This window comes from Thalassospira sp. CH_XMU1458 (assembly GCF_037027205.1).
Lineage (GTDB): Bacteria > Pseudomonadota > Alphaproteobacteria > Rhodospirillales > Thalassospiraceae > Thalassospira > Thalassospira tepidiphila.
This window is the reverse complement of the sequence record NZ_JAYMDW010000004.1, coordinates 115,343-230,685: the sequence shown is the minus strand read 5'-3', so window position 1 is coordinate 230,685 and position 115,343 is coordinate 115,343. Positions and strand designations below refer to the sequence as shown.

Sequence of the window (115,343 nt, the reverse complement as noted above, 5' to 3'; positions counted from 1 at the left end):
CCAAAAATCAAAGAGGCTCACCAAAAGGGACAAGCGACCCTTCTTCACAAAGGAGCAGCAGAGGAGCAGCACTTGAGTTGATAACAGCGACAATTCGCCTTCTACACGCAGTCGTCGCTGTTTTCTACAAGCCATAAAACCACTTGTTCTAGCGGTCACTGTTACCGCAGTGACCGCTTCTTGTACTGCCCCTCATACCACAGAAGTTGTCTGGAATTTGTTCCAAACGCAAGGCCAGCTAACAAAAAAACGGCATACTAGCCTTCCAAACTCATATTTAACTTTCATTGTCTGACTTCAAGAGGAAGGACGGTGAAACTTTCATCCAGTCATTATCCACAAAATAGCTCAGGTTTCGTCTGCACCTTCAAGATCAAAACCGGCACGGGTCCAGCTTTGAATGCCGCCTTTAAGGTTACTGACGGAGCAATCCACATGGGGCAGAACAGCATTGGCCGCCCCAAAGGAACGCTGACCGACGGCACAGACAAAGACCAGGTCGGTATCGCTTTCATCGGTCAGATCGACCAGGGCCGGAATATCGAAGTTCGAGGTCGGGATATTGATCGCGGTTTCAATATGGCCGGTTGCAAATTCCTCGGCTTCGCGGACATCAATAATGGTGACAGCTTCTTCGCCGATCAGTCGATCAAGTTCATGCGGTTCGATAAACTGTACGGTTTCGTCGCTCATTATTAAGTCCTTTGGTGGCTTTTGCGGCCCGATCCTGCCCACCTGTGATAGCTGTCGGCTTGCGGATTTTGCAAATGCAAAATATTTTTGTGCAAGGCTGTGGGAATGAAAGCGGCATCAAAGCTGGACGAGCGGTCACTTACATGTGAACATGAACACACGATTTTACGATGTTCGACAGAAGTATCGTCTTGCGAAATCAGTTCGTTATTCCCACGTCTGAAGAACAGGGCAAATTGCCTCGGCAGGCTCAAAGGTCACTTTGAAATTCATTCGACAGAAGCCTGCCCCGACACATTGATGGTCGGTTTGTTGGTCGCCGCAACGGGACCCAAAAAGAGTCTGATCAAGACTGCACTACGGCGCTGACGCCGCAACTGCACAATCGAATTTTCACACGTTTGGCAAGATCCGCCAGAGATTAACCGCGAACGCCATTTGTTAATTCATGACCGTCTGGCGGAGTCCCTTCACAGGAGACCTGCCGACGCCACCAGATCAGGATCGGGTTCGCCCCATCCGTGCAAAAGCAAAACGCAAAAATTGCGCAAAAACAGGATTGAGACAGGAAACGTAAGTTTGACAGTGCGATAACGTTTGAAAGGAGACCGCGCCATGGCTGAGAAGGATATCTTCGAGCTGTATGCGGAAGGCTATGACGGAAAGCAGGAAACTGAACTGACCATCCGCGACTACCTCAATTTGTGTCGCGAAGACCCAAGCGCCTATGCCTCTGCCGCTGAACGCATGATCAAAGCGATTGGCGAGCCGGAACTGATCGACACCTCGACAGACTCCCGACTTGGCCGCATTTTCCTGAACCGAACCATCAAACGTTATCCCGCCTTTGAAGATTTCTTTGGCATGGAAGAAACCATCGAGCGCATTGTCGGTTTCTTCAAATATGCCGCCCAGGGTTTGGAAGAACGCAAACAGGTTCTTTATCTTCTCGGCCCGGTTGGAGGGGGTAAAAGTTCCCTTGCCGAACGGCTGAAAGAGCTGATGGAACGTGAACCGATTTACGTTCTGAAGGCCGGCGATGAAATCAGCCCGGTTTTCGAAAGCCCCCTTGGCCTGTTTAACCCAGCCAAGATGGGCGATGCGATCGAGGACAAATACGGCATTCCCAAACGCCGCCTGACGGGCCTTATGTCACCATGGGCGGTCAAGCGCCTTGATGAGTTTGGCGGGGACCTCTCCAAGTTTTCGGTCGTTAAACTGATCCCGTCACGCCTGCGCCAAATTGCGATAGCCAAGACCGAACCGGGTGATGAGAACAACCAGGATATCTCGTCGCTTGTTGGTAAGGTCGATATCCGCAAGCTTGAATATTTCAGCCAGAACGACCCGGATGCCTATAGCTATTCCGGTGGCCTGAACCGCGCCAACCAGGGCATTCTTGAATTCGTCGAGATGTTCAAGGCGCCGATCAAGATGCTGCACCCGTTGCTGACCGCCACACAGGAAAGCAACTATATCGGCACGGAAAACCTGGGCGCCATTCCGTTCCAGGGGTTGATCCTTGCCCACTCGAACGAGGCAGAGTGGCAGACATTCAAAGCCAACAAAAACAACGAAGCCTTCATTGACCGTATTTCAGTGATCAAGGTGCCCTATTGCCTGCGCGTCACTGAAGAAACCATGATTTACGACAAGCTGTTGCAGGGATCAGAGCTTGAACATGGATCCTGTGCGCCGGGCACACTTAAAATGCTGGCGCAGTTTTCCGTGCTGTCGCGTCTGCAGGAACATGAGAACTCCAACCTCTATTCCAAGATGCGGGTCTATGACGGTGAGACATTGAAGGATGTCGATCCCAAGGCAAAATCCATGCAGGAATACCGCGATACCGCCGGTGTTGATGAAGGCATGGATGGCATTTCAACCCGCTTTGCCTTCAAGGTGCTGTCAGAAACCTTTAACCACGACACGCACGAGGTCGCGGCTGATCCGGTGCATCTGATGTATGTCCTTGAACAGGCGATCCGGCGCGAACAGTACCCGGAAGAACGCGAAAAGGCCTATATGGACTTCATCAAGTCCGAACTGGCCCCGCGCTATGCCGAGTTTATCGGGGCAGAAATCCAGAAGGCGTATCTGGAAAGCTATTCCGATTACGGTCAGAACCTGTTTGATCGTTATGTCGCCTATGCCGATGCCTGGATTGAAGATCAGGACTTCAAGGATCCCGATACCGGTCAGCTTCTTGATCGCAAGATCATTGATCAGGAACTGTCGAAAATCGAAAAGCCGGCGGGCATCGCCAATCCCAAGGATTTCCGTAACGAGGTCGTCAAGTTCGCCCTGCGTGCACGTGCCAATAACAAGGGCAAGAACCCGTCCTGGACGTCCTATGAGAAACTGCGCGATGTGATCGAGAAACGCATGTTCAGCCAGGTCGAGGACCTGCTGCCGGTGATTTCGTTCGGCTCGAAGAAAGACAGCGAGACCGAGAAGAAACACAACGAGTTCGTCAAACGCATGATCGATCGCAAATATACAGAACGCCAGACGCGTCGTCTGGTCGAATGGTACATGCGCGTCAATAAGGCCGGTTAAGCTCCCCCCTGTCTTTCCCGGCCCAACCGGGCGGCTTTGTCCCTTGTCCGCCCGGTTACCTCTTCGCCGCAGGATGTGGCCACGGCCCGTTTTATCCGGGTCACATCCTGCGGAACTTCAAGGCGCAAGCGACCTGCACAAAGCGCTTTTGAACCGTGCAAGGATGTGACTGCCCATGCTTTATATCGTTGACCGCCGCAAGAACCCGACCGGCAAAAGCCTTGGCAACCGGCAACGTTTCATGCGTCGCGCAAAGGCCCAGATCAAAAAGGCGGTTGAAAGCACCATCCGGTCGCGTGGCATTACCGATATCTCCAGCGGCGACCAGATCACCATTCCCGGCAAAACACTGAAGGAGCCGGGCTTTCACCACATGGGACGTGGCGGCAACCGCAATTATGTCCTGCCCGGCAACAAGAAATTCGTTCAGGGTGATCGCATTGCCCGCCCGCAAGGCGGCGATAGTGGTTCTGGCGGATCACAAGCCAGCCCCGATGGCGAGGGTGAAGATGAATTCCAGTTCACCCTGACCCGTGATGAATTCCTTGATATTTTCTTTGAAGACCTTGAACTGCCGGACCTTTTAAAAAAAAGCCTGAAGCAGACCACCGCGTTTCGAAATGCGCGCGCGGGCTTTTCGGTTGAAGGCACACCATCAAACCTTAGCCTTGTGCGCACCATGCGCAATTCGCTGGCCCGGCGCATCGGGCTGCGTCGCCCGAAAACGGCCGAGGTCCGCGAACTTGAAGAAAAGATCTCCGCCCTTCAGGCCAAGGCGGAAAAACGCCCGAATGGCAAGCTGACCAAAACTGACGAGGATACGCTTCATACCCTGCTGGCTGATCTTGAAGAAGCCAAACGGCGGATGAAGGCGATCCCGTTCATTGATCCGATTGATACGCGGTTTAACCAGTTTCAACAGATCCCCGATCCCAACACACAGGCCGTAATGTTCTGTTTGATGGATGTATCGGGATCGATGTCCGAACAGATGAAGGAACTGGCCAAGCGGTTCTTCATGTTGCTTCACCTGTTCCTGCATCGCAAATACGAACATGTCGAGGTGGTGTTTATCCGCCATACATCGCGCGCGGCCGAAGTTGATGAAGAAACCTTTTTCTATTCGCGCGAAACCGGCGGCACGATTGTTTCCACAGCACTCGAGGAAATGAAAAAGGTACTGGTGGATCGTTATCCCACTGATCAGTGGAACATCTATGCCGCGCAGGCATCCGATGGCGATAACTATTCCAATGACGGGGCGAAATGCACCGCCCTTCTGGCCCAGGACCTTTTGCCCAAGTGCCAGTATTACGCCTATATCGAAATCACTGACGAGCGCGAGGCCGAGATTTTTGCCGCCGCCGAGGGTGAAACCGCCCTTTGGAAATCCTACGCCCCGCTTGCCAGAGACAATCCGCGCTTTGCGCTTAAACGGGTAACCAAGGCAGCCGACATCTTCCCGGTATTTAGGGAACTGTTTGCCAAAAACCGTGCGGAGGCAGGCCGATGAGCTCCAAGACCAAATCCGCAGACAAATTGCTTTTCACCAGTGCCGACTGGGATTTCGAGACGTTGAAAGCGACCTATGACGCGATTGAGGATATCGCGCTTAATGAGCTTAAGCTTGATGTCTATCCCAATCAGGTCGAGGTGATCACGTCCGAGCAGATGCTGGATGCCTATTCATCGATCGGCATGCCGTTGATGTATCACCACTGGTCGTTTGGCAAACGCTTCGTGCGCGATGATGTCATGTATCGCAAGGGCTATCAGGGGCTGGCCTATGAGATCGTGATTAATTCCAACCCGTGCATTTCCTATGTGATGGAAGAAAACACCATCGTGATGCAGGCGCTGGTGATCGCCCATGCGGCGTTTGGCCATAACCATTTCTTCAAGAACAACTATCTGTTCAAGCAATGGACGGATGCCGACGGCATTCTGGATTATCTGCAATTTGCCAAAAGCTATATCGCCAAGTGCGAAGACCGATACGGCTTTGACGCGGTTGAACGTATTCTGGATGCGGCGCACGCCCTGATGGATCAGGGGGTGAACCGCTATTCCCGACCGGAAAAACCCAACTTGGCGGCCGAGCTAAAGCGTGAACGTGAACGCGCCAAATACGAAGACGAGACATACAACGATCTGTGGCGCACCCTGCCCCAGCCTGATCAGGGCGATCAGGACATGGACGAGCTTAAACGCAAGATGCGGGTCGAGGAACGCCGTGCACAGTTCGGCTTGCCGGAAGAAAACCTGCTTTATTTCCTCGAAAAGAATGCCCCGACCTTGCAAGCGTGGGAGCGTGAGATTTTGCGCATCGTGCGCAATATCGGGCAGTATTTCTATCCGCAGAAACAGACCAAGATGATGAATGAAGGCTGCGCGTGCTATGTGCATTACGCCATCATGAATAGTCTGTATGACAAGGGCCTGATTTCCGAGGGTGCTATGATGGAGTTCATCGACTACCATTCGCGCGTCGTGTTTCAGGCCGAATATGACGACCAACGCTATTCTGGTTTCAACCCCTATGCCCTTGGCTTTGCGATGATGCAGGACATCCACCGCATCTGTGTTGATCCGACCGAGGAAGACCATAAATGGTTCCCCGATATTGCCGGGAACAATGAACCGGTCGAGACCCTTAAGGAAGCGTGGGCGCATTACCGGGATGAAAGCTTTATCCTGCAATTCCTGTCGCCCAAGGTGATGCGCGACATGCGGATGTTCATGATTGATGATCTCAGTTCATCGCCGCACCTCGAAGTTGCCGCCATCCATGACGACAATGGTTATCGCAAGGTGCGCCGGTCCTTGGCGCGCATGCATGACATTTCTGTTCGTGAGCCCGACATGCAGGTGGTTGATGTCGATATCCGTGGCAACCGCCAGCTTTACATCCAGCATACCGAGCATGAAGGCATCCGCCTTGAAAAGTCGGAAGCGGAAATGACGCTGGGCTATATCGGGCAGCTGTGGGGCTATGGCGTTACCTTGCAGGCCGTCGACTATGAAAGCGGCGAAATCCTGCATGAGGTGAATTACACTCCGGATGATCTTGTCGGCAACTAGCCACGACCTTCCGACACAAAACAAAACCTTTGAAATCCGCGCCTGAAATGGGTGCGGATTTTTTATTTCGTGTTTGGAAATAGCCGGACCGATCAGGCGATGGATAATGATTTCATTAGGTTGCCTGTTATTCCCTCCGCCTGGACTTCCGTCTTCATCGAACCGTCATGCATTATCGAGCAACTCCGAATTGATAGATCGGTCAATTGCGGTACAATAGCGTTACGGGAGTTTGAAAGAATAATCGTTCCAAATCAGGCGTCTGTGACGGTTGGCACATCGCTTTGGCGGCCAAGCTTTTATCTTTCCGATGTAATCAGCCCCACCCTAATGGGGTACAAGAATAATACTGAGCATCTGCCGCGCCGGAGGACCGCATTCCGGCACGTTGAGGGAGACCACATTATGATCACGCGTCGCGGACTCTTGAAAGGGTCGGCTGCAGCGACCATTGCTGCAGGCATTGCGCCAATGCCCTGGCTTGTTTCGCCATCGAATGCGATGGAAACAATCGCAAGCCAATCCCCCATCGGCATTACAGACGATTTGCCCAACCCGATGGAAATCCATTCGGTTGATGGGCGCTTGAAAGCCGATTTCTTTATGGATGCCAGCGACTATTCGCTGCCAAGCGGACCTGCCAAGCTTCGCATTTTCAACGCATCCATTCCCGGTCCGACCATTCGCATGAAGCCCGGTGACACATTGGAACTGGCGTTTGAAAACCGCATGCCGCCCAACAAGGATGCCGGCGAGGACGTAGTCACGAATGTGCCCAACCGGTTTAACACCACCAACGTCCATTATCACGGCTTCCATGTCAGCCCGCGCGGCAACAGCGATAACGTCTATTTACAGATCGAACCGGGGCAGAGCTTTAACTATGTCGTGAAGTTGCCGGTTGATCACCCGGCGGGTAATTACTGGTATCACCCGCACCGCCACGGATCGGTTTCGGCACAGGTCGCATCGGGTGCGGCGGGCATGGCGATCATCGGCGGCACGCTTGACGAAGTCCCTGAAATCGCTGCTGCACTTGAACGCGTTCTTGTGCTTCAGGCACCAATCCCGGGCATTGACGGATTGCTGGAAAGTGAAAAGCCGATCTGGCCGCTGGATGCCGAACGCGACTTCCTTGTGAATGGTCAATACCGTCCGAAAATCTATATCCGCGAGGGCGAAGTTCAGCATTGGCGATTGCTGAACGCGGGCGATGCGCAGTTCATCCCGTTGCGCGCAGATGGCATGGAAATGCATCTGATTGGTCTGGATGGCAATCCGCTGCCCAAGGCCGAACAAACCGAAGAATTCCTGTTGGCACCGGGCAACCGCGCGAACCTTTTGATCAAGGGTGTTAAAACCGGCACCTATGCGCTGCGCCGCCCGGCCTTCATGCAGGGCAAGGCAAGCCTGCCCGAAGAACATCTTGCCGATATCATCGTGATTGCATCCGATGATCCGCGCGTTGGCAAGGATGTCAAATTCGGCAAATCAATTCCGACGGGTGATTTGCCCAAGAACGAGATTCTGACCGACATCACCGATGATGAAGTCACCAACCGGCGCAAGTTCGTTCTGGGTGTGAAGGATGTGTCAGGCTTCTTTGACGACACCGAATTTACCATCAACGGTCAGGGATTTGATCCAAGGCGTGATGACGTTGTCGCCAAGCTGGGCGCGGTCGAGGAATGGACGCTGATCAACACCACACCCTTCCCCCATCCATTGCATATCCACGTGAACCCGTTTCAGGTCGTCTCGATCAATGGTGAACCGGATACACGCAAACCCTGGATGGACACCATTGCCGTTCCGGCGGCGGGAACCGTGACATTCCGCACCCGCTTTGTCGATTTTACCGGCCGCTACGTTATGCATTGCCACATCCTGCCGCACGAAGACACCGGCATGATGATCAACGTCAATATCGAGGTATGATGATGCGATCCTTTGCACACACCGCCAGCTTCACCGCGGCCATCATGATCGCATGGTCCGCCTTTTCCGTGACAGATGCCAAGGCCGCTGATGCCAAACCCGATGCGATGCCAACCGCGGCTTCGCAGTGCCTTTCGTGTCACGGCACCAATGGCAACCCGGCCCTTAAGGATGTTCCGATCTTGTTGGGTCAACAGCCGCTTTATCTTGAAAACGCCATTCGCGCCTATCAGGAAGGTCGCCGCACCGGTGGTCAGGCGCTTGTCATGCATGAAATCGTCAAAGACCTGAGCGATGCGGACATCAAAGCCATCGCCACCTGGTTCGGAGGAACACAATAATGAAACGTCTTATGCTTCCTGCAATTGCCGGTCTGATGATGGCCGCCCCGATGATGCACGCATCGGCAGATGAGTTGATTTATCTGACCGATGACAAGGGCACCGAGATTTTCATGGATGCCGAATTTACCGGCCCCTATTTCGAACTGGCGAGCTATCTTGAAAGCGAACACATCCTGACGTTCTGTGGCCCGGCCAGTATTGCCGCGACCATGAACAGCCTGGGTGTCGAACGCCCGCAGCCCTATCGCCTGTATCCGTGGGGCCTGTTTACCCAGGAAACGGTGTTCACCCCGGAAAACCAGAAGGTCAAATCCTATGCCATGGTGGAGCATGACGGCCTGATCCTGAGCCAGATTGCCACCTTCTTTGAAAATCTGGGCGTGAAGGCCAAATACCACCACGCCAATAACTTTGATGAAGCATGGCTGCGCGACACCATCAAGGCTGCACTTGCCGACCCGAACATGCGACTGGTGGCGAACTATTCGCGCAAGCCGATCGGTCAGGTCGGTGGCGGGCATGTTTCGCCGATCGCCGCCTATGACGAGGATACCGACCGCGTACTCGTTCTTGATGTTGCCAAATACAAATACCCGCCGGTCTGGATGACCATCGAAGACCTGCGCACCGCCATGGCAACGATTGATAGCGGATCGAACAAGGCACGCGGCCTTGTCGTGGTAAGCAAATGAAGATTTCACGACGCGCCCTTTTAGGGTCAATCTCATTATTGCCACTGGCCCCCGCTGCCACCCGTGCACAGGCACTGGGCAGCAATGCGGTGTTCTATGACATTGTGCGTCAGATTGGCGGCATTCCCGATATTTCGGATCATCTTCTTGATGCCGCCAATGACGAGTTCCTTGCGACTTACGGTGCGGCGGCCCAGCGTGAATTCGTTTATGCGCTGCGTACCGGTGCGATTGCCGAACGCATCAAACAAGCCAGCCCGGCAATTCAGGAACAGGCCGCCTTCGTTGCCCGTCTGCTTTATACCGGCGAAGTGATGCGCGATGGTGCCTATAAGGCGATCTATTATCCCTGGTGCCTTGGTTGGAAATCCCTGACCTTTGCCACAGCACCCGGCACATGTGGCGGCCCGGCCTTTGGTCATTGGGCCCACCATCCGGTCACGGGGGATATGTGATGGAAGCAACCGTTGTCATTATCGGATCGGGCATGGCCGGATCGCATCTGGCCTATAGCCTTGTGCAAAAGGGCATTGATGTCATCATGCTCGAAGCAGGGCCGAAACGCTCCCGGGCCGAGAACCTGAAGACTTTCTATGAGAACCCGGTCAAGGGACCACAGTCGCCTTATCCGTCAGAGCCCTATGCCCCGCATCCCGAAGACGGGAAGTATAACGACTTCTACGTTCAGGGCGGACCCGATCAGTTTATCGGTGCGTATCTGCGTTTGTTTGGCGGCACGACCTGGCACTGGACCGGCTTTGCCGACCGGTTGCGTCCGCATGACTTTACCATGAAGTCGACCTATGGCGTATCACGCGATTGGCCGATCAATTACGACCTGCTGGTTCCCTATTACATCGAAGCTGAAAAACGCTGGGGTGTTGCGGGGGATCCGAATTATCCGTGGGGCGCCCCGCGCGATGGCGCCCCCTATCAGATGCCACCGATCCCGATGAGCTATATGGATCAGAAGGTTACCGAGGCACTGGATAAACTGGGTCTGCATTCAGCCCCGTTTTCCCATGCCCGCAATTCCGAGATTTACGACAAGCGCCCGGTTTGTTGCGGCAACAATACCTGTGTGCCGATCTGCCCGATTGGCGCGAAATATGACGCATCGGTTCACGCCCAAAAGGCCGAGGACCTTGGTGTCCGGGTTGAGACCGAAGCATTGGTCACCTTTGTCGAGGTCGGTGATGATCAAAAGATCAGCCGTGTGAGGGTCCGCAAACCGGACGGGTCGGAATTCTGGGTAACGGGGAGGTACTTTGCCGTTTGCTGCCATGCGATTGAAAACCCGCGTCTACTTTTGAACTCGGTACAGGACAATGCCCCCAAGGGTGTTGCCAACAGTTCCGATGCCGTCGGACGTAATCTTTTGACACAGGCCAACCAGGACAGCTGGGGCATGCTTGATGAGCAAATCTTCCCTTATCGCGGCCCACAGCAGACCGGTGGTCTGGTGGAACTGCGCGACGGTGAATTCCGATCCGATTATGCAGCCGTGGGCACCAGCTTCATGAATGACGGCTGGTCGGGGAATTCCGATGCGACCAATCTGGCGAAGGATCTGATTAAAAAGGGCATGGTTGGTCAGGAACTGGCCAATGCCATCAATGATCAGATTTCCCGGCATCTGCGGTTAAACAGCTCGGCCGAGGTTTTGGCGAACTGGAACAACCGGGTCGAGCTTGCCGATGAAAAGGACAGCTCGGGCATTCCGCGCCCGAAGGTGACCTTTACCCTTGATGACTACACAAAAAAGGGGTTGGCAAATGCGCTTGAGGTCAATCGCAAGATCTTTGCCAACCTTGGTGTGGCAGACATGCAAACCGATAAACCGTATCTGTCGAATGCGATTATTGGTGGAACCACCATCATGGGCTCGGACCCGAAAACATCGGTCGTGAACGCGGATCTTGTCGCGCATGATCACAGCAATCTTTATATTCTGGGATCAAGTTCGCATGTAACAACACCGGTCAATGCCCCGTCCTTGACCATTGCCGCACTGGCGATCCGTGCGGCTGATCATATGGCCGATGCATTGACCAAATGAATACACCACTCAAACAACTGATCCTGATCGAAACAGGGCTTCTTGCCCTGTTCGTTCTTCTCGGCAACGGAATGCGGTCTGTCGCAACCATGACCGTTTCCGTCTCCCAGGGTGAATTTGCAAGCTTCCTGAACATCTCGGTCGAACGCACCGATATCCTGATTGAAGTCCTGATTGGCGGTGCTGTCATGGCACTCGCCATCGCGCCCTTTGTGATCAACAGTCACACGGCGCGCAAGGTCTGCCTTGCCACCGCCATCCTTGCCAGTGCCAGCTATGCCGCTGTCGGGCTGACCATGCACTGGGACCCGGCTCTTTCCGTGCGCGAGATCATCGTTCTGGCCAGTTTCTGCATGGGTGGCTTTGCGATTTCGTTCTTTGCCCCGCTGGCACAGCTTGCGATTAGCCAGGCCAAGACGGATCGCGAAAAATCGATGCTGACGACGGTGTGGACCGCCGCCCAGCCGATGGCGTTTCTGATTGCGCCACAACTGGTTAAATATGTCGCCTTTGATGTCGGCACCGGGAATTACTTCCTGATCCTGGCCGTGATGCCTTTGCTTTTCTTGTTGATCATGCCGATGGTGATGGGCACCGCCGATGGGGCTGCCGCGTCAACAACCACTGGCAATAGCGGCACAAAACAGGCGCCGAACTGGAAACTGATCGGTCTGTTTCTTTCGGTTGTCATCATTTTTGAAGCATGGACAACCGCCAACAGCTTCCTTGGCGTGGAAAGCCTGACAGGGCTTGGCCTGATGTCGGTTTTCCTGGTTCTGTCGGCCGTTTTGTATTTCAGTGTGAAATCGGCACTGCCGCACGACACCAAATTGCCGTCTGATGCGATTTTCCTGTTGGTGGTGTTATTCATCCTCGAAATCCCGACCACCGGTGTTTACGACACCGCATATCTTGTGCGGCATCTGTGCTCGTCAGAATTGATTGATGATCGCGCGACCCTTGGCGCGGCCAGCCAGGTGATCATGGTGTTTGCCGCCGGGGCCCTGATTGCACGTAATCCGATCTGGCGCGAACGACTTTGGCTGCTTGCCATTCCGTGTCTGATCGTTGCATCGGTTGCGACGATATTTTACCCCTACCCCGCAACGGATGCCGCCCTGTTCTATTGGACCAAGATGCTTTCAAGCATCGGGATCGGGATTGCCACGACAATTGTGGTTAGTGCTGTGATCGCATCGGCCAATGGTAACAAGCTGATCACCCTGGCCCCGGCCTTCGTCATCATGTTTGGTACAGAAGTCGGGATCGAGATCCTTGAAATCACGTTCCAGATTTCAAAATTGGCGGGGCTTGGCGTCACAGCCGCCTATCAGATGGTTTTTGTCGTGCAGGTAAGTGCTGTGTTGTTGGCCACCACGCTCATGGCGTGGCGCTGGCTTGCACCGAAAACACAAAAAACTTCTGCCGCCTGACGCAGGGATTCCATCGTCATTGCTACGCGTGACGCCCGATAACGTACTTGCCGGGAATTCAGCCATTACAAAACTTTGCTAATTGAAGCCAAGCCCGAGTTTGTTCGCAATCCGGCACCCGTGACCCTTTCAAAGGCATCGGCAAGACACAATATCAATTGATGGTCGCCATGCTTATTTCTCCGGGGGCTCTAGGAGCAACAGATTGCAAAACCGCTTTTGGGTATTGCTGATATCTGCCGTCATGTTTTCATTTACCGCCCCACCCGCAAGGGGCGAAGAAATCGTGCGCATGGCCTTCCCGACCGGTGCGGTTGAGTTTTTCAAATACGAGTTCGGTGTTATCGAGCTTGCCCTTGAGCATGCCGATGGCGACTTCCGACTTGTGATCGAAGAATTTCCTACCATGACTCAGGCCCGCATCAGTTCCATGATGCTTGAAGGACAGGTCGATGTCATGTTCACCGGGTACAGCGTTGAGAGGGAAACAAAGTTTTTACAAGTCGACTTCCCGATGACGCGCGGTTTGTTGGGATATCGCATTTTCTTGACGCAGGCCGACAATCTGCCGACTCTGGAGAAGGTTGAGTCTCTTGAGCAACTGAAAAAGTTCTGCATCGGCACCGGATCAGATTGGCCCGATGCCAGCATTATGGAAAAAAACGGTTTCTGTGTAGATCGCGCACCACGTGACCAACTGTGGGCGATGCTGGCCAATAAGAGATTTGATCTTTTAAGCCGCGCCGTGCACGAAGGTTTCCGAGAAATCGATACGATCCGCCAACAGCACCCTGACGTCGTTCTCAGCACATCGACGGTTCTGGCTTATCCGTTTGATCTGTTTATTTATGTCAATCGCAACAATGAGCGATTGCATCGTATTTTGACCCAAGGGCTTTTACGCGCCTATCACACAGGCGATTTCATGCGCCATTTTTTGTCCAACCCGGATCTTCGCCATGCACTTGAAACGCTCCAAGCGCCGAACACACATATTCTGCGGATTGAGAATCCAGATATGAGTAAGAAGTCACGCGACATTGACCCGGCACTCTGGGAAAACATTGTGCAGCGGAAGTATGATGATGACTATGGCTATGAACCCCGGGATCAGATGTAAATCCGATATTTATCAACACGATATCCGATTTACTGCATATGCAGATTTTTCGTTCTCAAAACGGAATAATCTTATTTGGATCAGGCAATGATCCTTAATCGGTTTAATTTTCCAGCCAGTATCGGTGAATGTCGGCGCTGTTATGTTCTGTCATTTCCGGGTTACCAAGATCAATGATCCGCAAATCTGGATGGTCTTGCAGGAACCGGGTTGCATAGGCAATTCCGGGATGTGCCTGAAAATATTTGTCGATCGCGCCGTTTTCTGTCGCCGCCTGAAAGCCTTGTTCGATCAGGTCATGAAGGGGTTTGCTGTCGCGGCGAACATAAAAATAGAAGTCATACGGATAGCGCACCAGCAGGTTCTGATAAACCATCAGGCCATGTTGACTGATCAGGTTCATGACGCTCTTTGTTCTGAGCTCATGAAGTGCCAGGTGCATGACATCGAACCGTCCGTTTTCAAGCATGGTATAAAGATTGTGCCCCGGCCCACCAACCACACACAGACCAGCATGTTCGAGAATGAGGGTATCAACCCAGGAGCTCCCGGACCCGATGCAGACACTTTTCAAGTCATCCTGGCTTGCCACGTCATCAAGTGCTTCAAATGTGTCCTCACGGGTGATGAATAGCCGATATCCTTGCAACCCCCTGGTCAGGGGATAATCGATTTGCAGCAAATCAGCCTCAGCTTCACGGCTATACCCGGCAAGGAGAACATTGACCTGACCATCATCAAGCATGTTGAACATGCGCTTTTGCGACAGACCTTCCAGGGAAATAATTTCAAGGCTGTGATCACCGGGCGCGTATTGCAGTGCCAGTTCAAGCAAACCGGACTCAAACGCAAAATGCGTTTCGCGACCAGCCGGCAAGGGCAGTGTAAGTGTTTCGGCGGCAACGGGCCGAAACAGCATCACGGGAAGGACAACCAACCCGCACAAACATCTGAAAAATGAAACCATTCCGCCTACAACTATTCCCCGAAGTATCAGAAGCTTACCCTTGTTGTTTCAGGTGGGGATTGCTGCGTCTGGAAACACCCCTTCTGGTATGGAAACACCTGAATCAGAATTGAGTTTCATAGAAACCGCTGATCAGCAGCGTTCATTTTGTCGGTCCCGGTCGTTTCCTCTTGACGATTTGTTATGTTATATCATAACAACACATATCGAATATCAAACCCATTGCAAACCGGATCACCCACATGCCTTCCTTGCGCCGAGCCCTCCGTCACGTTCTTTTTGCCGCCCCGATCCTTGTTGCCGCCCCGCTGACCGCGGCCGCCCATGGCGACGATGCCCCGAAAGTCGTGACCTCGATCAAGCCGATCCACGGCATCACGAGTGCTATCATGAAAGACATCGGGGAGCCGGTTTTGCTGATCGATGGCGCATCTTCACCACATACCTATTCTTTGCGGCCGAGTGAGGCGCGTGCGCTAAACGATGCCGATCTGGTGATCTATGTTTCGCATGCGCTGGAAGGCTTCCTTGAAAAGCCGCTTGAAAGTCTTTCGGGCCATAGCCATCAGCTTGAACTGGTTTCCCTGTCGCAACTGTCACTGCGCAATATGCGCGAAGGCGGCACGTGGGAAGGTCACATGCATGATCATGAGGAGCATGACAATCACGACGACCATGCCCGAGATGATGACCATGATCACGACCACGAAGCCGAACACGATCAGGCGGCACATGATGATCATGATCACGACCATGTGGCCGAACATGAAAAACATGACGATGACGACCACCATGATGGCGTCGAACATCATGAACATGACGGTATCGACACGCATATCTGGATGGATCCGGCCAATGGCGCGGCCATCGCGATTGCCATCGCCGATGAACTGGCCGAGATTGACCCCGAACATGCCGACGACTATCGCGCAAACCTGCAGACACTACTTGCAAGCCTGACCAACCTTGGTAATGATCTCCGGGCAAAAGTTGCACCGGTCCAGGACAAGCCCTATGTGGTATTCCATGATGCCTACCAGTATCTCGAAGCCGGCCTTGGCCTGAACGCGGTCGGATCGATTACAGTTTCGCCAGATCAAAAGCCCGGAGCCAAACGCCTTCATGAAATCGAAGACAAAATCCATGATACCGGCGCTGTCTGCATATTTGCCGAACCGCAATTCCGCCCGGCAATCGTTCAGGCCGTCGTGTCTGACACTGGCATCCGGACCGGCACGCTTGACCCGCTTGGCTTTGACATTGCTGCGGGACCGACTGCCTATCAGGAAATTCTCGCACAAAATGTCGACGCACTTGTCGATTGCCTTGGCGACGCTTCGTAAGCGGACCGCAATGATTTTGGTTGCCGGCATGACGCTGCTGGCAACCGCCCCTTCGGCATTTGCGCATCCACATGTCTGGATCGACGCGAATGCCGAATTCGTTTTTGAGAACGACAAGATTACCGCCATTCGCGTGCGCTGGCTGTTTGACGATCTGTTTAGCATGACCATGATCGACGAGTTCGACAAAAACCACGACACGCGGTTCTTTGACGAAGAAAACACCGCCGTACACGACAATGCCTTTGCAGCCCTTTCCGAGTTTTCCTGGCTGACACATCTACGCAAGGACGAAGAACTGGTATCCTTTGCCGGTGCGACTGATTTTGTTGCCGATATCACCGATGACCGCCGGGTCAGCTATGACTTCAAGCTGATGCTCGAAACACCACTTGATCCGATCAAGGATGCCATCAGCCTGTCGGTCTATGATGCCGAATACTATATCGATGTCGCCTACACACAGGTCGATCCCGTCCTGTTTGCAGGGGCCAAAAACCTGTCCTGCCATTTCGAGATGAGCGAAGATGAAAAGAACCGCATCTATTTTGACCTGGTCGCGCCAATCCGTGCCGATGTTGTTTGCGCGGCCAAGGTGGCAGATAGCAGCAGTTCTGGTGGCCTTGCTCCTGGCGATTTCGTTCTCGTCGAGTAATCCGGCAGCCGCACAATCATCAAACCTTCTGGGTCGCGGGGCAGCTGATAGCTCCCAAAGTACCCCGGCACCCAACCCGGATGCCGATACCGCCGAAGACAGCATGATTGCCCTGCCCGACTGGCTTTCAGACCTTATTGGCCAGACGGTGGTCATCCAGACCAAACTCAACCGTGAAATCACCGCCACGCTGCGCGAAGCCAAGGACGGAGACAGCTTCTGGCCGGGCCTTGTCATTATTGCCCTGTCGTTTGGCTATGGTGTTTTTCACGCGGCGGGCCCCGGTCATGGCAAGATGATCACCACCACCTATTTCCTGTCGCGCGATGCCGGATGGAAACAGGGTGTGGCGATGGGTAGCCTGATTGCCACTGTTCAGGCGGTTTCGGCCATCGTCATGGTCGGTGGACTGACCCTGATCCTTAATCTGGGCCCGGCAGCGGTCACCAAGAACGGCCTGATCATGGAAGCGGTTTCATACGCCCTGATTGCCGCCTTGGGCGCAGTCATGGCGCTTCGCATCCTGCAAGGCCGCGATGATTGTTGCGATCACCACGGACCGGGCGAGCATCATCATGCACACACACATGCACATGATCATAGTCACGACCATGACCACAGCCACCACCTCACCCATCACGATGCCCCGGCTGTTCAATCCAACTGGCAGATGATCTCAACCGGTGTTGTCGCAGGTTTGCGCCCCTGCACCGGATCGATCCTTGTTCTGCTGTTTACCTTGGCCAATGGCATGTTTCTGATCGGGATTGGCGCTGCCTTTGCCATGGCGCTTGGGGTTGCGATTACCATCAGCCTGATCGGACTGGCCGCCATCGGCATTCGCACAGGCACTCAGTATCTGTTCAGCGTTTCGGAAACATCGTCGGGTATCATTCGCCGCACGGTCGGCTTTACCGGGGCTGCAATCATTACCCTGTTTGGTGTGATGCTGTTGCTGGCGTCGGCCCGCCAACTGGGCTGGTTGTAATCAGGATTTATAGGCCGCCGGGATGCTGTCTGACGCCTTGATCAGGGCATCCATCACCATGCGGACACCGGGCGAACGCCGCATATCAGGATGCACCACCAACCAGACCGGCTTGCTGAGTTCGGCCAGGCTGTCATCCGCCACCACTTCCAGTCGGTCATCTTCATCTGCCATATATCTCGGCAACAAACCCAGTCCGTGACCGGCGGCAACAAAGGCCTGCACCGTTGCGGTATCATCGGCCTTTATGCGTACTGGCAATTCTTTATCCAGCGTATCCCAAACCCAGCCTTGCTGATAATCACCGAATGTGTTGCGACCATCAGCACAAAATTCCCATTTTTCCTTGGGGACACGCTCTGTATAGCCCTTTGCCGCGTAAACCGCATAACGTAACTCGACCAGCTTTCTGACAATCAGGCCACTTTGATCAGGACGTACCATGCGCACAGCAACGTCCGCTTCACGCCGGGCCAGATTGGCAACGACGCTTGATCCCAGGATTTCATATTCAAGATTTTTCTGATCGCGCAGCAGTTCTGCCAAGCGCGGGGCAAACAGCAATCGTCCGGCACTTGGCGGGACCGCGATCTTGACAACACCATGAGCGGTTTCATCGCCGTGCGCCTGACGTTCGAACACCAAAACATCGTCTTCGATCCGCAACGCGGCAGGCATAAGATTTTCGCCAGCCTCGGTCAGTTTCCAGCCTGTTGCCAGCCGATCAAAAAGATGTGCACCAAGATCTGCTTCAAGGGCCTCGATCCTTCGCGAAACCGTTGTGTGGTCCTTGCCAAGACACCTTGCCGCACCGGACAAGGTTCCTTCCTTTGCCACCGCAACAAAGAAACGCAAATCATTCCAGTTCATTGGCTCCATCCCGGCACGGCTTTTAGAAATAGATAGCCTGCGCAACGCCGAAAACGATGCTTCGCCATTGCGCAAATCTGCACAACTGTAGCGCATTTTATCGGAATTCATTTGTGTTTTTGCGCATGGCAACCTTGTCGACATCACAAAGCCCACACGATCAAGGAGCATCAAAATGGCTGTCTTAAACCATATCAAATGTCATCCCGTCGTTGGTCCCCTGTCGAACACGTCATCGTCGGAGATACGCGCACAAAACCCCAGTTTCCCTGCCTCGCGCCGCCACACCACAGAGGGTTTGCATGCGATCATCCCGACGATCCTCGATACACTGATTACCGCATACAAGCACTATCAGGGTCGGAATGCGCTAAATAAGCTCAGCGATGATCAACTGCGTGACATCGGTCTTGAACGCACACGTGACGGATACGCAACACGCGACTGGTATTGATTTTCTTCAATACCGCCCCCCGAACATCAAAGCGGCCCCGGCTCCAAACAGAACCGTTGGCAATCGACACGCTTTGATGCTGCTAACTTGGGAATACGACTATTGCCAAGTTGGTCAATGCCTCCCTCAAGGCAGACAAAGGCCCCTGCAATGCGGGGGCCTTTTGTTCATAGTTCGAAATTGCTCGGACTTGAGTTTGTCGATAACGGTATTAGCTGTTTCTGCCAATAGGACGCCGGACATGAAAACAGCCCGCAAGGGGACACTTGCGGGCTGAAAACGATCTCGTCTATTTGGGCAAGATGGTCGTCTCTGCCCTACTGAGCAGATACAACTTTCATCACCAGTTTTCCGTCCTGCTTGATCGGGCCGTCTTCCTTGGCGCCCAGGGTGTATTCGAAGACGCCCGTTTTCATGCCACCGGCTTCGGAATGCACCATCAGCATCAACATTTCGCCGGACTTTACCGGTTCCTGCAGGATGGCGGATACATCCGTGTTTTCACCCTTTTTAAGCGGTGCATAGCCAACGACCGGTCCCGGCTTCATATCGCTGTTGGTGCGATGGACAACCAGCCAGCCGTTTTCGCCAGCCATGATTTTCGATGCGGTTACCACACCAGCCGAAACATCCTGATCCATGGCTTCGACCATCGGACCCATTGCGTTTGCCGCACCCGCACCACCGAATACAAAGCCGGCACTCAGCATCATTGCCGTGATTACGCCGGTTGCTTTTGCGGTTGCTTTGGCTTTGAAGGTCATGTGAAGTCTCCTTTGCTTTTGATCTGGAACGCGCTGTTTTCTGCGCTCGCTCATGTCGTGCGTTTCATCGCACACACAGAAGCTACGCAGCCAAATCAATCGGGTTTCAGCAAAGGTGATTTTTTTTACTGAGCAACGGAAATAAGGCGCCCATGGATCGCAGGACCGGTTGGCTGACCAGTTGGTGAACCGCCTTCGGGCTCAAGGCTGATGCCAAACGTTGCATTGCGCAACATGGCCGGATCAAACCCGCCAAGCTGCTTGGTTGTCGGATTGGCGATGTTTTCAAGCAGGCCAAGCGATTTCGGTTTCGGCCCGGTTTCCTCGGTCACAATCCAGAGCTGATAGGTCTTGCCTTCGGGTACGGTCGCCTCGACCGGTCGAATGGTGACTTCGCGGGTTTCAAGATCAACACTCATGACAAAGGCCGGTTGGGTGTCATCCCGGTGGAAGACGGCAACAAACTGCCCGTTCTGGACCGGGGAATTCAGATCACTTGAAAGCACAACCACAATCAGACTGGCCGCAATCGCCGCAGCCCCCAGCGCACCGGCACGCCAAACGGCCAGTCGACGTTTGAGTTTGGCGAATTCCACCACACCCGGCACGTGCTGGCTGGCGGCTTGGCGCGTGGCCTGTGCGGCACCTTCGATCCGGGCACGAATACCGGCAAACAGATCGCGCGACGGGGAAACCGCATCATAATGGGCATTCAACGGCGACAGGCGCGCTTCCCAGTCGGAAATCGCGCGATCAAGTTCGGGTTCCTGGCTGCGACGTGTTTCAACGGATTGGCGTTGTGCGGGCTCAAGAGTCCCCAACACATATTCCGCCGCCAACATGTCAATATCATCCCGGTCCGTCATGTTCCCAGGCATTCCTTTAATTGTCTCAGGCTGCGATGCAGCCATGTCTTGATCGTTCCGACCGGTTGGGCAAAGCGCTCTGCCAGTTCGGCGCGCGACCAGCCTTCGAGATAGGCCAGCTTTACAATTTGCTGGCGGTCGTCTTCGAGATCGTTCAGGCAATGGTCAAGCTGACGCATCTCGTCTGCAACCGCCATCTGGTCAAATGCAGAGTCCGACGATATCAGCGTTTCAATATCTGCATCCTCGATATCGGCTTCCGGGCGTTGCCGCCGGACGATATCAATCGCCCGGTTGCGGGCAATGGTTGCCATCCATGTGATGATCGAGGCACGACCGGGTTCGAAATCCCCCGCCTTTTGCCAGATACGCACATAGATGTCCTGAAGGGCGTCCTCGCTCTCGGCGCGATTTCTCAAGATACGCAGGACGATGCCGAAAAGTTTCGCTGATGTTGCATTATAAAGCTGTTCGAAGGCATCCGTATTGCCTTCGATCGACTGCCTCAGCAGGTTTTCCAAATCCCGGGTCGATGTCATACCCACCGCCACATGCATACAGCCCGCCAGACGTGCCGCTGTATGAAAGAAACAAATACGGGATCGCGCATGATCCCGAGCCATAAGTCATTACGCAGCCAAGTAGCAACCTGATCAATTTTATTTCAAAGAAAACAACGCGTAGGGTTGCCTTCCGGCATGTCAGGTTTGCCGCTCAGACCTGATATTCCTCGGCGATATTGTTAGCCGCCTTGATCAGGGCATCCATCACAAGACGCACGCCCGGCGATCGGCGCATATCCGGGTGCACCACCATCCACACACTTTCACGGCTGCGGCCTTCGACATCTGCGTGGATCAGTTCGAGTTCATCATCCCGATCACCAAAATAGCGCGGCAAAACGCCGACACCATGCCCGGCCGCAATGAACTGACGCACGGTTTCGGTGTCATCAGCGCGGAACCGACAGGGCAATTCACGATCAAGCACCGTGCGTACCCATTCCCGTTTGGACGCGCCATATGTGGTGTCCTCATAACCACAGAATTCCCAATCCATTTCCGGCACGCGATCCTTGTAACCAACCCCGCCATACAGCCCCACGCCCAGCTCAACCAGTTTGCGGGTTATCAGGCCCGGTTCACGCGGCGTGATCATGCGTACGGCGACATCGGCTTCGCGTCGCGCCAGATTGACGATATTGGCCGCGCCAATGATTTCGAATTCGAGTCCCTTATGCGCCTTGAGCAATCGGGCAAGGCGCGGCGCGAACAATACGCGCCCGGCAACCGGGGGCACGGAAATGCGCACAACCCCGTGGGCGGCTTCATCGCCCTTTGCCTGTCGCTCGAATGTCAGGGCTTCTTCTTCGACTCGTTCGGCCACAGGAACAAGGTTTCGACCCGCTGATGTCAGCTGCCACCCACGTGGCAATCGGTCAAAAAGTTTTGTGCCAAGATCACTTTCGAGCGCCTCGATCCGTCTCGCAACGGTGGTATGTTCTTTACGCAAACGTCGCGCTGCACCGGACAGGCTATTTTCTTCCGCAAGAACAAGGAAGTAGCGTAAATCATTCCAATTCATAGGCGTTATTTGGTCCCTTGGAATCTGTCAAAATCGTCGTGCATTTTTGCACAGTAGCTATGCAAAACAAAGTAGTTCCCGTTTTATTTCGCATATGACATTTTCCGCCCATCGAAAGGCAAATCAACCGTAGATCACAGGAGGCCATCATGGCACACACGGTTTCCGCTGCACCGCAATTCAATGCTGCTACCGACCCGTTCGCGAAACGCATGCCGTTCGGATCGCTTCTGAGCAAGATCGCCAACAAGATCGGTAAGGCACGTGCACCCAAAGCCGCGAGCTACGGTTGGGATTCACTGAGCCATGCTGAACTTGCCGACCTTGGTCTGCAGCGCAAATTCAACGGTTCGACCTGGTATGTTGACCGCATTTCGCGCTAAGGCGTGATCGGGCGCGGCACCGGTATCGCCGCATGGACGACCCTGATAGAAAAAGGGACCCAACCGGGTCCCTTTTTCGCATTTCGGCTTTGGCTACTGAGCCCAAAAATCTCAGCCGCGCAGCGCCTTGACCTTATCGGTGGCTTCCTGCGCAAGTTTGGTGATCTTGCCCCAGTCGCCTGCCTTGACCGCATCCTTGGGCGCAATCCACGAACCACCGACGGTGATGATGTTTGGCAGGGCCAGATAGTCGGCCAGATTGGACAGCGACACACCACCGGTCGGACAGAATGATACCTGCGGGATCGGACCGGAAATCGCTTTGAGCATCGAAACACCACCCTGCTGTTCAGCCGGGAAGAATTTCAGTGTGTCATAACCGTGATCAATCAGGTTCATGATTTCCGACGGCGTTCCGGCACCTGGAAGCAACGGGCACCCGGTATCCTTGGCCGCTTTCAGCAAACCTTCGGTATGGCCGGGCGACACGGCGAAGGCACAGCCGATCTCGGCCATGCGTTCCATCTGTTTGGCATTGATCACAGTGCCGGCACCGGTAATCGCATCGGGCACCTCGGCGATGATGCGCTTGATGCTTTCTTCGGCTGCGGACGAGCGCAGGGTGATTTCAAGTACCGGCAGACCGCCAGCGACAAGCGCCTTGGCCAGCGGCACGGCATCGTTGGCGTCTTCGATCACCAGAACCGGAACGACCGGTGCCTTGGACAGAATTTCACGCGATGAAAGGCTCATTAACTTTCCTCCAGGTTTCGATTACGCCGTTAAAATCTTGGCGCAACCGATCAGGGCCGGGTACTTCGCCGTCATCAGGCGCACCGGCACATCATTCATCAAATCACGGAACCGCCCCTTGGCGATCATGCGCTCCTTAAGCGCGCTTTTCTTCATGTAATCGGTAATGCGCGGGCCAATGCCGCCACCGATAAACACCCCGTCGAAGGCCCCAAGCGTCAAAACCAGATCCCCGGCGACACCGCCAAGGAACATGCAAAACCGTTCCAGCACCTTAAGACACAGGGCATCCCCATCCTTAAGGGCACCATCAACAACCTCGGCCGCTGTTTTGGGTGCGACTTCAAGCCCCTCAATCGCGGCAAGCGCCCGATAGAGGTTTTCAAGCCCCATGCCCGAAAGCACACGTTCGGCAGATACACGATCAAGTTCGCGGCCCAGGAATTTGACGATCTCGTAATCCAGATCATCAATCGCGGGCAGCGACACATGCCCGCCTTCACCCTGTATGGGCAACCATTTGCCTTCGTGTGGTAGCAGCCCCGATACACCAAGCCCGGTCCCTGCCCCGACCACAGCCAATGGCAAACCCGGACGCCCCGGACCATCAAACAGCGTGATCAGGTCTTCCTCGCCCAGATAGGGCACAGACATGGCAAGACCGGTAAAGTCATTGACCACCACCAGCCGATCGAGATTGAATTCGGCCTTGAGTGCCTCCTTGGAGAACACCCACGGATTATTGGTGAACTTGACCGTATCGGCCATGGCGGGGCATGCCACCGCCACAGCAAATTCACGCAAATCCGTGCAGTCGGTTTTCGCCATGAAGTCCCGCATGGCATCGCCGATGGTGGCATAGTCACGCACCGGCAATGTCATGGGTGTATAGGGATCGCCAGCCTCATCCAGCCAGGCAAAGCGGGCATTGGTCCCGCCAATATCACCAACCAGCTGCATTACGCGACTTCAGCCTCCCCCGGGAAGGCCGCAGAGGCGCCAAGTTCAGCCAGACCAACATGTTCGCGGAAGACACCAAACATCTCGCGGCCAAAGCCATCCTGATGTTCGGCCTTATGATCAAAGGTCGCAAAGTCACGCTTGGCCAATTCGGCGTCGGTGACATTGAGCAACAGCTCGCCAGTTTCGGCATCAAGACGGATGATATCGCCATCCTGAACCTTGGCGATCGGGCCGTTCATCATACCTTCCGGCGTCACGTGAATGGCGGCCGGGACCTTGCCCGATGCACCCGACATACGGCCATCGGTGACAAGGGCAACCTTGTAGCCAAGGTCTTGCAGAACACCTAGTGGCGGGGTCAGTTTGTGCAGTTCCGGCATGCCGTTGGCTTTCGGGCCCTGGAAGCGGACAACGCAAACCACATCACGATGCAGTTTGCCTTCCTTGAAGGCATCCATCATTTCTTCCTGCGATGTAAACACCGCCGCCGGTGCTTCGATCACGCGGTTTTCCGGCTTAACAGCCGAAACCTTGATCACGGAACGGCCAAGGTTGCCCGAAAGCATACGCAAACCACCATCGGCACTGAATGCCTTTTCGGTCGGACGCAGGATTTCTTCGTCATGGCTGGTTTCCGGCGCATCACGCCAGGAAAGCTTGCCATTATCCAGATACGGCTCGGTGCCATAGGCCGCCATGCCACCGGTATGAATCGTTTCAAGATCCGGGTGCAAAATACCGTTCTTGAGCAAATCGGAAATCACAAAGCCCATGCCGCCAGCCGCATGGAAGTGGTTCACATCGGCCTGCCCGTTCGGATAAACGCGGCAAAGCAACGGCACAATGCGCGACAGTTCATCGAAATCATCCCAGCGAAGCTCAATCCCAGCCGCACGTGCCATGGCTGGCAGATGCAGGGTATGGTTGGTCGAGCCACCGGTGGCGAGCAAGCCAACAATCCCGTTCACAAACGCCTTTTCATCAAGGATTTTGCCAATCGGGCGATAGTCATTGCCAAGCTTGGTGATGGCAAGCGCACGACGTGCGGCTTCTTCGGTCAGCGCATCGCGCAGATCGGTGTTCGGGTTAACGAACGCCGCCCCCGGAAGATGCAAGCCCATGACTTCCATCAGCATCTGATTGGAGTTTGCCGTGCCATAGAAGGTGCAGGTCCCCGGGCTGTGATAGGACGCGGTTTCGGCTTCAAGCAGTTCCTTGCGGCCAACTTTGCCCTGGGCATAAAGCTGACGGATGCGCGCCTTTTCATTATTCGGCAAGCCTGATGGCATCGGCCCGGCCGGGACAAACACCGCCGGGATATGGCCATAGGAAAGCGCGCCCATGACAAGACCCGGAACGATTTTATCGCAAACACCAAGGTAAAGGGCCGCATCAAACACATCATGCGACAGCGACACGGCTGTGGACATGGCAATGACATCGCGTGAGAAAAGCGACAGCTCCATACCCGGACGGCCTTGCGTCACGCCATCACACATGGCTGGAACACCGCCAGCAACCTGTGCGGTACCACCGGCCTCAAACACGGCCTTTTTGATACGGTCGGGATAAACACCCAACGGCTGATGGGCCGACAGCATATCGTTATAGGACGTGACGATACCAAGGTTCGCGCCGTCTTCGCCGTTAATGCGCTGCTTTTCCGCAGCCCCGCAACCGGCCGAGGCATGGGCAAGGTTGCCACATGACAGGGCGGAGCGATGCGGACGATCAGAGGCCGCTGCCTCGATCTTGGCAAGGTAGGCTTCGCGGGTTGGTTTGGAACGCTCGATAATGCGTTTTGTAATCTGTTCTATTTCACGTTTCATGGGGTTCAGCCTTTCGGGTTCTCGGCGCTCCACCACAGATCGACGGGGACATCGTTCTGTTGCAAGATTGCGCGAACCGGCATCTCTTCGATTTCCGTGCCGTTTTTCGCGGTTTCATAGGTCGACCATTTGGATTGTCCGGTAATATGGATGGCAATGTACCGGGAATTCAGGATGGCGGGCAAAGTCATGCTGATGCGCGGGACCGGGGATACGGTCGGGCGGGCAGCGGCGACCAGTTCGCCATGCTTGGGATAAAGCCCATTACCCAGGGCTTCGGGGGTTGAGGACGGGAAAAGCGATGCAGTATGACCATCATCCCCCATCCCCAAAAATACGATATCAAGCGGCCAGTGCATTTCCGTTCGCAAACGCGCGCTGACGGTTTCAACCGCGTCTTCCGGGCTGTTATCAGATGTCTTCAGCGACACAAAGCGGGCGTTCTGCGCTTCGTTGATAAACAGGTTATCGCGCACCAGCTTCTCATTGGACTGATCATCATCAAGCCCGACCCAGCGATCATCGCCAAGGGTGACAATCACCTTTGACCAGTCAAGGCGCGCCTGTGAAAGGGTTTGAAACAGCGGCTTTGGAAAGCGCCCACCGGCAACCGCAATGCTGGCGTGGCCGCGGGTTGCGATGGCAAATTCCAGACGATCAACGGTTTCCTTGACCATTGCCGCAAGCATTTCATCGCCGCTTTTGAATGTGCGTTCGTTTGTCATGTCTTCTTCCCGAAGTTGGGGTCATGGCGAGTTTGCGCAAGGCCCCGGCACATAAGTACCGGGGTGCACAATGCTAGAACCCGGCCTCTTCGTTCCAGGTCCGGCCATCGCGTTCGATCAGGGCGATGGCAGCAGACGGGCCCCACGTTCCGGCGGTGTATCCCTTGGGCGTGACATGATTGTTCTGCCACGCATCCTGAATGGCGTCGACCCACTGCCAGGCAATATCCTGTTCATCGCGGCGGACAAACAGGGTGTTGTTGCCATCAATCGCATCCAGCAAAAGACGCTCATAGGCATCCGGGCTGCGGCCGCCAAAGGCCTCGGCAAAGGACAGGTTCAATGCCGTCGGGCGCAGACGGACAAGCCCCGGCCCCGGGTTCTTGTTATTGAGCACAAGATGGATACCGTCATCCGGCTGCAGGCGCAGGACCAACTTGTTGGCCTGATAGTTGGTCATGGATTTTGCCAACGGGAAAATCTGGTGCGGGACGTCACGGAACTGAATGACGATTTCCGAATGACGTTTGGGCAACCGTTTGCCCGTACGCAGATAGAACGGAACGCCAGACCAGCGCCAGTTATCAAGTTCGGCCCGGATCGCAACAAAGGTTTCCGTGGTGCTGTCGGTGTTGGCACCTTCCTCTTCGAGGTAACCCGGCACTTCCTTGCCACCCACAGCGCCCTTGCGGTACTGGCCGCGCACGGTGGAGCTATCGATGTTGCTATCATTGATCGGCTGAAGCGCTTTGAGCACTTTGACCTTTTCATCGCGGACCGCGTCCTGATCAAGGACATAGGGCGGTTCCATCGCGACAAGGCACAAAAGCTGCAACATATGGTTCTGCACCATATCGCGCATGGCACCGGCATCGTCATAATAGGACCAGCGCCCCTCAACCCCGACTTCCTCGCCGACCGTGATCTGGACGTGATCGATATGCGCGCTGTTCCACAGCGGCTCGAACATCGCATTGGCAAAGCGCAGGATCATCAGGTTCTGCACCGTTTCCTTGCCAAGATAGTGGTCGATACGGAAAATCTGGTTTTCCTCGAACACTTCACCGATCTGGCCGTTGATTTCGCGGCAACTGTCAAGATCATGACCCAGCGGCTTTTCAAGCACGACACGGGAATTCGGCGTTACCAGACCGGCCTTTTTCAGATTAAAGGCCATGTCGGCAAACAGCGACGGACTGGTCGAGAAATAAAAGACGCGGTCGCGATCAGGCTGATCGGACAGCTTTTCATACAGGACCTTGAACCCGCTTTCATCACCGGCAGAAACCTGCACATAGGCGATGCGGCTGGCGAACTTCGCCCAGGTCTCGGGTTCGAATTCGCCTTTGGGAATGAATTTCTTCCCGGCTTCTTCCAGCTTGGCCCGGAAATCTTCGTCGCTATGTTCGCTGCGCGATGCGCCAAAGATGCGGGTCTCATCATCGAAACGCCCGGTGCGTTCCATTTCATACAGTGCGGGAAAAAGTTTACGTAACGCCAGATCTCCGGTCCCACCGAAAATCACGATATCCGCGATACGATGCTTAAGCCTTTGCCTTTGTTTCATTATGCCCTTAGCCTTCCAACGTTTCCTTCCCGTCGCCAAGGTGGGACCCTGGATCTTGCGATCCTGGCAGACAATCGGGGCACGGCCGATGCCGTGATGCAGAACCGGATTTTCCGATCCCGCCTGTTATTTGTCACCTGACAGGAATATGACACCCGTCTTGATGACCGATGGTCTGTCGCCAAACACCTGACGACCGGAGCATGACGTCCGGCCCTGCTGTGTCCTGATCAGCAAGGCTAATTCGCCACGATCCTTACGCGCACTGTTACACGATCCATGGGGGCAAGACCACTGCGATCACGCGCGATAGAAGACGTTTTACCGAAATCCGGTTTAACCGTAACAGTTTGTTGCAAAACCACTGCAATTACAGCCGGATTTCCTGCATTTTAGGACAGTTGAAACATCGTGCAACAATTTGATTCTGCCGACGCACCCGCCCGCACGATTGAAACAGTTTGGACGATTTGCATTTGGCGCACGGTTTGTTCCAAAAAACGATCTCTTGGACCGGTCCAATCGGCGTTTAATTCCCATCAACCAACGGGAACACAAAAGAACATTGAAACAAGACTCGCGCGGAATCGCTGTTTTCTGCGCCTTTGCGATCTCATTGGCACAAGAAAACCCGTTCTCGTTACTGTTCTTACCACAACAATGAGAACATTTGTGAACGAAATTTAATTTATATATATCATATACTTAATCTAAATTATCCTCGTTTGTTCCAATTTTGTTCTTGCGAGAACAAAATCAGAACAGTATGGTTTCCTCAGACAGATTGAGGAGGACACACCATGCTGAAACTGATCGAGAACCCGACCCGCTTAAACGAGCTTTGCAGCACAGTCGCTGTTGTCGGCAGCACAGGATTTTTCCTGTTTGTGATCGGACTTGGCATGGCACAGACCCTTCGCGGTCTTGTCTAGGAATTCCCAACACACGTTATTTGTGTTTCTGAGGCCCGGACCATAAGCCACCCAGCTTTTGTCCATCACGGGCGTCTGACCGGCAGGCAACCCCGCACCCAAACCCTGTCCCGCCTGTCGGTCAGACCTTCCCTACGCCCAGTCTTCCCCATGGGGCCTCATGGACCGCAATAATGCTTTCCGCATACTCCGCCTACTGGCGCCGCTATTTCCCCAATAGCGGCGCTTTTTTTTGGTTTGCACGTACCCGGTACCAGATTGACCCCACAAAAAACATGAGCCTTCCTCACATTTTCTCCGTCATTCGACCGCTAAGCTCCAACGTTACATGCCAAAAACTTTTTATTGCATCGCAACAGTTTACGCTGCATTGCAAAATTTCGCTCGACAAACCGGCAAAATTTCGTTTGAATCAGGGTGAAAAAAGATAATTCGTCATTTCCTCATACTTTATGGCTATTGCTTGTCTGCGGAACTCAAGTAGGCTTTGAAGCAACAATTGGATTTCAGAACGCTGATCCCCAGATATTGAGCAACGGGCGTCAGCTCGGCCAACGGAAATTATTCGTCCCGACCGGAATTCTGAAAAAGCCAGATTACGCGCGCAGGTACGCTGTGCGCGGATAAAACAGGGTGAAATGCCGTAAACCAGGTCGGTGGCCACTTAAACCTTTGTCGGTCACCTGGGAGTGAGAATAAATGCTGTATCACCTTTATGAATTGCAGCACGCCACAATAAGCCCGCTTCGCATGGCTGCTGATGCCAGCAAGAAGTGGCTGCGCAATCCGGCCAATCCAATGTCCTATACCCATCAGGGTCGGGCAGCGGCCGCTGCGTGTGACGTGTTCACGCATATTACCCATCGTTACGGCAAACCGGAATTCGGTCTGGACACGACGGTGATCAACGGTGAAACCGTGCCTGTCACCGAAGAAATCGTCCACAGCGAAGCTTTTTGCAACCTGTTGCATTTCAAGCGCGAAACCGACCATCTGAAAACACAGCCCGATGACCCGCGCCTGTTGATTGTGGCCCCGCTTTCCGGACACTTTTCAACACTTCTGCGCGGCACGGTCGAAGCACTCCTGCCCGATCATGATGTCTATATCACCGACTGGATTGACGCCCGTCTGGTGCCAGTCCATCTCGGCCATTTCGATCTGGATAGCTATATCGATTATCTGATGCGCTTCCTGCGCAAGCTTGGCCCGAACACCCACATGATGGCCGTTTGCCAGCCATCTGTTCCGGTGGTCGCTGCGGCGTCCCTGATGGCAGCGGGCAACGAAGCCTGCCAGCCGGCATCGATGACCCTGATGGGGGGCCCGATTGATACCCGCGAAAACCCGACCGAGGTCAACAAGTTCGCCAAGCAGCATACCCTTGACTGGTTTGAGCAGCATGTGATTTCGCATGTGCCCTTGCCGCATGCGGGTGTGATGCGCCGGGTGTACCCGGGCTTTATGCAGCTTGCAGGCTTCATGAGCATGAACTGGGATCGCCACGTTTCCGCCCATCACGACATGTTCAATCACCTTGTCGAAGGTGATGGCGAAAGTGCCGATGCCAAGCGTCATTTCTATCAGGAATATCTGGCGGTCATGGATATGACAGCCGAGTTTTATCTGCAGACGCTTAAGGTCGTGTTCCACGAACACAGCCTGCCCGAGGGTACGATGCGCTGGCAGGGCGTTCCGGTTGATCCATCCGCCATCACCAAAACGGCCCTTCTGACCGTTGAAGGTGAACGTGATGACATTACCGGCATGGGACAGACCCGTGCGGCCCACAAGCTGACCACCAATCTGCCTGACAATATGCGCATGCATCACCTTCAGCAGGGTGTCGGCCATTACGGCGTCTTTAATGGACGCCGCTGGCGTGAGCAGATCAGCCCGCGGATCAAGGAATTCATCCGCCGTCACGATCACGAAGGCAAAGGTGCGCGAAGCGCCCCCAATGTCACGCATATCAACGCGGCCGAATAACACCTAACCGCAACCATATCAAAAGCCGCCTGCATAAAAACAGGCGGCTTTTTTTGGTTTGATCGCAGTACTGCCAAAGACAAAAAGACACAGGTGAACCGCCCTTCACGGCAACGCGTAAAGTTTTAAACAGCAAAACAACGACTGAGCCCACCACCATGACCAGCTTGACGACATTTGACACTTTTCCAAAAGACAGCCTTGCCGTCGTCTGTGGCGCAACAGGCGGCATCGGAAAGGCCTTTGTCGATCATTTGCAGGCCAGCGGTCGGTTTTCCGGGGTGATTGCGCTTTCGCGAACCAGCAGCCCTGCCCTTGATTTTGATCGCCCGGAAACCGTCGCCGAATGTGCGGATTATGTCAAAACGCTTGGTGGCGAAGTGCGCCTGATCATTGATGCCACTGGCTATCTGCATGATGAAACCTTCCAGCCGGAAAAATCCCTGCGCCACATTGATGCCGACTACATGGCCAAGCAGTTTCAGATCAACGCGATTGGCCCGGCGCTTTTGATGAAGCATTTCTGCCCAATGCTGCCGCGGTCAGGCAAATCGGTGTTTGCCACCCTGTCGGCCAAGGTTGGAAGTATCGGGGATAATCGCATGGGGGGCTGGTATGGGTACCGTGCGGCCAAGGCAGCGCTTAATCAGTTGGTCAAATGCACCGCGATTGAAATCAGGCGGAACAAACGTGATTGCGTTTGCGTGGCCCTTCACCCCGGCACGGTCGATACCGGGCTTTCCGGCCCGTTTGCCAAATCCGGACTGAAAGTACAAAGCCCGGTCGAGGCGACGGCCAATATGCTGAACGTTATTGATCAGCTTGATGCCCAGCAATCGGGCGGGTTCTTTGCCTATGACGGTACAGAGCTGCCTTGGTGATGCGTGCTTAATCAAACAGCTTGGTCAGAAGGGCGTGCTGTAACAGGATTACGGTCTTGGCATCGCGGATACGACCATCAGCCATCATCGGAATGACGTCGTCAAAGCCGACCTCAAGCACATGGATATCCTCGCCCTCTTCATGCAGGCCGCCACCATCCCCTTCGCGGTGATCGCGGGTGACTTCGGCAATGAACAAATGCAGACGTTCGGTGACGGATCCCGGGCTCATGAACAGGTCAAAGACCTGGCGAGGTTTTCCGATCTTATAACCGGTTTCTTCTTCGACCTCGGCAATGATGGCTGCGGCCGGATCACGATCATCAAGCACACCCGCTGGCACTTCAATCAACATGCCGTCTTCGTTGCGATTGACAAAGCTTGGCAGGCGAAACTGTCGGGTGAGGATAACGGGACGGTCCGTGCGGTTATAAAGCAGGATACCCGCGCCATTGCCACGTTCATAAGCTTCGCGCGTCTGGCTTTGCCATGATCCATCTGATCGTTTCAGATCAAAGCTGACGCGATAAAGCCGATACCAGTTATCCGCCAGACATTCGATATCACTGACACGGACGTGATCCTGATCGGGAAGAGACCAACCTTTGGGCAGATCGAACATCATGACGTCACCGGACTAGCGTTTCAGAAAGGCAGACAGAGTCAAAAGGACCGCGTCGGGTTTCTCGGCATGCACCCAGTGGCCTGCGCCCTTGATGCTGGTAAAGGCCGCCTTGGGGAAAAGCGACTTGATGTGATCGCGGTCCTTGGGATCGACATAGTGCGAGTTCGCACCCGAAATAAACAGGACATCGCCATCATACTGATCGGCAAGCCCGTCCGTTGGCCAGCCGATGATATCGTCAAGATGATTGGCCATGGCATCAATATTGACCTGCCATGACATAGCACCCGTTTCCTTGTCTGTCGCGACATTCTGGGCAAGGAATTGACGCACGCCCTTTTCCGAAACACCGGAGGACAGGGCGTCTTCGACCTCGGCGCGGCGCGAAATAGCGGAAAAGTCGACATCGCGCATGGCGCTGATATAGCCGCTATAATCATGGTCATAGGAAACCGGGGCAATATCGACCACGACCAGATCGGCAACCAAACCGGCATCAGCCGACAGGGCAAGCACCATGGATGCCTTGCCGCCCATCGAATGCCCGACCAGATGCACCGGTTTATCGGATACCTCGCCGATCAGTTCGGCCAGGTCGGCCGCCATGGCCGGATAGGTCATTTCCGCGTCCCAGTCGGAGCGTCCGTGATTTCGCAAATCAGCGGTGACAACGTGATACTTTTCCGCCAGTCGCCGTGCGATGGCCGTCCAGTTGCGGGCCTGACCAAACAGGCCATGGACAATCACGATGGTGCCGTTGTCACGGTTTTCTTCGCCAAAGGCGTAATGGGCAAGTTTCATAAAGACCAACTTCTGCGCAATTCGAACGGGGTCGATCCCCCTTAATAGCGGTGCAAACTGCGAAGGTGAAGTGCCCAAACAAAAACACCTCCGCAACAACGAGATGCGGAGGCGTTTTTAAGCGTACCGGTTGAACGGTCGCAGGGTGTGGTCAGCCGCGCAATTACGCGCCAGCAGCAACACCACCATGGGGCTTGTTGTGTGCGCCAAACAGGGCACCAACTTTGCGTACCAGTGCAACAAGCATCTGACGCATAGCCTGTGCACGGAGATGTTCAGCTTCGCGCTGCAGGGCAACCAGGTCATAATCACGATACATTTTCATGTCCGTTTCCTCTTAAAAGCATCCGGCGTTGTTCCCGCCGGGGTTTCGCTGTGTGTTTCGTTAAACCCGGTGTACGCCTGTTTGATCATACCGACGAGAAGAGTTTTATCACCCCAAACATGCATTCAACGCATACCTATGATTAGCAATGAGATAATTTCGTCATGCATATTTCACATGTTTGTGCCATGACAAATAAGACGTTCGTTTTGCTCACATTTTCAGGTCTGGAAACCCTCAACATCCCACCAGACCTATGACGATCCTAATACGAAGATGCTCTGCCCGACGGTATTTCAAGTCCTGCGCAGAAGAAAAATCATCGAAAAATACTTGGTGCAGATCGATTTTTCGCCAAATGCGGTCAAAATTGCAGATATTTTCGCCAGAGTCACACCGCACAATTTTGCATAGCTCGCCCAAAAGCAGAAAACGGCAATACCCGGTCAGGATATTGCCGTTTTACGATCCGCCTATTCGCGTGTTCTTTACACGCCTTCAGATGCCGACTTAAGGGCGTAATTGAGGTATTTGGGCTCTAGATATTCCTCAAGCCCCCAATGACCGCCTTCGCGGCCCTGACCACTTTCCTTGACCCCGCCAAACGGCGCACCTTCGTGGCTGGTGGTGCCATCATTGATGCCAACCACCCCGACTTCCAGACGATCGGCAAGCCGTTGGATACGCCCGATATCGCGACTGTAGATATAAGAAGACAGTCCGGTGCGCACCCGATTGGCAAGTGTGATCACGTCATCCTCGGTGCCAAACCGATAGATCGGCGCCACCGGGGCAAACAATTCCTCGTCAAAGCAATCTGCATCATCGGGCACATCGGTCATCACCAGTGGACGGGTGAAAAAGCCTTCGTCGGGCAAGGCCGCACCATAAATCAGGTTTGCACCGCGCTTTTGGGCATCGGCGACAAGGCGTTCGACCTTCGCCACCGCCTGACGGTTGATCAGTGGCCCCAATTCCGTGCCGGGCACAAATCCATTGCCGATGGTCTGCGCCTTGCTGGCGGCAACGAACTTTTCGACAAAGGCATCATAGACACCGTCCTGGACGAAAATGCGGTTGGCACAAACGCAGGTCTGGCCGCTGTTGCGGAACTTTGAAATCATCGCGCCAGCAACGGCCGCATCAAGATCAGCATCGTCCATGACAATAAAGGGCGCATTGCCGCCGAGCTCCAGCGACAGCTTTTTCATCGTCGGCGCGCATTGTTCCATCAACCGTTTGCCCACCGAGGTTGAACCGGTGAAGGACAACATCCGAACACGCTGATCGCCCGTCAGGGCCTCGCCTATCGGGTGGGGCAAACCGGTCACGACGTTAAACACACCGGGCGGAAAACCGGCCTGTTCGGCAAGCTTGGCGGCTGCCAAGGCCGACAGCGGGGTATCCTCGGCCGGTTTGACAATCACGGTACAGCCCGCTGCCAATGCCGGCGCACATTTGCGCACCACCATGGTCAGCGGGAAGTTCCACGGCGTAATCGCCGCGACCACACCTACGGGATGTTTTTGCACAACAACGCGACGATCGCGCTGGGTTGCGGGCATGGTTTGGCCATAGGCGCGCTTGGCTTCTTCGCCATACCATTCGGCATAGGCAATCGCACCGACCACTTCGCGAAGCGCCTGATCAAGCGGTTTGCCCTGCTCAAGGGTAATCAGGGCAGCGAGGTCTTCTTGATGGGTTTCAAGCAAGTCACGCCAGCGGCGCAAGATATCTGCCCGTTCGCGTGCCAGCATGCGCGACCATGCCGGAAAGGCCGCGTGGGCAGCATCAATCGCCTGCCGGGCCTCCGATGTGCGCATAAATGGCACTGTGCCAATCACGTCCCCCTTGGCCGGGTCGATCACGTCCAGCGTTTCACGGCTGTCGGCCGCCCGCCATTCCCCATTGATATAAGCATGTTTGAGGTTCCAGTCGCGGATAAGGGCGCGTGCACGCGCGCGTCCCTCGCGAATAAGGGTCTCGTTGGCCTGCGGATCCGGGGCGGATGATGCGGAGGGTGAATTATTCCGGGTGGCAGCGGACATGGGCGGGACTTCCTTGGCACGCAATAACAAAAACTTTGGTGATCACGCGCTTGTGATTACAGTTTCGGGGGCACTGCTGGGACACTAAGCCTTGCGGCGGGCTAATGGCAATAACGTGCTTACATCTCAATATAAAAAACTAAACTGAACGCTGCACTCAGAGAGACACTTTAACGCGTTTTGGAGAGAGAACCCAAGATGAAGAAGCTCCTTTTTGCCGGTCTCCTCGGCACGATCATAACTGCAGGTGCCGCATTCCCGATGATGGCACAGGCCGATGAAGCATCCGACAACGCCGCGGTTGAAAACCGCAAGATGCTGATGGATGGCATCGGTGGCGCGATGGGCACACTTGGCTGCTATATGAAGGGTGAATGCACCCTGCCCGATCCGGTTCTGGCCAACTTGGCCAAGGGCATTGCGTTTTCAGCGGGGGCTGCCCCCACGGCGTTTGAGCCGCAAACCCCGGATGCGTCCGTCAAGACAACGGCAAGTGCCGATATCTGGACCAACTGGGATGATTTCGCTGGTCGCTTCCCGGAAATGCAGCAGGCTGCGCTTGCGCTGGCCGATGCCGTTGGCGACAAGGGCGCGATGGGCGCTGCGATGGGCAATCTTGGCAAGTCCTGCAAAGGTTGCCACGACGAGTTCCGCACCAAGTAAAAATTGATCTTGCGGCCACACCCGATCACGGGGTTTGCAGGTAAATCAAAAAGGCCAACGTTCAATCAAGGGAACGTTGGCCTTTGTCATTATTATCCGCAGCCCCGAACTAACCGCGCGCCAGCGTGACACCGCCCCACACCACAAGTGCACAGACAATCAGGATCACAATCCCCAGCACGGGTGACGCAAACCGGATGTTTGCAAAGCGCCCTGCCAGTTCGGCGGGCACTCGGCGGGTACCAATCACAATCGCCCGGATCAGGTTTTCGCGTTTGACGACCAGATAAAACAGGGCGGCAAATACATGCAGGCCGACGGCGGCATAGATCAGGTTGATGTTGGTGTGGTGAATCCAGTTCATGGTACTGGCAACGTCAGAACTGACATAAGCCACAAGCGGCCCGTCAAAGAACAGGAAGGTATCCTCGCTGGCAAACAGGCCAGATACCGCTTGCACCCCGACCAACACAATCATGACCAAAACCATTAATCCCCCGGCCGGGTTATGCCCGGCATAGGTCAGATCGGACATCGAACCTTTTGGCACTTTCTGCAAATATCCGAACACCCGACGTGGACCGGTCACGAAATCGGCAAAGCGGGCGTTTGAGCTGCCGACAAAGCCCCAGATGATGCGAAAGATCACAAGCGCCAGCACGCTGTAACCAGCGATGGCATGGATATCAATCATCACCTGTCGATTGCTCCACCAGGCCGTGACAATGGCAACGACAAGAGCCCAATGAAACAGGCGAACCGGGAAATCCCAAAGTTTGACTTTCTTTTCGTCTGCGGACGGGGTGCTCATCGGGTCTCTCTCTTTGCACGAACAGGGGTTATTCAATTGCGGAAAATATCGCACAGCAGTTTCCGTCAAGAAACTTAAAGACAGATCAATTTTCCATACCAGTACAAATTGCCCGCGGATGCCGGGTCAACCAACGGTTACCACATTACCGAAACCTAAAACTTTGCGAATTGGCAATTCTTTAATTGAAAATCATTCTCACAAGCAGTATCAATTGGCGGAAGCAAAGTGATCAGGGTCACAGTTCCTGTGCGCGTTCATTCTTTGAGCGTGACGGATTTTCACCTTGATCGAAGGGGCTTTTGCCCTTGGCTCACCATTCAGGGATAGATGGGAACTCCTATGAAGATCGCAAAGATTCTGGGTACGGCCGCACTGGTCACTACCCTTGGCGCGCAGGCATATGCCGCACCGGCCGCCAAAGACGTGCTGACCACTTATGCCGATATCGCGCATGCCGGTTACGAAGATTCACTGATCACCGCCAAGGAACTGCAGGCGGCGATTGATGAACTGGTTGCAAATCCGTCGGCCTCGACCTTTGATGCCGCGAAATCCGCATGGCTGGCGTCGCGCGCCCCCTATCAGCAGACCGAAGTTTACCGTTTCGGCAACGCGATTGTTGATGACTGGGAAGGCAAGGTTAATGCCTGGCCGCTTGATGAAGGTCTGATCGACTATGTCGAAACCGGCCTTTATGGCGAAGAAAGCGAAGAAAACCCGGCTTATACCGCCAATGTGATTGCCAACCCGACCCTGACCATTTCGGGCGAAACCATTGATGCCTCGACCATTGATGCAGCTTTGCTTGAAAGCCTGCATGAAATCGATGACGTCGAAGCCAACGTTGCCACCGGCTACCACGCGATTGAATTCCTTCTTTGGGGTCAGGACCTCAATGGGACCGATGCCGGTGCTGGTGAACGCAAATGGACCGACTATGCATCGGGTGATGCCTGCACCAATGGCAATTGCGACCGTCGTGGTGAATATCTTCAGGCGGCAGTTGATCTGATGGTTTCCGATCTTGAATGGATGACCGCGCAGTGGGCCGAAGGCGGCGAAGCACGCGAAACCGTTCTTGAAGGTGACGGCGTTCCGGGCCTGACCGCGATTGTGACCGGCATGGGTTCGCTTTCTTATGGCGAACTGGGCGGCGAGCGTACCAAGCTTGGCCTGCTGCTGCATGATCCCGAAGAAGAACATGACTGCTTCTCGGACAACACTCACAACAGCCACTTCTATGACGCGCTGGGCATCCAGAACGTTTACCTTGGCCGTTACACCCGTGTTGATGGTTCGGTTGTTGAAGGTCCGTCGCTTTCTGATCTGGTTGCGGCCAATGACGCGGCACTGGACACCGAACTGCGCGCCAAGCTGGCGGCATCGGTTGTTGCCGGTAAAGTCATGGTCACCCGCGCACAGGACGGCGAAGCCTTTGATCAGCTGATTGCCATGGGCAACGAAGATGGCAATGCCGTCGTTCAGGCCTTTGTTGATGCGCTTGTCGATCAGACCAAATCGATCGAACAGATCATCGCTGCGGTTGGCATTGACGGTATCGAGTTCGAAGGTTCTGACAGCCTCGACAACCCGGCTGCTGTCAACTAATCCTGATCATCAGGCAACTGCCTGACTGACTGTGAACGGCGGGGGATGAACTCTCCCGCCGTTTTGCTTTGACCCCGAACTAGAAGACTTCCATGAACCGTCCCGCACCAAGATCTTCGTTTTCACCTGCATTCTGCTTGGCGGCAATTGGCTTTCTCCTTGCGCCGATCGCCGTTAATGCACAGACCATCGGTGACCCGGCCCTGCCCGGCGGTGACACAAGCTGGATCGGCGCAAAGGGGCGCAATGCCTTCCTGCACCAATCAGCCAACATGAGCTTTGAAAAGCGGCTTGATTTCAAGCTGGGTGAAGCCCTTTTTCAAAGATTATGGGTCACCGCCCCGACCCGCACCAAGGCGGCAGATGGTTTGGGACCGCTATTTAATTCACGCGCCTGCAGCGGATGCCATATCCGCAATGGCCGCGGTCATCCGGTCGACGAAAATGATAGCGAGGCCGGGGCAACATCGATGTTGCTGCGCCTGTCCATCCCGCCGCAAACCGCCGATCAACTCCGCGATCATCTGGATGGCAAACTGGCCACCCTTCCCGACCCGGTTTACGGCGGCCAGTTTCAGGATTTCTCAATCCCCGGCATTCAGGCCGAGGGGCGGGTCAAGGTGACCTACACAACGACCGACGTTCTTTTGGCCGGGGGTGAAACGGTTACCTTGCGTAACCCAACCTATGAGATGATCGATCTGGCCTATGGGCCGCTTCATCCCGATATCATGGTGTCCCCGCGCCTTGCGCCGCCAATGATCGGGCTTGGGTTGCTGGAAGCCATTCCTGACAGCACCCTGATCGCGGCAAGTGATCCGCAGGATAAAGATGGCGATGGCATATCCGGGCGGTTTAATCAGGTCTGGGACATTTCCAAATCAGAAATGGCGATTGGCCGGTTTGGCTGGAAGGCCGGCATGCCGACCCTTGATCAGCAAAACCAGAATGCGTTCCAGTTTGATATCGGCCTTTCTACCCCGCTTTATCCAAATGCCAGCGGTGATTGCACGACTGCGCAAACGGATTGCATTACAGCACCCGATGGCAATGATGATGAGTTCGAGGGGCTGGAAGTCCATTCGGTCATGACCGATCTCGTGCTGTATTACGCGCGCAACATTGCCCCGCCGGCCCGCCCGAACGCCAATGATGCGGATGTTTTGGCGGGCGAAAAGATCTTTGACGCAATCGGCTGTTCATCCTGCCACACACCGCGTTACGCGTTACCCGAACGTGCCGACATGCCCGAACAGTCCGGGCAGATCATCTGGCCCTATACGGACTTGTTGCTCCATGACATGGGCGACGGTCTTGCTGATCATCGACCGGAGGCACAGGCATCGGGCACTGAATGGCGCACGCCACCGCTTTGGGGGATTGGCCGCGCGCAAGAGATTGATCCACGTGCCCGCTTCCTGCATGACGGCCGGGCAAGAACCATTCTTGAAGCGATCCTGTGGCATGGGGGCGAGGCTGCGCGCGCCCGCGAGGCAGTCACAAAGCTGCCACCGTCGGAGCGCAGTCAATTGTTGGCATTTCTAAAGTCATTGTGACGCGGTATATGTCGCAAGACCGAATACCAAACCAGATACCAAATCACGTGAAGATCGGGATAAGTCATATGTTCTGCAAACCGAGCTGGCGCACCTTGTTGCTTTCGACCACCACCGTTCTTGCTGTTGGTGTGATCAGCCCCGGTGCCCGTGCCGATATTCCCGATGAAAATTATCAGCCGGTTCTGTCGCACTTGCTGGGCACAGTGATGCCGCCGAGGCTTGATGACTTCTACGCGGCGACGGAAAATCTGACCAGCGAGTTCAAGGATTTCTGTTCAGACCCGGATAAGGGCGGACTTGAAGACACCCAAACCGCCTTTCACGCGGCGATGGATATCTGGCAGGAAATCCAGCCATGGCGCATGGGGCCGCTGGTTGCCAATGGCCGTGATCAGCATATCGAATACTGGCCGGACAAACACGGCACGGCCGCACGTCAGTTCCGCAAGCTGATGTTTGATAAACCAGCCGCCTATACCGATCCCGAAAAGCTTTCCGGCGCCAGTGCAGCACTTCAAGGCTTCCCGGCACTTGAGGAAGTCCTGTTTGCCGATGATCACGGCGATCAGATGATTGAGGCCAATGAAAATGGCGTGTTCCTGTGTCAGTACGGCACGGCAATTGCCACCAACCTTGGCACGCTTTCGGGCGAATTGCAGGACGAATGGCCGGAATTCGCCACCGCGATGGAAAATGCCGGACCGGACAGCATGGATTATCCCACCGCCAAGTTTGCCGCGACCGATCTCTATCGTGCCCTGCATGAAGGGCTTTTGATCATCTCAAGCCAGAAGCTTGCCCGTCCGCTTGGCGATGGCGAGGAGGACGCCAGTGCAGGCCGTGCGGAAAGCCCGATATCGGAACGATCCCTTCGTAATATCGAACATAACCTTATTGGACTGTTTGCCATCTATGACGGCACATGGGGGGATGTTGGTGAAGAAGGCAAAGGTCTGGCCTCCCTGATTGACAACAGCCTGCTGGATCGGTCGTTCAAGCTTAACTGGCAGACTGTTGGCGACACAGTGGCAGAGCTTCCGCCATCTGTTGCCGAGGTGCTGGAACAGCCCGATGGTTATACCGTGCTGTCCGACCTTAAGGGGCAGATTGATTTCCTGACCACGCTTGTTGAAAACGATGTCGGCGGCAATACCCAGCTTGGTGGCGGCTTTAACGCGCTGGATGGTGACTAGGGCTCAGACGGCAGGAGATCAAAGATGGCATATCAACGTCGCAGCTTCCTGAAACTCATGGGTATTGGTGGGGCCTTTACGCTTTTGCCAGTGGGCCTTGCCCGTGCGGCAACCACGCCACCCCCCGAAGACCGCGCAGTTTATATCTCCGCCAGTGCTGGAGATGATGGCGACTATTATGTCAGCGCGTTTAATGCGTCGGGCAAAATCCTGTTTGAGCAGCCCCTGCCCGGCCGTGGCCATGATATCGGCCTGCGCCCCAACCATGTTGATGTCGCAGCCGTCGAACGCCGTCCGGGGCTTTATGGCCTGATCCTTGATCGCCATACGGGGGATGTCCGCGCCAAACTGCATTGCCCGGAAGACCGCCGGTTTTATGGCCATGCCATCTATTCCAATGATGGCCGATATCTTTACATCACCGAAAACGACTTCGATCATGCCCGCGGCGTTGTTTCCGTCTGGGATGCCGAAGATGGCTATCGCCGGGTGGCGGAGTTCGACAGCTTTGGCACCGGTCCGCATGAATTGCATCTGATGCCGGATGGCGAACATCTGGTGATTGCCAATGGCGGATTGCACACCCATCCCGATCAGGACGGGCGTACGCCACTTAATATCAGCTCGATGCAACCCAACCTGTCGATCATTGATTGCCGGACGGGCAAGCTTGTTCATCAGGCGGCACTCAAACATGACTGGCACAAACTTTCGATCCGCCATCTTGATGTCGCATTGAATGGCACGATCGCCGCAGGCTTCCAGTATCAGGGCGATCTGACCGATCAGGTGCCACTGGTCGGTATCTGGCAACCGGGATCAGACATCCGGCCGATTGAGGCCCCGGATACAGTTCAGTACCGCATGCGGCAATATTGCGGGTCGGTGCGATTTGATACGTCGGGCCAGGTATTTGGCATTTCCTGTCCGCGTGGCGGGCTTGTGACCTTCTGGGATGCGCAAACCAATGACTTCCTGACCCATATCGCCGCGCCAGATGGATGCGGACTTGCCGCGACGGATCGGGCCGGTGAGTTTGTTGGCACCAGTGGCCTTGGCAATGGCTGGCGGATGGATGCGATTCGTCGCAAACGGGTGGAACTGCCCGACGATTCTTTGAAATCGCAGCATTGGGACAACCATTTACGGCGCATCATTGCCTGAACAAACCCGACGATAAAACCATTCAAAACCCGCACAAACACTGCGGGTTTTTCTATTTCCAACATCTGAATATCGCGGAAATCCGAGCATAAACACCCCGCTTAACCAACTGTTTTTGTCGGGATATTTATATCAGAAAGGCATCAACCAAAAGTTTTTCGCAAATGAGAACGATTTTCACTTGCGTCGGTGTTTTTTCTTACCTATAACGGGTCTCGACACAGCCCGCGAATGAAACCCATTCGCACTTGTCCCCAAGCGGCTTGTCTCTCAGACCTATGGGTCCTCTCTCCCCATAGGCCTCTCAAGGTGGAAAAGCGGTGGTTATCGATGCGGGAAACGATAGCCGCCGCTTTCTCTTTTCGGGCAAAGTTCCGCGACAACACCAAGACGCAAAAACAAAAACACCCGGACGATTGATCCGGGTGATGTGTTTATTGACCGGTGCCCTATTGGATCAGACGGTTTTGGAAAGCTTGTCGCCCGCTGTCTGAAGCACGTTTTTATAGAGATCATAGTTCTTACGTGCGTCGTCCTTGGGGGCGACGATACACAGTGTCGCCGAACAGATACCGCTTTGATTATAAACCGGTGCGGCAAAGCAATGGGTGAAGGTATCCACAATGCTGTCGAACGAGAAAAAGCGTTCGTCATGCGCACGGCGGATTTCGGCGATATAGGCATCAATATCCATTTGACGCCCGTCGGGCAGGATAAAGTCCTCAGCCGGGATCAGATCGCGGATTTCCTGATCACTCAGGTGCCCCAGCAAAAGCCGGCCAGACGCCGTCCACGGGATGGCAGTCCGTTCCCCAACATCAGCAGAAATGCGAAACGGGCGGCTGCCTTCGCGTTGCAGGGCGACGGTGTATTTGTTGCCATCAAGCATACAAAACTGGGAAGTTTCCTTGGTGCTTGCGGTGATTTCATCAAGCACGCCGGCCGCCTGCCGAGTCAGATCGAAATAATCACGATAAGCAAGGCCTAGGAAATAAACCCGCCGACCCAGAAAGACCGAGCCATTGGCATCGGTGACTTCGAGCATGCCATGCTCAATCAGCGTGCCAATCAGATCATAAACCGTCGAGGTCGGCGCCCCCAAAGCCTGGGCAATCTCGGCAGGACGCTGAGAGGTTCTGACATCGCGCAGATGGTCCAGAATATCGAACGCACGATCAATGCCGCGCGCGCGCTTTCGTATCTGCTGTTCTGCCATAAACCCCTCGCTTAACGTCTTAGCGCAATAATTGCAGACTGTTATGCCTTACGAAAGGCGATGCAGTCGACTTCTACTTTGCAGTCGACAACCATCGAGGACTGCACGCAGGCACGTGCCGGGGGATTTTCACCGAAATATTCCTCGAACACGCCATTGAACGACCAGAAATCGCGCGCATCATCAAGCCAGACACCGATACGCATGATGTCAACAGTGCTGTAACCGGCATCTTCAACAATCTTGATCATGTTTTCGATCGCAATGCGGGACTGTTCGACAATGCCGTTGCCGACAACTTCACCGTCACGCATAGGGGTCTGACCGGACACATAAAGCCAGCCATCGGCTTCGGTGGCCTTGGCAAATGGCAATGCCTTCTGACCGTTGCCCTTACCTTCGCCAACACCGTGTCTTTTAATGCTCATAAAAATATCTCCTGGTTCTTAAAATTCAGAATTTGCAAGGAAACCCTGCAAACGTTCAGTTTTCGGCGCACCGAAAATTTGTTCGGGCGTGCCTTCTTCGTGGATACGCCCCTGATGCATGAACACGACCTTGCTTGAAACATCGCGCGCAAACCGCATCTCGTGCGTCACAAGCAACATGGTCATGCCCTCATTCGCCAGATCACGAACAACTGCCAGCACCTCGGCCACCAGTTCGGGATCAAGTGCGGAAGTCACTTCGTCAAACAGCATGATTTGCGGGTTCATCGCGATGGCGCGCGCGATAGCTACGCGCTGTTGCTGGCCACCGGAAAGCTGGCCGGGATAGTGATCGCGACGCTGGCCCATACCGACGCGCTCAAGCCATTTTTCGGCAATCGCCCGTGCTTCGTCCTTCGGCATTTTCTTGGTCTTGATTAGGCCAAGCATCACGTTGCGTACGGCCGTCATGTGCGGGAAAAGATTGAACTGCTGAAAGGCCATGCCGGTCATGGCACGTTGACGGGCAATTTCACGTTCCGACAGCCGGCGACGCTGTCCGCCGTCCTGTTTATAGCCGATAGACTGACCTGCCAGTTCAATCGAGCCCTGCTCAAAATCTTCCAGAAGGTTCACACAGCGCAGAAGCGTGGTCTTGCCCGAACCGGACGATCCGATCAGCGAAACCACATCGCCCTGCTGCATGGTCAGGTCGATGCCCTTAAGCACTTCGACCTTGCCAAAGCTTTTATGAAGGCCGGAAATAGTCAAAATTGGGGACATGATTGCCTCTTTATGGGATCGAAATGCGGCGTTCGACGGCACGACCAGCCTGCTCGATCACGAAGTTCAAAAGGAAATAGACAAAGCCCGCAAAGAGATAGAACTCAAGGCTGAGATAGGTGCGCGAGATAACCTGCTGGGTGGCAAGCAGAAGCTCCACCACGCCAATGATCGAAAGCAGCGTCGATGCCTTGACGATCTCGGTCGCGGTATTGACCCAGGTTGGCAGGATCTGGCGTAAAGCCTGGGGCAGTAGCACATAAACAAAGGTTTGCCCGAATGTCAGGCCGACCGATTTGGCGGCTTCGGTCTGGCCTTGCGGAATGGCGGACAAAGCCCCGCGGACGATTTCGCCAACATGGGATGAACAAAACAGCGTCAGTGCCAAAACACCGGCCTGAAACGCCGTCAGGTCAAGACCGACAACCGAAAGGATGTAGAAGCAGGCCAAAATCAGAACGAAGACCGGAGTTCCGCGCAGAAAGTCGATATACAGCCGGACAACAAAGCGAAGCCACTTCGCGCCATATGTCATCGCCAAACCAACGAACACACCAAGGACTGATCCCAGAATAACCGAGGCAACCGAAATCAGGATTGTGTCACCCAGTCCCGAAAGCAGGCTTAGCCGCGCGTTCCACAATTCTGTCAGGAAAAGAGAGAAATTCATCTGATACCCCTTTAGCGTGGAACTGCAAGGCGCAGTTCAAGACGGCGCAGCAGAGCCGCAATCACATAACAGGCAACCACATAGATCATTGACGCGACCATCCACGTTTCAATCACACGGAAGCTCTCGACATTGATCTTGCGCGCATAAAAGGTCAGTTCCGGCACCGCGATGGCGGCGGCAAGGGAGGTGTCCTTGAACAGCGAAATGAAGTTGTTTGAAAGTGACGGCAGGACATTTCGAAACATCACCGGAATGATGATGTTGGTCTTGATCTTGAATTCCGTCAGACCAATCGCAAGGCCGGCTTCGCGCAGTCCCTTGGGCAACGCAACCAGACCGGATCGGAATACTTCGGCCAAATAGGCCCCGGCATAGATCGACAGCGTAAAGACAAAGGACGATATTTTGTCCAACGCGATACCCAGTTGCGGAAGCGCGAAATAGCAAAACAGAATAAGAACAAGGATCGGGGTATTGCGGATCGCGGAGACATAAGCCACCGCGATCCAGCGCAAGGTTCTGTGGCGCGAAAGCATCCCGAACGCCGCCAGAAGGCCGATCCCGCATCCAATCGCAATCGAGACAATGGCCAGAAACAGACCCAGCCCAAGCCCCTCTGCGAGGAGATCCCAGTTACGCCAGATGACGTCAAAGTTGAAATCGTAATTCAAAGCGGAATTCCCGAATGCTTGCGTTGATTACTTGTACTCGACAGGGAAGCCGATTTTCGGCGTTTCGAGCTCTTCACCAAACCAGGTTTTGAAGCTTTCAGCATAGAACGGGAATTCAACACCGGTCATGCCTTCATGCAGGACGGTATTGACGAAGTTCAACCAACGCTGATCGCCCGGTTTTACACCGCACGAATAGCTTTGCGGGTTCCAGGCATAGCCAGCATCCGTGTAACGATCCGGGTTCTGAACCATGAACCAACGAAGTGCAGACTGATCGGTTGCGGCGGCTTCGGCACGACCGGAATTAAGCGCCTGATACATCAGATCAACGCTGTCATACTGATCAACTTCCGCTTCTGGCAGGGCCGCGTGTACCATTTCTTCGGCATAGACGTTCTGCAGAACTGCGACGGTGACATCATCACCACCTTCTTTCAGCGCGTCATAATCGGCGTAGTCACCATTGGCCATCAGCAACAGACCAACACCTTCGCGATAGTAGGGAATGGTGAATTCGATCTGCTGGGCACGTTCAGCCGTGACCGTCATGAACTGGCAGGCCATATCGACCTTGTCGGTGACGAGGTTCGGAATACGAGCGTCGCCCGACTGCTGGACATACTCGATCTTGTCCGGGTCGCCAAACAGGGCCTTGGCCACAAGGCGGCCCATATCAACGTCAAAACCTTTGAGCTTGTTGTCTGAATCAACAAAGTGCCACGGCGGGTTGGTCGACCCGGTCCCAAGGACCAGATAGCCGCGATCAAGGACCTGCTGAAGTTTGCTTGTTTCCTGGGCGGATGCAGTGCCGAGTGCCGAAGCCGCCGTCGCGGTCATGACAGTTGCGACCGCCAGAGTTTTAAGAAATGCCATTTTTGTCTCCACTTTCAAATGAGCCACACATTCCTGGATCGTTTTTTGCTTTTCCGTTATAGCGGAATTAATACCGTTATTTCGGATTTACCCTAGCAGCGGCGTTCAAGATATGTCAATTTCGTTTTGCAAAAAGCTGAGAGCGCCAACCTCAAACCAATCAGGAACCAGCATGTTTGATACCCCTTGCCTTGTGATTGACCTCCCCGTCGTTGACGAAAACATTGCGCGTTTCCAAAACCTTGCCGATGCGGCGGGCCTTAAAACACGCCCGCATATCAAGACGCACAAACTGCCGTTTTTTGCCAAACGACAGATTGAGGCCGGGGCGATCGGCATCACCTGCCAGAAGACTGGTGAGGCCGAGGTTATGGTTGAGGGCGGACTCCGCGATATATTGCTGACCTACAACGTCATCGGTGATGCCAAACTTGATCGTCTGGCGGCACTGGCGCGCAAATGCACCCTGTCGGTCACCTGTGACAATCTGACCGTTGCCAAGGGGCTATCGGCGCGCTTTGCGGATGAAGAAACCGAGTTGACCGTTCTTGTGGAATGCGACACCGGTGCAGGACGGTGTGGTGTGCAAAGCCCGACTGATGCTGCCGAATTGGCATCAAGGATCAATGAGTTGCCCGGACTTCGATTTGGCGGGCTGATGACCTATCCGCCAATGGATCATGCAGAAAACGTCGACAAATGGTTGAGTGATGCCAAACAACGTCTCGAGGACGCCGGGCTACCTTGCCCGGTTGTTTCGACCGGTGGCACGCCAAATCTGGACGCCCTGCCCGCATTTGATCACGCAACTGAACACCGCGCCGGGACCTATATTTACAATGACCGTTCCCTGATTGCGCGCGGTGCATGTGGCGTTGAAAACTGTGCTGCGGTTGTTAAGACCACCGTGGTTTCCCGCCCGACGAAAACCCGTGCCATCATCGATGCAGGATCAAAGGCGCTGAGTTCCGACCTGCTGGGCCTTGAGGGCTTTGGCATGGTCCGCGAGGCACCGGATGCATCAATTGTTGGCCTGTCCGAAGAACACGGCATCATTGAGCTTGGTGACAGCGATTGGGACCCGGCAGTTGGTGACGTGATTTCGATTATCCCCAATCACATCTGCGTCGTGACCAATCTGTTTCCGACCGTCTGGATCAAGGATCAGAACGGCGAAATGATGGAAATGCCGGTCGCCGCACGCGGGATGCTGCGTTAATCCGCATCAGGGAGTTTTTTTTGATGTCTGTTGATGTCATTTGCATTGGCGAAGCCATGGGCGAGATTTCGTTCGACCCGGCAGGAAACGCCAGCGTCAAGGTTGGCGGTGATACGTTTAATACTGCGGTCTATCTTGGTCGCCTTGGGATCAAATGCGCCTTTGCCTCTGCCGTCGGCGAAGACCCGTTTGGTGAGCAGATCCGGTCCGTGCTGAAAGACAACCGGGTCAGTGATGCGTTCCTGATCAGCACGGATCAGGCAAATACCGGACTTTATTCCATCACCAACCGGGCGGACGGCGAACGATTTTTCCACTACTGGCGCAATCAGTCAGCCGCACGCCAAACCATGTCACTTGCTGACCAGGCATACCTGCAGGCGCTTGAAGATGCGCCGTGGCTGTATCTTTCAGGGATTAGCCTGCATGTGCTGGAAGACGACACCACGTGTCTGTTTCAGACCCTTCAGTCCCACAAAGACAAGGGTGGCAAGATCGCCTTTGATGGCAATTTCCGCCCCAAGCTTTGGTCTGGAAAGGAAGAACAGGCGCGCGAGACATACGCCCGCATCACCGCCCTTGCCGATGTCATGATGCCGACATTCGATGACGAACAGCTTCTTTGGGGTGATGAAACGGCGCAAGACACCGTGAACCGGATTGCCAAGCTGAGCCCTGCCCTGATTGTCGTCAAACAGGGGCAGCAAGGTTGCCTGCTTTATGAAGGTGGGGAAACTCACCATGTCCCGATCCCGGAACCGGTCACCCCGATTGACACGACGGCCGCCGGTGACAGCTTTAACGCGGGCTTCATGGCAGGCTTGCTCAAGGAACAGGACGGCGTGACAGCAACGCTTACCGGACACAAGCTTGCCAGCAAGGTCATCACCCATCGCGGAGCAATCATTCCAGCCGAGATGATGGCAGACCTTTAAGCAGCGAAACAAACCACTATCACAACACAAAGCCCGGCATCATGCCGGGCTTTGTTCATTATGGCCGATGTTCACCGTGTTCTATGCCTTGCGCAAGGCAATCAACAATCTTAGCGAGTTGATCGTCACCAGAACCGTCGCCCCGGTGTCGGCCAGAACAGCAAGCCAAAGACCGGTTAGACCGGTGATGGACGTAACCAGAAAGACCGCCTTAAGCCCCAATGCAATCGTGATGTTTTCACGGATCACCCGGCGTGCCGCACGCGACAGCTTCACCAGATTAACCACATCACCCAGCCGGTCCTTGACCGCCACCGCATCGGCGGCCTCAAGGGCGATATCCGTACCCCCGCCAATCGCGATACCAACATCGGCGGATTTCAGTGCCGGGGCATCGTTGATGCCATCCCCGACCATCGCCACCGGACCGGACCGTTTCGGATCAGCACGCAGTTCTGACAAGGCATTCAGTTTGTCTTCGGGCATCAGTTCGGCGCGATATTCCATGCCAAGCTCTGCGGCCATGCGCTTGGCAACCCGATCCGCATCGCCTGTTAACATCACAGGCGTGATGTTAAGCCTGTTAAGTTCGCCAAGTGCGTTCATCGCGTCACTGCGTGCAACGTCGCGCAAGGCCAGGGCACCGATTACCTGCCCGTCTTTCAGGATCACGACGGCAGTACTGCCTTCATCTTCTTGCGCGGTCAGCCAATCGCCAATTACGCCATCCGGCACGCCGTTCAGACGTTTGGCAGCCCCCACCTGATACAGTGCCCCGTCAATGCGTCCTTCGACACCGGCACCGGCAATGGTTCTGGCCTGTTCAACCACAGGCAGATCAAGATTGCGGTTTTCGGCGGCCGTGACGACAGCACGCGCAAGCGGGTGCGATGTGACGGCCTCAAGGGCTGCGGCAATCGTCAGAACACCATTCTCGCCATAGCCATCGGCTGTTTTGATTGCGCTTAGTTTCGGCTTGCCTTCGGTCAGCGTACCGGTTTTGTCAAATGCCATGGTGCGCACAGCCCCGATCAGCTCCAGCGCAGCCCCACCCTTGACCAGAAGACCGATCCTGGTCGCGCGTGCCAGGGCCGAGGTGACCGCCGCCGGTGTCGAGATCACCAGCGCACAAGGGCAGCCAATCAGAAGCAGGGCCAGACCGCGATAAATCCACTCTTCCCATGCCTGCCCGAACACCACCGGCGGGATCACGACCGTGGCGAGTGCGAGACCCATGATGATCGGGGTATAGATGCGGGCAAACTTGGCAACAAAGCGTTCGACAGGCGCCTTGTGCTTTTCGCTTTGCTCGACCAGCTCAATCACGCGGTCCAGCATGGTTTGGCCCGACGCACGGGTCACGCGAATGCGGACCGGACTGTCGGTGACAATCGCACCGGCAAAAACATCTGTGCCGGCGTCGCTATAGACCGGGACCGATTCACCCGTCAGGTGGCTGTTGTCGATCTCGGCCACACCACTTTCAATCACGCCATCAGATGGCACCCGTTCGCCCGGGCGGACTTCGATGATGTCGTCAATAACCAGATCACGCGGGGTCACGGTCTCAAAACCGGCATCTACAACACGCCGCGCCTGCTCCGGGGTAAGCTTCATCAAGGCCTGTACGCCGCTTCTGGCCCGTCCGGCCGCCACACCCTCAAGCCGCTCGCCAATGGCAAACAGCAAGACCACCATCCCGGCCTCAAGGCTTTCACCAATCGCCACTGCACCGATCACGGCAACCGACATCAGAAGCTCGATCGAAAACACCGCCCCGCTTTGCGCCAACCGCGCCGCCTTTTTCATCACAGGCAGCGCTGCCAACAGGGACGCCACCGACATGGCGTAAGGTGACGTCACCGGGAAAGTCGTACCAATCAGCCCGCCGAGTGCAAGGCAAATGGCGGCAAAGGCAATTTCGTCATTTTCCGACGACCATGGCGCGAAACGACGCAGAAGGCTCTGTTTAGATGCATTTTGCGCGTCATCTGCGGAATTCGATACCCCATCATTGGCGGTACTCGAGCCGCAACTGTTGCCAGCACAGCAAGACGATCCGCTTGCCTTTGCAGCCCCCGGGGCGTTCTTTTCCTGCGCCGGATATCCGAGCTTATTTAGGGTTTTGGTGATGTCTGAACGGGTTTCATCGTGGGCAGCATCAATGCCAAGCGTCACGGTTTCGCGCATCATCGATACATCGATGCATGAAACCCCCTCAAACTTGCCAAGGGCGGTTTCGATCTTGGCAACACATGACCCACAATCCATGCCAGTGACATGCCATTGGTAATGAACAATGTCCGTTTCATGGTTCTTGAGGATTTCCTGAAAGATGGAGGCATCATCTCCTTCGAGTGGCATCGGGGTAGAAATGCCTTGACCGTCATCGGAAAAACTTTGATGTGGTATTGCCTTAGCAAGAGCATTGACTAACGCTTCCCGGCATTGAGCACAGGAACCTACCGTCGGCATATCCGCCCATTTCGCGATGAAAGACATCCACAATCCCAAACAATCAAATTTCTATTCATATGTTAAGGTAAACGTATTTTGCAGGGTTGTCTCTGTCAAGAACATTCAAACAGGAATTTGAATGTTCTTGTTTCCAAACATCATATATTGAGGTCGTCAGGCATAGTCGTGGCGTGCCATCCATGCCTTCAGGTCTTCGGATATTGCGGCCTGTATATCACGATCACTCTCAGAGCGCCCGATATGCGCGGCATCACTCTTGACAAGCTGCGAATTGAATTCATTGGAAACATTGAGAAATTCGGCAAGCGTTTCCAGAGTTTTTTCTGGTTGCTCCACCAAATCCTCCATCCGCACCGTCAAGGTCAAATGCTCAGGCAAAGCCTCCATCAGCTTTTCAGCTGCCAGCAAGTTGGAACAGATATACTGCTCAGCTAATTTGACATCATTTGGGAACCAGACTTGCTTTACATAGGAGCTGATCGTATCGGCCGGTGACCGGATCATGTTGACAAACCGCATTTCCGGGAACAGTTCGGCAAGGAAATCTACCGCCAGAGAGTTCGATGGCGTATCATCGACCCAGCGCAGTTGCGATATAGTGCCGTAAAGATCGCACAGGAAGCCCCGTGCAATATCCAACAATTCTGCTCGCTCAAACTGCTTCGTCACAAAAAACGGTTTCAGTAGTCCATCTGTATCAACAATCCCGTTCTGATCGATATGCACAGCCAGTTTTTTGACGAGCTCGTTCACGCACTTGTCATAGTTGTTAATCCCAAAGCCCTGCGCTATCGCATGGACGGACCCACTTGCCTGAGGATTTTGTCGTTGCACATACTCAAACGCCTGATGAAATGATGCACCATGCTCGTTCATACGGTTTTGCACCTGCTGGTTTAACGCTACGTCGCGAAAAGCCAGATTACGAAGCTTTTGGGCCCGCGCGTAAAAATGCAGGATTGCGAAATGACGCCTCATCAAATCGGGTATGCCGGACAGGTCACGTATAAGATCGCGCAATCCCGCACGTTCGACAATGAGCTTGTTCTCGTGGACAGGCAGATTAAATGCGGGATGCGACCCGACTAAATCCCCCATGAGCGAGGTACCACTTCTACCGCTACCACCAACGAAAACAGGCAACGTCAATTGACTTTGGCTCATAATTTTCCTGCATGCTTGTTTTGAGGTGGCGCGAGACAAGAGTCATAGCATCCTCAATCATGTGTGACATGGGCAAAGGTATCGCGTACTACCCGCGAAATATGATCATCATCAATCTGATAAAGGATATGTCGCCCTCTACGCTCGGACGCGAGAATACGTTGGTCGCGCAAATGTCGCAAATGATGACTGCAAAGCGATTGCGACATATTCGTTGCCGCAGCCAACTCCGAAACAGTCTGGGGCTTTTCCATGCAGCGCAGGACAAGCTGAAGCCGCCCGGCATCCCCCAATAGGGAAAAGATTTTCGCTGCCGCCTCGACATCAGGCAAAGCCAAATCCGCGCCAACGGCCCGCGATGCGTCGCGTGTGACGGCCTCGCCCTGTTCCGTGCTCAGACCAAGTCGGGCAGCTGCATCACATTCCTGGCAATCATCAGGATCAGTTGCGGGAACGGGCGTGCGGGGTTTGGTTTTGCTTTCTGACATGGGGACTATTTTCCACGCCTGCCCGCACAAGGCAAGCGACACATAAAAATTCGCCTAAATCGCCGTCGCTCTCGGCAGGCCAGAAACAAACCGGATTGACTCATTTCGATAAATTATTCATGTTTTACATGAATTTTATAACTTGATTCGGAATTCCCCTATTCAGGAGCCCCACAGATGTCCTCCACCCAACACACTGATACGCTTAAGAATGTGCGCACCATCAGCACCCTTCTTTACTGGGCCTGCGCGATTGCCATCATTTTTCAGATCCTGGTCGTGCCACTGGTCTGGTACGCGCCAGGCTGGGTTGAAGCCAGCACAAGTCAAATGACCGTCAGCCTTGCCGATCTGCACGCGCTCTCGGGTTGGCAGAAATACGTCACCATGGCGGTGATGATGATCCCGTCACTTGTTTTGGCCTATGGCCTGTATCGCTTGCGCAAGATGTTTGGTGCCTTCGCTCATAACGCCATTTTCCAGACGGGCCCGATCCGCCACCTCAAGGCATTTGGTATTGCCCTTCTGGCGCAAACCCTGATCAAACCGCTAACCGGTGCTGCCACCTCGGTCCTTGCGACTTTCCACCGTCCGGCCGGTGAACGGGTTCTGTCGATCGGGTTGAGCAATGCCGAGGCCAGCACGCTGTTTCTCGGCGGGCTGATCATTGTCATTGCCTGGGTGCTTGGCGAAGCCGCCCGCATTCATGACGAAAATCGGAGTTTCGTCTGATGACCATTATCGTTCGGCTGGACGTCATGCTGGCCACCCGCAAGATGAAGTCCAAAGACCTCGCCGCCCGGATCGGGATTAGCGAACAAAACCTCTCGCTTTTGAAGTCCGGCAAAGTGCGAGGCGTGCGGTTTGAAACGCTATCGGCCATTTGCAAGGAGCTTGATTGTCAACCCGGCGACCTTTTGGAATTTCAACCCGATTAGTGACCGGCCAATGCAAGCGAGCAGAGCACGAGAACCATGGCATTTCGCCCGCTTTTACGACTTCATCCGATCCCCGGACGGGTCGCAGAACGGGTGTAGAGACGCCTGAGCACCAACCACTGTTCCAGCGACATCAATGCTGTAACTTGATGCCAGAATGTCGCCGGACGTCTCACCCGCGCATCCGATATAGCCCATCCCGACAGCAGCACCAAGATGATGGCCATAGGCCCCCGATGTCAGATGACCGACGATCTTGCCATCGCGCAGGATCGGTTCGTTATGGAACAAGAGTGGTTCCGGATCATTCAGGCGGAATTGCACTATCCGACGCGTCAAACCACTTTCACGCTTGGCAAGCACGGCATCCCGGCCAAAGAAATCCGACTTGTCGGTTTTAACAGCAAAACCAAGCCCGGCCTCAAGCACATGATCCTCACAGGTGATGTCATGACCAAAGTGACGAAAGCCCTTTTCGATCCGGCACCCATCCATCATATGCAAGCCACATAATTTCAGGCCATGGCCTTCGCCAGCCGCTAGCAGCGTTTCAAACACATGGGCAGCCATGTCGGTACTGACATAGATTTCCCAGCCCAGTTCCCCGACATAGGAAACACGATGGGCACGCGCGATCCCCATGCCGATTTCGATTTCCTGTGCCGTGCCAAACGGATTGGCCGCGTTTGAGAAATCGTTGGGCGATACGGAAGCCAACAGATCACGCGACTTCGGCCCCATAACGGCCAGAACCGCCTCACCCGCCGTGACATCAGTGATGACAACCATATGATCGTCAACATGGCGACGCATCCATGTCTCATCGGCCAGCCGCGTTGCCGCCGGTGTCACCACCAGATAAGCAAGCTCCGAAAGGCGTGTAATGGTTACGTCCGCCTCGATCCCGCCCCGCGCATTGAGGAACTGGGTATAGACGATCTTGCCAACCGGCACGTCCATCTCCCCACCGCTGACATGGTTCAGGAAGGCCGTCGCATCCGGGCCTTCAACCCGGATTTTGCCAAAGGACGACATGTCATAAAGGCCCACACCGGTTCGGATTGCCAGATGCTCTGCCTTGGCATTGTCAAACCAGTTGGGGCGTTTCCAGCTATATTCATATTCCGGTTTTTGACCGTCATTGGCGAACCAGTTTGCACGCTCCCAGCCTGCGAGCTCACCGAACACGGCGCCGTTCCTCGCCAGATGTTCATGCAGGGGCGAGCGACGAATGCCGCGTGATGTTGCTTTTTGCCGGAACGGATAATGATCGGCATACAGCAAGCCCAATGTTTCTGAAACACGTTCCGTCAGATAGGTCTTGTTGCCCTGAAATGGCTGCATGCGTGCGATATCGACATCGCCAAGATCGAACGGCTTTTCGCCGTCTTCCATCCATTGCGCCAACGCCATCCCGGCCCCACCGGCCGATTGAATACCGATGGAATTGAACCCGGCCGCGACCCAAACATTATCCATACCAGGCGCCAGACCAAGGTGATAGGCGTCATCGGGCGTAAAGCTTTCCGGGCCATTGAAAAAGGTATGAATACCGGTTTGGCCCAAAAGTGGCAGGCGATTGATCGCCATTTCAAGGATCGGTTCGAAATGCTCGAAATCGGGTGGCAGCTCATCAAACTCGAAGCTGTCGGGAATGCCCTCCATGCCCCATGGCTTGGCCTTGGGCTCGAACATTCCCAATAGGATCTTACCGGCATCTTCCTTGTAATAGGCGCACTCATCAGGCACGCGCAGAACCGGCAAATCACCCAGCTGTGGCACACTATCGGTGACGATATAATAATGCTCACAAGCATGTAACGGCACATTCACACCGGCCATCTTGCCAACATCGCGCGCCCACATGCCCGCACAGTTGACCACCATATCGCAGGCAATTTCGCCTTGATCACCATCCTCGGATTGCCAGGAAACGGCTGTAATACGCGATCCCTGTTTGCGCATACCGGTGACTTTGGTGCGGCTATGGATTTTCGCACCACGTTTGGTTGCACCGCGCGCCAGCGAAAGCGCGATATTCCCCGGATCACCCTGCCCATCCTTGGGCAAATACACGCCTGCTGTCACGCCATCCAGATTGACATGCGGATAGCGTTCCCCGATCTCGGCAGGTGAGATTTCTTCGATCTCCACCCCGAAGGCACGTGCCATCGCGGATTGGCGGAACAATTCTTCCTTCCGATCCTCCGTCAGGGCGACGGTGATGGCACCAACGCGCTTGAAACCTGTGGCGACCCCGGTTTCATCTTCAAGCGTGCCGTATAGTTCCTGGGAGTACTTGGCAAGACGGGTCATGTTGGCGGTTGCGCGCAACTGGGCAATCAGACCCGCCGCATGCCATGTCGTGCCGGATGTCAGTTCCTTGCGTTCGAGCAAGACAACATCTTTCCAGCCCAATTTGGTCAGATGATAGGCGACCGAACAGCCAATCACGCCACCGCCGATAATGACTACACGGGCCTTGTCCTGAATGTTTGCCAACGCCATAGCCCCTTATTCGAAATGCACTGAACTTCCCGGGACGGTCTCCTGATATGGTGGCATACCTGCTTACAACAACTGGATGCTCATATTGTTGTGCTGACGCTAGACAACAAGCTTGACGGCGACAAGGGGAGATGGAGCCAAAAGGTACTTTGGCTCCATAAAATCATACGATCTGGCACCACGAAATCGTTTACCACTCAGGGCTTAAAGGTCACCATGAATGATCTATTGCCTGTCCATAGAACGTAGATCATATAGTCCCATCAGACATCCGGTTTCCCAATGACTTACGAATTAACCATTCTGGTTCTCAACGCGCTGCTCTGCCTGGCTTTCCCATGGGCCTATAATTATGCCTACGCCAAGCAGCCCGGTGTTGGGGACAAACGCCTCATGGGCAACCGCGACGCCCTGCCCGAACGGACCGGCATGGCCGCACGCGGGGTACGCGCCCATCAGAACCATCTGGAAAACCTTGTTCCCTTTGCGATTATCGTACTGACTGCACATGTCATCGGTGTGTCCAATAGTGTGACCGTTGCCTGTGCGACCATTTTTCTCGCGGCGCGCATTGCACATGGCGGGCTTTATCTTGCGGGCATCACGCGCGTTCCGGGGATCAATGGCGTCCGCTCGATCGCCTATTTCGTCAGCCTGTTTTCGATGCTGGTTTACGCGTCCCAACTGTTTTTGGCCTAGGTCTAAGCGATGATTTACATCCTTGATTGATCGTGTGCTTGCCGGGCACTGCGAGTTTTGCCTTAATGAACGCCAATAATGCCGCGCACAAAGCAGCGGCAACAGGGAATGGTTCAGGAAAGGACGTTTTACATGACGCAGAAAGTCGCACTGGTCACCGGGGCCGCACGCGGGATCGGACTTGCTACCACCAAACTATTTATCGATCAGGGCTGGAAAGTCGCCATGATTGATCGCGACGGACCGGAACTTGATTCTGCGTCAAAAACCGTGTCGGATGTGGCCTCGGCCTTTGAATATGATGTCTCGGACGCCGCGCAGGTTGATCAGATGGTCAATGCTGTGCTTTCGGCCTTTGGACGGATCGATGCCGTCGTCAACAATGCCGGTGTTGCCGACTTCCTGCCGGTCGAGGAAACAAGCTTCGCGACCTGGCGCCGCATCATGGAAACCAACCTTGATGGTGTCTTTCTTGTCTCACAGGCGACCATACCAGCACTCAAGGAAACCAGAGGCGCGATTGTCAATATCGGCTCGATCTCCGGCCTTCGCGCATCAACGCTTCGTGTCGCCTATGGCACATCAAAAGCTGCGGTCATTCACATGACCAAACAACAGGCCGCCGAACTGGGGGAATATGGCATCCGCGCCAATTGCGTCTGCCCCGGCCCGGTCAAAACCAAACTCGCCATGGCCGTGCATTCGCCAGAAATTATCTCGGCCTATCTCGACGCGATGCCGCTGGGCCGCTATGGCACAGAAAACGAAATTGCCGAAGTCATCCATTTCCTGTGCTCCGACAAGGCAAGCTTTGTTACCGGCCAGATCGTTGCCGCCGATGGCGGGTTCGAAACAACCGGCGTTGGCCTACCCGCCCTTCGCAGAGAGTAAAGGTAATGATCCCATGCGCCCGCTTCGCCTGATCATCGCATTGACCGCCATATTGGCCCTGTCGTCATGCCTGACATTTAACTGGCAGCGCAGCGTGCAGCAGGCTTTGTCAAATGCGTGTAACTCCTCAGGCGATTGCGGGTCGGAGGGGCCGGGCTCGAACTAGCTCAAATGCAAAACGGCGCGCCCAGTGGACGCGCCGTTTGTTGGTTCCGGTATCGGAAAACCTATTCCCATTCAATCGTTCCGGGTGGCTTCGAGGTGAAGTCATAGGTCACACGGTTAATGCCGTTGACTTCATTTATGATCCGGTTGGCGATACGGCCAAGCAGTTCCGGCGGGAACGGGAAGAAGTCGGCGGTCATGCCGTCGGTTGAGGTCACTGCGCGGAGGGCACAGGCATAGTCATAGGTACGACCATCGCCCATCACGCCGACGGTACGGACCGGAAGCAACACGGCGAATGCCTGCCAGATCGCGTCATAAAGCCCGGCATTGCGGATTTCTTCGAGATAGATCGCATCAGCCTTGCGGAGCACATCAAGCTTTTCACGCGTGATTGGCTGGCCCGGGATACGGATCGCAAGGCCCGGTCCAGGGAACGGGTGACGTCCGACAAAGCTGTCAGGCAGGCCGAGTTCCCGGCCCAAATCACGAACTTCGTCCTTGAACAGTTCACGAAGCGGTTCCACCAGCTTCATGTTCATACGTTCCGGAAGACCGCCGACGTTGTGGTGTGACTTGATGGTGACCGACGGGCCACCGGTGAAGGACACACTTTCGATCACGTCAGGATAAAGCGTTCCCTGTGCCAGGAAGTCTGCACCACCGATTTTTTTGGCTTCTTGTTCGAACACTTCGATGAACAGACGGCCAATGGTTTTGCGTTTTACTTCCGGGTCGGTTTCGCCTTCGATGGCACCGATGAAGGTGTCGGACGCATCAACATGCACAAGCGGGATGTTGTAGTGATCGCGGAACAGGGTGACGACCTGGTCGGCCTCGCCCGAACGCATGAAGCCATGATCCACAAACACGCAGGTCAGCTGATCGCCAATCGCTTCGTGGATCAAAACCGCGGTGACGGAGCTGTCAACGCCACCCGAAAGACCACAGATGACTTTGCCATCGCCAACCTGTTTGCGGATCTTGTCGATCGCATCGTCTTTATAGGCATTCATGGTCCAGTCGCCAGAACATCCGGCAACACCATGGGTGAAGTTCTTGAGAAGCTGCGCACCATGCGGGGTGTGAACCACTTCCGGGTGGAACTGCACGGCATAGAATTTCTTGTCGTCATTGGCGATGGCGGCAAACGGTGCGCCTTCGGATTTACCAACAACGCGGAAACCATCAGGCAGCGCATCGACGCGGTCGCCGTGGCTCATCCAGACCTGTTCGCGGGCACCTTCGGCCCAGACACCTTTGAAAAGATCGCAATCTTCGATCACATCGACAAAGGCGCGACCGAATTCACGATGGTCAGAAGTCGCGACCTTGCCGCCCAGCTGATTGACCATGGTCTGCTGACCATAGCAAATACCCAGAACCGGCACGCCGAGCTCAAACACCTTTGCAGGTGCCGAGGGGGCCTTGTCCCAATGGACAGACGCCGGGCCACCCGAAAGAATCACGGCCTTGGGGGCATATTCATCCAGGAACGCGTCCGAGATGTTGTTAAAAGGATGGATCTCGCTATAGACACCGCTTTCGCGCACGCGACGTGCAATCAGCTGGGTGACCTGGGATCCGAAATCAATAATCAGCACGCGATCAGTCATCGGGCCGTATCTCCGTCGAAGATTGGGTTGCGCCGTACATACGCCAAACCATCGTGATGGGCAACCCGGCGCAGATGGTCCCCCAACGATGCATTCAAAAAACTTGTCTTGTTGTTACGGGTGTCGCGGTGCAATTGCGGCGGATTTGCGCGCAGAGCACCCCGAAAACCCCACAATTGGTCCCTTTTTTCCGCGCAATGGGCGCGCAGTATCTGAGCTAACGGAACGCGGGAAACACCGCGTCCAAGCACGAGCATCAAACGATTGATCAACGCAAGGGACACATCATCATGAGCACTTCCACCGGTAGCAAAATCGCCATGGCCGTCGCGGGCCTTATTCTGATTGCCGGCACAGCAACCGCAATCGCCATGACCCAGAAAGACGGTGGCACTAGCCTGCCGCTCATTGGCACCGAGGAAACCGCACCGGCGCAAAACGGCAAAGGCCTGATCCCTGATAGCGCCGAAGAAATCGTTCCGGGCATGAAAAACCTTGAGAACGGCGACGCATCCAAAGGAAGCGACGGTAGCGCAACTGGCAACGGCACCATCTTTGACGAGCCGGTACAGACCACCGAGTAACGCATAAGCGCGTTGACGGTTAAACAAAATCAGCCCTGCGAGCATCACTCGCAGGGCCTTTTGATTTGCAGGCAGAACAAGGGCGGTGTGAGGCTGGGATTGGGTTCCATATGCCATTACCGCCAGTGTCATTACTTTACCTTGCCTTTTGCGGTGCGTTCGAACACCGCAACAAAGAAACCATCCGTGCCATGGACGTTTGGCGACAAACGCAGCCACGGCTTGTCCTTGCCGCCCGGTACAGGCACTGATTTCGGCGCATCCGGCCAGATTTCATTAACCGGCACCGGTTTGAAATCCTTGCGATCGCGCATGAAGGTTTCGATCAGACGTTCGTTTTCCTCGGGCATGATCGAACAGGTCGCATAAATCAGGCGCCCACCCTTGGTGACCTTGGCGGCACCGGCCTTAAGGATTTTGCTTTGTTCAGCCATCAGGCCGCGCAGGTCACGCTGCCCAATCCGCCAGCGCAGTGCCGGATTACGACGCAGCGTCCCAAGGCCCGAGCACGGTACATCGAGCAACACCCGGTCAAAGAAGCCCGACTTGTTACGAAGCCAACTGTCACGTTCATCGGCGATGATGCGTTGTTGAATGCAATCGCCTGCCCCGGCACGACGTGCACGTTTGCGCGCATTGTCCAAACGACCGCCATGGGTGTCACAGGCAAGAATACGGCCCTTGCCGCGCATATCCGCAGCAAGACCAAGCGTCTTGCCGCCACCGCCCGCACACATATCCAAAATCGTCATGCCCGGCTTGGCGTCGACCAGATGAACACAAATCTGCGATGCTTCGTCCTGGATTTCGATCAGGCCGTCTTTGTAGGCGGCCGTGACCAGCATGTTCAAACCAAGAGGCAAACGAAGGCCATTGGGGGCATAGGGGGTGCGTTCGATATCCTTGATGCCATCAGCCTTCAGCGACTTGATCGCATCTTCAACACTACCGCGCAGGCGGTTCACGCGCAGATCAAGTTTGGCAGGCTGGTTATACGCCGCCATTTCGGCTGCAAGGTTTTCGTGATGCAGCTTCATCAGTTCGGTATAAAGCCATTTTGGCAATTCGGCCTTTACCGCACCGGGCTGCGCATCATGATCAAGTGTTTTGCCCGAAAGCTTGTTGATCAGATGCTTTTCATTGGGACGCAAAATGTCGGGGCAGAATTGTTCACCACAGAAACGGTCTTCGATTTCGCCGGTTGTCAAACCGTCATGCAACACCAGATCGGCGATCATGCGCGCACGACCGTCCTGGAACTGATAATCACATTCTGCCAGCCACCAGCCCAGACGGGCCTGATGACGGATCAGGTTATAGAAACGTTCGCTGATTTCACGACGATCCCCGCCGCCGATATACCGGCGTGATCCGAAATAGCCTGACACAACGCGGTCAGCGTCATCTCGGTTATGGGTCCAGCCATCGTAAAGTTCGATAACGGCTGCTATGCGGGCACCGGGTTTCAAAGCGTAAAATCCAACCTGTTTGCGGGTGAAAGACTGCTTCGCATATGGGAAGCAAACAATCACTCTACGATAAAAAAGCTGATGACGGCAGGAAGGCCTGCCGTCATCGGAATTTGAATGCGCCTCATATCATGGCAAAGACCATTCGCCAACAGCGTCAAACGCAAGGCTGGTCAGCCAATCAGCAGGCGCAAGTCCATCAGCCGCCCGGACGATAGTTCGGTGCTTCGCGGGTGATGGTCACGTCGTGCGCATGGCTTTCGCGCAGGCCCGCATTGGTGATGCGAACAAATTCCGCACGTTCGCGGAAGTCCGCAAGCGTTGCCGAACCGGTATAGCCCATAGATGCCTTAAGACCGCCAACCAGCTGATGGATGATCTGACCAGCCGGGCCTTTGTAAGGAACGCGGCCTTCGATGCCTTCGGGAACCAGTTTGAGGTTGTCCTGAACATCCTGCTGGAAATAACGGTCTGCCGAGCCACGTGCCATCGCACCAACCGAACCCATACCACGGTACGATTTGTACGAACGGCCCTGATACAGGATGACTTCACCCGGGGCTTCGTCAGTACCGGCCAGAAGCGATCCGACCATGCAAGTGCTGGCACCGGCTGCCATTGCCTTGGCAATGTCGCCCGAAAACTTGATGCCGCCATCCGCGATGATCGGAATATCAAGCTTGTGCGCCATTTCACCGCATTCAAGAACAGCGGTCAGCTGCGGCACGCCAACACCGGCAACGATACGGGTCGTACAAATTGATCCCGGGCCGATACCGACCTTGACCGCATCTGCACCGGCCTCTGCCAGTGCCTTGACGGCGTCTGCGGTGGCGACGTTACCGGCAATGATCTGGGTATCGCCAACCTGGGCCTTGATCTGCTCAACCGCCTTGATCACACCTGCCGAATGGCCGTGTGCGGTATCAATGACCAGAACGTCCACGCCTGCCTCAATCAGGGCAGCGGCGCGTTCAAAGCCGGCCTCACCGACACCGGTTGCGGCGGCAACGCGGAGGCGACCGCTTTCATCTTTACAAGCATTCGGGTGGAGTTTGGCTTTTTCGATGTCCTTGACCGTGATCAGGCCGGTGCAACGATAGGCTTCATCCACAACAAGCAGCTTTTCAATGCGGTGTTGGTGCAGAAGTTTCTTGGCTTCGGTGGTATCGACATTCTCGGTGACCGTGACCAGACCTTCGTGGGTCATCAGTTCGGAAACCGGCTGCGAACGGTTGGACGCAAAACGGACATCACGATTGGTCAGAATGCCAACCAGCTTGTTCGAACCACGTTCGACAACTGGAATACCGGAAATGTGGTTGGCATCCATCAGGTCGAGCGCATCGGCGAGCGTTTGATCGGGATGAATGGTGATCGGGTTGACGACCATACCCGATTCGAACTTTTTCACGCGGCGAACTTCTTCGGCCTGCTGTGCGATATCGAGGTTCTTGTGAATGACCCCCATGCCGCCATGCTGTGCCATGACAATCGCCATTGCACTTTCGGTAACGGTATCCATTGCCGAGGAAAGCAGCGGGATTCTGAGTTCAATATTCTTGGTAATGCGGGTGTTGGTCTGCACCTGAGCAGGCAGCACTTCTGATGCTGCGGGTTTGATCAATACGTCGTCAAACGTCAGGGCTTCGGCAATGCGGGTCATCTGGCCACCTCGTTAATCTGAGTTGGCGCGGAATTTATACACGTTATGCCCCAAATGCCAAGTTTTGTGCGCCCATAACAGCCCTGTGATTTTATTGATGCTTTATTTTGCGCATTCCGTTAGAAACTGGTCGATGGGGCTGCCGTCAGGCGAGCCCCTTTTTCATTTCCGCACATGCAAGCCTTGGAAACGCGGACCTAAAGGCTAAAGACAAACTGGTCGTAATCCATGCCAGCGTCATTCAGCAGGTCAGTGACCATCTTGATCCCGCGCGCCATACCTTCCTTGCGGTTGGCCTCCTTGGCCTCTTCTTCACACAGCGCCTTATAAAGCGGGATGACCTTTTCGACAGCATCACGACGCGGCACCCGGCGGTTGGAATGATATCCGATGATCTTGCCATCCGGACCGAAGCTTGGCGTGACATTGGCCAAGACCCAATAATGGTCACCATTGGCACTGCGATTGATCACATAGGCGAAAATCTCGCGCCCGGCCTCAATGGTTTGCCACAGCAGGGCAAAGACCGACCTTGGCATATCGGGATGGCGGATGATGCTGTGTGGCTGACCAAGGATATCGCGTTCACGGTATCCCGCGACACGCAGGAACGTGTCATTGGCATATGTAATCCTGCCCTTGAGATCGGTCTTTGAGACGATGATCTCATGCTCGTCAAAATGACGTTCCACCCCTGTCAGGCTAAGATTGTCCTGTTTCATCAGATAAACCCCACAAGCAATGGCCACCCCACATGGCCCGTTCCACCCGGAATGCAAGATTAACTTCTTGCCACCTTGATCATTAACGCCTTGGGCGCGATCAGGGTTTGATGTAACGCAACAATGCCTGAAGAATTATAACTATTCCAGTCTATCCCATTGTGGATATTGGAATAATTTATTGATGTCTATTCGATCGGCGACCAGTTGTCGTCTTCGCGGATTTCGGCATTCCTGATGTCGTCTTCGGCGTTGTTCTGGCCGCGGAAACCGGTTGCGATCAGATAGGCCTCCGGACTTTCGGGCCGCGATGCTGGCGGTTTGGCATGCTTGGTCACCCGGAAGTTCTTTTTGACACGGTCAAGAAGCTCGTTCTCGGTACCGCCCTTGAACACCTTGGCAATGAAAATACCGCCCGGCGCCAGGACTTCCTCGGCAAACAGCAATGCATGTTCGACCAGATCAATAATACGAATGTGGTCGGTCTGACGGTGGCCGGTGGTTTCCGGTGACATATCGGAAATCACGGCATCAACCGCGCCCTGCAATTCGTGCTTGATCATGTCCGGCGCCTTGGGATCAAGGAAATCGGCCTGCAAACAGGTCGCCCCCGAAATGCCTTCCCACTCAAGGATATCAAGGCCGACAACCTGACCCTTGCCATGTTTGGAGCCGACCATATCCACCGCCACCTGCGTCCAGCCGCCAGGGGCCGCACCAAGGTCAACAATGCGCATGCCCGGTTGCAGCAGATCAAACTGGTTGTTGATTTCAATCAGCTTGAAGGCCGCACGCGAACGATAGCCAAGACGTTTGGCTTCCTGCACATACGGGTCATTAAGTTGGCGATCAAGCCAGCGGGTCGAGGAAATCTTGCGCCCCTTGGCACTTTTTACACGCGTACGCAGGCCACGGCGTGCGCCGGTGTCGATGGCTGCAATGGCCGAACCCTTGCGGCGGCGCTGCCCGCCTTTTCCGCTGCGATTGTCGCTCATGATTTATCCTGAACTGAATTCTGTTTTGGCCAGACCTGCCGGGACATGGATGTCAACCGATCAGGAAGAAGCCGGAATATGCGACACTGTATGACGGCGTGCGTCGCATGGGTCAATAGCGTGGCCATCTGCGCGCATCAAATCGACCAGAATGCCTTCGCGAAGTCCGCGGTCGGCGACCTTAAGCGTCGCCAAAGGCCAGATATCACGAATCGCGGCAAAGATCGCCGCCCCGGCATCCATCAGTTCGGCGCGCTGATTGCCAATGCACGGATGACCCTTGCGTTTGTCCGATCCCATGCGCAGCAAAAGCTCGGTCACGCGTTCTGCGTCATCAAACCGCAGATCAGACCCATCGACCTTGTGACGTTCATACCGTTCAAGACCAAGTGCAATGCCACAGAATGTGGTGACGGTGCCCGATGTGCCAACCATCTGGACCTTGTCATCATCGAGCATGTCCGAGCAGCAATTGCGCTTGGCAAATTCTTCAAGACGCTGGCGGATTTCGGTGCGCATGGCTTCAAACCGTTCGCGGCGTTCCTCGACCGTGGCATAACGTTCGGTCAGGCACAGAACACCGCACGGCATGGACAGGGTTTCAATGCACTGGGTCTTGCCGGTCTTGTCGACCTTGATCCAGCAGATCTCCGTACTGCCACCACCGATATCAAACACCACCGCATAGGGACGTTCATCCAGAAGGGCCGAGCAGGCCTGAAGCGCCAGACGGCTTTCCTCATCCGGATTGATGATATCAAGCGAGATACCGGTTTCATCGAAAACGCGACGAACGAATTCATCACGATTGTTGGCAGTGCGGCAGGCCTCGGTCGCAACGGCACGAAGCTTTGCCCCCGGATGACGGCGCAGTTTTTTGGCACAGACCCGAAGCGCATCAATCGCCCGGTCCATCGCCGCCTCACACAGATAGCCCTTTTCACGCACGCCTTCGCCGAGGCGCACGACACGTGAAAAGGCATCAATCACCTTGAAGCCATCATTGCACGGGCGCGCGACCAGAAGCCGGCAGTTTGAACTGCCCAAATCAATCGCGGCATAAAGCGGGGCTGTAATGCAATCAACGATGCGCGATGATTTCGCGCCACCGTCGGGGACCTGAACGGCGGTTCCCGGTTGCGGCATGCCCGGTTTATCGGGGCCATCAAGCACGGCATGCCCGCCCATTGCAGCGCCGCCTGCCGGGCTGCTGCCCCTGTGCGAGTTGCTATGGGGGGATTGGTGCTTCACCGTTCGAAAACCTGCCTTCTGTTACGCGCATAATTTCTATATTGCGGATCATCATGATATTTATGTGACGATCTCGCGAATCAACTATATGAGTGTAACGACAATCCCCGGCAAGGCAAATCCCGTATGCGGTAATCGCATGGTTGACCAGATGGAAACAAAAAAGGGGTTGCCAAAACCGGGCGGGTTTTATACATAGCGGCCCACACCGCGCCGCACGTCGCGCACGGTGGACCAAGTTTTGTTGGGGAATAGGTTAACGGTAGACCTACGGACTCTGACTCCGTCAGTCCTGGTTCGAATCCAGGTTCCCCAGCCAGCCTTCGCCTACTAAAGTAGGCTACGGCTTGGCATGCCAAGTAGTCGCCCCACATTCATAAGCGGCGAAGGCTGACACGCCGAAGCTAAGCGGAGGCGGTCAATGGCGGACATGCAATATGTCTATATTCTTCAGAGTTTAAAGTTTCCCGAACGCTACTATATCGGCTGCACGCGAGATGTCGCAAAGCGTTTGTATCGCCATAACAACGAACCAAACAGCTCAGGCTCCAAGCATACAGCAAACTTTGGTCCATGGAAGATCATAAACACCTTTGGATTCGAAGACGCGAACAAGGCATTTGCTTTCGAGAAATACCTCAAAACAGGCTCTGGTAGAGCGTTCTGCAAAAGGCACTTTTAGGAATGGACCAGTTGCCGACAGAGTTTAAAGCATTCCGAGTTGAATGTATCTGGCTGAAACAATGCCATTTTACATTCGAACAAATGTTTGAAAGCGACCAACACACAGCTCAGCTATTACATGATACTGCGCCCTTGTTTTTCAACGACCTTAATCACATTCTGATTGAGTATATTTTTCTCCAAGTTTGCAAAATAACGGACCCTGCAACTGCAGGAAAAAGAAGCAATGTTACCTTGCCTTATCTCAATCAAAAACTGGAGCAACATCATTTATTCACAAACGAGATCAAAGAGTATTCCGATGAAATTCTGAGATACAGATCTCTTGTACAAACCGCACGTAATCGGCTTGTGTCTCATTTGGACATGGAAAGTGTTTTAGCCGCAGAAAGCCTCGGGCTACATCAGCCAGAAGACGTCGTTAATTTCTTTGAATGTCTGCAGAAATATTGTGATGCAGTGGGCAGAAATATCGGAGTTGGTCCTTTAGACTTTAGTCATCCTGGGTGTTCTGGTGATGTACTTGATCTGATACAGAAGCTTAAATTTGCCAAACAAAACTGCTAATGCTGGCAAAAATCTGAAGCTGCCCAGTACAGCTTGACAAGCGTATCCTGATCCATTACCAAACGGCTCCGCCACGTCTAGTACGCGCGAAACAAAGTTCTGTTGGGGAATAGGTTAACGGTAGACCTACGGACTCTGACTCCGTCAGTCCTGGTTCGAATCCAGGTTCCCCAGCCACTTTGCCCCAACCCTTCCACGACACTTTTCGACCAACCGCAATGTCGCTGAATTGCAGCGCGAACAGGTTCGATTTAAAGTGCCTGATCATTGATGGCATCTATTTTGGACGGAGACATCGCATGAAGAAGGTTTCTGGCGGCTGCCTGTGCGGTAAAATCCGCTTTGAGACAGGAAGTGAACCGCTTCGGGTCGGGCTGTGTCACTGTATGGATTGCCGCAAGCATCACGGGGCTCTGTTTCATGCCTCGGCCATTTTCCCGGAAACGGCGGTCGAGATCACTGGGAAGACCCAAAGTTATCAGGGGCGGCATTTCTGTCCTGATTGCGGATCGTCGGTGTTTTCATGCAGCGATGACGAGATCGAGCTTCATCTGGGCGCGATGGATGCCCCGGATCAGTTCATCCCGACCTATGAGCTCTGGACGATCCGGCGCGAAAAGTGGCTGCCGGAATTTCCTGTCAAACACCTTTATGAGCGCGACTGAACCATCAATCTCGGAGAAGCTGCCTAGTCACTTAAATGGCAAGGCGGTGATGTTTGATCGGGCTTGTCCGCATCAGCGGTGGCCTGCCCGTCAATATAGCGCGTCCCGTATTCGGTGATCAGCACATCGACAGGCACGTCATATTGATGCGGAAGAATGTTATCAAGCCGCGTGGCTTCTAGTCCGACACCAACCACCAGCGGCTTTCGCGTAAGCGTCGCCAGTGTCCGGTCAAAGAAACCACCGCCATATCCCAGACGGTACCCTGCCGGATCGAACCCGACCAATGGGGCCAGTAGCACATTTACAGTGACTTCCTTGCTGTTGGCCGGTTCGGGGATCCGCGCAAAGCCCGGCACCATTTCGGTACCCGGCGTCCAGTCATGAAAGATCATCGCCTGATCCTTGCCCGGAACCACCGGAAGGGCCGCCTTCCCACCTGATTTGATATGGGCCGTGATCACCGGACGCAGATCAATTTCGTTCTGGATTGGCCAATAAAAACCGATCGTTGCGGCGGGCCGATCCTTTAGGAAGGTCGCGAAATGACCACGGATTTGATCGGAGAGTTTTTGATGGGTTTGCGCATCAAGTCCGGCGCGCCAGCCAAGCAAAACCCGCCTGACTGCGTGGCGCCATTCCGACTGTGTGGTTGCATCACCGCCAACAGGTGCGGCAGGAAGATCAAGGATCATGAATGCCCGAAGAGTTTGCTGGTTTTATAAAAGTCACGCGTTCAGGCGACACAACCAAGCGGGCCCCAAAAACGCATAACGCGCCGGAAGGCCGGCGCGTTAACGGTTGTCAGCAAAGAAAGCTGCAAGCCAGATAGAAATTTAGAGAATGGCGAGTTCTTCTGCCGACATGCGGCCGTTGCGACCTTCAATCAGCTCAAACTGAATTTTCTGCCCTTCATCAAGTCCTTGCAGACCAGCACGCTGAACAGCGGTGATGTGCACGAATGCATCTTTGCCGCCCTCGTCCGGGGTGATGAAGCCATAACCCTTGGTCGCATTGAACCACTTAACCGTTCCGGTAGCCATATCCGTAGTCGTCCTTAGTTTAGTATGCGCATCCCCAAAGTCAGGAATGCATGAAAACAGTCCCTGCATTACACCGACCAAAAGCGCAACCACCATCAACCAGAGAGCGACCACACACTTGAAAGATGCACTGCATCGTTTCAATAATTACCCAATTTTCGGCTTAGTGCAATGGATTCATGCATGAAGTTCTTTTTTCGCTACCACGCGTAATCGACCATGTGACGCAGGTCACCATGCGGCACCTGCCCGGAACCAGACACACCCATAGATGAATCAAATTCCGAAACGAATTCCCGTAAAGGTTCTGTATCGCGGCAGATCAGCGAGATGTCGACGGTGATCACCGGGGGCAACTCGGCCTCGATGATATCGGTGCGACCAAACATGCGGATATTGGTGCTGTCACCTATGATCCCGGTCAGTCGCCCGGCCGCAAGCAGCTCGACAGCCTGTTCGAGACTTCCGAGATCATGCCAGACGATCTCGCCACGGATCGACAGACTCGGCCTTGGCAGATTGGCAAGGATTCCGATATCGACCTGCGGCAGGGTGCGGATATCGGCACCGATACGCTGGAACACGCGAAGTTCGAAGCGAACCTTGCTTTTTGAGGCAATGGTGTCTTCAAAACGTGCCGGGTGGGATGCAAGAATACAGTCGGTCAGCCCCGCATCAAGCGCATCGCGAAAACGGTTATAGGGAAAAACATCAAAGGCAACCGGACGCTGTTGCGCGCCAAGCAGGGTAATGAACCGCCGCTGACCGGGTAGAGCGTATTGGCTCCATTTGGTGTCAAACACGATATTGCTGGCAACGCGCACCGCGTCAGCCGCGTTCGCACCAAAAAAACCAAGACAACAGACAACAAAAAGCCCGACAAACAGGGCTGCTCGCATCGCTATTCGGCTGGTAACAAGGATCAATTAAACGCCCTGCCCTAGTGGTTATTACAGATGCCGTCACGCGCAAGCCGTTCCCGGGCAACATTCGACTAATAGCCATATAAGGTCGCCCGATCTGAATACCAGATAGTGGTAATAGAAAGACTGCCCCGCTCACTGTCAGGAAGGATGAAATGAAGTTCTTGCGCCAAATTGGGGCAGAAGGCCAGACAGCCTGAAAATGGATAAAATCAGCAGATTTTCATGGCAGGCAGAGTGATCATTCTACGATCCGGCGTCGTATATGCCAGTATCGACTTTTCGGGCGTCAAGCGCAAGACGCCGTTGTCACCTGACAATTAGAAAGCCATTTATTCGGGATGTCTGAATTTGTCATTGTCTGAGGGGTAGAAGTGCGTGACAAAGCCCCTTGCTTTAGACGATGATAGAGCAAGCCTAATATAAAAAGTATATCTTGCACCCAAATGTGCACGAGCACCCTAGAGCATCGGTTAGTAGCGATGCAGGGTCTAAGTTGGGACACGCTTGACTGAATGGATATGATATTCGGATCGGATAACAGGAAGTGACAGCGACAACCAAGATCGCAAACCCACGCGACATTGCGCATAACGTTATGGCGCTCGTCAACGAGCTCAACTTGCAGCCGACGCCACAGGTTTACCATGTTTTCTACAGCTACCTGACAGACGAGGTGCCCGAACTCAGTCAGTTGATCAAGGTCTTGATCCGCAATACGCAGGATCTTGATGAAGAGACTGTTTTCCGGATTTACCACAAGTACCTCGGCACCCACGCGATGCAACAGCATCTGAAGCAAGGGGTCGAGGGGCTGCAGTCTGCTGTCGAACGTGTCGAAATGGCGGTAACGTCGGTCATGCGGGAGACGGATACTTTCTGTGGCGATATCGAGGTCGCATCACAGCAGTTGCAGGCCTCGGACATCACATTGGAGGACGCACGGTCTGTCAGCCGTGGCTTGTCGGAAAGATCCAGCAAGGCGCGTGATACATACAGCTCCTTTAACGGCAGCCTTGAGGAATATCACAAGGAGGTTCTCAGGGTCCGTACCGAGCTTGAGCTTGTCCGCCGGGATGCCCTGACCGACACCTTGACCGGGATTGCCAACCGCAAGAATTTTGACACGTCGCTGCGCGACGCGGTGACGACAACGATGGAGTCCGGCGCGCCATTATCGCTTTTGATGATCGATATCGATCACTTCAAGGAGTTCAACGATAATTTCGGGCACCGTGCCGGTGACGGGGTCCTGAAGGCTGTGGCGCGGGTGCTGGTCAGTTCGACAAAGGGTGCAGACACCGTTGCCCGTTATGGTGGCGAAGAGTTTGCGATCATCCTGCCTGATACCGAGCTGGAGAACGCGGCAAAACTCGCCAACAAGCTGAGACAAAACGTGTCAAACCAACATATTATAAACAAAAAAACCGGCAAGGATTTCGGCAAGTTAACCGTTTCAATTGGCTTGACGGCTTATAATCTTGGAGAGAATATATTGGAGTTTGTGGACCGGGCGGACAAAGCTCTTTATATGGCAAAGCAGGAAGGTAGAAACACCTGCGTGATGCAATAGACAGGGCCCTAATGGAAAACACCAAATCAGGGCATCAATAAATGCATCTCTGAAAAAGAGATTTCGACGATAGAACCAAGATCCAACCAAGACACCGAGCTAACACACATGTCCGAATAGGCCAAAAGAGCAGAACCGATGACCTAACAATCGGACCTGCGATGTACAACATAGTAATGTGTTGCACCGGCTTTGCAGGGCGGAGAAGCAGATGAAGACACCCAATAGCGAACGTAAAATCGAGCTAGAACACAAGATTTTCAAAACGTTCGAAGAATGCCACTTTCAGAAGTCTGATATCTCAGACGAAGCTCTTTTTGTCCTGAAAATGGCAGAAGGATCGGTTGTGTCTTTGCCGCTTAAGGCGATTTGCCGTGAATTCGATATTGATCCGGAATCCAAGGATGGCGATCTGATCAGCCTGATCGACAAGTCGCTTAACTTTGTCAATGTCCTGCGCCCGGGCGACAACCTGCCGCTTGAAGTTCTGACCGGTGAAGCATCATGGGCTGTTGACGAAGATCACAAGGCGATTGCCTATAACCGTATTACCATGCAGTTGGTAACCTGGATGTCGGGGAGTGAAGAACTCATCACCGACCCGGACCAACTGATGCAGATCGCCGAGGATCCGAACACCAAAAAGAAGATCAACCAGGCTTTTGACGAAGTTGCCGAAAAGCTTGGGTTTGGCAAAGAAAACCGCGAAGAAGTCGTCAATCTTGTGCATCAGGTCGCTGATGAGTTGTCCTATATCGAGACGCTCCGCGTGAAGTATCGCAAGATCCTGATGGTGGACCGCAAGTTGCAGGACCTTCGCCGCATCTATGCACATGAAAAAGGTGTTCTGGAAACCGTTACCCAGGCCATCCGACTGCTTGACGACGCCAAAAAGAAATTCGAAACGACGTTTGACGAACTTGATGCCAATACCGGCGAAATCATGTCAGTTCTGCGTAACTTCACTTCGCAGCGCCAATATATCCGAAGCCAGCGTGATGACCTTTATAAACGTCTGCGCGCGTGGGAACCGCTGATCGAACAGTGGGAAGAACTTGAACTGGAGCGCGGTCCCAAGGCTGTCAATCTGGTCAAACAGACCTACCAGTTCCTAGCCCCGCGCTTCATGAAGGTCAAGCAATGGCTGCTGATGACCAAGGTGCAAGACGGTGTTTCCGAACAACACAGCTTCAAGAACGAAGACGAACGCATGGGCAAGCTCAAAGGCAAGATGATGCAGTGGTAGCCCTGCCCGCCGTGTTAGGGAATAGAAAAAAGGCGCGCTGTTCAAGCGCGCCTTTTGTGTTTCTAAGCTGCCTTGTCGACCTGACTTAGCGGGCCTTTTCACCGGTCATGGTGATTTTAAGCGCCACATGGTCATCCAGAACTGCAATCGACTTGGATGCATTTGCCGGCACCGGGACCTTGCGATCAATGCAATAGGCAATCATCGCAGCCGCAAGTTCTGCGCCTGCGGTTGGAACAATCAGCTTTTGACCTTCATCAGAAGTAACCGTCATACGCGCGATGACTTCCGGTTTGCGTTCCACCTCAAAGCTGCTGATCTGACCGGGCGGAAGCGCTTTGCCGGTGCGTCGACCATGGGCCAGAATTGCCTTGATCAGTTCGCCGTCCTCGAAAACGATACAGCGTATCTCGCGCATGGTCGGAAATCCTCAAAACAGTTGTTTGATTACATATTGTTATGATGAAACAACAAAACAAACATCAAATTCAGGCAACGCGTTGAAATAATGCCCAAAGCACGACCAAACGCCGCGAACGGCCACCAGATCAGCTACTTGCCAACCAGACGCCCACGCCGATCATCAATGTTCCGGCGACACGGTTGAGGATGCGCACGTTACCGCTTTTTTCAAGGAAGCGACGCAACGACCGCCCACCGGTGGCATACATCGTCATGCAGATCAGCTCGGTCACCAGAATGATCGCAACCAGCACCGAAAGCTGTGGCGCGATGGGATGCTGCAAACTGATAAATGGCGGAAGCAGGGAAATCATAAAGGCCCAGCCCTTGGGGTTGGCAATCGCGGTAACAAAGCCCTGTGCTGCCAGCCCGGCGGCTGTTGCTGTCTTGGCACCTTCGACTTCGCCGGAAATTGCCATGCGCCCGCGCGAACGCCACAACTGAATGCCGAGCCACGCCAGATAGGCCCCGCCGATATACTTAAACACCGCGAACACGGCCGGATACTGCAACATGATCGCCGCCACGCCTAGTGCCGAGGCAACCACAACAATGCCCACACCGATCAGTTCACCCACCATCATCCAGAGTGTGCGTTTCAGACCGATTGTCATGCCAAGGGTTAGCGCAAGTGTCATGCACATACCCGGCGTAATGGAGACAAAGAAGGCCGTGGGGATAAAGGCCCCGATCAACGACAAACTCAGCATAATGGTTCCTGTGGCTTGGATGGCGTTCCGCCCTGACCGTCACCATTGGGGGCGTGACGTCATCAGGGACGAAATCACTACCCGATTAGTCAAATTCCGACCAGTATCTTTTTGGTATGGCCGAAATGACATTTCGGCTGCTGTGTCGGACAGCACGAAAACAGCACAATGGCCCGAATATCGTAACAGAAACGCACATGCCAAACCCGGCCCCGCTAAATTCCACTCAAAAAACAGACCAAAAGGTACAAAAATTACTTGACCTGAAGGGGCCCGCCGACGAAATTGGGGACGTCGCCAGCAACAGCTGGCATTCAAAGCCAATTGATGAAGACCGATGACCGCAGACATTTGCAACATTGATGCATATGCCGACCGTGCCGAAGCCACCGCTTTGCGCGCGCTTGCGCTGTCTGCCCTCAACCTAATTTCCGGTCTCCTTGGTCTAGCAGAGCTAGGCGCTCTACGACTTACTCGCCCCTGAGCGAATCATGCCGGTCCGGATCACACGAATAGCTTGTCGATCCATTTACCGCAGCTCAGGGGAAAAAGTCGCGCCAGACGGCCCGCACTCCTTCCAGACAGAATTTACATACCGGGCAAAGACCCGTTTGATCAGGAAACAAGATAATGGCTAGTGCAAACGACAATCGCGTCATCATTTTCGACACCACTTTGCGTGATGGGGAACAGTCCCCGGGTGCATCGATGACGCTTGATGAAAAGCTGCGCGTGGCGCACGCACTGGCGGAACTGAAGGTTGATGTCATCGAAGCAGGCTTTGCCATCGCATCGAACGGCGACTTCCAGTCCGTCCATGAAATCGCCAAGCAGGTCAAAGGACCGACCATCTGTTCGCTGGCACGTGCCGCCAAGGGCGACATCGAACGCGCGGCAGAGGCATTGGAACCGGCTGAGAACAAGCGTATCCACACCTTCATCTCCACAAGCCCGCTGCATATGAAATACAAATTGCAGATGGAACCGGAACGCGTTCTGGAAAAGGTGATTGAAAGTGTGACACTGGCCCGCAAGTTCACCGACGATGTTGAATGGTCGGCAGAAGACGGTTCGCGTACCGAACATGACTTCCTGTGCCGTTGCGTCGAAGCGGCCATTGATGCCGGTGCGACCACCATCAACATCCCCGATACGGTTGGCTACACCACGCCGACCGAATATGCCGAACTGATGACCATGCTGTTTAACCGCGTGCCGAACATCGACAAGGCGATCCTGTCGGTTCACTGCCACAACGATTTGGGCATGGCGGTTGCCAACTCGATCTCGGCGGTCAATGCAGGGGCGCGTCAGATCGAATGCACGATCAATGGCCTCGGCGAACGTGCCGGTAACGCCGCACTCGAAGAAATCGTGATGGCGATCAACACCCGTAACGATGCCTTCCCGTTCACCACGGGCATTGATACCACCAAGATCATGAACGCATCGCGTCTGGTTTCCGCTGTTTCCGGCTTTGTCGTACAGCCAAACAAGGCCATCGTTGGCGCCAATGCGTTTGCCCATGAAAGCGGCATCCATCAGGACGGCTTCCTGAAGAATTCCGAAACCTATGAAATCATGAAGCCGGAATCGATTGGCTTGAACAAATCAAGCCTGGTCATGGGCAAGCACTCTGGTCGTCACGCGTTCAAGGAAAAGCTCAAGGAACTGGGCTTTACCGATTTGGGTGACAACGCGATTGAAGATGCGTTTGCACGCTTCAAGGACTTGGCCGACAAGAAAAAAGAAGTCTATGACGACGACATCGTCGCTCTGGTCGATGACGGCATGCGCGACAACGAACATATCAAGTTCGTTGGCCTGACCGTTACCTGTGGCTCCAAAGGCCCGCAGACTGCGGAACTGGAACTGACCGTCGACGGTGAAACCCGCACGGCCAAGACCACCGGCGATGGCCCGATTGATGCGACCTTTAACGCGATCAAGGAGATCTATCCGCATGACTGGCGCCTGAAGCTTTATCAGGTGCACGCCGTAACCGAGGGCACCGATGCCCAGGGAACGGTCACAGTCAAACTCGACGGCGAAGATCGCACGGTTGTCGGCAACGCATCGGATACCGATACCGTGGTTGCATCCTGCCTTGCCTATGTTACGGCAGTGAACAAGCTGATCGAAAAAAGCAAGAAAACCGCACCGGATGCGATGGCATCCTAAGCAAGGCTTATTGGTTTACATCTAAAGGGCGGCACCTATGCCGCCCTTTTCTTATGTGTGAATGGTGGCATGGCCAACGGTGTGATAGAATTTGGCACCCGTGAATGGAGTTGCCGATGGCCCCGCCAAGCAAAGCTCTGCGTGCGTTTTCATATGTTCTGATCGTTACGATTGCTGTGGCCCTGTCTGTTGGCACGGTCATAACTTCCACAAACGCGTTCGCACAAACGCCGACAATGCAGTCGGGTCAGCATGTCACCGTACCGTCACTGCCCTACCCCAAAAGCGGTTTGAGGCAACGCCTGATCGCCGCCGGGAAAGCCATACCTAGCGTTGATGAAAGCCTGCAAGCAGGTATTCCAGCAGTTTATTTCGAACCGGCTGCGGCCAATGGAAACGCAAAGCCACCTTATCCTGCCATCGTCGCCCTGCCCGACTGTGACAACCATTTTCCCGAAAAGTGGATCAAGATCCTGCGACAAAGCGGATACGCCGTACTTTTGATCTCACCACCTAACGCCCATCCGACGCAGGATTACTGTGGTGGCGGGGAACTTCAAACGCCGAAACACGGTCTGTCCTACTGGGCGTTCGATGCCATCAGCGCGCTTCATTACCTTGCCGGGGCAAAATCCATTGCGCCAGCAAACATTGCCGTCTTCGGTTATGGCTATGGTGCCGGCGCAGCTCAGCTAGCGATTTATCGCGATGGCCATGCCAAACACTACCAACACCGATTTAAGGCGCTCGTCGGGCTAAGACCGCAATGTATGTCGGAAATGGACAACTTTGTGCCCAGCCTGCTTGTGGCTGTCAAAAATGATCCATTTAACCCACCGGCATGGTGTGAATGGCGTATGGATCGCGACCTTTACAACGGGCGCGAACTCGTTCGGTTTGAAGTCGTTGAAAGCAGCGAAATGATTGAAAAACAAACGACTCGCACAACGTTGCAAATAGAAAACAGTCCGCTTGTAGTCTCACTGGTGACAGATTTCCTTTCTGCAATGGGCATCTCAGAAAATATAGGACGAAATTGAATTTCTCCGCCAAGACCATATTACTGATCATGTTTTTGATGCCTTATTTCAGGAAAATTACGCGCCTTAATTATTCCTCAATCCCCTGAGCAGATTATTCGTGCATCGGCTTATTCCTTACGCTATCAAAGCCGGTACATTCGCTTTTGAGATTTTACTTTTAACCGGGGCATAGGGCAGGAATGTTTTCCAAGCTTCTTGGGGTTTTATCCTCCGACATGGCGGTGGATCTGGGCACCGCGAACACACTGGTTTACGTTAAGGGACGAGGCATCGTTCTGAACGAACCATCCGTGGTGGCCATTACCGACGAAAAAGGCAAGAAACAGGTCCTTGCAGTTGGTGAAGAAGCCAAACAGATGCTCGGTCGTACCCCGGGGTATATTCAGGCGATCCGCCCGTTGCGAGACGGCGTTATTGCGGAATTCCACATCGCCGAGGAAATGATCAAGCACTTTATCCGCAAGGTCCATAACCGTCGCAACTTTGCCAGCCCGGAAGTCATCATCTGCGTACCGTCGGGTTCGACCGCAGTTGAACGCCGCGCCATTCAGGAAAGTGCAGAAAGTGCTGGCGCGCGTAAAGTCTGGCTGATTGACGAGCCGATGGCGGCTGCCATTGGTGCCGGCCTTCCGGTGACGGAACCGACCGGCTCCATGGTTGTCGATATCGGCGGTGGCACCACCGAGGTTGCCGTTCTCTCGCTGGGCGGTATCGTCTATGCGCGTTCGGTACGTGTCGGTGGTGACAAAATGGATGAAGCGATCATTGCTTACATCCGTCGCACTCATAACCTTCTGGTCGGCGAGAGCACCGCCGAACGCATCAAGAAGGAAATCGGTTCTGCCTGTGCACCGGATGACGGTGATGGCGCAACCGTTGAAATCCGCGGTCGTGACCTGATGAACGGCGTTCCGAAGGAACTGCTGATTTCTGAACGCCAGATCGCAGAAAGCCTTGCAGAGCCTGTTTCGGCAATCATCGAGGCGGTGAAAGTCGCCCTCGAACAGACCCCGCCGGAACTTGCTGCTGACATCGTGGACAAGGGTATTGTCCTGACCGGTGGCGGCGCGATGCTGGGCAACCTTGATTACGTTCTGCGCCACGCAACCGGTCTTCCGGTTTCGATTGCAGATGATCCGCTTTCCTGCGTTGCACTGGGTACCGGTCGCGCGCTGGAAGAGAAAAAGATGCTGCGCAACGTCCTGCACACAGCATACTGATAAAAAAGCGGCCTTGAATATCATCACCGGGTCGTATCCTTACTGGACGCGACTCGGTGATTTCGTTATGGTTGAATATCCCGCACGGGATGAAGAACAACCTTTTGGGAATTCGCGGGGAATACATTGGCACAGCATGGTGGTCCGCAGCAGCGTATCTTTTCGCCGTTACGCACGGCCCTTCACCGCTTCGCTTTCATACTGCTGATTTTATCGGCCTTTGGCCTGATGCTTCTGGGCAAGGCCGATACTGTTCTGATCGAGCGGATCCGCGCCGCGTCGGCTGATCTGGTGTCGCCGGTGATGAACGTCATTTCGCGCCCTGCGGCCAGCATCAACGAGCTGACCGACAAGATTTACAACCTCGCCCATCTTTACGAAGAAAACGAGCGCCTGCGCCGCGAAAACCAGCAACTGCTGGCCTGGCAGCAAGCCGCACGCAATCTTTCACATGAGAATGCCCGTCTTCGCGATCTGGCAAGCTACACCTCCCCGCCTGCCCTGCATCTGGTAACCTCCCGCGTGATTGCCGATATGGGCGGTGCCTATGCCCACAGTGTGATGATTTCCGCCGGATCGCGCGATGGCGTTGCCAAGGGGCAAGCCGTGATTTCGGACGAAGGCCTGATTGGCCGCGTTGCCGAGGCGGGGTATCAGGCGTCACGTGTTCTTCTGATCACCGATATCAACTCTCGTGTTCCGGTTGTTGTGGAAAATTCCCGCGACCGTGCATTTCTTTCCGGTGACAACACCAACCGCCCGCTCCTGACCTTCCTGACTGCGGATGCGGCCGTTGCACCGGGTGACCGTATTTTGACATCGGGCCATGGTGGTGCGTTCCCACCGGGCATTCCGATCGGGGTTGTCTCATCGGTTTCCGAAAATGCCGTTCGCGTCGCTCCGATGTTCCGCCGCCATCAACTGGAATATCTGCGGGTTGCTGATTACGGCCTTCAGGGCATCCTGAGCGATGACCGCATTCGCCAAAGCCAACCGTCCAACGATACAAACATAACTGAAGTATCGCCGGACCTGCCTGACGGCGTCGGCATTGTTCCTGCAGGCCCGACCGGTAATGACGGCACATCCCCCTCCACCAACGCGGCAGGGGAAGCCCAGTGAAACCCGGCGTCTGGCATCGACTGGACATTATTGCCCGCGGCCTTTTTCCTGCCTTCAGTGTTTTCGCTCTGTTGCTGATTAATCTTCTGCCGCTCAGCGTGCCGTTGTTATCAACCGCCTCACCGGCACTGGCACTGATGGCTGTGTTTTACTGGTCGGTGAACCGCCCTGACCTGCTGACGGCCGTTACAGCCTTCCTGCTGGGCCTGTTGCAGGATCTGTTGATGGGCTTGCCGCTTGGCGTCAGTTCGCTTGTGCTCGTGCTGGTGCAGACCGGATCGGCAAGTCAGGGGCGCTTTTTCCATAACAAGCCGTTCAGCGTGATGTGGTGGGGCTTTGCATTGGTGGCCATTCCGGCACTTTTGGTTCAGTGGCTGCTGAGTTCGGCCCTGATCGGTGCATTGTTGCCCTTCAAGGCAACCATGATCAGCTATGTGTTGACGGCTGCCTTGTTCCCGATTGTTGCCTGGGTTCTGGCGCGCGCACAAAATACCCTTTTGCGTTATGTCTAGGCTGCCATGCGCGATTGATGAACTGCGCAATATTGATGTTTTGGCAACGGCTACTAGCTATGATGGGGAAAGGCTGTTTTAATCCCCGATCAACCGGGATAAAACGGGCCAGAAATTGAACACTCGGCCTTGCGGCTACTGACGAAATACAGGTATCCAACGCCCATGTGGCATCGTGACTCAGACCGGTTCAGACTGTTTACCCGACGCGCCCTGATGCTGGGTGCGGGCAAGGGTGTATTGCTGACTGGTCTTGCCGCGCGCATGTACTACCTGCAGGTCCTTGAAAGCGACCGCTATCAGACGCTGGCCGATGAAAATCGTATCTCGCACCGCCTGCTGCCGCCGCCGCGTGGACTGGTCACCGACCGTTTCGGTGCGCCGCTTGCGGTAAACCGGCAGAATTATCACATCATGATCGTGCGCGAACAGACACCCGATGTCCGCCGCACGCTTGAAATCCTGGACCAGATCATCGAACTTGGCCCCGACACGATCGAGCGCGTTGAACGCGATGCAGCCCGTCGGCGTTCCTTTGTTCCGGTCACAGTGCGCGATAACCTGACATGGGATGAAGTCGCACGCGTCGGTGTAAATGCACCCGACCTGCCCGGCCTGATCATTGATGCCGGACGATCACGCGACTATCCCGAAGGACCGCACCTTGCGCATACACTGGGTTATGTTGCTGCCGTTTCTGAAAAGGAACTGACAGGCGATCCGCTTTTGGAATTGCCGGGCTTCACCATTGGCAAAAGCGGCGTTGAAAAGGTTTATGACTTGGCACTGCGCGGCACGGCTGGCACCAGCCAGGTCGAAGTCAACGCACTGGGTCGCGTCATTCGCGAACTGGAACGCGAAGAAGGTGACAGCGGCAACACGGTTGTCATGACGCTTGATCTCGAATTGCAGCGCTACACCAATCAGCGACTGTCGGATCAGGAAAGTGCCGCTGCGGTGGTTATGGACATCCATAATGGTGAAGTGCTCGCCCTGTCGTCGCACCCGGCCTATGACCCGAACGCCTTTACCAATGGCATTTCGCACAAGCTTTGGAACAGTCTGGTCAACAACCCGTATGCACCGCTTTCCAACAAGGCTGTGAACGGCACCTATGCGCCCGGTTCGACTTTCAAGATGTGCGTCGCACTTGCCGGACTGGAAGCAGGCATTATTTCGCCAAACCAGAAATTCTTCTGCAACGGGCATCTTGATCTCGGGAATGCGCGTTTCCACTGCTGGAAACGCGGCGGTCATGGCTGGATGAACATGCATGACTCAATCAAGCATTCCTGTGACGTCTATTACTACGAAATCTCCCAGAAAATCGGGATCGACCGCATTGCGGCCATGGCAAACAAGCTGGGCCTTGGCGAAGATACCGGCATTGACCTTCCCAACGAACGTAGCGGCCTGATCCCGACCAAGGACTGGAAGGAAATCCAGCTTGGCAAACGCTGGCAGGGTGGTGAAACGCTGATTGCGTCTATCGGGCAGGGATATGTTCTGGCAACGCCGTTGCAACTTTGCACGATGACTGCACGTCTGGCCTCGGGCAAGGCGGTGCGCCCGCACCTGACGCGTGACAATGTCACCCCAGAAGGCGTCACCAGCCGCCAGGCCGAAGAATTCCCGGAACTTCAGGTCAGTCGCGCCAACCTGGCCCGAATTCGTGATGCAATGAACGGTGTGACGAACGAATTGCGCGGCACAGGCCATGGCGCACGGATCGCCATCAAGGGCATGGAAATGGCTGGCAAAAGTGGTACCAGTCAGGTTCGCCGCATCACCATGCGCGAGCGCCAAACCACGGGCGTGCTTGATAACAATGACTTGCCGTGGAAATACCGTGACCACGCCCTGTTTGTTGCCTTTGCGCCGGTCGATAACCCGCGTTATGCCTGTTCAGTGGTGGTTGAACATGGTGGTGGTGGTTCGAGTGTTGCGGGCCCGATTGTCCGTGACCTGCTGCTAAAAGCGCAGGAACTGCAATCCGCGCGTCAGGGCATCTCGGCCGCCGACCAGCCCAATAGTGCAAACCTCCGGCGCAATCCGGCCCACAGCGATCAGGACGAGGGTTAAGCCATGGCAGGAAGCAGATTTCGCATTGGTGAAGACCCGGATTATGTACCGATCGGCCGCCGGTTGTTGTTGCTGAACTGGACGCTTGTTCTTTTGATCGCAGCCCTATCTGGCATCGGCTTTGCCATGCTCTATTCAGCGGCCAACGGATCACTGCAACCCTGGGCCGAACGCCAGATGATGCGTTTTGCCGTGGGTGCGGCACTGATGATCATCATCGCGGTAACCGATATACGCGTCTGGCTGAAGCTTGCCTATTTCTCGTATTTTGTTGCGCTCATTTTACTGGTAGCGGTCGAAATCAAGGGCGATATCGGCATGGGCGCGCAGCGCTGGATCAATCTGGGTTTCTTCCAGTTGCAGCCGTCTGAACTGATGAAAATCTCTTTGGTTCTGGCACTTGCACGGTATTTCCATGGTTTGACGACCGAAGATGTCGGTCGTATCCCGCTTTTGATTCCGCCGATTTTGATGGTTCTTGCGCCCTCTGCCCTAGTGCTACGCCAACCTGACCTTGGCACCACGTTGCTGCTGATTGCCGGGGGTGGTGTGATTTTCTGGCTGGCTGGGGTGCGCATCTGGAAGTTCGCGCTTGTTCTCGGCACGGCACTTGCGGCCATTCCGATTGGCTGGCAGTTCTTGCGCGAATATCAAAAGAACCGCGTTCTGACCTTCCTGAACCCGGAAAATGATCCGCTTGGTGCGGGCTATCACATTACGCAATCAAAGATCGCGCTTGGGTCTGGCGGGCTGTTTGGCAAAGGGTTCATGTTGGGTTCGCAAAGCCATCTTAACTTCCTGCCGGAAAAACAAACCGACTTTATCTTCACCATGCTGGGCGAAGAATTCGGCTTGGTCGGTGGCATGGCGTTGCTGGGCCTTTATGCGCTGGTAATCACCTATGGCTATGTCATCGCACTGCGCTGTCAGAACCAGTTTGGACGCCTTGTCGCCATCGGTGTGACCTCGACCTTCTTCCTTTACGTCTTTATCAACATCGCGATGGTGATGGGTCTGATCCCGGTGGTTGGCGTACCGTTGCCGCTTGTGTCTTATGGCGGCACGGTGATGATGACCATTCTGGTCAGCTTCGGGCTTTTGATGAGCGTATCAATCCACCGCGACATCCGGATTTCCCGACAGGGTAATGACGACGGCCGGAATTAAAGACACGCATTCCTGATGCACATGCATCCGGCGTCGCACCGGAATTATCCGATCAATCAAATGTCAGAGGGCAGCTGATCCTTGAATTCCGAAAGCGTGCTGAAGTCAGCCAGCTTGCATCGGTTACGCCCGGTTGCCTTGGCATCATAAAGTGCGTGATCCGCCAACGAGTACAATATCCCCGGGATATCGGTGTTTTCCGAGTTCCTCAGAACATCAAATTGCGCGGCAACGTCCGGATCAAACTCAGCCAAACCCTTTGCAGACGGCAAGCCCGACACCCCAAAGCTTGAGGTAAAGGAAAGTTTGCTGCCGCCATACTCGACACTGTTCTGCTCCAGGCCCTTGCGCAAACGTTCGGTGAGGATCATCGCCCCCTGCAATTCCTCCCCCGGCAGCAACACAGCGAACTCTTCACCGCCCATACGCGCCGGAATATCGATGGAGCGCAGTGTTGTTCTAAGTGTTTCTGCCAAGGCAACCAGAACCGCGTCACCGGCCTGATGACCATAGGTATCGTTCAGCGCCTTGAAACGGTCGATATCAAGAAGAATGAAGGATACAGGCGTATCCCTGCGCCGCCAGACGGCAACAGCGTCTTCCAACCTGCCCAGAAAGGCACGACGGTTAGGCAACCCGGTCAATGGATCCGTTGACGCAAGCACTTCAAGCTTTTGCATCGCGGAATTGAGTTCTTCTGTACGCTGTGCGACACGTTCTTCCAAAGTGATGTTCGCATTCTGCAGTTCGTCGCGGGCTCTGCGCAATTCCCCGACTTGCTTGCGGATCATTCCGAAAAGCCCGACCGTCACCGAACCAAGCAACTGAACTTCGTCGTCATGACGATGTTCCGGCGGCATCTGAAGCGGGCGACTATCGTCTGTCGGGTTCGCGTTAACGATATAGTTTCCAAGCCGTATCACGGGTCGTGAGAAAACGAAGTAGCTCATTGCCGCAAAACAAAGGGCCATCACCGCCGCCAAAATCATGGTCGCAAGGAACGACCACGAAAGACGCGTCATGTAGGCGTTCACATAAACCTGCGGATTAAGCTCAATCACCATCTCGCCAATGGTGGCGACAGGTTTTCGTTCGGGGTCGCGCACCGGAACAGTGATGGTTTGCAGCCCGCCAAACATCTTCTCGGCCCAGCGCGAGACTGGTATTTCGCCTGCGGGTCGTTTTAGTTCAAAAAAGATACCGTCATCGGCGTTGGTAAGAATAACGCGTGCAATGGACCGATTGTTGAGCATCCCGCGCACCATAATATTGGCCAGTTCGCGGTCGCGCTTGATCATGACTTCAGTCGCGACAGGCGCACTGGAGGAAAAGATACGCTGGTTGCTCTGCTGATAGACACCTTCGAGCCAGAGATAATCCTGATATCCGCGAATGGCGACGATGATGAGGCCAAGAGCAATTGCCAGGAAAAGAGAGTACTTTAACTGACGAGCCGCAATTGTGCTGCCCAATCGCATCCCGGCAAGATCATCAAAATGCTTTTCGTCTGGTTCTCGTGCCAAGCGTCTCGACCTTGTCTTTCTAAAGATTTACCGGATGATGGCTTTTGCTATTCACGCATGCCATCGCCGGGATGTAACACAAAGTTATACTCTGTGCCGAATGGGGAATTGGCAATACTAAAATCCTTAAAATCCAAGCTGTTCCAATCCCTGCTGCCCAGGACATCGACAAAGTGAGATATGTTTTCGCGTGTGATCGCCTCCATCCTGAAAAAGATTTCGGGATGATGGGAAAGAAATTCAACGCCATGAATGTAATCGTGCAGCAATACCATGACCCATGCGCCAGCAAAGAAGTGGCCCCCGTGGGTCATGGTCATCTTGCCGTCTGCGACGTTGCGCAAGCCCGCAGGTGACCAGTTCAGTCCACCGACAAAGACATCTTTCCCGGGTTTCCGCCCTGCTTTCTCCAGAGCCGCAATTGCACCCAGCGCAATATCATCATTGGCAGCCCAGACCGCATCGACGCATCCGCCCCGTCTAAGCCAGTTTTCTGTCTGACGGTATGCCTCATCGTATGACCAGTTTGCCACCAGACGACGCTGTTCGCGAAGAAGCGGAAAACGACTAAGCGCGTGGTCAAGTCCCTGCAGTCGCTGAAGCGAGGCTGGTGTCTTGCTGTCCCCGGCGATGGATAACAGGCATAGCGGCGCTGGTTGCCGATTTTCGGTTTGAAGACGTGCACTATCAATCAGGGACTTGGCGATGTCATAACCGGCACGCTCGTTGTCCGGCGTCAGGGAGAATATCCAGTGATCAAAATCCCTGCCCGGATAGCCATATGCGTTCTTTTGCTCTTTTGTCAGGTCATTGAGCAACATGATGACCGGGATGCCGCGTTCTTCTGCTTCCAGAACGATGCGCGTTCCCTGCTGATGTTCGTTAACGGCAATGATGTAATCAGGCGCGGGTTCAAGGGCAAAAACCTTCTGCGCACTTTCGATCATCATCTTGCTGTCGCGGTTGCTATCGAAAACGATCAGTTCATAGCCAAACTGATCTGAAGCCGCCTGCATGGTGTCGCGCACATCTTTCCAGAAACCGCGATCCCCATACCCCGGATTGATAAAGGCTACGCGTGTTGGAACGTCAGTGGCGTCATGCTCCGTCGCTTGTGGGGTCGCCAATGGCAGGCACCAAAGCACGATCACGAAAAGCAAAACCACCGCGCACGACTTCAAGCCAATTTTCTGTTCTCGCTCTTTTTGCTGCGGGCTACAGCGTCGGACTAAACAACCCACTTAGGCATACCTCGATCTATAATACATCGCTTCAAACCGGCAACGCGTGCATGCTTACGCCAAGCCACAGTTACAAACGGTGGCGGAAGCAACAGGCGACCTCCACCCCGACCGGCTAGTTATAATATACGATGGTATACAAACTTGACATCAGGATGGGAACCGGTTCTTTGCAAAATCGAGGTAAAATAAACGCGATATCAGCCGCCGGTTGATTGCGTACGCTTCAACGCTTCGACCAATTCCTTGTTCGACATGTTGGCCCGGTTCTGTATGCCTTTCTGCGCGGCCAAATGATAAAGATCATCTCGACGCCACTTGTCATAACTTGGCGCACCGTGAAGTCGCTGTGCAGAAGTTTCCTGATCTGTTTGCCCAGAAATTTTATTAAAGCTCGCCACTGTTGCCTCCATGTTGGGACGGTCACAAGCAGTCTTGGCACTGTGTACAGTGCTGGGGGATGAAAATCCGTTCTAGATTTCATGTAGGGGGAATTGACTGATTTTCTATTCCCCGGAACGCATTTTTCATCGCCAAACGGCGTAACAAACTGAGTAATCTCGCAAAAATAATGAAAAAGGCAGATCCAGTTGATCTGCCTTTGGGGTCACTCCCACTAATGAAGCAAAAGATAACAGCTATGGCGTGGCAAGGAGCGCGCGCATGGCGTCAACTGTCCGCTGTGTTATCTCGTCGAGTTCCTTGATCTTGTCATCAAGTGCTGGATCGAAATCACCTTCGAAACGCTCAAATGCCAATGCAGCTTCTGCAAGTTCGGGCGCCGCCATATTTCTGGCCATCCCCTTGATGGCGTGTCCAGACCGCGTGATACCATCAAGGTCCTTCGTAGCCGCAGCCTCGATCAGACGGGCGCGCTCTTCGTCGTAGGAGGCCGGGAGCAAATTCACCAGCAGCAATACCTGATCCTTGCCAAGGGCTTGGCACAACTCTTCAAAACGGGCGTTATCAATCAATTCCATCGACAAACCTTTCTGTGCAGCCTATGGCAGTATCACGTCTGGCACAACACCACTCAACCCGTACCAATGTCGGGGGCATTCCGGCTTTTACTGCATATGGTTAATCGTAGCACACGCGTCCACAACGTCATTTGCCCATTTAAGGGTTTCGGCATCCATTGACTGCATGTGACGGTATTTTTCAAACTGTTTGGCAATCAAGGCCAGACGTTCCAAAAACACCGGTGGATGATCAAGCCCCAACAACTGATCGGCAAGCGGATCAAAGGCGGCATTCTGAAATTCAAGTGACAGGCTGATCCTGGGTTCGCTGGCATACGGGCTTGCCCTTCCACCCCAATGATAAAGATCCTGTCGCCAGCCCATCACCGCACCAGGCTTGGCCGGAAGGGCGCGAATATCTTGAAGGCGGACCTCACCCGGTTCTGAAACCGGTGCCGGGTAACCTTTCTCGAAATTGCGGGGTAAGACATGCATACAGCCATTTTCAGGCGTGGCATTGCTCAGCGGCACCCAAAGAGAAAGGCTGATCAGCATCTCATCGCCAATCGTACTTTCACCCTGGTAATCGCGATGCGGTGGCCAGCCGCTTCCATCAGCATCGGGGTCGACATGCCACGCCCAGAAATGCGGCAAAAGCGCAATCCGATCGCCCAGAAAATGGGTCAGAAGCGGGCGTAACCAACGAAACACATCCCACGCTTCATCGTAAAGATATATCAGCGCGGGTGACAGGCCGTTGGCAACAAGCACTTCAATCCCGCGACGAAGTTTTTCAAGTTCGTCCGCCGGCAAAGCATCGTGGATCAGGAAATATCCCTCATCCCAAAACCGTTCAGAGAGCGCGCCCCCGTCAAAACCACCTTTATCGGCACCAATTTCCGAGATTTCGGTGCCCGGACCTACACCCTTGGAAATTGATAGTTGCGGGTTAAGCTTCTGCCATACCTGAATGTCTGTGGCATTTTGGGCTGTGATCATGGGAAAATGTCCGGTATTGAGGATGGCCGGACGATACGCAGCACTTTCCGCAATGGCAAGCGCGGAAACTTGATCCAAACCACAGACAGTTCACTTTCGATCAGGCTTGGCCCCATCATGACAAACAGCCATATCACGCCAAAACAACAACCGCCGATCAATCACGGTGGCGCAGTTGATCGGGCGGCAAGCAGATATGGCATTCCGACAAGCGACTGGTTGGATTTATCGACCGGTATCAACCCAATAGCCTACCCGGTTCCGAATATTGAAAACGCACACTGGCAACGCCTGCCACTCACCGCGGAGCTTGATGGCCTGAAAGCGGCAGCCAAGCAGTATTACAATCTGCCGACGACAGATCATCTCGTTTGCGCCCCAGGCACACAGGCCCTGATCCAGATGATGCCGTTCTGGCTGAAAGACCGAATGGCAGATCAGGCAACCGAAAACGTCCATGTCATGGGCCCGACATACGGCGAACATGAACGGTGCTGGCGACGTGCCGGGTACCACTGCCAATCCCATCAAACCGATCCGGCTGACAGGATTGCCAAGGCCACAGATATTCTGAGCACTGCCGAAACGGGAACAGTCATCATCCTGGTCAATCCCAACAACCCGGACGGGGCCATATTTGCCCCTGACGATATCTTCAAGCTGGGCAAACGTGCAGATGCACGCAATTGCTGGCTTGTGGTCGATGAGGCCTTTATGGATTGCCAACCGGACCAATCGGTTTGTTCGCGCATTGATCAGTTGCAAAACACCATTGTGTTGCGTTCATTTGGCAAGTTTTTCGGTCTTGCCGGGGCGCGACTTGGCTGTGCCGTCATGGATTGCAACCTTGCAACTGATCTTGAAAGCCGCGTTGGCCCATGGGCCATTCCCGGTCCGACCATGGTCGTGGGCGCGCAAGCTTTTTCCGATACGCAATGGCAGCAGCAAAGCCGAACACGTCTGACGGCAGACGCAGCGCGGCTTGATGATCTCATCACCAAGAACAGCAGACTGGTTCTATCTGGCGGCACCGATCTTTTCCGCTACTACGACGGCGCGGATTGTGTTGCCTTGGCAGATCACCTTGGACACCGGGGCATTCTGGTCCGGCTATTTGATCATGATGCAAACAAGGTTCGGCTTGGCCTGCCCGGAACTGATGCAGACTGGAAGCGCATTGAAGACGCGATGGCAGATTGGCACTGCGCAAACCGGTAAAATGACCTAAAGGCCGCTTTCTTCCCAGGATTGCTTTTTACGGTAGATTGTTGACGGGCTGACACCCAGGGCATCGGCTGCACGCGGGATGGACCCGCCACAACGCTCAATCGCCTCTTCGATTGCCTGCTTTTCAACCTGCCAAAGCGGCTTGATCTCGCCAAATCCGAGCCTTCCGGACCCGGATGCGGATGGCGACAATGCGGTTTGATCTTCGTCCCCAAAGTTGCCCCCTGCACCAGCACCAAGCAGTTGGTTGCTGCGCCCGGAATTATGGTTTTCGACAACCTTGCGCATTTGTCGGGCACCGGCAAGAAAGGCCAGCGCCTCCGGATCACCGGCCCAATGACGTCCGGGACCGCCCGGCTCGTTTGAGACGACCGGATGGGGTGGTGGGGCCTCAATCGTACCTGACCCGAACTGGTCACCGTCAGTGCCGCTATTGACCGGCCTTGGCACCATTGAAAGCGCCACCTCGGTCCCGTTATTGAGCACAACAATGTTACGGATGATATTTTGCAACTGGCGAATATTGCCCGGCCAGGAATACCTTGCAAACAGGGCGGAAACTTCGGGACTGAACCGTTCGAAATCGCGGCCTTCCTCGCGCGTGAAGCGTTGCAGGTAGAAATTGGCAATTTGCAGAATATCGTTATCGCGATCACGCAGGGGCGGCATGTGCAGCGGAATAACGTGCAAACGGTAATAAAGGTCTTCACGGAACCGACCGGAACGCACTTCTTCAAGTGGATCGCGGTTGGTCGCACAGACAAAACGCACATCAACTTTTTCTATCGAACTGCCGCCGACTTTCTGGAATGACCCGGTCTGGATAAACCGCAGAAGCTTGGTCTGCAGGTCCAGGTCCATTTCGCAAATCTCATCCAGAAACAGCGTGCCGCCATCCGCACGATGTGCTGCCCCTTCGCGGTCGGAAACAGCACCGGTAAACGCCCCTTTGACGTGACCGAAAATCTCGCTTTCCATAAGGTCTTTGGGAATGGCACCGCAGTTTAGCGGAATGAACGGATCCTTTGCCCGTTCCGAACGACGATGGATTGCCTCGGCGGCGAGTTCCTTACCGGTACCTGACTCACCGGTGATAAAGACAGTCGCACGGCTGGGGGCGGCATTTTCGATAATGCGATAGATATCACGCATGTTTTCCGACCCGCCGATGATGTCGAAATACATCTCGTCGGCATCGGGACTTTCCAGATCAATATCCGGGGCAGTCTGAAGGGCGGGTGCACCTTTGATCGCCTTGGTCACGGTGTCGCGTAACTTGTCTGCGGTGAAGGGTTTTAACAGGAAATCCCATGCCCCTTCGCGCATCGCCTCGACCGCGACATTGATCGACCCGTGGGCCGTTATAACAACAATTTTGCAATCCGGTGCGATTTGCGCGGCAGCGCGAAGAACCTCGCGCCCGTCCATGTCGGGCAAAATAAGATCAAGAACAAGGACATCCGGCGGATCATGGCGCAAACGTTCTATGGCGTTTGTGCCGCTGACGACGTGATCAACAACGTGACCATCGGCACGCAAGTAATCCTGATACACGCGCGCCAGCGACAGCGTATCTTCCACAATTACAATGCGTGCCTGCTCTGGCATTTTCTTGTTCTTATCCCGATATACCAATGTAGGTCAGCATACCGATAGTGTTGCTCATCTCACAACTACTAACATGTATTGCAGTCACTACCCAAACCATACACAATCAGATTAACGTTAAGAAAAGCATAGTCTTGGCCGGGTTTCCGCCACTGGCCAAACGCTTCAAGGAGAGTCCAGACTTGAATTACAAGACAGATTTCGCCAATGGAACAACCACAGTCGAAGTGACCGGTCGCTTCACATTCGGTGATCATTCGAGCTTTCGCAAACTGATCGAAGAAGTTCGCGGACATGGCTCATCGACGCTTGTTCTGGACATTTCCGGTGTCGATTTCATTGATTCTGCCGGTCTTGGCATGTTGCTGCTTGCCCGCGACGAGGGCGAAAAATCCAATACAAACGTCATCCTTCGTGGCGCACAGGGACAGGTCAAGCGCATGCTTGAAGTTGCCCGCTTTGATACCTTGTTCCAGCTGGAAAACTAATCAATGCCCGTTGGCCGAGATTCACGTGCAAAGTACTTGGTTGCCGTGCCGCACTCCGTCGCGCAAGACGACCTGTCAAAGCTTGTCGCTGGCATAAACCTGTGGGAAGCGACGGAAGCTGCAGCCAAATACATATCAGGGCAATCGCCCGAGGATTTTTCCAGCCAACGGCGTTTTTCATTTTGTATTTTGCCTTCACAGGTCGGTCGCGACTGGCTTGGCAGCCTGATCCGTCTGAATTGCGACACCTTTGTTGAATGTTTCCCCGAACTCGACCTTGGAGACTTGGCACCGCTGGTCGGTAAGAAATCACTGCCAAAACATGACCTGCTGGTCTGTCTTTCAACACGCAGCGCCTATCATTTACCGGTGGCGCGCAAATTTGTGACCAGCCTGCGGCATCGCGGCCTGATTGGTGATGGCGTCGCGTCCTCGGTTGAAATGGCCGTGCAGGAAGCATTCGCCAACTCGCTCATACATGGCAATCTGGAACTTGCAACCGGCGGCCATCTATCGATGGATCGCTTCAAGGAGCTCGGCGAAGAAACCGAACGCCGCCTTGCATCCGGCCATCATGGCGCCCGTGCAATTATCCTGACAGCGCGTCGGCGCAAAAATGGCCAAGTCGTTATCACCATCAATGATCAGGGCAACGGATTTTCACCGCCTGATGCAAAGGCAACCGCCCCGATTTCGCGTAAGGACACGACCTTTGGCCGCGGCCTCCCCCTGATCAGAAGCCTGTGTCACTCTGTGAATTTTCTGCGGGATGGCCGAACGATCGAACTGACTTTTGATGACAGTCAAAACACGACGGCGTTGGGTGACACGGCATTCCTCAATGATCTTGAAACGCACCTGACGACGTCGCCCGATGCACTGCGCATTGCACAGAACGCAACGATCCTGATTGCCGACGACACCCTCTTGTCGCGTGAAATCATTGCGTCCTATCTTCGGGCTGACGGGTTTACCAATCTGGTTTTTGCCAAGGATGGCGAAGATGCGATTGCCCAGATCAAGGCGCATAATCCCGATCTGATCATTCTTGATATCATCATGCCGAAACTGGATGGTTATGCCGTGTGCAAGGCCGTCCGTGCTGATCCTGCCTATGCAAAAACACCAATCATCGCCCAAACAGCGCTTGAAGAGAACGAAGGACGCACGCGCATTTTCGATGACGGGGCGACGGACCTTATCCTCAAACCGCTCAACAAGGCAGAACTGATCGCCCGCACCAAGATCCATCTCGAAAACCGGCTTTTGGTGCAGCAACTTCAGGCCTATCAGGCACGCACCCAGTCAGAACTGGAACTTGCGCGCAACATGCAGGAAAACCTGAACCCGACACCGGAACACTATCGTGGGGTCGGCATGGATTACGGCATGCGGATCAGTGCGACATTCCAGATGTCGTCCGAGCTCGGCGGCGATATGTGGGGGTTAGTACCAATTGATGCCCACCGGCTTGGCGTTTATATCGTTGATTTCGCGGGCCACGGGCTTGGTGCCGCACTCAACACCTTCCGCCTGCATTCTCTGATATGGTCCGAACAAGTCGACGATCAGACGCCGGAGGTGTATCTGCAGCGGCTTAATCGTCATCTCAAGGGGCTATTGCCTGTCGGGCAATATGCGACAATGCTGTATGGCATCGTTGATCGACAGAACAACACATTTGCCTATGCCAGTGCCGCCTGCACGTCACCTGTTCTGGGCAACACTGCGACCGGCGAGGCACGCTATCTTGATGGTTCGGGGGTGCCACTTGGTGTTATCAGGGACGCCCGCTATGAAACCCGCGAAGTCCCGTTCGACAAGGACAGTTTCCTGCTGCTTTACAGCGATGCACTGATCGAAACAACCTTGGACAATGGTCAGTTTCTCTGTGAGGCAGGCTTGCTTAAGATGTTGCAAGACACCGTTCTGGAAGGCGGTCGTGACATTGATCTTGCCGCACAGATTGCCGATCAGTTCATGGACCGTGCACCGGCAAAGCTTGATGATGATTTCACGATCGTTTCCCTGCAAGCAGCCAATATCCCGTCTGCTGGCTAGACACCTGCCGGATTAGGATACGCGGCCCCCGCGACCGATCGTGGACTGGATCAGGTCGCCAAACGGCTCGACATCACCCCATATGACCTGTGCATGGTCAAATGTCGGTTGCGGCCGGGTCTCGCAGTCATCATGCGAAACGGTATGCATACGGCTTGCGACCACGGTGCGTATCAGGTTGGCAAGCCCCTTGCGGGCACCCGCATGATCGGGTTCAGCGGCAAGAACAGCACCAAGCTGATCAAGTGCGCGCATCTTGTCCCGGCATCCCAGCAAATCAGCCGCAAGTACGCGCAACTCCCGCGCATCGGGGCGCAGGCTGATGGCGATTTCAAGATGTTCAAGCCCAAGGTCACGGCGGCCGGTCTGGATATAAACCCTTGTCAGGCCCAGATGGGTCGCCCCATCAAGATCATCAATCAGCAACGCCCGGCCAAACGCATTCAGCGCAAGATCACACAGACCAAGATCAAGCAGAACGTGGCCCAGCACACGAAGGCGGGCGGGCTGGTCGGGAAGACTGTCGATCAGACCGCGCAGACGGGCACGGATTTCCGGAGCGAGATCGATATCGCCCGTAATCGCCATTGCGGATGTTTGCAAAATCTCTGTCTGCGACGACATGGTCAACGGCCTCGTTCCCGCCAAAAATCGGGACCGGTGGTTGTGCCATTTCACAAAATACCGTTCCCGCTTTGGACAGAGTAGCGCCATCTGGTTGCAGGAAGATTAACCGAGTCGCAGCTTATCGCATCCAAGGGACTAGGTTTTCGGCACTTGGCCCGACGTCACTTGCCAACACCTTCGGCCAACGCATCAAGTTTGACTTCCCGAACCGGGCGGGCAAAGAAATACCCTTGCATCAGCCGCCCACCCAACGTGATGATCACATCGCGCTGGCTGTCGTTTTCGATCCCTTCCAGCACGCAATCAATGCCAAGGTTCTGGCACATATCAATCACCGTCTTGACGATACGGCGGCTGCGTTCGTTATGCGACAGCGGGGCGACAAAGCTGCGATCAACCTTGAGCACGTCAAATTCAAGTTCGTGGACATAACGCAGGCTGGAATAACCGATGCCGAAATCATCAAGGGCGATGCGCGCCCCATGATCGCGCAAATACCGGATGCTGGTCCGGGCGGCCTCAAAATCACGCAAGAACGCCGTTTCCGTGACTTCAAAGGTCAATCTTCCCGGGTCGATGCGATGCTTTTTGATCTCGTCAATCAGCCATTCGACCGTATCGGAAAGAACAATATCGCGCGCCGAGAGGTTAAACGATACGGGCAGGTTTTCCGGCCAGTCCTGCATATCGACCATCAGCTTTTCGAACAGAACCCGTGTCAGAAAACCGACTTGGCCGGTCTTTTCTGCCACTGGAAAGAACGTCCCTGGCGAAACCGCCCCCATCTGGGCACTTTCCCAACGCGCAAGCGCCTCAAGCGAGCTTACCTGCCCGGATCGAATGTCAAATACCGGTTGGTAATGCAGGCTGAGCTCAGTCGATAAATCCGCCTTGCGCAGCGCCTGTTCAATCTGGGAGTCATGGCGGATCAATGTTTCGTGGTGGGCGGCAAACAAAACCGCCTCGCCGCGCGCATTCTTTTTTGCATGATAAAGCGCAAAGTCAGCCCGCTCGAACAGGCCGTTCGGACTGCGCGCCACTGTGGGATAAGTCGCAAACCCCAGTGATGCCGAAACCTGCACGGTCACACCATTCAGCATAAACGGACGATTAAGCGCGTCACAAAGCTCCTTGCCTAGCGCAATCAGTTCGAGTGCATCGTCATAGCCCTTAAGCAGTAATCCGAACTCATCCCCACCCAAGCGCGCCAGAAGCGTATCGTTACCAAGCACTTTGCGAAGCCGCCTGCCCGCCTGCTGCAACAGTTCATCGCCCGACGGATGCCCGTGCACGTCATTGACCGGTTTGAAACCGTCCAGATCAATCATCGCCACCGCGAATGCTTCATTTTCGGCGGCGGCATTCACCGTATCTTCCAGCACGGAAAAAAAGGCCCGGCGGTTGGATAAACCGGTCAACGGATCAATCAGCGCCAATGCCTCGTTCTGGCGCGACAGTTCGATCATCGTCTGGTGCTGTGCTTCAAGATCATTCTGGGTCTGGATCAGGCCAGAAAAATTGGCATAAAAGCTTCGGATGATCTGAATGATCATCAATGACACAAGCGCCATATTGACCGCGATCGCGACATAAACTTCGTTGCCGCTGGTCCCGAAGAAGAACACGAAGGTGCCTAGCACAATCGCAACAACCAGCAATGCCGCGGGCGGGAAATTCACCAGACAGAAAATACAGCCAACAACCGTGATCGATATGAAATAGGCAACGTGGCCGCGCTGATAGGCGTCGCCATAATCAAACATCGTGATCGCCCAAAGGGTGAACAGGACGGATATCACCACCGCCAGCACCCTGATGCGCTTCAGATGTTTGATACAGACATCAACGTCATCAATATCAACGCGGGCCCGGTTCCAGGCAACCGCACGAAAAATACAAATGACACCGAGAACAATCACCGCATGGACTGTCATCCAGTCGGGTGCTGTTCCGTAATGGGTATAGGCAAGGGCGACTGCGTTGGCCAGCAGCAGCATATAAAGGACAGGTATCTGACGCGAAAGAGCACCAACCTGGGCGCGCAACAGTTCCGGCTTGTCTGTCCGAATTTTTAACGTGTCGGCAAAACCTTGCCAGAAACTACCGGCTGCCACTTGTCCCAGACCTAACGCGTTCTTTATCCCGAAAAAATACTATACAGGAAAAGTGCGGCCGAACATCACTGATTGCAAGCGGCGTCTAAATACACCTGCCCGGAATATCCCGGGATCTGTTTGTTTTGGCCAAGGTCTGGTTACAACTTGGCAGTTCGACCCTTGTGCGCCTGTGAACGGCGCGCAGCCGCAAGCGCCAAGGTGGCAAATTCAAGAAGTTGTTCTTCGTTATCAAGCCATTCACCGGGCACTTCAAAATAAGACAGGGTCACCGGCCTTCCCGACGGCACGGCAAATGGCTGCATCTCCATCGCATCAAAGCGGTCCTTGGTCTGCGCGTCTCCTTTGAGATACAGGACATCATCGGAAATGATCGCAAAGAAGGCACCGTCACAATAAAGCCCGACGGCGCCAAACATCCGTCTGGGCCTGATATGCCCCAAAGGTGCCAGCAGCTCTGACACCAGCATAACGAACTCGCTATCGACCGATGCCATTAAGGATCTCGCCTTCAACACCTTCGGAAATCAGATAATCACGCAATGACCGCCCCGGAACCGGGCGAAAGCGCGATGTCGATATTTCCATATGGGCAATCCGGTCGGCCCGAAAAACGCGAAAGGCCTCGCGCAATTCGCACCAGCTGGCCAGAAGCCACGTACTGCCAAAAAACAACATGCCAAGTGGCCAGACCCGGCGACGGGTATTGTCGCCCTTTGCATCGGTGTAATCGATATCAATCAGAAACCGTTCTCGGATGGCCCGCCTGAGGTCCGGCATCGAAATGGCAATCGGTTCCTGCGCAATTTCGGCAATCGCAATCGGAACACCACCAACCAGACCACGGATTTTTTCGGGCAACACGGCCTCGATCTTGGTCAGGGCATCACCGGCGGCACGCGCCATTTGCGGATCGGTCCAGCTTTGAACCATGCGGGCTGCGACAACAAGTGCCTCGATCTCGTCGGCATCAAACATAAGCGGCGGCAAGTCATACCCATCGCGCAGGATATAGCCCACGCCTGCCTCCCCCTCGACCGGAACACCCGATGCGGCAAGGTCGCGAATGTCGCGGTAAATGGTGCGTTCGGAAACTTCAAGTTCCTCGGCCAGGTCACATGCGCGGCACAGTTTGCGTCGGCGCAAGATTTGAACAAGGCGAAATAATCGGTCAGCCCGTCTCATGATCACTCCTTTGTCATCCTGCCCGAAAAATTATCATACCGCTCCTGACAGGCTCCTGTCAGGAGGGATGTGCAAACATTGACAAATCGGGACAGGATTAACCCCCAACGTCAGGAGCATGACGATGAAAGTCACCAACGTCTATCAGATCATCATCACCGAAAAATTCACCCAAAGCCGCGCCTTTTACAAAAAGCTCGGCTTCACACCGGTCTTTGACGGTGACTGGTATTGCCAGCTTGTCTGGCCGTCCGCACCATCCGTTCAGCTTGGCCTGATGAAGCAAGGTCACGAAACCCAGCCGCCTATGTTCCAGGCGGCCACCATCGGCGAAGGAACGGTTCTGACGCTGGAAGTCGAAGAAGCCCGCGATGCAGCAGATGAATTGCGCGAAGCCGGTTTTGAATTCGCCCTTGATCTTCGCGATGAGCCATGGGGCCAGCGCCATTTTGCCCTTCTTGATCCCAATGGCGTGCGCATCGACATCGCAAGTGCCACCGCCGAACTTTCCCCGGAATATGCCCAGCAGTTCAAGGAAACCGGCGAAGGTGTGCTTGCCTGACCTCCCTCGCGCACCAAGCCCCGCAAACCTTCTGCCAACGGCCCGCCAATATGGCGGGCCGTTCCCTCTAACCGAGCATCTTTGCAAACCGGGATATCGCCGTCGCGGCATCGGCGATGTTCTGGCTTTGGGTACGTCCGGAACTTTTGCGCGGCTTGAAGTCATGTTCGCCGTCTTCAACCCAGTGAAGCGCAATACGGTCCGAAAGCCCGTAACCCGCAATCTCATCCGGACTGCCAAACGGATCGCGCGTGCCATGACAGATCAGGCTCGGCGTTTTCAGGGTTTTAAGATGTTCTGTGCGCAGGTTTTCAGGCTTGCCCGGTGGATGAAACGGATAGCCAAGGCAGACAAGGCCGGCCACACCAAGGTCATCTGCCACCATGCTGGCGATCCGTCCGCCCATGGATTTTCCGCAGATGATCAACTTCTCTGGACCGCCGAGTGCGCGAACAACGTCGCAGTAATGGTCGATCAAAACCGGTGCCCGATCCGGCCCACGCTTTTTGCCATCAATTCGGCGTTTGGCCATATAGGGGAACTCAAAGCGTGCAACGCGCAGGCCCAACTTGGCCAGTTCGCCGGCCATTTCGTTCATGAACGGGCTATCCATAGCGGCCCCTGCCCCATGGGCCAGAACAATCGTTCGGGCAGCATCTTCATCGCCATCAAACTGAAACTGGATCGGATCGGTGCTCAAAACAGGCTCCCCACAGACTGCCGCATATTGCTTTACGTCATACAGAACCCGCCGATATTCTCCAAGTCAGACATGGCCTTCATTCGGCGGAATCACGCAAATACTCGCATCCATCGCACAAGCTGGCTATAATTGTGATCCCCACCTTGACGCCCCCCCACAGGCGTCAGCACGCCATCACATCGCGCCACCCGCGATCAGATGCCTTCCATAAATGACAAAGGCCGCATCGTGTCATCCGAACCAACGTCACCGATCATAAATCCCCCCAAAGAACGGCTTGGCCGTCTGCCGAAACCGGTTCAGTGGTTATTACTGATTTCGACCTCTGTCGTGTTTTCGGTTCTGCTCCATCATTGGCAAGTCCCGGCCTCACTTCTGGTGGGTCCGATGATCATCGGCATTCTGATGGGCACCAACGGCGCAACCATTGCCGCCCCCAAGCAACTTTATCTTGGCGCACAGTCGGTGTTGGGCGTGATGATCGGTGGTTCGATGACCATCGGGATTTTGACATCCTTTGCAACGGACTGGCCGATGATCCTTGGCGTTACCGGCATCACTTTGCTTGCCAGCAGTTTTTTGGGCTGGATCCTGTGTGTCAAACAGGTCCTGCCCGGAACCGCAGGCATCTGGGGATCAACGCCGGGTGCGGCATCGGCCATGGTGATCATGGCAGACGCCTTTGGCGCGGATGCAAGGCTTGTCGCCTTCATGCAGTATGTGCGTGTGGTGATCGTTGTCGGTGTCGCGTCCAGTGTCGCCAATTTCTGGGTTGATCCGGAAACGCTGGCGGCCATGGGCCCCCATGACTGGTTCCCGGCTTTTGACCCGGCCGGTTTTGCGCTGACACTCTGCCTGGTGGTTGCCTGCTGCTTTGTCGGTCAAAAAGTACGTCTGCCGTCCGGTCCGCTTCTGGTGCCGATCATTGTTACCATGATCCTGCATGTCAGCGGTTTTTTCGATGTCGTGCTGCCCGAATGGTTTCTCGGCCTGACCTATGCCATGATCGGCTGGGTAATCGGTTTGAAATTTACCCCGCCGGTCCTGCGCCACGCAGCACACGCACTTCCCAAAATCCTGTTATCGATCTTTGTTTTGATCGGCTTCTGTGCCGGGATTTCGGGGCTTTTGGTGTATTTCATGGATGTCGATCCACTGACCGCCTATCTCGCGACCAGCCCGGGCGGTCTTGATTCTGTTGCCATTATCGCGGCCAGTACGAATGTCGATCTGTCCTTCATCCTTGTGCTGCAGGCAACACGCTTTTTCATGGTACTGGCCTTTGGGCCGCCCCTGGCACGGCTGGTCGCCCGGCGCACCCCCATCACGTCGAAAATCGGATGAACGGATCAACCTAGGTCATTAGACGATACGTATCTTGCCAACAAACCCTTCGACGCGGGCGCTTAACTCTGCACCCTGTTTTTCAAGATCATGGGCAGCGTTTCCAAGCTCGCTTGATACGTGCTCACTGTGTTTGATCGCTGCGGTTATTTCCGAGACACCAACACCAACCAAACGGGAGTCTGCGACCGCGGCATCTACACATGATGCAACCGAAACGCAGGTTTCTGTTTGCTGATCGGCTTGTGTCGCTGTCGCCTCTGCCCGGTTCTGAAGATTATCCATCGCTACGGCAATCTGTTCGATATCGTTACCCGCTTTAGAAATAGCATTGAGTATTTCACTCATCCAGCGGGCGATATCCTCGGTCGCACCGGCAGACTGGCCTGCAAGCGCTTTGACCTCCTTGGCAACAATTGCAAACCCCTTGCCTGCCTCACCGACGCGCGCCGCCTCAATCGAGGCGTTCAAGCCCAGCATCTTGGTCTGCGCGGCGATGGCTGAAATGGAAGCCAGCATTTTCTCAGCATCGGCAGCACGATCTTGCAGTGCGGCAAATCCGGCGCGCATTTCGCGGGCCTGACTGCCCATATCATGGGTAATCTTGACGGTTTCGGACGCATCCGTACCAACGACGGCCAACGCATCCTTAAGGCTTTCCATCTGGTCTGCGACGTCTTCAATCCGTGAAATGGCCCGCCCGGTCGCATCATCAATGCCGCTACTGCATTTGCGGGTTTGATCTGTGCTCTCGGCCAAAACGTCAAGCGCACCGCGCATTTGACTGACAGCCGCCGCCACCATACCAACAGTTCCCTGAACTTGCGTCTCAAAGCTTGATGCCAGGGCCTCACGCGACCGAATGACGCGTTCACGTTCCAGCACACGCGCAACCTGCCCGCCAACAAACCCAAGAAGCTCAAGCATTTCATCGTCAAGCTGTGCTACGCCCGGACTAAAGAATTCAATGACGGCCTCTGTCTGCCCCTCCAGCTTGACTGGCAGGGCAAAACAGCCACGCAGCCCGTTTCTGGACGCCGCCGCAGCGCGCAAAAAGCCGTCTTTCACGGTGACATCGGCGATACACACAGGCGACCCCGTTGCCGCGACAGCGCCAATAAGGCCCTGCCCGATCGCAAACACAGTCTGTTCGGACTGGGTGCGAAATTCGGCAATGACACCTACCGCAATCGAAGAACTGATTGACCAGATACCTGCAGACGAAAGTTTGTCATTCACACGCAGATACGCATGCCCAACCGGCCACTGACAATAATTGCAGACTGCCGAAAGGATTTGGGTAACTGCCGTTTCCTTTTCTGCGGCCTCATCGGCAACAGCACTGACCGTCCGCAACAGCCGCAGGATGTCAGTCATGCTGGTTTTGCGATTGGGGCCGTTAAATTCAGGATCGTTTTCAGGGGAAATAGAGCGAATAAAACCAGCAAGCATTTGAATAACTCCGAGGCATAACCGTCTAGCGTCACCAAAAGACGCTGACAAAGTTGCGCAAGCCTCGTTGCCTGCCGATAAATCATTGGGTGAGTGGCGCCGTTGCCATCACGTGCATTACAATAACCTAAAGCTGCACACGCGAAAAGGATATTTCGCATGTGCAGCACACTTAATTGATGTTCATCAGATGGTGAAAATGTCCTGATTGAAAAACAGTCAGTTCGCGGGCCTAAATTCGTACGCGACGAAACACACCAGACGCCGTCATCACGCCAAGGATCACCAGAACCACCGCCAAAACCAGTGCCAAGTTGCCCGGTTCCCCCAACAGGATCACACCGCCAAGTGCTGTCAGGGCCGGTGTCATCGCGCCAAATGCGGACGCACCGGTCGATCCGATATGGCGCACGGCAAGGCCATAGGTAATCACGGCAACACATCCGGCCAGCAAACCCTGCGCTGTGAGCAACATCATGATGTCGCCAGCCGGCGCATCGCCAATCGTGGTGCCGGTAAACAGCGCAATAATCGCCATGATGACAAACGACCAGAAACCGACAAACGATGCGGCTTCGAGCGCGCCAAGGCCGCTTTGACGCATGGCATGGGTGTAGCACGCCCACATAAACGCCCCGGCCGAAACAAGGCCATAGCCCATCAGCATGTCATCACTGATCACACCGGCCGGTTTGAGCGCCACGAGGGAGGCCACGCCAATCACCACGGCGGCATAGCCAACAATGCGGACCTTGCCCGGACGTTCACCAAACAAAAGCATCGCAATCAGAACCGCCCACACGGCCATGACACCGGGCAAAAGAATGCCAACATGGCTTGCCGGGACAAACTCAAGGGCGCTTGCAACCATCAGGGTGTAAAACGCGCCGGAACCAACGATCATCAAAAGGCCATTGGTCATTGAAAGGCCCTTGGGCCAGATGCCTTTTCTTATCCAGATCGGGGCAAGCAGGACAAAAGGCACAACAAAACGCATCAGGCCAATATCAACAGCGGTAAAGCTTGACGTCATGGCATAGCGGGTGGCAATCAGCCAACCGGCCCAGATGCAAACCGTCGCAAGTGCGGCGGTCACACCAACCAGTCGGCTTTCCGTCGCACCGGTGGCAGAGAGCGCGGAAGTTTCAGACATAACAAGGCATCCAGTAAGGGTTTGATTTTGCCCAAATCAGAGCATTTCTTGCGCACCGCAGCAACCCCTTTGACCTGAGGTCAGCTATGCAAGATAAAAAAACGACGCGAGGTTTCCCCCGCGCCGTTTAAATATTCAGAGAACTGATTTCTGATCAGATGCCGAATTCGGCAAAGAAATCGTTGCCCTTGTCATCAATGACGATGAAGGCCGGGAAGTCTTCGACTTCGATCTTCCAGACGGCTTCCATGCCAAGTTCCGGATACTCGTGAACATCGACCTTCTTGATGCAATCCTGCGCCAGACGCGCGGCCGGACCACCGATGGAGCCAAGATAGAACCCGCCATACTTGGCACAGGCATCCTTGACCGCCTTTGAACGGTTACCCTTGGCCAGCATCACGAACGAGCCGCCAGCGGCCTGAAACTGTTCAACATAGGCATCCATACGGCCAGCCGTGGTCGGACCGAACGAACCCGAAGGCATGCCTTCCGGCGTTTTGGCCGGACCGGCATAATAAACCGGATGGTTTTTAAGGTATTCCGGCATTTCTTCGCCGGCATCAAGACGTTCCTTGATTTTGGCATGCGCGATGTCACGGGCCACAATCACGGTCCCGGTCAGCGACAGACGGGTTTTGACCGGATATTGCGACAGCTGCTTGCGGATTTCATCCATCGGACGGTTCAGGTCGACCTTGACCACTTCGTCATCAAGATGCTCGTCGGTGACCTGCGGCAGGTACTTCGCCGGATCATGTTCGAGATCCTCGATAAAGATACCGTCCTTGGTGATTTTACCCAGGATCTGACGGTCGGCCGAGCACGACACACCCAGACCAACCGGGCAGCTTGCACCATGACGCGGCAGACGGATAACACGCACATCGTGGCAGAAATACTTGCCGCCGAACTGCGCGCCGATGCCCATTTCGCGGGTCATCTCAAGGATATTCTGTTCCCATTCCAGATCGCGATAGGCCTGACCATGATCGCCACCTTCGGTCGGAAGGTTATCGTAATAACGGGCTGACGCCATTTTCACGGTCTTAAGGCACGCTTCCGCCGACGTACCGCCAATGACAACCGCCAGATGGTATGGCGGGCAGGCAGAGGTCCCAAGCGTGCGGATTTTTTCATCCAAAAACTTGCGCAGGCTTTCGGGGTTCAGAAGTGCCTTGGTTTGCTGGAACAGGAAGGTCTTGTTGGCCGACCCGCCACCCTTGGCCATGAACATGAATTTGTATTCATCGCCCTTGGTCGCATAGAGATCAATCTGCGCCGGAAGGTTCGAGCCGGTGTTCTTTTCCTCGAACATATTTTTCGGCGACACCTGCGAGAAGCGCAGATTGTGTTTCTGATAGGCCTGCCAGATGCCCTTTGACAGGGCTTCTTCATCGGAACCATCGGTGATGACCTTGCCACCGCGCTTGCCCATGACGATGGCCGTACCGGTATCCTGACACATCGGCAAAACGCCGCCCGATGCGATGGAGGCATTCTTCAAAAGATCCATCGCCACGAACTTGTCATTCGGGGTGGCTTCTTCGTCATCAAGGATTTTGCGCAACTGTTCGAGATGCCCCGGACGCAAAAGGTGCGAGCAATCAAAGAAAGCCTGAAGGGTCAGTTTCTCGATCGCCTCAGGCTCGACTTTCAAATAGGTCTCGCCATTGACGTCAACGGTCGAAACACCCTCGTCCCCGATCTTGCGGTAAGGGGTGGTGTCCTTCCCCTGCTCAAACATGGGTTTATAGACAAAATCACTCATCGGAAGGTTCTCGTCTCTCTCAAAAACAAGGTGGGTTTGTTCTTTGTGTGGCTGGTTTTAGCGCCAAATGGATCAAATTGCCACGATACATTAGCGTAATACGCCCTGCCCCGGACGCGGGAAACATCAACGGGGATCAGGCAAAGAAAAAGGGCGGATCAAGCCCGCCCTGTAAATCTTCTATTTCTTGCGGAACGCATCAAGTGCGATGACCTCGCCGGTTTCATTGGCATCCGGCTTAGGTTTTTTGCGCGATTTGGATGGCTCGGTCACGAGCGTCGGCGCACCGTCTTCGCCCTCAATCAGATCGGCATCGAGATCATCATCTTCATCATAGTCGAAATCTGCGTCATCCATTTCTTCTTCGACGCTGAATGTCAGCATGAAGTTGGCGGACGGATCGACAAAGGCCAGCATCGCGTCATAGGGCACAACAACCGTGGTCGGCATGCCATCAAAGCTCATTCCGACCGAGAAGTGATCATCTTCGGATTTCAGATCCCAGAACCGGTGTTGCAAGACAACCGTGATGTTGTCTGGATGCGCCTTGCGCTGACTTTCAGGCAGGGCCACACCGGGATGGTTGGTCTGGAACGTGATGTAATAGTGATGCTCTCCGAAAAGGCCCTCTTCGGCCACACGCGCGAGGATATCTTTCACCACACCGCGCAGCGCCTGGTCGACCATAAGATCGTAGCGGAATTCTTCCGGTTCTTGCATCAGTAATCCTGTATCTGGCGGAACCACCGGCAATGTCCAGCGCGTCCCGTCATTGTCATATAGCATCTCTGCACGCCAATTACATCTTGGCGTGTTTGATAATCACTCTATTCATAACGAAGCGGGAAAGAAATACAAGAGTGGGGCGTTCTGTTGCTAGGTGCCCCGTCCCCCACCAAATTACCGCTCCCGGCAACCGGAATTTCGCTTTGGTGCTAGTACCGCTTAGGCGGCAACAGCAACCGGAGCATTGTTGTCGTTTGCATTTACAAACATTGGCCCGATGCGGTGGTACCATGCCGAGCGCCCACATTGACTTTTACTGCTCACGTCGATCCTATTTCGGCCCCACGAAGATTGTCTGAGTCGGACAACCGATAAATTTGGTGGAGCCGCCGGGTACCGCCCCCGGGTCCGTAAAGCCTATTCTGTCACGCAGTTTAGCGCCGTAGTCGGGTTGCCCCGACAGCCCCTATATAGGGCAAATGCCCCCCTTTTCACAAGGGGAATCGGGAAAACTTTTTTTGATTTTTGCGGGAACATTTCGGGCTCCGGCAAAGTCCGATAGCCCGTTTTAGGCGATATCACACCCGACGAAAGGTATCTGGGTAATCGATCACAAGCCCCATATCATCGATCTCAAGCTCTGCTGAGAAATTGCGAAACAGCCCCTCATAGCGGTATCGCAGATCCGGGATCAGACAGGTGTAACGCTGTGGCGCACTACGTGGCAGGAAATCCCCCTCTATCTGGCTTGGAAGCGGGACATAGGCCGCCGAGATTTCCCGTGCTTCGCCCTCGGCCAGTTTTAATCGCTTGATCGGAAGCATGTTTGTCGCGGGCGTTATGCCGATATCGACATCAAAGCACCCCGCCAAAGACGGCAATTCCCGCTTTGCAATGCAGTCAAACCAGTTTCCCTTGCCATCCGAAGTCACATGCATCTGCGCCCCGCCGACATAGCTTACCTTGACCTCGCGTGTCGCGAACGCGGCATCCGTCACCACAAGGTAAGACCCGCCATAATGACCATGTCGCGTCCCGACCACGACTCCTTCAAGCTCTATCCCGTCCGGATCAGACTGACAGACACAGTGCTCAAGACCGTTTCCATCCCAATCAACCCACTGAACAGTTTTTTGCAAAATCAACACTCCCATACGGCAAACGCGCCCAAAATTCAGATAGTTGAGTATATCCACTGTTCCCAAGTTTACCTGACCACTCCTGACACCTCCTGTCAGCAGAAACGGTTCAAATAACGGTCCGGCAAAGATCGGATGGCGTCGCTTGCCCGTGACCATCGACCTGACTATGCTGCGACAAAAGTGATTCTTAAAATGCAGGACTGAGCATGCAGCAATATCTTGATCTGATGCGTCTGGTGCGTGACACCGGCACGCGCAAGGAAGACCGGACGGGTACTGGCACGGTTTCGATCTTTGGTCACCAGATGCGCTTTGACCTTTCCAAGGGCTTCCCGCTGGTCACCACCAAAAAGCTGCATCTGAAGTCGATCATTCATGAATTGCTGTGGTTCCTTGATGGCGACACCAACGTCAAATACCTGCAGGATAATGGTGTGCGCATCTGGAACGAATGGGCCGATGAAAATGGCGACCTTGGCCCGGTTTATGGTGGTCAGTGGCGTTCCTGGCGCGGGGCCAATGGCGAGACCATCGACCAGATCACCGGCCTGATTGACCAGATCAAAAACAATCCCGATTCCCGCCGCCTGATCGTGTCGGCCTGGAACGTTGCCGATGTGCCCAACATGGCCTTGCCACCGTGTCACTGCCTGTTCCAGTTCTATGTGGCTGATGGCAAATTGTCCTGCCAGCTCTATCAGCGCAGTGCGGATATTTTCCTGGGTGTGCCGTTCAACATTGCGTCCTATGCGCTTCTGACCATGATGATTGCGCAGGTCTGTGATCTGGACGTGGGTGATTTTGTCCATACGCTTGGCGATGCGCATCTTTACACCAATCACCTTGATCAGGTCGAAGAACAGCTGTCGCGTGATACCCGCCCGCTTCCGACCATGAAGATCAACCCGGCCGTCAAATCGATCTTTGATTTCAAGTATGATGATTTCGAACTGACCGGCTATGACCCGCATCCGCACATTGCCGGCAAGGTTGCTGTCTAATGACGGGTCCGAAGATTGAACGGGTTGCCGTGGTTGCGGCGGCCGCCAATGGCGCGATTGGCAAGGATGGCTGGATGCCGTGGGAACTGCCCGAAGACCTCAAACGGTTCAAGGCACTGACCCTTGGCAAACCGATGATCATCGGGCGCGTAACGTTCGAGGCGATCGGTCGTCCTCTTCCCAAACGCACATCGATTGTTGTCACCCGCGACACCGACTGGTCCTTTGACCACGAAAATGTGAGGGTTTGTCACACTATCGAAGAAGCCATTGAATTGGCGGACGAAATCGCCGTGCGGGATGGCGTCAATGAAGTGATCATTGGCGGGGGTGCGCAGATCTATCACCTCGCCCTGCCCTTTACGACACGCTATGAGCTGACCGAAGTCCATGCGGAGATCGAAGGCGACACTTTCCTTGATCCGCTGCCCGCCGATCAATGGCGTGAAACCAAGCGTCAGAAAATCGATAATCCAGACGGCCCGGATTATAGCTTTGTCACGCTGGATCGGATCGCGTCGTAACCCCAAGATTACGGGCAAATCACAAGCTCTTATTGATTTTGCGGCGCAGTCGGCCCATCTTCAAAGCAATTACAGAACATTCGTTCCAAAGTACGGATCTGATCGAAGGAACTGCCAATGCCACGGCCACGTGCGTTTGATGAAGAAAGCGTTCTTGATAACGCCATGAACATCTTCTGGAGCAAGGGGTTTGAAGCGACCTCTATTCAGGATCTGGTCAATGAAACCGGCCTGAACCGGGCGAGCATGTATGCCAGCTTTGGCGACAAGAAGGCGCTGTTCCTGCGCGTCCTTGATCATTACAGCCAGAAAATCAGCACTGAACGCTTTGCCGATCTGCGCAACATCGAAGATGGTCGCGCCGCGATTGAAAAGACATTCCGTGACGCGGCCAAAACCGGCACCGCAGAAGGACGGCACAAAGGCTGCCTGATGGTCAATTCAGGTATGGAGCTTGCCCCGCACGATCCGGAAACCGCCGCCATCGCCCATCAGGCATTCCGCCGGGCCGAGGATACCTTTGCCGCCGCACTGAACCGCGCAATTGGTCAGGGCAAAATTGCCAAAGGCAAGAATGTCCGCGCCCTTGCGCGCTTTTTGGCTGGCTCGTTTCAGGGCGTGCAACTGATGTCGCGCCGTGGTGCGGATCAGGAAACCTTGAACGACTATTGCGAAACCATTCTGGCCGCACTCGACTAAACCTGCGCGATTTTTCGTAACCGTTTCTGGTTGCGCATTGTCCTGCACTCCTTAATAGTCACGCGCTTGTTTCAATGCCCGCACATCGGGTGCAAAAGCCGGATATATCATGATACGCAGCGACACGTTCTGGGACTCGGCCGCCGACAAATACGCCCGCAAACCAATCGGCAACGAAGCCGCCTATGCGCAAACCCTTGATCGCACGCGCGCCTATCTTTCCCCGGACCAGAACGTGCTTGAAATCGGGTGTGGCACCGGCACCACGGCCCTGAAACTTGCCCATAGTGTCGGGCATCTGACGGCCACCGATATTTCCGCACGCATGATCGAAATAGCCCAGGGCAAGGCCAAAGATCAGGCGACCAACAATGTCACCTTTGCCCAAAAGACGATTGATGATATCGCCCAAGGGTCAGAGCGCTTTGACGTGGTGCTTGGCTTTAACATCCTGCATTTGCTTGATCAGCCCGAAGACGCCATTTCGACCCTGCACAAGGTCATCAAACCGGGTGGCATGTTCATTACCAAAACACCATGCCTTGGTGAAAAGCTTTGGTATCTCAAGCCCCTCATCTGGGTCATGCAGAAACTTGGCAAGGCGCCGCGCGTTCACTTTCTGAATTATGCCCGCCTTGAGGGCATGATCCAATCTGGCGGGTTTGAGGTGATCGAAACCGGCTCCTATCCGGCCAGCACCGGGTCACGCTTCATCGTCGCCAAACGGGTTTAACGACACATCCGCACCAAGGCGTTCCCATCACGGTTCAGTGATGGCAGTTCTTTATTGTTGATTTATAGAATGATCGTTCCATAATTGATCTCAATTACACCTGACCCAAGTCATGAGGAACGAAATGTCTGCAATTACCCCGCTGATGCCGCGCCAGAAGGTGCCATCCCTGTCCGTACCGCTTGTTGGTGGCGGCAAATGGTCGCTTGCCGACCAAAGCCCGGAAAACTTCACCATGGTTGTTTTCTATCGCGGCCTGCATTGCCCGATCTGTGGCAAGTACCTGAAGGACCTTGATACCAAGCTTGCTGACTTTGCCAAGCGCGGTGTGAACGTCGTTGTCGTCTCGTCCGATGGCGAAGATCGCGCGACCGAAGCCAAGGCGAAGTGGGAACTTGAGAACGTTGATCTTGGCTATGGCCTTGATCTTGATAACGCACGCGAGTGGGGGCTTTATATCTCGACCTCGAACGGTGTGACGTCGAGTGGCTACGAAGAACCGGCCGTTTTCTCGGAACCTGGTCTGTTTCTGGTGCGTCCGGATGGCACGCTTTATTTCGGCACCGTCCAGACCATGCCGTTTGCCCGCCCGGCGTTCGATCAGATCCTTGGCGCGCTTGATTTCGTGATTGCCAAAAACTATCCGGCACGCGGCGAAGTGATTGATCATACAAATCCCTAAACCCACGACCAAAAGCCGATAAAATGCCAAAGGGCTGGTTCCAAAGCGCAGGAACCGGCCCTTTTATTCCTCATACAATTGGATCGGTACGATCAACCCGCCATTGCAGCGGCAAAATGCGGTGCATCCAGTTCCTGTGCACGCTGATAGGCTGGGCGGGCATCAATCCGGGCGATGTAGGCCTCGAATTCCGGATATTTCGGCAGAATGCCGAACATGCAGCCAAACCGAATGGTCGAACCAAAAACCACATCAACGGTGGTGAAACTCTTCCCCATCAGCCACGGGTCGGCCTTGCCAACTAAATCGACCAGAATGGGCACCAGCGTTTCCCAGTCGCGATAGGAATTCTGACTGCTGTCTTCTGCCGTGTACTGGCGCACACGGTCGATCATGGCAGGTTCGATGGTAGACGGTGAAAAGAACAACCAGCGCAGATATTCACCGCGTTTCGGATCATCCAATGCCGGGGCCAGACCTGCCTCGGGATACAGATCGGCCAGATAGCAGCAAATGGCGGCAGCCTCGGTTATAATCGTGTCGCCATGTGTGATGGTTGGCACCTTGCCAAGCGGATTGAGGGCCAGAAATTTTGGCGTTTGCCCTTCCCCGCCCCGGATGTCGACAAGTTTGACATCAAACGGAATGCCAAGTTCCTGCAACATCCAATGTACTGTACCGCTGCGTGATGGTACGGCGTGATAAAAGGTCAAGTTCCGCTGTGATGGCATTCTAAAGGCTCCTGCATTTGCACGTGTGATTATGTTTGAAATCCGGCGGCAATTTCCCCTTGTTTCCCAACAATGTAAACCACACGACAGACAGGTTCCTGACAGCTGTATGTCAGCAGGATGTCGGTCCTCGAACTGACCACGACATCACATCAGCAGCATTTTATTATATTTAATATCCCTTAATAAAATCACCCCTGAGTTGTATAATGACACCCAAGACGATCCAAAGAAGGTCGCCCGGCATCACATCACACAGGGGACTTCACATGGCCAAACGCAGACTGATTGTATTTTTCGACGGCACCTGGCAGGAGCCCGCCAACACACCCGAACCGACCAACGTCGTCAAACTTCTGCGTGCGGTGCCGAGCAGCGACAAGGATGTTTCGCAGATCGTGTTCTATGATCGCGGGGTCGGGACTGGGGGCAACATTAACAAACTTGTTGGTGGCGCCTTTGGCAGCGGCTTGCAGGAGAACGTCATTGATGGCTATCGTTTTTTGGCCAACAATTACCAAAAGGGCGATGAAATCTACATTTTTGGGTTTTCGCGCGGCGCCTTTACCGCGCGCAGTCTGGCCGGACTGATCGGTTTGTGCGGTCTTTTGACTCCGCCTTATCTCGGCCATCCACTTCAAAAGGATGTAGCGAGTATTGTCGGTTCCGACCTGTCATCTGAGGAAAAGAAAGCTCGCGTCGACGCATTACCGGTCAAAGCCCAGAAGGACATACCCATCGAATGTGTTGCCGTATGGGATACCGTTGGTTCGCTCGGCATCCCAGGCGATTGGGGGCGTTTGGTTATCCCCAAGAACTATCATTTTCATGACGTGGAACTGGGCAAGCACATTCGCGTCGCATTGCATGCAATGGCAATTGATGAAAAACGCAGCGCCTTCTCTCCGACCTTGTGGGTTAAGAAGATCGGCGAAGCGCCGCCCCAAAACCAGATTGTCGAACAAGTCTGGTTCCCCGGTGTCCATAGCAATGTCGGTGGATCTTATGATGATTGCGGACTTTCAGATATCCCACTTGACTGGATGGCAAAGCGGGTAGCCAAGCATACCGGTCTCAAGCTTGATAATGCGGCGCTCAAATCACAGATTTCACCAGCCGTTGATGGACGTGGTTACGAAAGCCGGACCAAGATGTACTTTTCATCACACTTCTATCCCTACCAGCGGCTGATCAATCAGATCGCGCCAGAAGGAAAAGGCTATCTTGATAAATTGCGTCTAAAATGCCCGAAACTTGATCGCCGCAACATCATTCCCAAAGGTCTTGAGACGATTAATGAGGCCATTCATGTGAGTGCGTTGGAACGCTGGAACATCTCGACCGGTGTTCTCCACGATAACTCAGACGAAGGATCAATCGAACGTATCCTTTATCGCCCATCGAACCTGAATGCGGTGCTTAAGGCCCATTATGCTGGCAAACACACGCCCAACATCATCAACTGGAGCGGCGCGACCATGCGCAAGGACATTCCATGGCCTGACCAGTCGACCCTGGAATAATTAGCGGATCAATCGTCGCTATCTGATCTCCTGCGCGGGCGTAGTACAATCCACGCCGCGACAAGTGTCAGCAATGCCAAGCCAAACCATGTCAGCGCATAGGTCAGGTGGTTATTGGGGAAGCGAATTTTGGTCAGGCCACCCAATGGCAGCTTGGCCGGGTTTTCTGCCCCGTCACCGTCGATGAAATATGGCGCGACATTAGTGGCATCCAGCCCCCGCTTGGTCGCCATCGCCTTTACATCGCGTGAATACCAGCGTTCTTCAGATGCCACGTTATCACGGATGAAGGTGCCGACCGGTTCGTTGATGCGAAGCAGGCCGGTGACAGTAACCTCGCCCTCGACCATGCCTTCAGCCCGCGTATCCGGGGCACGCTTTTCGGTTGGCACGAAACCACGGTTGATCATAACAATCGTGCCGTCACCGCGTATCAGCGGTGTCAGAACCCAATAACCCGCACCGTAATCAGTGGCGGTATAGACCTGACTTTCAAGATCGTTGCGATAGGTGCCCGTCACACTGACCTTGCGATATTCATCGCGTGCGCGGGTTACATTTTCCCAGTCATCACGCGTGGGTGCGGCAACCGCATCGCCATGCACACGCGCATCGACCCGTTCGATCAGATCAAGCTTCCAGGCCCGACGTTCGACCTGCCAATACCCAAGGGCACAGAACCCGGAAAACAGGATAGCCGCCAGCATCACGACAACAATTCGGGTTGTCATGGAGGGGCCCTTTTTGGGGTTATCGGTCGCTTGGGCAGAAACGTGGTCGTCGGACATGCCGGGTTCTTTCAAATGGCGGTATCTTGGCGTTTAAACAAAAAGGGCGCGATCCCCCTAAAGGTATCGCGCCCCCTTCACATATCAAGCAGTCCCTAGCCGAAGCTCGGGATCATGTCGTGATCCATCTGCGGCATCATGTTGGTATTCAGGTGATACATCACCCACAGCGATCCGGCGATGGCAATTGCCACGATCACAAGGGTAAAGATCAGCGCCAGGAAGTTCCAGCCACCTTCGGATTTGGTGTTCATGTGCAGGAAATAGACCATGTGAACCACGATCTGAATCACACCAAGCCCCATCACCCAAAGGGCGGTTGCGACCTTGCTGTCCAGAACACCATCCATGACAAGCCAGAACGGGATCGCGGTCAGAATGACCGACAGGACAAACCCGATCACATAGCTTTTGTAGGTGCCATGTGAGGCCCCACCATCATGATGGTCATCATGTGCGTGTGAATGTGCGCTCATCCCAGAACTCCCAGCAGATAAACAACGGAGAAGACACCGATCCAGACGACGTCAAGGAAGTGCCAGAACATCGACAGGCACATCAGACGACGCTTGTTCTCGACGATCAGGCCGCGCTGGGCGACCTGAACCATCAGGGTCACAAGCCAGATGATGCCAAACGTCACGTGCAGACCGTGGGTCGCCACCAGCGTATAGAACGCCGACAGGAAACCACTGCGCATCGGGGTCGCACCCAGACTCCAGAGGTGATGGAACTCATAAATTTCCAGCCCCACGAAGGCGATACCAAACAGACCGGTAATCGCCAGCCACAACTGGGTGCCTGCGACATTGCCCTTTTCCATCGCCAGCATGGCAAAGCCATAGGTGATGGACGAGAACAGCAGCATGGACGTGTTGATCGCGACCAGTTCAAGGTCGAACAGATC

111 protein-coding genes, 2 tRNA genes and 1 other RNA gene (1 of these 114 cut by a window edge) are annotated in these 115,343 nt (G+C 54.5%); 55 read left to right on the top strand and 59 right to left on the bottom strand.

Annotated features, from left to right (window positions below; all coding sequences use genetic code 11):
* Positions 1–348: 348 nt before the first annotated feature.
* A complete protein-coding gene (locus tag WBY09_RS19725) occupies positions 349–693 on the bottom strand; it encodes a rhodanese-like domain-containing protein (protein ID WP_336233672.1) in 345 nt (114 codons plus the stop codon).
* Positions 694–1,308: 615 nt separating this feature from the next.
* Here WBY09_RS19725 and WBY09_RS19720 point away from each other — a divergent pair.
* The 10 genes from WBY09_RS19720 to WBY09_RS19675 all read left to right on the top strand — a co-directional run bounded on the left by WBY09_RS19720 (position 1,309) and on the right by WBY09_RS19675 (position 13,919).
* Positions 1,309–3,252, top strand: coding sequence for a PrkA family serine protein kinase (locus tag WBY09_RS19720; protein WP_336233671.1), 1,944 nt, complete (start codon positions 1,309–1,311; stop codon positions 3,250–3,252).
* 175 nt (positions 3,253–3,427) lie between these two features.
* A complete protein-coding gene (locus WBY09_RS19715) occupies positions 3,428–4,765 on the top strand; it encodes a YeaH/YhbH family protein (RefSeq protein WP_008892112.1) in 1,338 nt (445 codons plus the stop codon).
* Positions 4,762–6,333, top strand: a complete 1,572-nt coding sequence (locus tag WBY09_RS19710) for a SpoVR family protein (RefSeq protein ID WP_210520323.1) — start codon at positions 4,762–4,764, stop codon at positions 6,331–6,333. The genes WBY09_RS19715 and WBY09_RS19710 overlap by 4 nt, the downstream gene beginning before the upstream one ends.
* Before the next feature lie 405 nt (positions 6,334–6,738).
* Positions 6,739–8,271 (top strand): multicopper oxidase family protein, encoded by a 1,533-nt coding sequence (locus tag WBY09_RS19705; protein ID WP_336233670.1) that lies wholly within the window; start codon positions 6,739–6,741, stop codon positions 8,269–8,271.
* Positions 8,272–8,273: 2 nt separating this feature from the next.
* A complete protein-coding gene (locus WBY09_RS19700) occupies positions 8,274–8,612 on the top strand; it encodes a c-type cytochrome (RefSeq protein WP_336233669.1) in 339 nt (112 codons plus the stop codon).
* Entirely contained in the window at positions 8,612–9,307 is a 696-nt protein-coding gene (locus WBY09_RS19695) for a phytochelatin synthase family protein (protein WP_336233668.1), read from the top strand. The genes WBY09_RS19700 and WBY09_RS19695 overlap by 1 nt, the downstream gene beginning before the upstream one ends.
* Positions 9,304–9,762, top strand: coding sequence for a hypothetical protein (locus WBY09_RS19690; RefSeq protein ID WP_336233667.1), 459 nt, complete (start codon positions 9,304–9,306; stop codon positions 9,760–9,762). The genes WBY09_RS19695 and WBY09_RS19690 overlap by 4 nt, the downstream gene beginning before the upstream one ends.
* Positions 9,762–11,366 carry a GMC family oxidoreductase gene (locus WBY09_RS19685; RefSeq protein WP_336233666.1) on the top strand — a complete coding sequence of 535 codons (1,605 nt, stop codon included), beginning with the start codon at positions 9,762–9,764 and terminating at the stop codon, positions 11,364–11,366. The genes WBY09_RS19690 and WBY09_RS19685 overlap by 1 nt, the downstream gene beginning before the upstream one ends.
* Entirely contained in the window at positions 11,363–12,799 is a 1,437-nt protein-coding gene (locus WBY09_RS19680) for a hypothetical protein (protein WP_336233665.1), read from the top strand. The genes WBY09_RS19685 and WBY09_RS19680 overlap by 4 nt, the downstream gene beginning before the upstream one ends.
* A gap of 205 nt (positions 12,800–13,004) precedes the next feature.
* Positions 13,005–13,919 carry a hypothetical protein gene (locus tag WBY09_RS19675; RefSeq protein WP_336233664.1) on the top strand — a complete coding sequence of 305 codons (915 nt, stop codon included), beginning with the start codon at positions 13,005–13,007 and terminating at the stop codon, positions 13,917–13,919.
* 103 nt (positions 13,920–14,022) lie between these two features.
* On the opposite strand, the gene WBY09_RS19670 is transcribed toward WBY09_RS19675, so the two are convergent.
* Entirely contained in the window at positions 14,023–14,838 is an 816-nt protein-coding gene (locus WBY09_RS19670; RefSeq protein WP_336233663.1) for a hypothetical protein, read from the bottom strand.
* Positions 14,839–15,128: 290 nt separating this feature from the next.
* Between WBY09_RS19670 and WBY09_RS19665 the strand changes: the two genes are divergently transcribed.
* Genes WBY09_RS19665 through WBY09_RS19655 form a run of 3 tightly spaced genes read left to right on the top strand, consistent with a single transcriptional unit; the run spans position 15,129 to position 17,872 of the window.
* Positions 15,129–16,229, top strand: coding sequence for a zinc ABC transporter substrate-binding protein (locus WBY09_RS19665; protein ID WP_197145354.1), 1,101 nt, complete (start codon positions 15,129–15,131; stop codon positions 16,227–16,229).
* A complete protein-coding gene (locus WBY09_RS19660; RefSeq protein WP_336233662.1) occupies positions 16,189–16,884 on the top strand; it encodes a DUF1007 family protein in 696 nt (231 codons plus the stop codon). Before WBY09_RS19665 ends, WBY09_RS19660 begins: the two co-directional genes overlap by 41 nt.
* Positions 16,847–17,872, top strand: a complete 1,026-nt coding sequence (locus WBY09_RS19655; protein ID WP_336233661.1) for a nickel/cobalt transporter — start codon at positions 16,847–16,849, stop codon at positions 17,870–17,872. The genes WBY09_RS19660 and WBY09_RS19655 overlap by 38 nt, the downstream gene beginning before the upstream one ends.
* Here WBY09_RS19655 and WBY09_RS19650 read toward each other — a convergent pair whose 3' ends face one another.
* Positions 17,873–18,742 carry a LysR family transcriptional regulator gene (locus WBY09_RS19650; RefSeq protein ID WP_064782265.1) on the bottom strand — a complete coding sequence of 290 codons (870 nt, stop codon included), beginning with the start codon at positions 18,740–18,742 and terminating at the stop codon, positions 17,873–17,875.
* Between the two features lie 175 nt (positions 18,743–18,917).
* On the opposite strand from WBY09_RS19650, the gene WBY09_RS19645 reads away from it, so the two are divergent.
* A complete protein-coding gene (locus WBY09_RS19645) occupies positions 18,918–19,196 on the top strand; it encodes a DUF1127 domain-containing protein (RefSeq protein WP_083997185.1) in 279 nt (92 codons plus the stop codon).
* Positions 19,197–19,513: 317 nt separating this feature from the next.
* Here WBY09_RS19645 and WBY09_RS19640 read toward each other — a convergent pair whose 3' ends face one another.
* The 4 genes from WBY09_RS19640 to WBY09_RS19625 form a co-directional block, all read right to left on the bottom strand.
* On the bottom strand, positions 19,514–19,960 hold the full coding sequence (locus WBY09_RS19640; RefSeq protein ID WP_197145356.1) for a DUF7282 domain-containing protein: 447 nt from the start codon (positions 19,958–19,960) through the stop codon (positions 19,514–19,516).
* 125 nt (positions 19,961–20,085) lie between these two features.
* Complete coding sequence (locus WBY09_RS19635) at positions 20,086–20,826, bottom strand: anti-sigma factor (protein WP_197145357.1); 741 nt, start codon at positions 20,824–20,826, stop codon at positions 20,086–20,088.
* Positions 20,823–21,365 carry a sigma-70 family RNA polymerase sigma factor gene (locus tag WBY09_RS19630; protein WP_252723942.1) on the bottom strand — a complete coding sequence of 181 codons (543 nt, stop codon included), beginning with the start codon at positions 21,363–21,365 and terminating at the stop codon, positions 20,823–20,825. Before WBY09_RS19630 ends, WBY09_RS19635 begins: the two co-directional genes overlap by 4 nt.
* A gap of 175 nt (positions 21,366–21,540) precedes the next feature.
* Positions 21,541–22,410, bottom strand: coding sequence for a LysR family transcriptional regulator (locus WBY09_RS19625; protein WP_008892128.1), 870 nt, complete (start codon positions 22,408–22,410; stop codon positions 21,541–21,543).
* A gap of 149 nt (positions 22,411–22,559) precedes the next feature.
* Here WBY09_RS19625 and WBY09_RS19620 point away from each other — a divergent pair, with 149 nt between their 5' ends.
* Positions 22,560–22,793 (top strand): hypothetical protein, encoded by a 234-nt coding sequence (locus WBY09_RS19620; protein ID WP_063090204.1) that lies wholly within the window; start codon positions 22,560–22,562, stop codon positions 22,791–22,793.
* A gap of 111 nt (positions 22,794–22,904) precedes the next feature.
* Here WBY09_RS19620 and WBY09_RS19615 read toward each other — a convergent pair whose 3' ends face one another.
* From WBY09_RS19615 to zwf, 5 genes are all read right to left on the bottom strand, one after another.
* Positions 22,905–23,546, bottom strand: a complete 642-nt coding sequence (locus WBY09_RS19615; RefSeq protein WP_120225233.1) for a bifunctional 4-hydroxy-2-oxoglutarate aldolase/2-dehydro-3-deoxy-phosphogluconate aldolase — start codon at positions 23,544–23,546, stop codon at positions 22,905–22,907.
* A gap of 21 nt (positions 23,547–23,567) precedes the next feature.
* Positions 23,568–24,506, bottom strand: coding sequence for a glucokinase (glk, locus tag WBY09_RS19610; protein ID WP_197145359.1), 939 nt, complete (start codon positions 24,504–24,506; stop codon positions 23,568–23,570).
* Entirely contained in the window at positions 24,506–26,338 is a 1,833-nt protein-coding gene (gene edd, locus WBY09_RS19605; protein ID WP_008892135.1) for a phosphogluconate dehydratase, read from the bottom strand. The genes glk and edd overlap by 1 nt, the downstream gene beginning before the upstream one ends.
* A 5-nt stretch (positions 26,339–26,343) precedes the next feature.
* On the bottom strand, positions 26,344–27,063 hold the full coding sequence (gene pgl, locus WBY09_RS19600) for a 6-phosphogluconolactonase (protein WP_197145360.1): 720 nt from the start codon (positions 27,061–27,063) through the stop codon (positions 26,344–26,346).
* 73 nt (positions 27,064–27,136) lie between these two features.
* On the bottom strand, positions 27,137–28,630 hold the full coding sequence (gene zwf / locus WBY09_RS19595; RefSeq protein ID WP_063090213.1) for a glucose-6-phosphate dehydrogenase: 1,494 nt from the start codon (positions 28,628–28,630) through the stop codon (positions 27,137–27,139).
* Between the two features lie 800 nt (positions 28,631–29,430).
* Between zwf and WBY09_RS19590 the strand changes: the two genes are divergently transcribed.
* The 3 genes from WBY09_RS19590 to WBY09_RS19580 all read left to right on the top strand — a co-directional run bounded on the left by WBY09_RS19590 (position 29,431) and on the right by WBY09_RS19580 (position 32,432).
* The gene (locus tag WBY09_RS19590) at positions 29,431–29,562 is read left to right on the top strand and encodes a hypothetical protein (RefSeq protein ID WP_255356223.1); all 132 of its coding nucleotides are present in this window, start codon (positions 29,431–29,433) and stop codon (positions 29,560–29,562) included.
* 699 nt (positions 29,563–30,261) lie between these two features.
* Complete coding sequence (locus tag WBY09_RS19585) at positions 30,262–31,551, top strand: polyhydroxyalkanoate depolymerase (protein ID WP_008892138.1); 1,290 nt, start codon at positions 30,262–30,264, stop codon at positions 31,549–31,551.
* Between the two features lie 158 nt (positions 31,552–31,709).
* Positions 31,710–32,432, top strand: coding sequence for an SDR family oxidoreductase (locus WBY09_RS19580; RefSeq protein WP_336233660.1), 723 nt, complete (start codon positions 31,710–31,712; stop codon positions 32,430–32,432).
* A 7-nt stretch (positions 32,433–32,439) separates the two neighbouring features.
* Here WBY09_RS19580 and WBY09_RS19575 read toward each other — a convergent pair whose 3' ends face one another.
* The 4 genes from WBY09_RS19575 to WBY09_RS19560 all read right to left on the bottom strand — a co-directional run bounded on the left by WBY09_RS19575 (position 32,440) and on the right by WBY09_RS19560 (position 36,231).
* Complete coding sequence (locus WBY09_RS19575) at positions 32,440–33,057, bottom strand: NUDIX domain-containing protein (RefSeq protein ID WP_336233659.1); 618 nt, start codon at positions 33,055–33,057, stop codon at positions 32,440–32,442.
* Positions 33,058–33,069: 12 nt separating this feature from the next.
* Positions 33,070–33,858 carry an alpha/beta fold hydrolase gene (locus WBY09_RS19570; RefSeq protein ID WP_197145363.1) on the bottom strand — a complete coding sequence of 263 codons (789 nt, stop codon included), beginning with the start codon at positions 33,856–33,858 and terminating at the stop codon, positions 33,070–33,072.
* Positions 33,859–34,021: 163 nt separating this feature from the next.
* Positions 34,022–34,183 (bottom strand): RSP_7527 family protein, encoded by a 162-nt coding sequence (locus WBY09_RS19565; RefSeq protein ID WP_157088485.1) that lies wholly within the window; start codon positions 34,181–34,183, stop codon positions 34,022–34,024.
* A gap of 488 nt (positions 34,184–34,671) precedes the next feature.
* Positions 34,672–36,231, bottom strand: coding sequence for an NAD-dependent succinate-semialdehyde dehydrogenase (locus tag WBY09_RS19560; RefSeq protein ID WP_336233658.1), 1,560 nt, complete (start codon positions 36,229–36,231; stop codon positions 34,672–34,674).
* A 198-nt stretch (positions 36,232–36,429) separates the two neighbouring features.
* Here WBY09_RS19560 and WBY09_RS19555 point away from each other — a divergent pair, with 198 nt between their 5' ends.
* Complete coding sequence (locus tag WBY09_RS19555) at positions 36,430–36,894, top strand: c-type cytochrome (RefSeq protein ID WP_336233657.1); 465 nt, start codon at positions 36,430–36,432, stop codon at positions 36,892–36,894.
* Positions 36,895–37,003: 109 nt separating this feature from the next.
* Here WBY09_RS19555 and WBY09_RS19550 read toward each other — a convergent pair whose 3' ends face one another.
* Positions 37,004–37,705, bottom strand: a complete 702-nt coding sequence (locus WBY09_RS19550) for a cytochrome b/b6 domain-containing protein (protein ID WP_336233656.1) — start codon at positions 37,703–37,705, stop codon at positions 37,004–37,006.
* Between the two features lie 342 nt (positions 37,706–38,047).
* Here WBY09_RS19550 and WBY09_RS19545 point away from each other — a divergent pair, with 342 nt between their 5' ends.
* The 4 genes from WBY09_RS19545 to WBY09_RS19530 all read left to right on the top strand — a co-directional run bounded on the left by WBY09_RS19545 (position 38,048) and on the right by WBY09_RS19530 (position 43,232).
* Positions 38,048–39,316, top strand: a complete 1,269-nt coding sequence (locus WBY09_RS19545) for an imelysin family protein (protein WP_336233655.1) — start codon at positions 38,048–38,050, stop codon at positions 39,314–39,316.
* Between the two features lie 92 nt (positions 39,317–39,408).
* Positions 39,409–40,872 carry a di-heme oxidoreductase family protein gene (locus tag WBY09_RS19540; protein WP_336233654.1) on the top strand — a complete coding sequence of 488 codons (1,464 nt, stop codon included), beginning with the start codon at positions 39,409–39,411 and terminating at the stop codon, positions 40,870–40,872.
* A gap of 68 nt (positions 40,873–40,940) precedes the next feature.
* Positions 40,941–42,068 (top strand): imelysin family protein, encoded by a 1,128-nt coding sequence (locus WBY09_RS19535; protein ID WP_336233653.1) that lies wholly within the window; start codon positions 40,941–40,943, stop codon positions 42,066–42,068.
* A gap of 24 nt (positions 42,069–42,092) precedes the next feature.
* The gene (locus WBY09_RS19530) at positions 42,093–43,232 is read left to right on the top strand and encodes a DUF1513 domain-containing protein (RefSeq protein ID WP_336233652.1); all 1,140 of its coding nucleotides are present in this window, start codon (positions 42,093–42,095) and stop codon (positions 43,230–43,232) included.
* Positions 43,233–43,689: 457 nt separating this feature from the next.
* On the opposite strand, the gene WBY09_RS19525 is transcribed toward WBY09_RS19530, so the two are convergent.
* The 6 genes from WBY09_RS19525 to WBY09_RS19500 are packed head-to-tail and all read right to left on the bottom strand — an operon-like array spanning position 43,690 to position 47,879.
* A complete protein-coding gene (locus WBY09_RS19525; protein ID WP_286790893.1) occupies positions 43,690–44,448 on the bottom strand; it encodes an IclR family transcriptional regulator in 759 nt (252 codons plus the stop codon).
* Positions 44,449–44,489: 41 nt separating this feature from the next.
* Positions 44,490–44,876, bottom strand: a complete 387-nt coding sequence (locus tag WBY09_RS19520) for a RidA family protein (RefSeq protein ID WP_286790892.1) — start codon at positions 44,874–44,876, stop codon at positions 44,490–44,492.
* Positions 44,877–44,894: 18 nt separating this feature from the next.
* On the bottom strand, positions 44,895–45,659 hold the full coding sequence (locus WBY09_RS19515) for an amino acid ABC transporter ATP-binding protein (RefSeq protein ID WP_286790891.1): 765 nt from the start codon (positions 45,657–45,659) through the stop codon (positions 44,895–44,897).
* A gap of 10 nt (positions 45,660–45,669) precedes the next feature.
* Entirely contained in the window at positions 45,670–46,329 is a 660-nt protein-coding gene (locus WBY09_RS19510) for an amino acid ABC transporter permease (RefSeq protein ID WP_064782281.1), read from the bottom strand.
* Between the two features lie 11 nt (positions 46,330–46,340).
* Positions 46,341–47,003, bottom strand: coding sequence for an amino acid ABC transporter permease (locus tag WBY09_RS19505; RefSeq protein ID WP_064782282.1), 663 nt, complete (start codon positions 47,001–47,003; stop codon positions 46,341–46,343).
* Between the two features lie 27 nt (positions 47,004–47,030).
* Positions 47,031–47,879, bottom strand: a complete 849-nt coding sequence (locus WBY09_RS19500; RefSeq protein WP_064782283.1) for a transporter substrate-binding domain-containing protein — start codon at positions 47,877–47,879, stop codon at positions 47,031–47,033.
* A 172-nt stretch (positions 47,880–48,051) separates the two neighbouring features.
* On the opposite strand from WBY09_RS19500, the gene WBY09_RS19495 reads away from it, so the two are divergent.
* Positions 48,052–49,098, top strand: coding sequence for a D-TA family PLP-dependent enzyme (locus WBY09_RS19495; RefSeq protein ID WP_197145371.1), 1,047 nt, complete (start codon positions 48,052–48,054; stop codon positions 49,096–49,098).
* Between the two features lie 23 nt (positions 49,099–49,121).
* Complete coding sequence (locus WBY09_RS19490; RefSeq protein WP_197145372.1) at positions 49,122–50,033, top strand: sugar kinase; 912 nt, start codon at positions 49,122–49,124, stop codon at positions 50,031–50,033.
* Between the two features lie 81 nt (positions 50,034–50,114).
* Here the strand turns inward: WBY09_RS19490 and WBY09_RS19485 are convergent, their stop codons facing one another.
* From WBY09_RS19485 to WBY09_RS19475, 3 genes are all read right to left on the bottom strand, one after another.
* Positions 50,115–52,397: a heavy metal translocating P-type ATPase gene (locus tag WBY09_RS19485; RefSeq protein WP_252723944.1), complete on the bottom strand. Its 2,283-nt coding sequence runs from the start codon at positions 52,395–52,397 to the stop codon at positions 50,115–50,117.
* A 267-nt stretch (positions 52,398–52,664) separates the two neighbouring features.
* A complete protein-coding gene (locus WBY09_RS19480; RefSeq protein ID WP_157097799.1) occupies positions 52,665–53,714 on the bottom strand; it encodes a sulfotransferase family protein in 1,050 nt (349 codons plus the stop codon).
* A gap of 14 nt (positions 53,715–53,728) precedes the next feature.
* The gene (locus WBY09_RS19475) at positions 53,729–54,163 is read right to left on the bottom strand and encodes an ArsR/SmtB family transcription factor (RefSeq protein ID WP_064782288.1); all 435 of its coding nucleotides are present in this window, start codon (positions 54,161–54,163) and stop codon (positions 53,729–53,731) included.
* A gap of 177 nt (positions 54,164–54,340) precedes the next feature.
* Here WBY09_RS19475 and WBY09_RS19470 point away from each other — a divergent pair, with 177 nt between their 5' ends.
* Positions 54,341–54,895 carry a DUF2975 domain-containing protein gene (locus WBY09_RS19470; protein ID WP_197145374.1) on the top strand — a complete coding sequence of 185 codons (555 nt, stop codon included), beginning with the start codon at positions 54,341–54,343 and terminating at the stop codon, positions 54,893–54,895.
* The gene (locus WBY09_RS19465) at positions 54,895–55,101 is read left to right on the top strand and encodes a helix-turn-helix domain-containing protein (RefSeq protein ID WP_197145375.1); all 207 of its coding nucleotides are present in this window, start codon (positions 54,895–54,897) and stop codon (positions 55,099–55,101) included. The genes WBY09_RS19470 and WBY09_RS19465 overlap by 1 nt, the downstream gene beginning before the upstream one ends.
* A gap of 54 nt (positions 55,102–55,155) precedes the next feature.
* Here the strand turns inward: WBY09_RS19465 and WBY09_RS19460 are convergent, their stop codons facing one another.
* On the bottom strand, positions 55,156–57,609 hold the full coding sequence (locus tag WBY09_RS19460; RefSeq protein WP_197145376.1) for a GcvT family protein: 2,454 nt from the start codon (positions 57,607–57,609) through the stop codon (positions 55,156–55,158).
* Positions 57,610–57,891: 282 nt separating this feature from the next.
* Here WBY09_RS19460 and WBY09_RS19455 point away from each other — a divergent pair, with 282 nt between their 5' ends.
* Positions 57,892–58,308, top strand: coding sequence for an MAPEG family protein (locus tag WBY09_RS19455; protein ID WP_197145377.1), 417 nt, complete (start codon positions 57,892–57,894; stop codon positions 58,306–58,308).
* A gap of 132 nt (positions 58,309–58,440) precedes the next feature.
* Positions 58,441–59,199, top strand: coding sequence for an SDR family NAD(P)-dependent oxidoreductase (locus tag WBY09_RS19450; RefSeq protein ID WP_197145378.1), 759 nt, complete (start codon positions 58,441–58,443; stop codon positions 59,197–59,199).
* Positions 59,200–59,426: 227 nt separating this feature from the next.
* On the opposite strand, the gene guaA is transcribed toward WBY09_RS19450, so the two are convergent.
* Positions 59,427–60,980: a glutamine-hydrolyzing GMP synthase gene (guaA, locus tag WBY09_RS19445; RefSeq protein ID WP_008892165.1), complete on the bottom strand. Its 1,554-nt coding sequence runs from the start codon at positions 60,978–60,980 to the stop codon at positions 59,427–59,429.
* A gap of 290 nt (positions 60,981–61,270) precedes the next feature.
* Here guaA and WBY09_RS19440 point away from each other — a divergent pair, with 290 nt between their 5' ends.
* Positions 61,271–61,564 carry a hypothetical protein gene (locus WBY09_RS19440; protein WP_336233651.1) on the top strand — a complete coding sequence of 98 codons (294 nt, stop codon included), beginning with the start codon at positions 61,271–61,273 and terminating at the stop codon, positions 61,562–61,564.
* Between the two features lie 131 nt (positions 61,565–61,695).
* On the opposite strand, the gene WBY09_RS19435 is transcribed toward WBY09_RS19440, so the two are convergent.
* From WBY09_RS19435 to WBY09_RS19415, 5 genes are all read right to left on the bottom strand, one after another.
* Positions 61,696–63,033, bottom strand: a complete 1,338-nt coding sequence (locus WBY09_RS19435) for an RsmB/NOP family class I SAM-dependent RNA methyltransferase (RefSeq protein ID WP_336233650.1) — start codon at positions 63,031–63,033, stop codon at positions 61,696–61,698.
* Between the two features lie 199 nt (positions 63,034–63,232).
* Positions 63,233–64,699 (bottom strand): IMP dehydrogenase, encoded by a 1,467-nt coding sequence (gene guaB, locus WBY09_RS19430; protein WP_064782292.1) that lies wholly within the window; start codon positions 64,697–64,699, stop codon positions 63,233–63,235.
* Between the two features lie 197 nt (positions 64,700–64,896).
* Positions 64,897–65,421 (bottom strand): PAS domain-containing protein, encoded by a 525-nt coding sequence (locus WBY09_RS19425; RefSeq protein WP_040824713.1) that lies wholly within the window; start codon positions 65,419–65,421, stop codon positions 64,897–64,899.
* 188 nt (positions 65,422–65,609) lie between these two features.
* Positions 65,610–66,416 (bottom strand): RlmE family RNA methyltransferase, encoded by an 807-nt coding sequence (locus WBY09_RS19420; RefSeq protein WP_082923611.1) that lies wholly within the window; start codon positions 66,414–66,416, stop codon positions 65,610–65,612.
* Between the two features lie 60 nt (positions 66,417–66,476).
* Positions 66,477–67,667: a Ppx/GppA phosphatase family protein gene (locus WBY09_RS19415; RefSeq protein ID WP_232308479.1), complete on the bottom strand. Its 1,191-nt coding sequence runs from the start codon at positions 67,665–67,667 to the stop codon at positions 66,477–66,479.
* A gap of 245 nt (positions 67,668–67,912) precedes the next feature.
* Between WBY09_RS19415 and WBY09_RS19410 the strand changes: the two genes are divergently transcribed.
* The 5 genes from WBY09_RS19410 (at position 67,913) to WBY09_RS19395 (ending at position 69,583) form a co-directional block, all read left to right on the top strand.
* Positions 67,913–67,986: transfer RNA gene (locus WBY09_RS19410), tRNA-Gln, on the top strand.
* A gap of 102 nt (positions 67,987–68,088) precedes the next feature.
* Complete coding sequence (locus tag WBY09_RS19925; protein WP_008892349.1) at positions 68,089–68,349, top strand: GIY-YIG nuclease family protein; 261 nt, start codon at positions 68,089–68,091, stop codon at positions 68,347–68,349.
* Positions 68,350–68,351: 2 nt separating this feature from the next.
* Entirely contained in the window at positions 68,352–68,918 is a 567-nt protein-coding gene (locus WBY09_RS19405) for an AbiU2 domain-containing protein (RefSeq protein WP_197145382.1), read from the top strand.
* A 103-nt stretch (positions 68,919–69,021) separates the two neighbouring features.
* A tRNA-Gln gene (locus WBY09_RS19400) sits at positions 69,022–69,095 on the top strand.
* Between the two features lie 122 nt (positions 69,096–69,217).
* Complete coding sequence (locus tag WBY09_RS19395; protein WP_336233649.1) at positions 69,218–69,583, top strand: GFA family protein; 366 nt, start codon at positions 69,218–69,220, stop codon at positions 69,581–69,583.
* Between the two features lie 23 nt (positions 69,584–69,606).
* Here WBY09_RS19395 and WBY09_RS19390 read toward each other — a convergent pair whose 3' ends face one another.
* The 3 genes from WBY09_RS19390 to WBY09_RS19380 all read right to left on the bottom strand — a co-directional run bounded on the left by WBY09_RS19390 (position 69,607) and on the right by WBY09_RS19380 (position 71,552).
* Complete coding sequence (locus WBY09_RS19390) at positions 69,607–70,278, bottom strand: 5-formyltetrahydrofolate cyclo-ligase (protein WP_336233648.1); 672 nt, start codon at positions 70,276–70,278, stop codon at positions 69,607–69,609.
* A gap of 141 nt (positions 70,279–70,419) precedes the next feature.
* Positions 70,420–70,626, bottom strand: coding sequence for a cold-shock protein (locus WBY09_RS19385; protein WP_008892097.1), 207 nt, complete (start codon positions 70,624–70,626; stop codon positions 70,420–70,422).
* A gap of 200 nt (positions 70,627–70,826) precedes the next feature.
* Entirely contained in the window at positions 70,827–71,552 is a 726-nt protein-coding gene (locus WBY09_RS19380; protein WP_336233647.1) for a hypothetical protein, read from the bottom strand.
* Between the two features lie 595 nt (positions 71,553–72,147).
* Here WBY09_RS19380 and WBY09_RS19375 point away from each other — a divergent pair.
* Both WBY09_RS19375 and WBY09_RS19370 read left to right on the top strand, forming a co-directional pair.
* On the top strand, positions 72,148–73,122 hold the full coding sequence (locus WBY09_RS19375; protein ID WP_232308480.1) for a GGDEF domain-containing protein: 975 nt from the start codon (positions 72,148–72,150) through the stop codon (positions 73,120–73,122).
* A gap of 211 nt (positions 73,123–73,333) precedes the next feature.
* Positions 73,334–74,368 carry a hypothetical protein gene (locus WBY09_RS19370; RefSeq protein WP_063090275.1) on the top strand — a complete coding sequence of 345 codons (1,035 nt, stop codon included), beginning with the start codon at positions 73,334–73,336 and terminating at the stop codon, positions 74,366–74,368.
* An 85-nt stretch (positions 74,369–74,453) separates the two neighbouring features.
* Here WBY09_RS19370 and WBY09_RS19365 read toward each other — a convergent pair whose 3' ends face one another.
* Positions 74,454–74,786 carry a hypothetical protein gene (locus WBY09_RS19365; protein WP_008892093.1) on the bottom strand — a complete coding sequence of 111 codons (333 nt, stop codon included), beginning with the start codon at positions 74,784–74,786 and terminating at the stop codon, positions 74,454–74,456.
* 130 nt (positions 74,787–74,916) lie between these two features.
* Complete coding sequence (locus WBY09_RS19360) at positions 74,917–75,540, bottom strand: LysE family translocator (RefSeq protein WP_008892092.1); 624 nt, start codon at positions 75,538–75,540, stop codon at positions 74,917–74,919.
* 630 nt (positions 75,541–76,170) lie between these two features.
* Between WBY09_RS19360 and WBY09_RS19355 the strand changes: the two genes are divergently transcribed.
* The 7 genes from WBY09_RS19355 (at position 76,171) to rodA (ending at position 84,867) form a co-directional block, all read left to right on the top strand.
* Positions 76,171–77,721, top strand: a complete 1,551-nt coding sequence (locus WBY09_RS19355) for a 2-isopropylmalate synthase (protein WP_008892090.1) — start codon at positions 76,171–76,173, stop codon at positions 77,719–77,721.
* 236 nt (positions 77,722–77,957) lie between these two features.
* Complete coding sequence (locus WBY09_RS19350; RefSeq protein WP_252723945.1) at positions 77,958–78,761, top strand: alpha/beta hydrolase family protein; 804 nt, start codon at positions 77,958–77,960, stop codon at positions 78,759–78,761.
* A gap of 182 nt (positions 78,762–78,943) precedes the next feature.
* Positions 78,944–79,984, top strand: a complete 1,041-nt coding sequence (locus WBY09_RS19345; RefSeq protein WP_008892088.1) for a rod shape-determining protein — start codon at positions 78,944–78,946, stop codon at positions 79,982–79,984.
* A 126-nt stretch (positions 79,985–80,110) separates the two neighbouring features.
* Positions 80,111–81,106 carry a rod shape-determining protein MreC gene (mreC, locus tag WBY09_RS19340; RefSeq protein ID WP_197145385.1) on the top strand — a complete coding sequence of 332 codons (996 nt, stop codon included), beginning with the start codon at positions 80,111–80,113 and terminating at the stop codon, positions 81,104–81,106.
* Complete coding sequence (gene mreD / locus WBY09_RS19335) at positions 81,103–81,618, top strand: rod shape-determining protein MreD (protein WP_008892086.1); 516 nt, start codon at positions 81,103–81,105, stop codon at positions 81,616–81,618. The genes mreC and mreD overlap by 4 nt, the downstream gene beginning before the upstream one ends.
* A 165-nt stretch (positions 81,619–81,783) precedes the next feature.
* Positions 81,784–83,700, top strand: a complete 1,917-nt coding sequence (gene mrdA / locus WBY09_RS19330) for a penicillin-binding protein 2 (RefSeq protein ID WP_296990225.1) — start codon at positions 81,784–81,786, stop codon at positions 83,698–83,700.
* A 3-nt stretch (positions 83,701–83,703) separates the two neighbouring features.
* Positions 83,704–84,867, top strand: a complete 1,164-nt coding sequence (gene rodA / locus WBY09_RS19325; RefSeq protein ID WP_063090283.1) for a rod shape-determining protein RodA — start codon at positions 83,704–83,706, stop codon at positions 84,865–84,867.
* 56 nt (positions 84,868–84,923) lie between these two features.
* On the opposite strand, the gene WBY09_RS19320 is transcribed toward rodA, so the two are convergent.
* The 5 genes from WBY09_RS19320 to WBY09_RS19300 all read right to left on the bottom strand — a co-directional run bounded on the left by WBY09_RS19320 (position 84,924) and on the right by WBY09_RS19300 (position 89,592).
* Positions 84,924–86,390 (bottom strand): GGDEF domain-containing protein, encoded by a 1,467-nt coding sequence (locus tag WBY09_RS19320; protein WP_336233646.1) that lies wholly within the window; start codon positions 86,388–86,390, stop codon positions 84,924–84,926.
* A gap of 47 nt (positions 86,391–86,437) precedes the next feature.
* Positions 86,438–87,517, bottom strand: a complete 1,080-nt coding sequence (locus WBY09_RS19315) for an ABC transporter substrate-binding protein (protein WP_336233645.1) — start codon at positions 87,515–87,517, stop codon at positions 86,438–86,440.
* A 314-nt stretch (positions 87,518–87,831) separates the two neighbouring features.
* Entirely contained in the window at positions 87,832–88,032 is a 201-nt protein-coding gene (locus WBY09_RS19310) for a hypothetical protein (RefSeq protein WP_008892081.1), read from the bottom strand.
* A 237-nt stretch (positions 88,033–88,269) separates the two neighbouring features.
* Positions 88,270–88,611: an Hpt domain-containing protein gene (locus tag WBY09_RS19305; RefSeq protein WP_336233644.1), complete on the bottom strand. Its 342-nt coding sequence runs from the start codon at positions 88,609–88,611 to the stop codon at positions 88,270–88,272.
* 87 nt (positions 88,612–88,698) lie between these two features.
* Positions 88,699–89,592, bottom strand: coding sequence for a phytanoyl-CoA dioxygenase family protein (locus WBY09_RS19300; protein WP_336233643.1), 894 nt, complete (start codon positions 89,590–89,592; stop codon positions 88,699–88,701).
* A gap of 117 nt (positions 89,593–89,709) precedes the next feature.
* Here WBY09_RS19300 and cobD point away from each other — a divergent pair, with 117 nt between their 5' ends.
* The gene (gene cobD / locus WBY09_RS19295; RefSeq protein ID WP_336233642.1) at positions 89,710–90,810 is read left to right on the top strand and encodes a threonine-phosphate decarboxylase CobD; all 1,101 of its coding nucleotides are present in this window, start codon (positions 89,710–89,712) and stop codon (positions 90,808–90,810) included.
* 6 nt (positions 90,811–90,816) lie between these two features.
* Here cobD and WBY09_RS19290 read toward each other — a convergent pair whose 3' ends face one another.
* Positions 90,817–92,427 (bottom strand): sigma-54-dependent transcriptional regulator, encoded by a 1,611-nt coding sequence (locus WBY09_RS19290; protein ID WP_336233641.1) that lies wholly within the window; start codon positions 92,425–92,427, stop codon positions 90,817–90,819.
* Between the two features lie 182 nt (positions 92,428–92,609).
* On the opposite strand from WBY09_RS19290, the gene WBY09_RS19285 reads away from it, so the two are divergent.
* Both WBY09_RS19285 and WBY09_RS19280 read left to right on the top strand, forming a co-directional pair.
* Complete coding sequence (locus WBY09_RS19285; protein ID WP_063090454.1) at positions 92,610–92,915, top strand: STAS domain-containing protein; 306 nt, start codon at positions 92,610–92,612, stop codon at positions 92,913–92,915.
* A 3-nt stretch (positions 92,916–92,918) separates the two neighbouring features.
* Positions 92,919–94,976 carry a SpoIIE family protein phosphatase gene (locus WBY09_RS19280; RefSeq protein ID WP_336233640.1) on the top strand — a complete coding sequence of 686 codons (2,058 nt, stop codon included), beginning with the start codon at positions 92,919–92,921 and terminating at the stop codon, positions 94,974–94,976.
* 12 nt (positions 94,977–94,988) lie between these two features.
* Here WBY09_RS19280 and WBY09_RS19275 read toward each other — a convergent pair whose 3' ends face one another.
* The 4 genes from WBY09_RS19275 to WBY09_RS19260 form a co-directional block, all read right to left on the bottom strand.
* Positions 94,989–95,600 carry a hypothetical protein gene (locus WBY09_RS19275; RefSeq protein WP_336233639.1) on the bottom strand — a complete coding sequence of 204 codons (612 nt, stop codon included), beginning with the start codon at positions 95,598–95,600 and terminating at the stop codon, positions 94,989–94,991.
* Between the two features lie 164 nt (positions 95,601–95,764).
* On the bottom strand, positions 95,765–97,717 hold the full coding sequence (locus WBY09_RS19270; protein WP_336233638.1) for a putative bifunctional diguanylate cyclase/phosphodiesterase: 1,953 nt from the start codon (positions 97,715–97,717) through the stop codon (positions 95,765–95,767).
* A gap of 140 nt (positions 97,718–97,857) precedes the next feature.
* Entirely contained in the window at positions 97,858–98,214 is a 357-nt protein-coding gene (locus WBY09_RS19265) for a TfoX/Sxy family protein (protein WP_336233637.1), read from the bottom strand.
* The gene (locus WBY09_RS19260; RefSeq protein WP_008892071.1) at positions 98,198–98,902 is read right to left on the bottom strand and encodes a helix-turn-helix transcriptional regulator; all 705 of its coding nucleotides are present in this window, start codon (positions 98,900–98,902) and stop codon (positions 98,198–98,200) included. Before WBY09_RS19260 ends, WBY09_RS19265 begins: the two co-directional genes overlap by 17 nt.
* Positions 98,903–99,026: 124 nt before the next feature.
* Between WBY09_RS19260 and WBY09_RS19255 the strand changes: the two genes are divergently transcribed.
* Positions 99,027–99,464, top strand: coding sequence for a VOC family protein (locus tag WBY09_RS19255; RefSeq protein ID WP_336233636.1), 438 nt, complete (start codon positions 99,027–99,029; stop codon positions 99,462–99,464).
* Between the two features lie 67 nt (positions 99,465–99,531).
* Here the strand turns inward: WBY09_RS19255 and WBY09_RS19250 are convergent, their stop codons facing one another.
* A complete protein-coding gene (locus WBY09_RS19250; protein WP_336233635.1) occupies positions 99,532–100,164 on the bottom strand; it encodes an alpha/beta family hydrolase in 633 nt (210 codons plus the stop codon).
* Between the two features lie 231 nt (positions 100,165–100,395).
* Between WBY09_RS19250 and WBY09_RS19245 the strand changes: the two genes are divergently transcribed.
* Positions 100,396–101,511, top strand: a complete 1,116-nt coding sequence (locus WBY09_RS19245; protein ID WP_336233634.1) for an AbrB family transcriptional regulator — start codon at positions 100,396–100,398, stop codon at positions 101,509–101,511.
* 18 nt (positions 101,512–101,529) lie between these two features.
* Here the strand turns inward: WBY09_RS19245 and WBY09_RS19240 are convergent, their stop codons facing one another.
* The 6 genes from WBY09_RS19240 to WBY09_RS19215 all read right to left on the bottom strand — a co-directional run bounded on the left by WBY09_RS19240 (position 101,530) and on the right by WBY09_RS19215 (position 107,752).
* The gene (locus WBY09_RS19240; RefSeq protein ID WP_336233633.1) at positions 101,530–102,963 is read right to left on the bottom strand and encodes a methyl-accepting chemotaxis protein; all 1,434 of its coding nucleotides are present in this window, start codon (positions 102,961–102,963) and stop codon (positions 101,530–101,532) included.
* Positions 102,964–103,195: 232 nt separating this feature from the next.
* Entirely contained in the window at positions 103,196–104,116 is a 921-nt protein-coding gene (locus WBY09_RS19235) for a DMT family transporter (RefSeq protein ID WP_336233632.1), read from the bottom strand.
* Between the two features lie 154 nt (positions 104,117–104,270).
* Complete coding sequence (locus WBY09_RS19230) at positions 104,271–105,887, bottom strand: fumarate hydratase (protein ID WP_336233631.1); 1,617 nt, start codon at positions 105,885–105,887, stop codon at positions 104,271–104,273.
* 180 nt (positions 105,888–106,067) lie between these two features.
* Entirely contained in the window at positions 106,068–106,607 is a 540-nt protein-coding gene (locus WBY09_RS19225; protein WP_008892065.1) for an SspB family protein, read from the bottom strand.
* A 139-nt stretch (positions 106,608–106,746) separates the two neighbouring features.
* Positions 106,747–107,114: a transfer-messenger RNA gene (gene ssrA, locus WBY09_RS19220) on the bottom strand.
* A gap of 77 nt (positions 107,115–107,191) precedes the next feature.
* Positions 107,192–107,752, bottom strand: a complete 561-nt coding sequence (locus WBY09_RS19215; protein WP_245227952.1) for a putative glycolipid-binding domain-containing protein — start codon at positions 107,750–107,752, stop codon at positions 107,192–107,194.
* A gap of 209 nt (positions 107,753–107,961) precedes the next feature.
* On the opposite strand from WBY09_RS19215, the gene WBY09_RS19210 reads away from it, so the two are divergent.
* From WBY09_RS19210 to WBY09_RS19190, 5 genes are all read left to right on the top strand, one after another.
* A complete protein-coding gene (locus WBY09_RS19210) occupies positions 107,962–108,756 on the top strand; it encodes a thymidylate synthase (RefSeq protein WP_063090308.1) in 795 nt (264 codons plus the stop codon).
* Positions 108,756–109,280: a dihydrofolate reductase gene (locus tag WBY09_RS19205; RefSeq protein ID WP_336233630.1), complete on the top strand. Its 525-nt coding sequence runs from the start codon at positions 108,756–108,758 to the stop codon at positions 109,278–109,280. Before WBY09_RS19210 ends, WBY09_RS19205 begins: the two co-directional genes overlap by 1 nt.
* A 117-nt stretch (positions 109,281–109,397) precedes the next feature.
* Positions 109,398–109,979, top strand: a complete 582-nt coding sequence (locus tag WBY09_RS19200) for a TetR/AcrR family transcriptional regulator (RefSeq protein WP_197145404.1) — start codon at positions 109,398–109,400, stop codon at positions 109,977–109,979.
* Between the two features lie 109 nt (positions 109,980–110,088).
* Positions 110,089–110,712, top strand: a complete 624-nt coding sequence (locus WBY09_RS19195) for a class I SAM-dependent methyltransferase (protein WP_336233629.1) — start codon at positions 110,089–110,091, stop codon at positions 110,710–110,712.
* A gap of 124 nt (positions 110,713–110,836) precedes the next feature.
* Positions 110,837–111,394, top strand: coding sequence for a peroxiredoxin-like family protein (locus WBY09_RS19190; RefSeq protein WP_336233628.1), 558 nt, complete (start codon positions 110,837–110,839; stop codon positions 111,392–111,394).
* Between the two features lie 92 nt (positions 111,395–111,486).
* Here WBY09_RS19190 and WBY09_RS19185 read toward each other — a convergent pair whose 3' ends face one another.
* Positions 111,487–112,125, bottom strand: a complete 639-nt coding sequence (locus WBY09_RS19185) for a glutathione S-transferase family protein (RefSeq protein ID WP_336233627.1) — start codon at positions 112,123–112,125, stop codon at positions 111,487–111,489.
* A gap of 269 nt (positions 112,126–112,394) precedes the next feature.
* On the opposite strand from WBY09_RS19185, the gene WBY09_RS19180 reads away from it, so the two are divergent.
* Positions 112,395–113,648: a DUF2235 domain-containing protein gene (locus tag WBY09_RS19180; protein WP_336233626.1), complete on the top strand. Its 1,254-nt coding sequence runs from the start codon at positions 112,395–112,397 to the stop codon at positions 113,646–113,648.
* A gap of 8 nt (positions 113,649–113,656) precedes the next feature.
* On the opposite strand, the gene WBY09_RS19175 is transcribed toward WBY09_RS19180, so the two are convergent.
* The 3 genes from WBY09_RS19175 to cyoC form a co-directional block, all read right to left on the bottom strand.
* Entirely contained in the window at positions 113,657–114,436 is a 780-nt protein-coding gene (locus WBY09_RS19175) for an SURF1 family protein (protein ID WP_336233625.1), read from the bottom strand.
* Between the two features lie 95 nt (positions 114,437–114,531).
* Positions 114,532–114,912 carry a cytochrome o ubiquinol oxidase subunit IV gene (locus WBY09_RS19170; RefSeq protein WP_336233624.1) on the bottom strand — a complete coding sequence of 127 codons (381 nt, stop codon included), beginning with the start codon at positions 114,910–114,912 and terminating at the stop codon, positions 114,532–114,534.
* Positions 114,909–115,343, bottom strand: partial view of a cytochrome o ubiquinol oxidase subunit III gene (gene cyoC, locus WBY09_RS19165; protein WP_197145409.1) — the 3' portion only. It continues 186 nt past the right edge of the window; only the last 435 of its 621 coding nucleotides appear in the window; its start codon lies beyond the right edge, outside the window — the gene reads right to left on this strand; its stop codon occupies positions 114,909–114,911. Before cyoC ends, WBY09_RS19170 begins: the two co-directional genes overlap by 4 nt.

Coding starts and splice junctions, on each gene's coding strand:
- WBY09_RS19485 (WP_252723944.1), bottom strand. CDS start 52,397: ATGCCACTCGAAGGAGATGATGCCTCCATCTTTCAGGAAATCCTCAAG.
- WBY09_RS19190 (WP_336233628.1), top strand. CDS start 110,837: ATGTCTGCAATTACCCCGCTGATGCCGCGCCAGAAGGTGCCATCCCTG.
- zwf (WP_063090213.1), bottom strand. CDS start 28,630: ATGAAACAAAGGCAAAGGCTTAAGCATCGTATCGCGGATATCGTGATT.
- WBY09_RS19700 (WP_336233669.1), top strand. CDS start 8,274: ATGCGATCCTTTGCACACACCGCCAGCTTCACCGCGGCCATCATGATC.
- WBY09_RS19620 (WP_063090204.1), top strand. CDS start 22,560: ATGGCACACACGGTTTCCGCTGCACCGCAATTCAATGCTGCTACCGAC.
- WBY09_RS19180 (WP_336233626.1), top strand. CDS start 112,395: ATGGCCAAACGCAGACTGATTGTATTTTTCGACGGCACCTGGCAGGAG.
- WBY09_RS19200 (WP_197145404.1), top strand. CDS start 109,398: ATGCCACGGCCACGTGCGTTTGATGAAGAAAGCGTTCTTGATAACGCC.
- WBY09_RS19670 (WP_336233663.1), bottom strand. CDS start 14,838: ATGCTGTTTCGGCCCGTTGCCGCCGAAACACTTACACTGCCCTTGCCG.
- WBY09_RS19235 (WP_336233632.1), bottom strand. CDS start 104,116: ATGTCTGAAACTTCCGCGCTCTCTGCCACCGGTGCGACGGAAAGCCGA.
- WBY09_RS19625 (WP_008892128.1), bottom strand. CDS start 22,410: ATGAATTGGAATGATTTACGCTACTTCCTTGTTCTTGCGGAAGAAAAT.
- WBY09_RS19460 (WP_197145376.1), bottom strand. CDS start 57,609: ATGGCGTTGGCAAACATTCAGGACAAGGCCCGTGTAGTCATTATCGGC.
- WBY09_RS19640 (WP_197145356.1), bottom strand. CDS start 19,960: ATGACCTTCAAAGCCAAAGCAACCGCAAAAGCAACCGGCGTAATCACG.
- WBY09_RS19255 (WP_336233636.1), top strand. CDS start 99,027: ATGAAAGTCACCAACGTCTATCAGATCATCATCACCGAAAAATTCACC.
- WBY09_RS19490 (WP_197145372.1), top strand. CDS start 49,122: ATGTCTGTTGATGTCATTTGCATTGGCGAAGCCATGGGCGAGATTTCG.
- WBY09_RS19405 (WP_197145382.1), top strand. CDS start 68,352: ATGGACCAGTTGCCGACAGAGTTTAAAGCATTCCGAGTTGAATGTATC.
- WBY09_RS19450 (WP_197145378.1), top strand. CDS start 58,441: ATGACGCAGAAAGTCGCACTGGTCACCGGGGCCGCACGCGGGATCGGA.
- WBY09_RS19185 (WP_336233627.1), bottom strand. CDS start 112,125: ATGCCATCACAGCGGAACTTGACCTTTTATCACGCCGTACCATCACGC.
- WBY09_RS19395 (WP_336233649.1), top strand. CDS start 69,218: ATGAAGAAGGTTTCTGGCGGCTGCCTGTGCGGTAAAATCCGCTTTGAG.
- WBY09_RS19280 (WP_336233640.1), top strand. CDS start 92,919: ATGCCCGTTGGCCGAGATTCACGTGCAAAGTACTTGGTTGCCGTGCCG.
- WBY09_RS19685 (WP_336233666.1), top strand. CDS start 9,762: ATGGAAGCAACCGTTGTCATTATCGGATCGGGCATGGCCGGATCGCAT.
- WBY09_RS19570 (WP_197145363.1), bottom strand. CDS start 33,858: ATGAAACTTGCCCATTACGCCTTTGGCGAAGAAAACCGTGACAACGGC.
- edd (WP_008892135.1), bottom strand. CDS start 26,338: ATGAAACGTGAAATAGAACAGATTACAAAACGCATTATCGAGCGTTCC.
- WBY09_RS19630 (WP_252723942.1), bottom strand. CDS start 21,365: ATGACATCGACCCGGGATTTGGAAAACCTGCTGAGGCAGTCGATCGAA.
- WBY09_RS19705 (WP_336233670.1), top strand. CDS start 6,739: ATGATCACGCGTCGCGGACTCTTGAAAGGGTCGGCTGCAGCGACCATT.
- WBY09_RS19565 (WP_157088485.1), bottom strand. CDS start 34,183: ATGAAAATGTATCGTGATTATGACCTGGTTGCCCTGCAGCGCGAAGCT.
- WBY09_RS19240 (WP_336233633.1), bottom strand. CDS start 102,963: ATGCTTGCTGGTTTTATTCGCTCTATTTCCCCTGAAAACGATCCTGAA.
- WBY09_RS19350 (WP_252723945.1), top strand. CDS start 77,958: ATGCAGTCGGGTCAGCATGTCACCGTACCGTCACTGCCCTACCCCAAA.
- WBY09_RS19230 (WP_336233631.1), bottom strand. CDS start 105,887: ATGAGTGATTTTGTCTATAAACCCATGTTTGAGCAGGGGAAGGACACC.
- WBY09_RS19515 (WP_286790891.1), bottom strand. CDS start 45,659: ATGTCCCCAATTTTGACTATTTCCGGCCTTCATAAAAGCTTTGGCAAG.
- WBY09_RS19580 (WP_336233660.1), top strand. CDS start 31,710: ATGACCAGCTTGACGACATTTGACACTTTTCCAAAAGACAGCCTTGCC.
- WBY09_RS19710 (WP_210520323.1), top strand. CDS start 4,762: ATGAGCTCCAAGACCAAATCCGCAGACAAATTGCTTTTCACCAGTGCC.
- WBY09_RS19355 (WP_008892090.1), top strand. CDS start 76,171: ATGGCTAGTGCAAACGACAATCGCGTCATCATTTTCGACACCACTTTG.
- WBY09_RS19680 (WP_336233665.1), top strand. CDS start 11,363: ATGAATACACCACTCAAACAACTGATCCTGATCGAAACAGGGCTTCTT.
- WBY09_RS19370 (WP_063090275.1), top strand. CDS start 73,334: ATGAAGACACCCAATAGCGAACGTAAAATCGAGCTAGAACACAAGATT.
- WBY09_RS19535 (WP_336233653.1), top strand. CDS start 40,941: ATGTTCTGCAAACCGAGCTGGCGCACCTTGTTGCTTTCGACCACCACC.
- WBY09_RS19300 (WP_336233643.1), bottom strand. CDS start 89,592: ATGATCACAGCCCAAAATGCCACAGACATTCAGGTATGGCAGAAGCTT.
- glk (WP_197145359.1), bottom strand. CDS start 24,506: ATGCAGCTGGTTGGTGATATTGGCGGGACCAATGCCCGCTTTGCCTGG.
- WBY09_RS19420 (WP_082923611.1), bottom strand. CDS start 66,416: ATGAGCGACAATCGCAGCGGAAAAGGCGGGCAGCGCCGCCGCAAGGGT.
- WBY09_RS19525 (WP_286790893.1), bottom strand. CDS start 44,448: ATGGCAGAACAGCAGATACGAAAGCGCGCGCGCGGCATTGATCGTGCG.
- WBY09_RS19265 (WP_336233637.1), bottom strand. CDS start 98,214: ATGGCATCGGTCGATAGCGAGTTCGTTATGCTGGTGTCAGAGCTGCTG.
- WBY09_RS19475 (WP_064782288.1), bottom strand. CDS start 54,163: ATGTCAGAAAGCAAAACCAAACCCCGCACGCCCGTTCCCGCAACTGAT.
- WBY09_RS19260 (WP_008892071.1), bottom strand. CDS start 98,902: ATGAGACGGGCTGACCGATTATTTCGCCTTGTTCAAATCTTGCGCCGA.
- WBY09_RS19170 (WP_336233624.1), bottom strand. CDS start 114,912: ATGAGCGCACATTCACACGCACATGATGACCATCATGATGGTGGGGCC.
- WBY09_RS19225 (WP_008892065.1), bottom strand. CDS start 106,607: ATGCAAGAACCGGAAGAATTCCGCTACGATCTTATGGTCGACCAGGCG.
- WBY09_RS19555 (WP_336233657.1), top strand. CDS start 36,430: ATGAAGAAGCTCCTTTTTGCCGGTCTCCTCGGCACGATCATAACTGCA.
- rodA (WP_063090283.1), top strand. CDS start 83,704: ATGGCAGGAAGCAGATTTCGCATTGGTGAAGACCCGGATTATGTACCG.
- WBY09_RS19690 (WP_336233667.1), top strand. CDS start 9,304: ATGAAGATTTCACGACGCGCCCTTTTAGGGTCAATCTCATTATTGCCA.
- WBY09_RS19500 (WP_064782283.1), bottom strand. CDS start 47,879: ATGGCATTTCTTAAAACTCTGGCGGTCGCAACTGTCATGACCGCGACG.
- WBY09_RS19510 (WP_064782281.1), bottom strand. CDS start 46,329: ATGAATTTCTCTCTTTTCCTGACAGAATTGTGGAACGCGCGGCTAAGC.
- WBY09_RS19715 (WP_008892112.1), top strand. CDS start 3,428: ATGCTTTATATCGTTGACCGCCGCAAGAACCCGACCGGCAAAAGCCTT.
- WBY09_RS19210 (WP_063090308.1), top strand. CDS start 107,962: ATGCAGCAATATCTTGATCTGATGCGTCTGGTGCGTGACACCGGCACG.
- WBY09_RS19305 (WP_336233644.1), bottom strand. CDS start 88,611: ATGGAATTGATTGATAACGCCCGTTTTGAAGAGTTGTGCCAAGCCCTT.
- WBY09_RS19635 (WP_197145357.1), bottom strand. CDS start 20,826: ATGACGGACCGGGATGATATTGACATGTTGGCGGCGGAATATGTGTTG.
- WBY09_RS19550 (WP_336233656.1), bottom strand. CDS start 37,705: ATGAGCACCCCGTCCGCAGACGAAAAGAAAGTCAAACTTTGGGATTTC.
- WBY09_RS19540 (WP_336233654.1), top strand. CDS start 39,409: ATGAACCGTCCCGCACCAAGATCTTCGTTTTCACCTGCATTCTGCTTG.
- WBY09_RS19470 (WP_197145374.1), top strand. CDS start 54,341: ATGTCCTCCACCCAACACACTGATACGCTTAAGAATGTGCGCACCATC.
- WBY09_RS19275 (WP_336233639.1), bottom strand. CDS start 95,600: ATGTCGTCGCAGACAGAGATTTTGCAAACATCCGCAATGGCGATTACG.
- WBY09_RS19345 (WP_008892088.1), top strand. CDS start 78,944: ATGTTTTCCAAGCTTCTTGGGGTTTTATCCTCCGACATGGCGGTGGAT.
- guaA (WP_008892165.1), bottom strand. CDS start 60,980: ATGACTGATCGCGTGCTGATTATTGATTTCGGATCCCAGGTCACCCAG.
- WBY09_RS19495 (WP_197145371.1), top strand. CDS start 48,052: ATGTTTGATACCCCTTGCCTTGTGATTGACCTCCCCGTCGTTGACGAA.
- WBY09_RS19725 (WP_336233672.1), bottom strand. CDS start 693: ATGAGCGACGAAACCGTACAGTTTATCGAACCGCATGAACTTGATCGA.
- WBY09_RS19290 (WP_336233641.1), bottom strand. CDS start 92,427: ATGCCAGAGCAGGCACGCATTGTAATTGTGGAAGATACGCTGTCGCTG.
- mrdA (WP_296990225.1), top strand. CDS start 81,784: ATGTGGCATCGTGACTCAGACCGGTTCAGACTGTTTACCCGACGCGCC.
- WBY09_RS19195 (WP_336233629.1), top strand. CDS start 110,089: ATGATACGCAGCGACACGTTCTGGGACTCGGCCGCCGACAAATACGCC.
- WBY09_RS19375 (WP_232308480.1), top strand. CDS start 72,148: ATGGCGCTCGTCAACGAGCTCAACTTGCAGCCGACGCCACAGGTTTAC.
- WBY09_RS19385 (WP_008892097.1), bottom strand. CDS start 70,626: ATGGCTACCGGAACGGTTAAGTGGTTCAATGCGACCAAGGGTTATGGC.
- WBY09_RS19175 (WP_336233625.1), bottom strand. CDS start 114,436: ATGTCCGACGACCACGTTTCTGCCCAAGCGACCGATAACCCCAAAAAG.
- WBY09_RS19665 (WP_197145354.1), top strand. CDS start 15,129: ATGCCTTCCTTGCGCCGAGCCCTCCGTCACGTTCTTTTTGCCGCCCCG.
- WBY09_RS19925 (WP_008892349.1), top strand. CDS start 68,089: ATGGCGGACATGCAATATGTCTATATTCTTCAGAGTTTAAAGTTTCCC.
- WBY09_RS19545 (WP_336233655.1), top strand. CDS start 38,048: ATGAAGATCGCAAAGATTCTGGGTACGGCCGCACTGGTCACTACCCTT.
- WBY09_RS19575 (WP_336233659.1), bottom strand. CDS start 33,057: ATGATGTTCGATCTGCCCAAAGGTTGGTCTCTTCCCGATCAGGATCAC.
- WBY09_RS19695 (WP_336233668.1), top strand. CDS start 8,612: ATGAAACGTCTTATGCTTCCTGCAATTGCCGGTCTGATGATGGCCGCC.
- WBY09_RS19560 (WP_336233658.1), bottom strand. CDS start 36,231: ATGTCCGCTGCCACCCGGAATAATTCACCCTCCGCATCATCCGCCCCG.
- WBY09_RS19585 (WP_008892138.1), top strand. CDS start 30,262: ATGCTGTATCACCTTTATGAATTGCAGCACGCCACAATAAGCCCGCTT.
- WBY09_RS19465 (WP_197145375.1), top strand. CDS start 54,895: ATGACCATTATCGTTCGGCTGGACGTCATGCTGGCCACCCGCAAGATG.
- WBY09_RS19440 (WP_336233651.1), top strand. CDS start 61,271: ATGAGCACTTCCACCGGTAGCAAAATCGCCATGGCCGTCGCGGGCCTT.
- guaB (WP_064782292.1), bottom strand. CDS start 64,699: ATGACCCGCATTGCCGAAGCCCTGACGTTTGACGACGTATTGATCAAA.
- WBY09_RS19205 (WP_336233630.1), top strand. CDS start 108,756: ATGACGGGTCCGAAGATTGAACGGGTTGCCGTGGTTGCGGCGGCCGCC.
- WBY09_RS19615 (WP_120225233.1), bottom strand. CDS start 23,546: ATGAGCCTTTCATCGCGTGAAATTCTGTCCAAGGCACCGGTCGTTCCG.
- WBY09_RS19390 (WP_336233648.1), bottom strand. CDS start 70,278: ATGATCCTTGATCTTCCTGCCGCACCTGTTGGCGGTGATGCAACCACA.
- WBY09_RS19530 (WP_336233652.1), top strand. CDS start 42,093: ATGGCATATCAACGTCGCAGCTTCCTGAAACTCATGGGTATTGGTGGG.
- WBY09_RS19660 (WP_336233662.1), top strand. CDS start 16,189: ATGTCGACGCACTTGTCGATTGCCTTGGCGACGCTTCGTAAGCGGACC.
- pgl (WP_197145360.1), bottom strand. CDS start 27,063: ATGACAAACGAACGCACATTCAAAAGCGGCGATGAAATGCTTGCGGCA.
- WBY09_RS19455 (WP_197145377.1), top strand. CDS start 57,892: ATGACTTACGAATTAACCATTCTGGTTCTCAACGCGCTGCTCTGCCTG.
- WBY09_RS19645 (WP_083997185.1), top strand. CDS start 18,918: ATGGCTGTCTTAAACCATATCAAATGTCATCCCGTCGTTGGTCCCCTG.
- WBY09_RS19360 (WP_008892092.1), bottom strand. CDS start 75,540: ATGCTGAGTTTGTCGTTGATCGGGGCCTTTATCCCCACGGCCTTCTTT.
- WBY09_RS19590 (WP_255356223.1), top strand. CDS start 29,431: ATGCTGAAACTGATCGAGAACCCGACCCGCTTAAACGAGCTTTGCAGC.
- WBY09_RS19720 (WP_336233671.1), top strand. CDS start 1,309: ATGGCTGAGAAGGATATCTTCGAGCTGTATGCGGAAGGCTATGACGGA.
- WBY09_RS19425 (WP_040824713.1), bottom strand. CDS start 65,421: ATGAAACAGGACAATCTTAGCCTGACAGGGGTGGAACGTCATTTTGAC.
- WBY09_RS19365 (WP_008892093.1), bottom strand. CDS start 74,786: ATGCGCGAGATACGCTGTATCGTTTTCGAGGACGGCGAACTGATCAAG.
- WBY09_RS19520 (WP_286790892.1), bottom strand. CDS start 44,876: ATGAGCATTAAAAGACACGGTGTTGGCGAAGGTAAGGGCAACGGTCAG.
- WBY09_RS19650 (WP_064782265.1), bottom strand. CDS start 18,742: ATGAACTGGAATGATTTGCGTTTCTTTGTTGCGGTGGCAAAGGAAGGA.
- cobD (WP_336233642.1), top strand. CDS start 89,710: ATGACAAACAGCCATATCACGCCAAAACAACAACCGCCGATCAATCAC.